Origin of the sequence: Micromonospora humi (genome assembly GCF_900090105.1) — a bacterium.
Classification (GTDB): domain Bacteria; phylum Actinomycetota; class Actinomycetes; order Mycobacteriales; family Micromonosporaceae; genus Micromonospora; species Micromonospora humi.
This window is the reverse complement of sequence record NZ_FMDM01000006.1, coordinates 1-110044: the sequence shown is the minus strand read 5'-3', so window position 1 is coordinate 110044 and position 110044 is coordinate 1. Positions and strand designations below refer to the sequence as shown.

114 protein-coding genes, 1 pseudogene and 1 riboswitch (1 of these 116 cut by a window edge) are annotated in these 110044 nt (G+C 73.5%); of the genes and pseudogenes, 65 read left to right on the top strand and 50 right to left on the bottom strand.

Annotation, left to right across the window (positions count from 1 at the left end):
* Positions 1–249, top strand: the 3' portion of a protein-coding gene (locus tag GA0070213_RS13610; RefSeq protein ID WP_073826071.1) for a cold-shock protein. 138 nt of this gene lie to the left of the window's left edge; the window shows 249 of its 387 coding nt (coding positions 139–387); the start codon falls outside the window, past its left edge; the stop codon is at positions 247–249.
* Here the strand turns inward: GA0070213_RS13610 and GA0070213_RS13605 are convergent.
* On the bottom strand, positions 210–1040 hold the full coding sequence (locus tag GA0070213_RS13605; RefSeq protein ID WP_091062660.1) for a 1,4-dihydroxy-6-naphtoate synthase: 831 nt from the start codon (positions 1038–1040) through the stop codon (positions 210–212). The two genes, GA0070213_RS13610 and GA0070213_RS13605, sit on opposite strands and share 40 nt — an antisense overlap.
* A 318-nt stretch (positions 1041–1358) precedes the next feature.
* Here GA0070213_RS13605 and GA0070213_RS13600 point away from each other — a divergent pair, with 318 nt between their 5' ends.
* A complete protein-coding gene (locus tag GA0070213_RS13600; protein ID WP_091062658.1) occupies positions 1359–2306 on the top strand; it encodes a GNAT family N-acetyltransferase in 948 nt (315 codons plus the stop codon).
* On the opposite strand, the gene GA0070213_RS13595 is transcribed toward GA0070213_RS13600, so the two are convergent.
* Together GA0070213_RS13595 and GA0070213_RS13590 are read right to left on the bottom strand one after the other, a co-directional pair.
* Positions 2278–2928, bottom strand: coding sequence for a futalosine hydrolase (locus tag GA0070213_RS13595; protein ID WP_091062656.1), 651 nt, complete (start codon positions 2926–2928; stop codon positions 2278–2280). The two genes, GA0070213_RS13600 and GA0070213_RS13595, sit on opposite strands and share 29 nt — an antisense overlap.
* Positions 2925–4577 carry an MFS transporter gene (locus GA0070213_RS13590; protein WP_091062655.1) on the bottom strand — a complete coding sequence of 551 codons (1653 nt, stop codon included), beginning with the start codon at positions 4575–4577 and terminating at the stop codon, positions 2925–2927. Before GA0070213_RS13590 ends, GA0070213_RS13595 begins: the two co-directional genes overlap by 4 nt.
* A 65-nt stretch (positions 4578–4642) precedes the next feature.
* On the opposite strand from GA0070213_RS13590, the gene GA0070213_RS13585 reads away from it, so the two are divergent.
* Positions 4643–5482 carry a DUF3027 domain-containing protein gene (locus GA0070213_RS13585; RefSeq protein WP_091062653.1) on the top strand — a complete coding sequence of 280 codons (840 nt, stop codon included), beginning with the start codon at positions 4643–4645 and terminating at the stop codon, positions 5480–5482.
* A gap of 4 nt (positions 5483–5486) precedes the next feature.
* Here the strand turns inward: GA0070213_RS13585 and GA0070213_RS13580 are convergent, their stop codons facing one another.
* Positions 5487–5702: a DUF2530 domain-containing protein gene (locus tag GA0070213_RS13580; RefSeq protein ID WP_425412829.1), complete on the bottom strand. Its 216-nt coding sequence runs from the start codon at positions 5700–5702 to the stop codon at positions 5487–5489.
* Between the two features lie 138 nt (positions 5703–5840).
* On the opposite strand from GA0070213_RS13580, the gene GA0070213_RS13575 reads away from it, so the two are divergent.
* From GA0070213_RS13575 to thpR, 5 genes are all read left to right on the top strand, one after another.
* Positions 5841–7322, top strand: coding sequence for an NCS2 family permease (locus GA0070213_RS13575; RefSeq protein ID WP_091062649.1), 1482 nt, complete (start codon positions 5841–5843; stop codon positions 7320–7322).
* A 61-nt stretch (positions 7323–7383) separates the two neighbouring features.
* Positions 7384–7833, top strand: coding sequence for a MarR family winged helix-turn-helix transcriptional regulator (locus GA0070213_RS13570; protein WP_175441334.1), 450 nt, complete (start codon positions 7384–7386; stop codon positions 7831–7833).
* A 69-nt stretch (positions 7834–7902) separates the two neighbouring features.
* The gene (locus tag GA0070213_RS13565) at positions 7903–9189 is read left to right on the top strand and encodes an MFS transporter (RefSeq protein WP_091062648.1); all 1287 of its coding nucleotides are present in this window, start codon (positions 7903–7905) and stop codon (positions 9187–9189) included.
* A gap of 111 nt (positions 9190–9300) precedes the next feature.
* Positions 9301–9810 (top strand): hypothetical protein, encoded by a 510-nt coding sequence (locus GA0070213_RS13560; protein WP_091062645.1) that lies wholly within the window; start codon positions 9301–9303, stop codon positions 9808–9810.
* A 4-nt stretch (positions 9811–9814) separates the two neighbouring features.
* On the top strand, positions 9815–10384 hold the full coding sequence (gene thpR / locus GA0070213_RS13555; RefSeq protein WP_091062643.1) for an RNA 2',3'-cyclic phosphodiesterase: 570 nt from the start codon (positions 9815–9817) through the stop codon (positions 10382–10384).
* Positions 10385–10456: 72 nt separating this feature from the next.
* Here thpR and GA0070213_RS13550 read toward each other — a convergent pair whose 3' ends face one another.
* From GA0070213_RS13550 to GA0070213_RS13535, 4 genes are all read right to left on the bottom strand, one after another.
* A complete protein-coding gene (locus GA0070213_RS13550; RefSeq protein WP_091062641.1) occupies positions 10457–11443 on the bottom strand; it encodes an aldo/keto reductase in 987 nt (328 codons plus the stop codon).
* A gap of 68 nt (positions 11444–11511) precedes the next feature.
* The gene (gene sepH, locus GA0070213_RS13545) at positions 11512–12600 is read right to left on the bottom strand and encodes a septation protein SepH (RefSeq protein ID WP_091062639.1); all 1089 of its coding nucleotides are present in this window, start codon (positions 12598–12600) and stop codon (positions 11512–11514) included.
* 191 nt (positions 12601–12791) lie between these two features.
* A complete protein-coding gene (gene serC / locus GA0070213_RS13540; RefSeq protein ID WP_091062636.1) occupies positions 12792–13919 on the bottom strand; it encodes a phosphoserine transaminase in 1128 nt (375 codons plus the stop codon).
* Between the two features lie 261 nt (positions 13920–14180).
* A complete protein-coding gene (locus GA0070213_RS13535) occupies positions 14181–15287 on the bottom strand; it encodes a citrate synthase 2 (RefSeq protein ID WP_091062634.1) in 1107 nt (368 codons plus the stop codon).
* A 272-nt stretch (positions 15288–15559) separates the two neighbouring features.
* On the opposite strand from GA0070213_RS13535, the gene pdxH reads away from it, so the two are divergent.
* The 7 genes from pdxH to GA0070213_RS13500 all read left to right on the top strand — a co-directional run bounded on the left by pdxH (position 15560) and on the right by GA0070213_RS13500 (position 21447).
* Positions 15560–16189, top strand: coding sequence for a pyridoxamine 5'-phosphate oxidase (gene pdxH / locus GA0070213_RS13530; protein WP_091062632.1), 630 nt, complete (start codon positions 15560–15562; stop codon positions 16187–16189).
* Entirely contained in the window at positions 16186–17478 is a 1293-nt protein-coding gene (locus GA0070213_RS13525; RefSeq protein ID WP_091062630.1) for an MFS transporter, read from the top strand. The genes pdxH and GA0070213_RS13525 overlap by 4 nt, the downstream gene beginning before the upstream one ends.
* Positions 17479–17493: 15 nt before the next feature.
* A complete protein-coding gene (locus tag GA0070213_RS13520; RefSeq protein ID WP_091062628.1) occupies positions 17494–18420 on the top strand; it encodes an aldose 1-epimerase family protein in 927 nt (308 codons plus the stop codon).
* A gap of 2 nt (positions 18421–18422) precedes the next feature.
* A complete protein-coding gene (locus GA0070213_RS13515; RefSeq protein ID WP_091062626.1) occupies positions 18423–19025 on the top strand; it encodes a nitroreductase family protein in 603 nt (200 codons plus the stop codon).
* Positions 19026–19079: 54 nt separating this feature from the next.
* Positions 19080–19385, top strand: a complete 306-nt coding sequence (locus GA0070213_RS13510; RefSeq protein ID WP_091062625.1) for a type II toxin-antitoxin system VapB family antitoxin — start codon at positions 19080–19082, stop codon at positions 19383–19385.
* 31 nt (positions 19386–19416) lie between these two features.
* Entirely contained in the window at positions 19417–20577 is a 1161-nt protein-coding gene (locus tag GA0070213_RS13505; protein WP_091062623.1) for an acyl-CoA dehydrogenase family protein, read from the top strand.
* Between the two features lie 99 nt (positions 20578–20676).
* Positions 20677–21447 carry a DUF4230 domain-containing protein gene (locus GA0070213_RS13500; protein WP_091062621.1) on the top strand — a complete coding sequence of 257 codons (771 nt, stop codon included), beginning with the start codon at positions 20677–20679 and terminating at the stop codon, positions 21445–21447.
* Positions 21448–21500: 53 nt separating this feature from the next.
* On the opposite strand, the gene GA0070213_RS13495 is transcribed toward GA0070213_RS13500, so the two are convergent.
* Both GA0070213_RS13495 and GA0070213_RS13490 read right to left on the bottom strand, forming a co-directional pair.
* The gene (locus GA0070213_RS13495; protein WP_091062618.1) at positions 21501–21704 is read right to left on the bottom strand and encodes a PspC domain-containing protein; all 204 of its coding nucleotides are present in this window, start codon (positions 21702–21704) and stop codon (positions 21501–21503) included.
* 168 nt (positions 21705–21872) lie between these two features.
* The gene (locus GA0070213_RS13490) at positions 21873–22787 is read right to left on the bottom strand and encodes an alpha/beta hydrolase (protein WP_091062615.1); all 915 of its coding nucleotides are present in this window, start codon (positions 22785–22787) and stop codon (positions 21873–21875) included.
* A gap of 105 nt (positions 22788–22892) precedes the next feature.
* On the opposite strand from GA0070213_RS13490, the gene GA0070213_RS13485 reads away from it, so the two are divergent.
* The 8 genes and pseudogenes from GA0070213_RS13485 to GA0070213_RS13450 all read left to right on the top strand — a co-directional run.
* Entirely contained in the window at positions 22893–23306 is a 414-nt protein-coding gene (locus tag GA0070213_RS13485) for a MarR family winged helix-turn-helix transcriptional regulator (RefSeq protein WP_091062613.1), read from the top strand.
* Between the two features lie 176 nt (positions 23307–23482).
* On the top strand, positions 23483–24853 hold the full coding sequence (locus GA0070213_RS13480) for an L-serine ammonia-lyase (protein WP_091062610.1): 1371 nt from the start codon (positions 23483–23485) through the stop codon (positions 24851–24853).
* A 65-nt stretch (positions 24854–24918) separates the two neighbouring features.
* The gene (locus GA0070213_RS13475) at positions 24919–25746 is read left to right on the top strand and encodes an ABC transporter permease (protein ID WP_091062609.1); all 828 of its coding nucleotides are present in this window, start codon (positions 24919–24921) and stop codon (positions 25744–25746) included.
* Positions 25747–26490, top strand: coding sequence for an ABC transporter ATP-binding protein (locus tag GA0070213_RS13470; protein ID WP_091062607.1), 744 nt, complete (start codon positions 25747–25749; stop codon positions 26488–26490).
* Positions 26487–28505 (top strand): DUF5941 domain-containing protein, encoded by a 2019-nt coding sequence (locus GA0070213_RS13465; RefSeq protein ID WP_091062605.1) that lies wholly within the window; start codon positions 26487–26489, stop codon positions 28503–28505. Before GA0070213_RS13470 ends, GA0070213_RS13465 begins: the two co-directional genes overlap by 4 nt.
* A gap of 16 nt (positions 28506–28521) precedes the next feature.
* Positions 28522–30705 carry a bifunctional glycosyltransferase/CDP-glycerol:glycerophosphate glycerophosphotransferase gene (locus tag GA0070213_RS13460; RefSeq protein ID WP_091062602.1) on the top strand — a complete coding sequence of 728 codons (2184 nt, stop codon included), beginning with the start codon at positions 28522–28524 and terminating at the stop codon, positions 30703–30705.
* Between the two features lie 157 nt (positions 30706–30862).
* Positions 30863–32185, top strand: coding sequence for an ABC transporter ATP-binding protein (locus tag GA0070213_RS13455; protein WP_091063167.1), 1323 nt, complete (start codon positions 30863–30865; stop codon positions 32183–32185).
* Between the two features lie 63 nt (positions 32186–32248).
* Positions 32249–32424: pseudogene (locus GA0070213_RS13450) on the top strand (DUF397 domain-containing protein); the annotation flags it as partial.
* Positions 32425–32697: 273 nt separating this feature from the next.
* Here GA0070213_RS13450 and GA0070213_RS13445 read toward each other — a convergent pair.
* Together GA0070213_RS13445 and GA0070213_RS13440 are read right to left on the bottom strand one after the other, a co-directional pair.
* Positions 32698–32952: a hypothetical protein gene (locus GA0070213_RS13445; RefSeq protein ID WP_217628614.1), complete on the bottom strand. Its 255-nt coding sequence runs from the start codon at positions 32950–32952 to the stop codon at positions 32698–32700.
* A gap of 54 nt (positions 32953–33006) precedes the next feature.
* Positions 33007–33531, bottom strand: coding sequence for a hypothetical protein (locus tag GA0070213_RS13440; protein ID WP_091062600.1), 525 nt, complete (start codon positions 33529–33531; stop codon positions 33007–33009).
* An 82-nt stretch (positions 33532–33613) separates the two neighbouring features.
* On the opposite strand from GA0070213_RS13440, the gene GA0070213_RS13435 reads away from it, so the two are divergent.
* From GA0070213_RS13435 to GA0070213_RS13425, 3 genes are read left to right on the top strand one after another with little or no spacing between them, the layout of a single operon-like run.
* A complete protein-coding gene (locus GA0070213_RS13435) occupies positions 33614–34081 on the top strand; it encodes a DUF4442 domain-containing protein (RefSeq protein ID WP_091062598.1) in 468 nt (155 codons plus the stop codon).
* A gap of 49 nt (positions 34082–34130) precedes the next feature.
* The gene (locus GA0070213_RS13430) at positions 34131–34883 is read left to right on the top strand and encodes a beta-phosphoglucomutase family hydrolase (RefSeq protein WP_091062595.1); all 753 of its coding nucleotides are present in this window, start codon (positions 34131–34133) and stop codon (positions 34881–34883) included.
* A complete protein-coding gene (locus GA0070213_RS13425) occupies positions 34880–37252 on the top strand; it encodes a glycoside hydrolase family 65 protein (RefSeq protein WP_091062593.1) in 2373 nt (790 codons plus the stop codon). The genes GA0070213_RS13430 and GA0070213_RS13425 overlap by 4 nt, the downstream gene beginning before the upstream one ends.
* Before the next feature lie 48 nt (positions 37253–37300).
* On the opposite strand, the gene GA0070213_RS13420 is transcribed toward GA0070213_RS13425, so the two are convergent.
* From GA0070213_RS13420 to GA0070213_RS13410, 3 genes are all read right to left on the bottom strand, one after another.
* Positions 37301–37480, bottom strand: coding sequence for a hypothetical protein (locus tag GA0070213_RS13420; RefSeq protein WP_091062591.1), 180 nt, complete (start codon positions 37478–37480; stop codon positions 37301–37303).
* A gap of 63 nt (positions 37481–37543) precedes the next feature.
* The gene (gene trxA / locus GA0070213_RS13415) at positions 37544–37891 is read right to left on the bottom strand and encodes a thioredoxin (RefSeq protein WP_091062589.1); all 348 of its coding nucleotides are present in this window, start codon (positions 37889–37891) and stop codon (positions 37544–37546) included.
* Positions 37861–38253, bottom strand: coding sequence for a MerR family transcriptional regulator (locus GA0070213_RS13410; protein WP_091062587.1), 393 nt, complete (start codon positions 38251–38253; stop codon positions 37861–37863). The genes trxA and GA0070213_RS13410 overlap by 31 nt, the downstream gene beginning before the upstream one ends.
* A gap of 163 nt (positions 38254–38416) precedes the next feature.
* Here GA0070213_RS13410 and GA0070213_RS13405 point away from each other — a divergent pair, with 163 nt between their 5' ends.
* The gene (locus tag GA0070213_RS13405; protein ID WP_091062585.1) at positions 38417–39115 is read left to right on the top strand and encodes a dienelactone hydrolase family protein; all 699 of its coding nucleotides are present in this window, start codon (positions 38417–38419) and stop codon (positions 39113–39115) included.
* Positions 39116–39161: 46 nt separating this feature from the next.
* Here GA0070213_RS13405 and GA0070213_RS13400 read toward each other — a convergent pair whose 3' ends face one another.
* The gene (locus tag GA0070213_RS13400) at positions 39162–40400 is read right to left on the bottom strand and encodes an AI-2E family transporter (RefSeq protein ID WP_245716379.1); all 1239 of its coding nucleotides are present in this window, start codon (positions 40398–40400) and stop codon (positions 39162–39164) included.
* 129 nt (positions 40401–40529) lie between these two features.
* Here GA0070213_RS13400 and GA0070213_RS13395 point away from each other — a divergent pair, with 129 nt between their 5' ends.
* Complete coding sequence (locus tag GA0070213_RS13395) at positions 40530–40712, top strand: antitoxin (RefSeq protein WP_091062584.1); 183 nt, start codon at positions 40530–40532, stop codon at positions 40710–40712.
* Positions 40713–40847: 135 nt separating this feature from the next.
* On the opposite strand, the gene GA0070213_RS13390 is transcribed toward GA0070213_RS13395, so the two are convergent.
* The 5 genes from GA0070213_RS13390 to GA0070213_RS13370 form a co-directional block, all read right to left on the bottom strand.
* Complete coding sequence (locus GA0070213_RS13390; protein WP_091063161.1) at positions 40848–41459, bottom strand: C39 family peptidase; 612 nt, start codon at positions 41457–41459, stop codon at positions 40848–40850.
* Positions 41460–41601: 142 nt separating this feature from the next.
* Positions 41602–42015, bottom strand: coding sequence for a pyridoxamine 5'-phosphate oxidase family protein (locus GA0070213_RS13385; RefSeq protein WP_091062582.1), 414 nt, complete (start codon positions 42013–42015; stop codon positions 41602–41604).
* A gap of 43 nt (positions 42016–42058) precedes the next feature.
* Positions 42059–42403: a YkvA family protein gene (locus GA0070213_RS13380; RefSeq protein WP_091062580.1), complete on the bottom strand. Its 345-nt coding sequence runs from the start codon at positions 42401–42403 to the stop codon at positions 42059–42061.
* Between the two features lie 40 nt (positions 42404–42443).
* Entirely contained in the window at positions 42444–43268 is an 825-nt protein-coding gene (locus GA0070213_RS13375; RefSeq protein ID WP_091062579.1) for a hypothetical protein, read from the bottom strand.
* A 139-nt stretch (positions 43269–43407) separates the two neighbouring features.
* A complete protein-coding gene (locus GA0070213_RS13370) occupies positions 43408–43824 on the bottom strand; it encodes a hypothetical protein (protein ID WP_091063157.1) in 417 nt (138 codons plus the stop codon).
* Between the two features lie 209 nt (positions 43825–44033).
* Here GA0070213_RS13370 and GA0070213_RS13365 point away from each other — a divergent pair, with 209 nt between their 5' ends.
* Positions 44034–44639: a lipocalin family protein gene (locus tag GA0070213_RS13365; protein ID WP_091062577.1), complete on the top strand. Its 606-nt coding sequence runs from the start codon at positions 44034–44036 to the stop codon at positions 44637–44639.
* Positions 44640–44704: 65 nt separating this feature from the next.
* On the opposite strand, the gene GA0070213_RS13360 is transcribed toward GA0070213_RS13365, so the two are convergent.
* From GA0070213_RS13360 to eccB, 3 genes are all read right to left on the bottom strand, one after another.
* Positions 44705–45988, bottom strand: coding sequence for a WXG100 family type VII secretion target (locus tag GA0070213_RS13360; RefSeq protein WP_091062576.1), 1284 nt, complete (start codon positions 45986–45988; stop codon positions 44705–44707).
* On the bottom strand, positions 45981–46352 hold the full coding sequence (locus GA0070213_RS13355; protein ID WP_091062574.1) for a hypothetical protein: 372 nt from the start codon (positions 46350–46352) through the stop codon (positions 45981–45983). Before GA0070213_RS13355 ends, GA0070213_RS13360 begins: the two co-directional genes overlap by 8 nt.
* A gap of 117 nt (positions 46353–46469) precedes the next feature.
* On the bottom strand, positions 46470–47939 hold the full coding sequence (gene eccB / locus GA0070213_RS13350; RefSeq protein WP_091062571.1) for a type VII secretion protein EccB: 1470 nt from the start codon (positions 47937–47939) through the stop codon (positions 46470–46472).
* Positions 47940–48100: 161 nt separating this feature from the next.
* On the opposite strand from eccB, the gene GA0070213_RS13345 reads away from it, so the two are divergent.
* Positions 48101–49276: a type VII secretion protein EccE gene (locus tag GA0070213_RS13345; RefSeq protein ID WP_091062569.1), complete on the top strand. Its 1176-nt coding sequence runs from the start codon at positions 48101–48103 to the stop codon at positions 49274–49276.
* On the opposite strand, the gene eccD is transcribed toward GA0070213_RS13345, so the two are convergent.
* Positions 49260–50657 carry a type VII secretion integral membrane protein EccD gene (gene eccD, locus GA0070213_RS13340; RefSeq protein ID WP_091062568.1) on the bottom strand — a complete coding sequence of 466 codons (1398 nt, stop codon included), beginning with the start codon at positions 50655–50657 and terminating at the stop codon, positions 49260–49262. The two genes, GA0070213_RS13345 and eccD, sit on opposite strands and share 17 nt — an antisense overlap.
* Before the next feature lie 155 nt (positions 50658–50812).
* On the opposite strand from eccD, the gene eccCa reads away from it, so the two are divergent.
* The 3 genes from eccCa to GA0070213_RS13325 all read left to right on the top strand — a co-directional run bounded on the left by eccCa (position 50813) and on the right by GA0070213_RS13325 (position 55603).
* Positions 50813–54778 (top strand): type VII secretion protein EccCa, encoded by a 3966-nt coding sequence (eccCa, locus tag GA0070213_RS13335; RefSeq protein ID WP_091062559.1) that lies wholly within the window; start codon positions 50813–50815, stop codon positions 54776–54778.
* Positions 54779–54984: 206 nt separating this feature from the next.
* On the top strand, positions 54985–55293 hold the full coding sequence (locus GA0070213_RS13330; RefSeq protein WP_091062557.1) for a WXG100 family type VII secretion target: 309 nt from the start codon (positions 54985–54987) through the stop codon (positions 55291–55293).
* Between the two features lie 28 nt (positions 55294–55321).
* Complete coding sequence (locus tag GA0070213_RS13325; protein WP_091062555.1) at positions 55322–55603, top strand: WXG100 family type VII secretion target; 282 nt, start codon at positions 55322–55324, stop codon at positions 55601–55603.
* 109 nt (positions 55604–55712) lie between these two features.
* On the opposite strand, the gene mycP is transcribed toward GA0070213_RS13325, so the two are convergent.
* A complete protein-coding gene (mycP, locus tag GA0070213_RS13320) occupies positions 55713–56951 on the bottom strand; it encodes a type VII secretion-associated serine protease mycosin (protein WP_245716378.1) in 1239 nt (412 codons plus the stop codon).
* Positions 56952–57010: 59 nt separating this feature from the next.
* Positions 57011–57352, bottom strand: coding sequence for a helix-turn-helix transcriptional regulator (locus GA0070213_RS13315; RefSeq protein ID WP_091062551.1), 342 nt, complete (start codon positions 57350–57352; stop codon positions 57011–57013).
* 171 nt (positions 57353–57523) lie between these two features.
* Between GA0070213_RS13315 and GA0070213_RS13310 the strand changes: the two genes are divergently transcribed.
* Positions 57524–58180, top strand: coding sequence for a carbonic anhydrase (locus tag GA0070213_RS13310; protein WP_091062549.1), 657 nt, complete (start codon positions 57524–57526; stop codon positions 58178–58180).
* Between the two features lie 66 nt (positions 58181–58246).
* Here the strand turns inward: GA0070213_RS13310 and GA0070213_RS13305 are convergent, their stop codons facing one another.
* From GA0070213_RS13305 to GA0070213_RS13290, 4 genes are all read right to left on the bottom strand, one after another.
* Positions 58247–59272, bottom strand: coding sequence for a coiled-coil domain-containing protein (locus GA0070213_RS13305; RefSeq protein WP_091062546.1), 1026 nt, complete (start codon positions 59270–59272; stop codon positions 58247–58249).
* 4 nt (positions 59273–59276) lie between these two features.
* Positions 59277–59407, bottom strand: a riboswitch (cyclic di-AMP (ydaO/yuaA leader).
* 154 nt (positions 59408–59561) lie between these two features.
* Positions 59562–60851, bottom strand: coding sequence for a YibE/F family protein (locus GA0070213_RS13300; protein WP_091062544.1), 1290 nt, complete (start codon positions 60849–60851; stop codon positions 59562–59564).
* Between the two features lie 168 nt (positions 60852–61019).
* Positions 61020–61211 (bottom strand): SHOCT domain-containing protein, encoded by a 192-nt coding sequence (locus GA0070213_RS13295; RefSeq protein ID WP_245716377.1) that lies wholly within the window; start codon positions 61209–61211, stop codon positions 61020–61022.
* Positions 61212–61353: 142 nt separating this feature from the next.
* Complete coding sequence (locus GA0070213_RS13290) at positions 61354–61653, bottom strand: metal-sensitive transcriptional regulator (RefSeq protein ID WP_091062541.1); 300 nt, start codon at positions 61651–61653, stop codon at positions 61354–61356.
* Positions 61654–61733: 80 nt separating this feature from the next.
* On the opposite strand from GA0070213_RS13290, the gene GA0070213_RS13285 reads away from it, so the two are divergent.
* From GA0070213_RS13285 to GA0070213_RS13270, 4 genes are all read left to right on the top strand, one after another.
* On the top strand, positions 61734–61940 hold the full coding sequence (locus tag GA0070213_RS13285; protein WP_091062539.1) for a heavy-metal-associated domain-containing protein: 207 nt from the start codon (positions 61734–61736) through the stop codon (positions 61938–61940).
* A gap of 34 nt (positions 61941–61974) precedes the next feature.
* Positions 61975–62949: a hypothetical protein gene (locus GA0070213_RS13280; protein WP_091062537.1), complete on the top strand. Its 975-nt coding sequence runs from the start codon at positions 61975–61977 to the stop codon at positions 62947–62949.
* Between the two features lie 15 nt (positions 62950–62964).
* Positions 62965–65220, top strand: a complete 2256-nt coding sequence (locus GA0070213_RS13275; protein WP_091062535.1) for a heavy metal translocating P-type ATPase — start codon at positions 62965–62967, stop codon at positions 65218–65220.
* Positions 65221–65289: 69 nt separating this feature from the next.
* Positions 65290–65463, top strand: a complete 174-nt coding sequence (locus GA0070213_RS13270; protein WP_013283784.1) for a CsbD family protein — start codon at positions 65290–65292, stop codon at positions 65461–65463.
* A 52-nt stretch (positions 65464–65515) separates the two neighbouring features.
* On the opposite strand, the gene GA0070213_RS13265 is transcribed toward GA0070213_RS13270, so the two are convergent.
* The 3 genes from GA0070213_RS13265 to GA0070213_RS13255 form a co-directional block, all read right to left on the bottom strand.
* Entirely contained in the window at positions 65516–66754 is a 1239-nt protein-coding gene (locus tag GA0070213_RS13265) for an RNA polymerase sigma factor (RefSeq protein WP_091062533.1), read from the bottom strand.
* Entirely contained in the window at positions 66751–67110 is a 360-nt protein-coding gene (locus tag GA0070213_RS13260; protein WP_245716398.1) for a YciI family protein, read from the bottom strand. Before GA0070213_RS13260 ends, GA0070213_RS13265 begins: the two co-directional genes overlap by 4 nt.
* A gap of 100 nt (positions 67111–67210) precedes the next feature.
* Complete coding sequence (locus GA0070213_RS13255; protein WP_091062529.1) at positions 67211–67435, bottom strand: GntR family transcriptional regulator; 225 nt, start codon at positions 67433–67435, stop codon at positions 67211–67213.
* Between the two features lie 254 nt (positions 67436–67689).
* Here GA0070213_RS13255 and GA0070213_RS13250 point away from each other — a divergent pair, with 254 nt between their 5' ends.
* On the top strand, positions 67690–67893 hold the full coding sequence (locus tag GA0070213_RS13250; protein ID WP_139128666.1) for a hypothetical protein: 204 nt from the start codon (positions 67690–67692) through the stop codon (positions 67891–67893).
* Positions 67894–68255: 362 nt separating this feature from the next.
* Here the strand turns inward: GA0070213_RS13250 and GA0070213_RS13245 are convergent, their stop codons facing one another.
* Positions 68256–69446 carry a DUF2786 domain-containing protein gene (locus GA0070213_RS13245; RefSeq protein ID WP_091062525.1) on the bottom strand — a complete coding sequence of 397 codons (1191 nt, stop codon included), beginning with the start codon at positions 69444–69446 and terminating at the stop codon, positions 68256–68258.
* Positions 69447–69667: 221 nt separating this feature from the next.
* On the opposite strand from GA0070213_RS13245, the gene GA0070213_RS13240 reads away from it, so the two are divergent.
* From GA0070213_RS13240 to GA0070213_RS13220, 5 genes are all read left to right on the top strand, one after another.
* Complete coding sequence (locus GA0070213_RS13240; protein ID WP_245716376.1) at positions 69668–70432, top strand: DUF3152 domain-containing protein; 765 nt, start codon at positions 69668–69670, stop codon at positions 70430–70432.
* Between the two features lie 31 nt (positions 70433–70463).
* Positions 70464–71126 carry a response regulator transcription factor gene (locus GA0070213_RS13235; RefSeq protein ID WP_245716375.1) on the top strand — a complete coding sequence of 221 codons (663 nt, stop codon included), beginning with the start codon at positions 70464–70466 and terminating at the stop codon, positions 71124–71126.
* A gap of 2 nt (positions 71127–71128) precedes the next feature.
* Entirely contained in the window at positions 71129–72319 is a 1191-nt protein-coding gene (locus GA0070213_RS13230; RefSeq protein ID WP_091062519.1) for a sensor histidine kinase, read from the top strand.
* Positions 72320–72404: 85 nt separating this feature from the next.
* Entirely contained in the window at positions 72405–72896 is a 492-nt protein-coding gene (locus tag GA0070213_RS31515; protein WP_091062517.1) for a DUF2231 domain-containing protein, read from the top strand.
* 45 nt (positions 72897–72941) lie between these two features.
* Complete coding sequence (locus tag GA0070213_RS13220) at positions 72942–73919, top strand: aldo/keto reductase (RefSeq protein ID WP_091062515.1); 978 nt, start codon at positions 72942–72944, stop codon at positions 73917–73919.
* Between the two features lie 3 nt (positions 73920–73922).
* Here GA0070213_RS13220 and GA0070213_RS13215 read toward each other — a convergent pair whose 3' ends face one another.
* Positions 73923–74354, bottom strand: coding sequence for an ATP-binding protein (locus GA0070213_RS13215; RefSeq protein ID WP_091062514.1), 432 nt, complete (start codon positions 74352–74354; stop codon positions 73923–73925).
* A gap of 160 nt (positions 74355–74514) precedes the next feature.
* Between GA0070213_RS13215 and GA0070213_RS13210 the strand changes: the two genes are divergently transcribed.
* The 12 genes from GA0070213_RS13210 to GA0070213_RS13155 all read left to right on the top strand — a co-directional run bounded on the left by GA0070213_RS13210 (position 74515) and on the right by GA0070213_RS13155 (position 87701).
* Positions 74515–75549, top strand: coding sequence for an extracellular catalytic domain type 2 short-chain-length polyhydroxyalkanoate depolymerase (locus tag GA0070213_RS13210; RefSeq protein ID WP_091062512.1), 1035 nt, complete (start codon positions 74515–74517; stop codon positions 75547–75549).
* A gap of 67 nt (positions 75550–75616) precedes the next feature.
* Complete coding sequence (locus GA0070213_RS13205; protein ID WP_091062509.1) at positions 75617–75835, top strand: hypothetical protein; 219 nt, start codon at positions 75617–75619, stop codon at positions 75833–75835.
* 167 nt (positions 75836–76002) lie between these two features.
* Entirely contained in the window at positions 76003–77214 is a 1212-nt protein-coding gene (locus GA0070213_RS13200; protein ID WP_091062507.1) for an FUSC family protein, read from the top strand.
* 144 nt (positions 77215–77358) lie between these two features.
* Positions 77359–77796 carry a hypothetical protein gene (locus tag GA0070213_RS13195; RefSeq protein WP_139128665.1) on the top strand — a complete coding sequence of 146 codons (438 nt, stop codon included), beginning with the start codon at positions 77359–77361 and terminating at the stop codon, positions 77794–77796.
* On the top strand, positions 77786–78151 hold the full coding sequence (locus GA0070213_RS13190) for a hypothetical protein (protein WP_091062504.1): 366 nt from the start codon (positions 77786–77788) through the stop codon (positions 78149–78151). Before GA0070213_RS13195 ends, GA0070213_RS13190 begins: the two co-directional genes overlap by 11 nt.
* Before the next feature lie 247 nt (positions 78152–78398).
* Positions 78399–78488, top strand: a complete 90-nt coding sequence (gene kdpF / locus GA0070213_RS13185; RefSeq protein WP_036343797.1) for a K(+)-transporting ATPase subunit F — start codon at positions 78399–78401, stop codon at positions 78486–78488.
* On the top strand, positions 78488–80143 hold the full coding sequence (gene kdpA, locus GA0070213_RS13180) for a potassium-transporting ATPase subunit KdpA (RefSeq protein WP_091062501.1): 1656 nt from the start codon (positions 78488–78490) through the stop codon (positions 80141–80143). The genes kdpF and kdpA overlap by 1 nt, the downstream gene beginning before the upstream one ends.
* A gap of 20 nt (positions 80144–80163) precedes the next feature.
* On the top strand, positions 80164–82338 hold the full coding sequence (kdpB, locus tag GA0070213_RS13175) for a potassium-transporting ATPase subunit KdpB (RefSeq protein WP_091062500.1): 2175 nt from the start codon (positions 80164–80166) through the stop codon (positions 82336–82338).
* The gene (locus GA0070213_RS13170; protein WP_091062498.1) at positions 82338–83219 is read left to right on the top strand and encodes a potassium-transporting ATPase subunit C; all 882 of its coding nucleotides are present in this window, start codon (positions 82338–82340) and stop codon (positions 83217–83219) included. Before kdpB ends, GA0070213_RS13170 begins: the two co-directional genes overlap by 1 nt.
* A gap of 82 nt (positions 83220–83301) precedes the next feature.
* Positions 83302–85848, top strand: coding sequence for a sensor histidine kinase (locus GA0070213_RS13165; RefSeq protein WP_091062496.1), 2547 nt, complete (start codon positions 83302–83304; stop codon positions 85846–85848).
* Positions 85845–86525 carry a response regulator gene (locus GA0070213_RS13160; protein WP_091062494.1) on the top strand — a complete coding sequence of 227 codons (681 nt, stop codon included), beginning with the start codon at positions 85845–85847 and terminating at the stop codon, positions 86523–86525. The genes GA0070213_RS13165 and GA0070213_RS13160 overlap by 4 nt, the downstream gene beginning before the upstream one ends.
* Positions 86526–86582: 57 nt before the next feature.
* Positions 86583–87701, top strand: coding sequence for a magnesium and cobalt transport protein CorA (locus tag GA0070213_RS13155; protein ID WP_091062492.1), 1119 nt, complete (start codon positions 86583–86585; stop codon positions 87699–87701).
* On the opposite strand, the gene GA0070213_RS13150 is transcribed toward GA0070213_RS13155, so the two are convergent.
* Positions 87679–88860, bottom strand: a complete 1182-nt coding sequence (locus tag GA0070213_RS13150; protein WP_091062490.1) for an MFS transporter — start codon at positions 88858–88860, stop codon at positions 87679–87681. The two genes, GA0070213_RS13155 and GA0070213_RS13150, sit on opposite strands and share 23 nt — an antisense overlap.
* A gap of 175 nt (positions 88861–89035) precedes the next feature.
* Here GA0070213_RS13150 and GA0070213_RS13145 point away from each other — a divergent pair, with 175 nt between their 5' ends.
* The 4 genes from GA0070213_RS13145 (at position 89036) to GA0070213_RS13130 (ending at position 92410) form a co-directional block, all read left to right on the top strand.
* Complete coding sequence (locus GA0070213_RS13145) at positions 89036–89956, top strand: ion transporter (protein ID WP_091062488.1); 921 nt, start codon at positions 89036–89038, stop codon at positions 89954–89956.
* A 40-nt stretch (positions 89957–89996) separates the two neighbouring features.
* Positions 89997–90614 carry an ABC transporter ATP-binding protein gene (locus GA0070213_RS13140; protein ID WP_091063154.1) on the top strand — a complete coding sequence of 206 codons (618 nt, stop codon included), beginning with the start codon at positions 89997–89999 and terminating at the stop codon, positions 90612–90614.
* Positions 90611–92023, top strand: coding sequence for a DUF6297 family protein (locus GA0070213_RS13135; protein WP_091062486.1), 1413 nt, complete (start codon positions 90611–90613; stop codon positions 92021–92023). The genes GA0070213_RS13140 and GA0070213_RS13135 overlap by 4 nt, the downstream gene beginning before the upstream one ends.
* Before the next feature lie 117 nt (positions 92024–92140).
* A complete protein-coding gene (locus GA0070213_RS13130) occupies positions 92141–92410 on the top strand; it encodes a GlsB/YeaQ/YmgE family stress response membrane protein (RefSeq protein WP_091062484.1) in 270 nt (89 codons plus the stop codon).
* Between the two features lie 63 nt (positions 92411–92473).
* Here the strand turns inward: GA0070213_RS13130 and GA0070213_RS13125 are convergent, their stop codons facing one another.
* The gene (locus tag GA0070213_RS13125; RefSeq protein ID WP_091062482.1) at positions 92474–94063 is read right to left on the bottom strand and encodes a DUF4139 domain-containing protein; all 1590 of its coding nucleotides are present in this window, start codon (positions 94061–94063) and stop codon (positions 92474–92476) included.
* A 114-nt stretch (positions 94064–94177) separates the two neighbouring features.
* On the opposite strand from GA0070213_RS13125, the gene GA0070213_RS13120 reads away from it, so the two are divergent.
* The gene (locus tag GA0070213_RS13120) at positions 94178–95572 is read left to right on the top strand and encodes a glycoside hydrolase family 6 protein (protein WP_091062480.1); all 1395 of its coding nucleotides are present in this window, start codon (positions 94178–94180) and stop codon (positions 95570–95572) included.
* A gap of 57 nt (positions 95573–95629) precedes the next feature.
* Here GA0070213_RS13120 and GA0070213_RS13115 read toward each other — a convergent pair whose 3' ends face one another.
* A complete protein-coding gene (locus tag GA0070213_RS13115) occupies positions 95630–96400 on the bottom strand; it encodes a L,D-transpeptidase family protein (protein ID WP_175441333.1) in 771 nt (256 codons plus the stop codon).
* A gap of 105 nt (positions 96401–96505) precedes the next feature.
* On the opposite strand from GA0070213_RS13115, the gene GA0070213_RS13110 reads away from it, so the two are divergent.
* Positions 96506–97363: a P-loop NTPase family protein gene (locus tag GA0070213_RS13110; protein ID WP_175441332.1), complete on the top strand. Its 858-nt coding sequence runs from the start codon at positions 96506–96508 to the stop codon at positions 97361–97363.
* A 61-nt stretch (positions 97364–97424) separates the two neighbouring features.
* On the opposite strand, the gene GA0070213_RS13105 is transcribed toward GA0070213_RS13110, so the two are convergent.
* The 5 genes from GA0070213_RS13105 to GA0070213_RS31085 are packed head-to-tail and all read right to left on the bottom strand — an operon-like array spanning position 97425 to position 100519.
* Positions 97425–97703, bottom strand: a complete 279-nt coding sequence (locus GA0070213_RS13105; protein ID WP_091062475.1) for a PqqD family protein — start codon at positions 97701–97703, stop codon at positions 97425–97427.
* Positions 97700–98854, bottom strand: coding sequence for an asparagine synthase-related protein (locus GA0070213_RS13100; protein ID WP_091062473.1), 1155 nt, complete (start codon positions 98852–98854; stop codon positions 97700–97702). Before GA0070213_RS13100 ends, GA0070213_RS13105 begins: the two co-directional genes overlap by 4 nt.
* Positions 98855–98861: 7 nt before the next feature.
* Positions 98862–99719 carry an ABC transporter permease gene (locus GA0070213_RS13095; protein ID WP_091062471.1) on the bottom strand — a complete coding sequence of 286 codons (858 nt, stop codon included), beginning with the start codon at positions 99717–99719 and terminating at the stop codon, positions 98862–98864.
* A complete protein-coding gene (locus GA0070213_RS13090; RefSeq protein ID WP_091062470.1) occupies positions 99716–100330 on the bottom strand; it encodes an ABC transporter ATP-binding protein in 615 nt (204 codons plus the stop codon). The genes GA0070213_RS13095 and GA0070213_RS13090 overlap by 4 nt, the downstream gene beginning before the upstream one ends.
* A 33-nt stretch (positions 100331–100363) precedes the next feature.
* Positions 100364–100519 carry a lasso RiPP family leader peptide-containing protein gene (locus GA0070213_RS31085; protein ID WP_139128663.1) on the bottom strand — a complete coding sequence of 52 codons (156 nt, stop codon included), beginning with the start codon at positions 100517–100519 and terminating at the stop codon, positions 100364–100366.
* Positions 100520–100781: 262 nt separating this feature from the next.
* Here GA0070213_RS31085 and GA0070213_RS13085 point away from each other — a divergent pair, with 262 nt between their 5' ends.
* A complete protein-coding gene (locus GA0070213_RS13085) occupies positions 100782–102191 on the top strand; it encodes a lasso peptide biosynthesis B2 protein (protein WP_139128662.1) in 1410 nt (469 codons plus the stop codon).
* Here the strand turns inward: GA0070213_RS13085 and GA0070213_RS13080 are convergent.
* Entirely contained in the window at positions 102185–103099 is a 915-nt protein-coding gene (locus GA0070213_RS13080; protein WP_091062466.1) for an NAD-dependent epimerase/dehydratase family protein, read from the bottom strand. The genes GA0070213_RS13085 and GA0070213_RS13080 overlap by 7 nt on opposite strands.
* A 77-nt stretch (positions 103100–103176) precedes the next feature.
* Here GA0070213_RS13080 and GA0070213_RS13075 point away from each other — a divergent pair, with 77 nt between their 5' ends.
* Positions 103177–103830, top strand: coding sequence for a ScbR family autoregulator-binding transcription factor (locus tag GA0070213_RS13075; RefSeq protein ID WP_091062464.1), 654 nt, complete (start codon positions 103177–103179; stop codon positions 103828–103830).
* On the opposite strand, the gene GA0070213_RS13070 is transcribed toward GA0070213_RS13075, so the two are convergent.
* Entirely contained in the window at positions 103811–104689 is an 879-nt protein-coding gene (locus GA0070213_RS13070; RefSeq protein ID WP_175441331.1) for a ScbA/BarX family gamma-butyrolactone biosynthesis protein, read from the bottom strand. The two genes, GA0070213_RS13075 and GA0070213_RS13070, sit on opposite strands and share 20 nt — an antisense overlap.
* A gap of 328 nt (positions 104690–105017) precedes the next feature.
* On the opposite strand from GA0070213_RS13070, the gene GA0070213_RS13065 reads away from it, so the two are divergent.
* Complete coding sequence (locus GA0070213_RS13065) at positions 105018–105734, top strand: LuxR C-terminal-related transcriptional regulator (protein ID WP_091062461.1); 717 nt, start codon at positions 105018–105020, stop codon at positions 105732–105734.
* Here GA0070213_RS13065 and GA0070213_RS13060 read toward each other — a convergent pair.
* The 4 genes from GA0070213_RS13060 to ispG form a co-directional block, all read right to left on the bottom strand.
* On the bottom strand, positions 105704–106729 hold the full coding sequence (locus GA0070213_RS13060) for a TauD/TfdA family dioxygenase (RefSeq protein WP_091062460.1): 1026 nt from the start codon (positions 106727–106729) through the stop codon (positions 105704–105706). The genes GA0070213_RS13065 and GA0070213_RS13060 overlap by 31 nt on opposite strands.
* Positions 106730–106758: 29 nt before the next feature.
* Complete coding sequence (locus GA0070213_RS13055) at positions 106759–108147, bottom strand: phenylacetate--CoA ligase family protein (protein WP_091062458.1); 1389 nt, start codon at positions 108145–108147, stop codon at positions 106759–106761.
* Between the two features lies 1 nt (position 108148).
* On the bottom strand, positions 108149–109258 hold the full coding sequence (locus GA0070213_RS13050) for an acyl-CoA synthetase family protein (RefSeq protein WP_091062456.1): 1110 nt from the start codon (positions 109256–109258) through the stop codon (positions 108149–108151).
* 18 nt (positions 109259–109276) lie between these two features.
* Positions 109277–110044: flavodoxin-dependent (E)-4-hydroxy-3-methylbut-2-enyl-diphosphate synthase (ispG, locus tag GA0070213_RS13045; RefSeq protein ID WP_091063152.1), on the bottom strand; the 768-nt coding region annotated here is incomplete at its 5' end.

Below are 110044 nucleotides of genomic sequence, written 5' to 3'. Positions count from 1 at the left end.
GATTTCAGCGTGGTGGACAGCCGGCGGGGCGCCCAGGCCATGGGCGTCAAGCTGCTGGAGGCGCCGCCGTCCGTTGCGGAGCTGCGTCGCCGGCCGGCCGAGGAACTGCACGGCCTGGTCGAGGACATGATCAAGGTGCTGGAGGCGAAGGTGCAGCCGGACCTGCGCCGGGGTCGTTTCCCGGATCGCAAGGCCGCGCAGAAGATCGCTCAGCTGGTCCACGCGGTGGCGCGCGAGCTGGAGGTCTGAGGGACGAGCCCGGCGTCGGCGGCCCGGCCCAGCAGCGCGTCCACGGCGGCGAAGCCGGCCTCACCCAGGTCGGCGGTGAACTCGTTGACGTAGAGGCCGATGTGCCGGTCCACCACGTCGGGCTCCATCTCCTGCGCGTGCGCGAGCACGTACCCGCGGCTGGCCTCCGGGTCGGCCCAGGCCTGCCGCACCGACTCACGGACCCACGCGGCGGCCTCGACCGGGTCGACCGCGCCGCGGCGGGCCAGGATCGCGCCGAGCGGGATCGGCAGCCCGGTGTCGCCCTCCCACCACTCGCCCAGGTCGACCAGGGCGGTCAGCCCGTGTCGCGGATAGGTGAAGCGGGCCTCGTGGATCACCAGACCGGCGTCGTACCGGCCGGCGGCCACGCCCGGCATGATCTCGTGGAACGGCACCACCTCGATCCGCGCCGGCGCCTGGTCCGCCGCCCAGAGCCGGAACAGCAGGTACGCCGTGGTCCGCTCGCCGGGCACCGCCACAGTCGCGCCGGACAGGTCGGTGCGGTCGCCCCGGGTCAGCACCAACGGGCCGCAGCCCCGGCCCAGGGCGCCCCCGCAGGGCAGCAGGTGGTAGTCGTCGAGCAGCCAGGGCAGCGCCGCGTAGCTGACCTTCACCAGGTCGAACGCGCCCCGCTCGGCGGCCGTGTTGGTGACGTCCACGTCCGCGTAGGTCACCTCGACCGGCGGCGCGCCGGGCACCCGCCCGTGCACCAGGGCGTCGAAGACGAACGTGTCGTTGGGGCAGGGGGAGATCGCCAGGGAGAGCGCCACGCCCCCACCGTAACTCGGCCTGTGGGGGTGGGTGGAGGCACTGCTGGTCGGTCACCACGTGTCTGCTTCTCGTGCGGCCGGGGTACCGCTCCTCGGCTCCTGCAAACTTGATGGCGTGGGTGGGTCAGCTGCCCCCACTCATGCGGCTGGCCCTGCCCGGCTTCGCATCTGGGTATTCGCCCCGTCGTGCCACGTGCGTCGATGACTCACTTTCGCCATCAAGTTAGTCGGGGCCGTGGGGGCTTCCTTGTCCCCAGCGGGTCGACTTTTCCACACGGTTATCCACAGGTCGGTGCGGCGAGGTGGAAGGCCGCCGCGATGACGGCCGAACATGGCGTGGTGACCGACGTCGAGCCGACCACCGAGCCGACCACCGAGCCGGTGGCACCAGATCAGGCTGAGACCGATCCGGAAACGACCGATCTGGGGGCGACGCTGCGGGCGCTGCGCCGAGCGGCCGACCTCAGCCAGCGTGAGCTTGCCGCGAGATCGGGAGTGCCGCAGACGACCCTCGCCCGCATCGAGTGCGGTCGGTCGGTGGGGCCGAGTTTCCGCACTGTCGAGCGGCTGGTCGCCGCAGCGGGCGGACGGGTCACCATCAGGTCGCTGCCGGCCGGGCGGCAGGAGCAGCCGCTGGTCGGGCGCGCTGGGCCGTCAGCGGTGTCGCAGGAGAGGCTGCGGGACGCAGCTGGGCGCCACTGCCCGGCGCACCTGGACGCCCGGGAGGTGCGCGAGCCGAAGGACTGGCCGGGAGCCTGGTGGGCGCAGTGGCCGGGCCTGTCCGCCGGATACTGGTCCGTCCTGCCCGCGGTGACGTACCGGCTCGACCGTGAGCGCCGGGATCGTGATCGGATCCGGGAGCGGGTGCGTCGGGGCTTTCGGGTCCGTCGGGACCTCGACCCCGAGGTCCCGACGACGTCCTGGCGCTTCGTCGCCGAGTTGCCGGACGGCGAGCTGGTGGGCGAGTTGCGCGCCCACGAACGCAGCATCGAGCTTCTCCTGGGATTCCCGTTGCCGGGCTGGGATGAGATCGTGCTGGACGGGGTGCTGTTCACCCCGGCATGCCGAAGGCTCGGCATCGGCCGGCGGTTGGTGGCCGCGCTGGCCGCGGAGATGGCCCGGTGCGGGGTACGGTCCGCGCTCGGTGTCGCCGAGGGCGAGGGCGCGTGTTTCCTGGGATCCTGCGGGTTCGGGGTCGAGCCGATGAAGGCGGCGGTGATGCGGTTCGACCCGCCGGTCAGCGGAGCGCCGCAGCGGCGGTGGTGAGGGCGGCGAAGGCGTCGCGCATGCGCCAGGCGTCGCGGTCGCGGGGGCCGATCGGGTTGGAGATCGTGCGCAGCTCGGCGAAGGGCACGTCGGCCAGGGCGGCGGCGACGGCCACGCCGTACCCCTCCATGGCCTCGGCCACGGCGTCCGGGTGCCGGCCGGCGAGGATCGCCGTGCTCTCGGCGGTGCCGGTAACCGTGCCGACCGTGAGCACCGTGCCGACGGTGGCCGCCGGCAGCGCGGCGCGCAGGGCGACCAGCAGGGTCGGGTCTGCGGCCACCGTCCGGCCGACGCCGAGCAGCTCGGGAGCCATGCCCAGCTCCTCGACCGGGATGAAGCCGGTCGGTGACTCGGCGCCGAGGTCGGCGGCGACGCTGCGGTCGGCCAGCACGGTGCCGCCGACCGCGACCCGGTCGACGAAGCCGCCCGCGATGCCGGCGCTGACCACCGCGCGGTACGGCCGGCCGGCCGCCTCGGCCAACGCCAGCAGCCGGGCCGTGGCAGCGGCGGCGACGGCCGGGCCGACGCCGACCGGTCGCACCGTCACGCTCGGGTCGGTGAGGCCGGCGCGGACCGCCTCGGCCTCGGCGGGCACCGCCGTGACCACCAGCAGACCGCTCACGCCACCGGCCCCCGGGGATCGCGCCGGGTCTCGTCCTCGGCCGCGCCGGGGCCGCCGACCGACGAGGAGGGGCGGTAGATGTGGAAGCCGGGCGGCGCGAGCCCGTCGTCGTCCGCCGGAGCTGCGTCGACGCGTTGCGGTGCCGGCGAGGTGGGCGCCGGGTCGTCGAAGGACGTGACGGGCGGGTCGTCGTTGCCCGACGGGCGGCCGCCGGCCAGATCGTCGTCGCCCGACGGGCGACCGCCGGCCAGTTCGTCGTCGCCCAAGGGGCGACCGACCAGGTGTTCCCCGCGCAGGCGGCTGGCGACCAGGACCCCGCGCAGCGCCACCAGCACGGCCACGCCGGCGGCGACCGCCACCCCGATCAGCCCGGTGAACGGCACCAGCCCGAGCCCGCCGCCGGCCACGAACGCGAGCATCAGGGCGGTCTCCGAGTGCGCGAAGGAGCTGGCCCGCAGCCGCTCCGGGATCCGCTCCTGGATCGAGGCGTCCACCGCCAGCTTGGCGATCCCGCTCATCAGCGCCGCCACCAGGCAGAGCAGCGCCACCATGGGCAGCGAGAACTTGATCGCGGCGAGCAGTGCCACGCCGGCCACGATGATCGTGCCGCTGGACTGGATCGCGGTCGGCCGGTGGATCCGCAGCCGGGTGCCGAGCGCGGTGGCCAGGAACGTGCCCACCGCCAGCGCGCCGCCGACCAGGCCCAGCGCGGCCTGGTCGCTCAGCTCGCGGCCGAAGAAGTCGGTGGTCAGGTCGCCGGCCTTGATGGCGAAGGCGAGGAACAGCAGCAGGAAGCCGTAGAGCCCGCGCAGCGCCGCGGCACCGATCAGGGTGGCGATCACCAGTCGACCGGCGGGGCGGCCCCGCCCCAGCGGGCGCTCGCCGTCGCGCCGGCGCATCGCGCGCAGCGGGTGCGGCATCCGCTCCGGCGGCTCCGAATCGGCCTTCGGCGGCAGCCGGAGCGAGATCACCATGCCGAGCAGGAAGATCACCGAGGCGACCCGGAGCGGCCACTGCGGCCCCAGCCAGAACGCGGCCAGCCCGATCGGGGCGACCAGCGCGCCGGCCACCGTGCCGTAGACGCTGGCCCGGGCGCCGACCTGGGACAGCCCCAGCCCCTCGGGGAGCAGCCGGGGCACCGCCGCCGAGCGGGCCACCCCGTAGGCGCGGGAGAGGGCGAGCACCCCGAACGCCGCCGGATAGAGCCCGAGACCGCCCATGTAGTCGGAGATCAGCCAGGCCAGGAACGCGCGGCCGAGCATGGTGGTGGCCAGCGCGTACCGGCGGCCGTGGCGGAAGTGGTCGAGCAGCGGGCCGACCACCGGGGCGAGCATGGCGAACGGAACCATGGTCACCAGCAGGTAGAGCGCGACCTTGTTGCGGGCCTCGCCCAGCGGCACGTCGAAGAAGATCGTCCCGGCCAGGCCGATGGCGATGAGCGTGTCCCCGGCGCAGGAGAGCGCGTGCAGGTCGAACAGGCGGACCATGCCGACCTCGTTGCCGGCGCTGCGGGCCCGGGCGGTGCCGGCCCGGCGGGTCATCCAGCGCCCGCCGTGCAGCGACCCCCGCAGCAGCAGCCGGGTGGCGCGGATGCCGGTGCCGACGGTCCGCCCGAGAAAGGAGCGGCCGGAGCGGGAGGACAGCGCCATGTGTCCCATCCTCGCCCATCCGCCCCCCGCGCGCCGCATCACCCGGAGACAACCCGCCTACGGGCATGGGGAACAATGGAAGAGTGACCAGGCCCGTATCCGCCCGCGCTCCCCGGCTCGACCAGGTCTGCGCCGCCGCCGTCGAGGTGGCCCGCGACGCCATCACCGAGGTGGAGCCGACCGACATCGGTGACCACCTCCAGGCCGTCGCCGAGGGCGACCGGGTCGTCACCCACTACTTCGAGTGCCGGATGGCCGGCTACCGCGGCTGGCGGTGGGCCGTCACGGTGACCCGGGTGGCGCGCAGCAAGCACGTCACCATCTGCGAGACCGTGCTGCTGCCCGGCCCCGACGCGCTGCTCGCCCCGGGCTGGCTGCCCTGGCAGGAGCGGCTCCAGCCCGGCGACCTGGGCCCCGGCGACCTGCTGACCACCCCGGCCGACGACGAGCGGCTCGCCCCGGGCTACCTGCTCTCCGACGACCCGGCCGTGGAGGAGACCGCCTGGGAACTGGGCCTCGGCCGGGCCCGGGTGCTGTCCCGGGAGGGGCGCGCCGACACCGCCCAGCGCTGGTACGACGGCGACCACGGGCCGGACGCCGCCATCTCGACCGCCGCGCCGGCCGCCGCCCGCTGCGGCACCTGCGGCTTCTATCTGCCGCTGGCCGGCTCGCTGCGGCAGTCCTTCGGGGCGTGCGGCAACTTCTTCGCCCCGGACGACGGCCGGGTGGTGAGCGCCGACCACGGCTGCGGCGCGCACTCGGAGACGCTCGTCGGAGCGGTCGAGACGCCTGTCGACGAACTGCCCACGGTCTACGACGACAGCGCGGTCGAGGCGATGTCGGTCAGCCGCGCGCCCGGCTCGGTGGAGGCGGCCGAGCCGGCGGAGCCGTACGGCCACTCCTGACCGGTCAGCGCTGACGCTCGGCGGCCGCCCGACGGCGACGCCGGTTGGCGTCGTGCCGCATCATCGTGGCCAGGCCGGGAAAGCCCCACAGAAAACCGGCGAGGCAGGTCCAGAGCCAGTTCTGGTGGCCGTGCGCGGTCAGCCAGTCGCGGAAGAAGAGCAGCAGCACCAGGCCGGCCACCGCCCAGGCGATCAGCCCGGCGACGGCGAACGGCACCATCGGCGGGTCGAGCGGCTCGGGCCGCGGCTGCTGCTCCTGGGGCACCGGCCCAGCGTACGTGATCGTCCTTCCCTGTCCGCCGGGTGATCTGGCACGATGCGCGCGACGAAACCGGTCGATCAACCAGATGAGGACCCGATGTCCATTGCCCCGCCGGCGGACCACGGCACACCGCCCGACCCCGCGCACCCGCGTAACGCGTTCGACCGCTTCTTCGAGATCTCCGCCCGCCGGTCGACGACCGGGCGGGAGATCCGCGGCGGCTTCGCCACGTTCTTCACGATGGCGTACATCGTGGTGTTGAACCCGCTGATCCTCGGCGGCGCCGAGGACGCGGACGGTCGTACCCTCGCCATCCCGGCGCTGGCCGCGGCGACCGCCCTGGTCGCGGGCCTGATGACCATCCTGATGGGGGTGGTGGCCCGGTTCCCGATCGCGCTGGCCGCCGGGCTGGGCGTGAACGCGCTCGTCGCGTTCGAGATCGCGCCGCAGATGACCTGGGCGGACGCGATGGGCCTGGTGGTCATCGAGGGTGTGCTGATCGGCATCCTGGTGCTCACCGGCCTGCGGACCGCCGTGTTCCGTTCGGTGCCGACCCAGCTCAAGACCGCGATCGGCGTCGGTATCGGACTGTTCCTGACCATCATCGGCCTGGTCGACGCCGGCTTCGTCCGGCGGGTGCCGGACGCGGCGAACAGCACGGTGCCGGTCGGGCTGGGCATCAACGGCAAGATCGTCAGCTGGCCGATGCTGGTGTTCGTGGTGGGCCTGCTGGTCACCGTGGTGCTGGTGGTCCGCCGGGTCCGGGGCGCGATCCTGATCGGCATCCTGTCCTCCACGGTGCTGGCCATCGTGGTCGAGGCGATCGGCAACATCGGCCCGTCGTTCGTCGACGGCAAGCCGAACCCGAAGGGCTGGGCGCTGAACGTGCCCGAGCTGCCGAAGCAGGTGGTGGACCTGCCGGACCTGTCGCTGCTGGGCAACTTCAACGTGCTCGACTCGTGGACCCGGGTGGGCTGGCTGGTCCCGCTGATGTTCGTCTTCACGCTGCTGATCACGGACTTCTTCGACACCATGGGCACGATGGTCGCGATCGGCCAGGAGGGGGACATGCTCGACGAGCAGGGCACCCCGCCGCGGGCCAAGGAGATCCTGCTGGTCGACTCGATCGCCGCCGCCGCGGGTGGTGCGGCGTCGGTGTCGAGCAACACGTCGTACATCGAAAGTGCCGCCGGTGTCGGCGAGGGTGCCCGGACCGGGGTGGCCAACCTGGTCACCGGCCTGCTGTTCCTGCTGGCCATGTTCCTGGCGCCGCTGTCGGCGATCGTGCCGTTCGAGGCCGCGTCGACGGCGCTGGTGGTGGTCGGTTTCCTGATGATGACGGCGGTCCGGACCATCGACTGGACCGACTACGAGATCGCGATCCCGGCGTTCCTGACGATCGTGCTGATGCCGTTCACCTACTCGATCTCGAACGGCATCGGAGCCGGCGTGATCAGCTATGTGCTGGTGAAGCTGGCGAAGGGCAAGGCCCGGGAGGTCCACCCCCTGCTGTACGGCGTGGCCGCGCTCTTCGTCCTCTACTTCCTGCGCGGGCCGATCGAGTCCGTGCTGCTCTGACGCTGGTGAGCCTGGTCATAACGCGTGTCGTTAGCCAGGCTCATTAGTTAGGCTAACTAGTGTGACGGAGCGGACGGTGACGGCGAGACGCGTGCCACCGGCGCAGCTGGCCCCCCAGCTGCGAGATGCGATCACCCGGCTCAACCGGCGGGTCCGACAGGCCCGACCGGTCGGCGACCTCACGGTCACCCAGCTGTCGGCGCTCACCAGCCTCAAACTGGCGGGCGCCCTCACGCCACGGGAACTGGCCGACGTGGAACGGGTGCAGCCGCCGACGATGACCAAGATCGTCGCGAAGTTGGAGGAGCGCGGCCTCGTGCAGCGCACCCCCCACCCGACCGACGGACGGCAGGTCATCCTGGCGGCGACCGAAGGGGGACGGGCCGTGCTCGACCAGTTCGAGCGGGCCCGCAACGAATGGCTGGCCAGCCGGCTGGCCGCGCTCACCGAGGAGGAACGCGACACGCTGCGGCGGGCCGCGGACATCCTCCAGGGAATCGCACGCGCCTGACACCGGGTCGCGCGGTCCGCTTCGTCCGTTGTGGATGAGGCGTACCCGACGCGAGGAGGCGCACCTAGAGTGCAGGCCAAGCTGAGCACGATGTTCCAGTCCCTACGAGTCCGTAACTACCGACTCTTCGCCACCGGGCAGCTGATCAAACTGATCGGCGTCTGGATGATGTTCATCGCCCAGGACTGGCTCGTCCTCGAGCTCAGCGACAACTCCGCGACCGCGCTCGGCGTGGTCACCGCGTTGCAGTTCACCCCCGTCCTCCTGCTCACCCTGCTCTCCGGCCGCCTCGCCGACCGGTACGACAAGCGGATGCTGCTCTTCGTCGCCAACGCGTTCTGGACCGTGCTGGCGCTCGGCATGAGCCTGCTGGTCGTCACCGGCGTGGTGCAGCTCTGGCACGTCTTCGCGTTCGCCGCCCTGCTCGGCGTCGCCAACGCGGTCGAGACCCCGGTACGGCAGGCCTTCGTCTCCGAGCTGGTCGGCGTGCCGCTGCTGCCGAACGCGCTCTCGCTCAACGCGGCCGTGTTCAACTCCGCCCGGATCGTCGGCCCCGCCGTCGCCGGCCTCGCCATCGCCGCCTTCGACGTCGGCCCGGTCTTCATGTTCACCGCGCTCAGCTCGATCGCCCCGCTGGTCAACGTGGTCCGGATGCGCCCGGCGGAACTGCACCGCAAGGACCTGCCGCCGGCCGGCGAACGGGACCAGGCCAGGGTGATCGACGGCCTGCGCTACGTCGCCCGCCGCCCCGACCTCCTGCTGCCCATGGTGGTCATGTCGGTGATCGGGATGAGCCTGTTCAACTTCCAGCTCACCCTCGCCGCGCTGGCCAAGACCGTGTTCCAGACCGGTGCCGCCTCGTTCGGCCTGTTCAGCACCGCGCTGGCGGTCGGCGCGCTGGTCGGCGCGCTCGCCGGGACCGGCCGGCGCAGCCGGCCCTCGGTCTGGCTGGTGCTCGGCGCGGCGATCGGCTGCGCCAGCTTCGGCACGCTCGTCGGGCTCGCGCCCGCGTACTGGATGGTGGTGTCGCTCCTGCTGCCCACCGGCTTCTTCATGGTCTTCTTCGCCCAGGCCGCCAACCAGCGGGTGCAGCTCGGCGTCGACGCGTCCTTCCGGGGCCGGGTGATGGCGCTGTGGGTGCTGGTGTTCCTGGGCACCAACCCGGTCGGCGCGCCGATCATCGGGTGGGTGGCCGAGCGCTTCGGCGCCGGCGCGAGCATCTGGATCGGTGGCCTGATCTCGCTGGCCGCCGCGCTGCTGGCGCTCACCTGGCAGCTGCGCCGCTCCGGTGCCCGGCTGCGCCTTCGGGTGCTGCCGATGCCTCGCTTCTACGTGGTGTCCCCCGGCGCCGAGTGAAAGGCGGGGCCCCTTCTTAACGCATTCTGCCTAGGAGGGGCCCCGCTTAACACTCGCGTCGGTTTTGGCAAACGGGTAGCGGGTGGGTGCGGCAGGGCTTAGCGTCGATGTGTGGGATTGGGGCAGGGTGTGCTGCTGGCGCTGGCGATCCTCGCCGTCTGCTGCCTGCCCGCCCTCTTCGCGTTGATCTTCTGCGCCGACGAGATCATCGACCGGGTCGCGTGCGGCTGGGCCGAGTGGCGGGAGCGGCGCCGTGAGGGCCGCACCATCGCCCGCCTCGACCGGGCCATCGAGGCCGAGGCGCTGACCCGCGACATCGACCTCACCGAGTTCGAGCGGGAGGGCCGCCGCCCACTGGAGCAGCTCGCCGTCGACCTGCGCCGGCTCGGCGGCCACCGGCTGGCCGCCGCCGACCGCTCGGTGGTGTGGCACGGCGCGGTCATCGAGGCGTACGACGAGCGGCTGCGCGCCGCCTGCCACGCCCTCGGCATCGCCGAGCACCTCACCGAGCTGGACGGCGTCGATCGGGAAATCGAACGGGTCCGCGTCGAAGGGCTGCTGCACGCCGCCGGGCTGACCCTGCCGGCCGCCCGGGCGGCGCACCACCAGCGACACCACTGACCGGGTGCGGCTCTTCGCGGCGATCTACCCGCCCGAGGCGGCGGTCGCCGACCTGACGGTGCGGGTCGCCGAGCTACGGATCGCCGACGGCGCTCACGTGCGGCTCGCCGACCCGGCCCACCTCCACCTCACGCTGGCGTTCCTCGGCGAGGTGCCGGACGACCGGCTGGTCGCCGTGGAGAGCACGCTCGGGTTGGCCGCACAGGCGTTCCGGGACGACCGGGACAGCTCGCCTCGGCTGCGGCTCGGTGGCGGGGGCAGCTTCGGCCAGGGGCGGTCCACGGTGCTCTGGGTGGACGTGCGAGGTGAGACCGACGCGCTGGACGCGCTCGCCCGGCTGGTCCGCGACGGGTTGCGCCGGGCCGGGCTGCCGCACGACGACGACAAGCCGTTCCGGGCCCACCTGACCATCGCGCGTCCCGGCGACCGTGTGCCCCGCGCGGACGTGCGGGCCGACCGGGAGGCGTTGCACGGCTACGCCGGCCCGGACTGGCCGGCCGACGAGCTGGTCCTGGTCCGCAGCCACCTCGGCCGCCCCGCGCGCTACACCCGGCTCGCCGCCTGGCCGCTCTGAACTCCGCCGTCGGGTTGTTAACAGGGGCCCCCTCCTCTACCTGAGGCGTTAACAGGGGGCCCCTCCTTACACCTACCAGGCCCAGGCCTCGGGGCCGGGGCCGCCGTTGCCGATCGGCGGGAACAGCTCGTCGAGGCGGGTCAGGGTGGCCTCGTCCAGCTGGACGTCGAGCGCGCCCAGGTTGCGGTCGAGCTGGTCCATGGTGCGCGGACCGACGATCGGGGCGGTCACCCCGGGCCGGGAGAGCAGCCAGGCCAGTGCCACATCAGCCGGGTCCTGGCCCAGGTCGGCGCAGAGCTTCTCGTACGCCTCGATGGTGTTCCGATGCTCGGCCAGCGCGTCGGCCGAGCGGCCGGACGTGCCGCGGGCGGCACTGCCGTCGGCCATCTTCCGGATGATCCCGGAGAGCAGCCCGCCGTGCAGCGGCGACCAGGGGATGATGCCCAGCCCGTAGTGCTGCGCGGCCGGGATCACCTCCAGCTCGACGTGCCGGGTGAGCAGGTTGTAGATGGACTGCTCGGAGACGAGGCCGAGGAAGTTGCGCTTCCCGGCGGCCGCCTGCGCCTGCGCGATGTGCCAGCCGGCGAAGTTGGACGACCCGACGTAGAGCACCTTGCCCTGCGCGACGAGCGTCTCCATCGCCTGCCAGATCTCCTCCCACGGCGTGGTCCGGGAGACGTGGTGCATCTGGTAGAGGTCGATGGTGTCGGTCTGGAGGCGGCGCAGCGAGTCCTCGCAGGCCCGGATGATGTGCCGGGCGCTCAGGCCCTGATCGTTGGGCCAGTCACTCATCTTGCCGTACACCTTGGTGGCCAGCACGACCTTGTCACGGCGCCCGTCGCCCTGGGCGAACCACCGGCCGACGATCTGTTCGGTGATGCCCTCGCCTTGCTTCCAGCCGTAGACGTTCGCGGTGTCGAAGAAGTTGATCCCGTGTTCCAGCGCCCGGTCCATGATGGCGAAGCTGTCCGGCTCGTTCGTCTGCGGCCCGAAGTTCATGGTGCCGAGGCAGAGCCGGCTCACCGACAGGCCGGTGCGTCCCAGGTTCGTGTACTCCATGGGTCCACCCTGGCACGCGGGCACTTCGAGTGCCTCACGTCAGGTGTGCGCCAGGGTGGACCGGTGGATCAGGAGGACTCGCGGGCCGCCGGGCCGCTGCCGAAGAGGACGTCGTCCCAGCTCGGCAGCCGCTTGCGCGGCTTGCCGCCGGCCTCGCCCGACTCGGTGCCGGCGCCGCCGGACGCCGGCGGGTTGCCGGTGCGCCGGGGTCGGAGCACCGCCAGCGAGGGCACGGCCGGGATCTCCTTCGGCGCGTCCGAGTCGTCGTCGAACGCCGAGCCCTGGCCGCCACCGAGCAGCGCGGCGGCACCGCCGGCGACCGCCCGCTGCCGGGGCGCGTCGGAGCCGGCCAGCGCGGCCGGGGAACGGGTGTCGAGCCCGCGCCCGGACGTGCCGCCGAGCGGTCGGTCCAGCGAGGCGAGCAGCGCGTCCCGGCCGGCGCGGATCGGGTCCCGCCCCGGGCGGGCCTGCTCGACCCCGGACGGCAGGCCGTGGCCGCCCCGGCTCGGCTCGCCGCGCGACGGGCCGGGCAGCGCGTGACCGCCCCGCTCCGGCGCCGGCTCCTGGCCGAGGATCGGCGTGGGACGCTCGGCGCACAGGTATTGCGCCATGTCGTCGTGTGCGACCACGTTCTGCCGGGACTTGTCGAGATCCCACACCGCCTGCGCGGTGGCCTTGCCGGACGGCCAGGTGGCGATGATCCGCCAGGTGCCGTCGTCGCGGCGGTAGGCGTCCCAGGAGATCTTCTCGGTGTCGATGCCGTGCTGGGCCAGCCGGCCGTTGACCACCTCGGCCAGCGGGGTCGGCTTCTCGGCGCCCTTGAGTCGGGTGCGGCGGGCGTGCTGGGCCAGCATGGCCCGCTCCTGGAGCACCGGGCCGGCGTAGCGCAGCACCCGGTCGACCGGGACGCCGGCGATGCGGGCCACGTCCTCCGCGGACTCGCCGGACCGGATCCGGGCCTGGATGTCGCGCGGGGACAGTGACGGCGTGGGATCGGTGGAGGCGGGCACCACCGCGAGCGGGGTCGCGCCCGGCTCGGCGTGCAGCACCGAGGCCACGCGCTCGTCGATGGGCAGCGCGAGCAGGCGGCCCACCTCGTCGGTGAGCACCAGGGCCTGGCCGTCCTCGGAGAGAGCGACGAAGCGTACTGGGCGCATCGGCTTGCCTCCGTCCCGCTTCGCTGGCCGTCACACGCCACGAGCCGGCCACCCGGGCGTCTCGAACCACCGTACGCTCATCTTCCCAGCCGTGGGGAGAGCGACACCCCGGCATGTCGCGACTGAGCTGCGGCAACGATCACGGTGGGTGGCCGCCGGAGCCCCGGCGACCACCCAGCGTCACGACGTGATCAGAGTCGCTCCACCACGTGGTCGACGCACGCGGTGAGCGCCTCGACGTCGGCCGGCTCGACGGCCGGGAAGAGCGCCACCCGCAGCTGGTTGCGGCCGAGCTTGCGGTAGGGCTCGGTGTCGACGATGCCGTTGGCGCGCAGCACCTTGGCGATCGCGGTCGCGTCCACCCCGTCGGCGAAGTCGACGGTGGCGACCACGTTGGAGCGCAGCGCCGGGTCCGACACGAACGGGCTGGCGTACGGGGAGCGCTCGGCCCAGCCGTACACGGCGGCGGCGCTCTCGGCGGTGCGCTTGGCCGCCCAGGCCAGCCCACCCTGCGCGTTCATCCAGTCGGTCTGCTCGGCGGCCAGGAAGATGGTGGCCAGCGCCGGCGTGTTGTAGGTCTGCTCCAGCCGCGAGTTGTCGATCGCGGTGACCAGGTCGAGGAAGGCCGGGATGTAGCGGCCCGACGCCTTGACCTCGGTGGCCCGGGCCAGCGCGGCCGGCGACATCAGGGCGAGCCAGAGGCCGCCGTCCGAGCCGAAGCACTTCTGCGGGGCGAAGTAGTAGACGTCGGTCTCGGCGACGTCGACGTCCAGCCCGCCGGCGCCGGAGGTGGCGTCGACGAGCAGCAGCGAGCCCTCGTCGGCGCCCGGCACCCGGCTGATCGGCACCGCCACGCCGGTGGAGGTCTCGTTGTGCGGGGTGGCGTAGACGTCCACGCCGGCCTCGGCGACCAGCGACGGCGCGCTGCCCGCCTTGGACTTGCGGACGGTCGGCTCGCCCAGGAACGGCGCGTCGGAGACCGACTTGGCGAACTTCGCGCCGAACTCGCCGAAGCTGGCGAACTGGGCCCGGTCGCGGACCAGGCCGAACGTGGCGACCTCCCAGAAGGCGGTGGTGCCGCCGTTGCCGATCACCACCTCGTAGCCCTCGGGCAGCGAGAAGAACTCGGCGAGCCCGCGGCGCAGCCGGGCGACCTGGTCGCGGACCGTCTTCTGCCGGTGCGACGTGCCCAGGTAGCTGGTGGCGACGTCGGCGAGCGCGGAAACCGCCGCCGGACGGACCTTGGACGGGCCGCAGCCGAAACGGCCGTCGGCGGGCTTGAGGTCGTCGGGAATCCGGATGGTCGGTGCGTCAGCCACGGTTGTCTCGATCCTTCCGCATGGGCGAGGGCGGGCCCTGTTCCTGCGGGCGCGGACCGACGGCCGGCTCGTGCGCCGGACGCACGGGACGGCCGGGATCCGAGCCCGGCCGGCAGCGCTGCCGGCCCCCATCCTCGCACCCGCCCGGCCGGACCCACCCGCTGGTCCCACGCCGGCCGCTGAGGCGTACGCCACAAAGCAGGTGTTAAGAAGGGCCCCCGCCTATGCAGAATGCGTTAAGCGGGGGCCCCTCCTTACACCTCAGACGTTGTGCGGGATGGCGTCCCAGCCCTCGACCTGCTGCGGCTTGCGGGTGCCCGGGCCGACGTAGGTGGCGGACGGGCGGACCAGCCGCTGGAGCTTCTTCTGCTCCAGGATGTGCGCGGACCAGCCGCCCATCCGGGCGCAGGTGAACATCGAGGTGAACATGTGCGCCGGCACCTCGGCGAAGTCCAGCACCACGGCCGACCAGAACTCGACGTTCGTGGCGAGCACGCGGTCCGGGCGGCGGGCCTGGAGTTCGGCCAGGGCGGCCTTCTCCAGCGCCTCGGCGACCTCGAAGCGCGGCGCGCCCAGCTCCTTGGCGGTGCGCCGGAGCACGCGGGCACGCGGGTCCTCGGCCCGGTAGACCCGGTGGCCGAAGCCCATCAGCCGCTCGCCCCGGTCGAGGACGCCCTTGACGTACCCCTCGGCGTCGCCGCTGCGCTCGACCGCCTCCAGCATGCTGAGCACCCGGGACGGTGCGCCGCCGTGCAGTGGGCCGGAGAGGGCGCCGATGCCGGAGGAGATGCAGGCCGCGGCGTCCGCGCCGGTGGAGGCGACGATCCGGGCGGTGAAGGTGGAGGCGTTCAGGCCGTGCTCGGCGGCCGAGATGAAGTAGGCGTCGACGGCCTTGACGTGCCGCGGGTCGGGCTCGCCGCGCCAGCGCTTCATGAACCGCTCGACGATGGTCTCCGCCTTGTCGATCTCCTTCTGCGGCACCGCCGGCAGGCCCAGCCCGCGGGCCGACTGGGCGACGAAGGACAGCGCGGTGACCGACACCCGGGCCAGGTCCTCGCGGGCCTGCTCGTCGGAGATGTCGAGGAGCTGGTCGAGACCCCAGTAGGGGGCCAGCATGGCGACCGCGGACTGGACGTCGACCCGGATGTCGCCGGAGTGCACCGGCACCGGGAACGGCTCGGCCGGCGGCAGGCCCGGGCCGAACCGGCCGTCCACCAGCAGCGCCCAGACGTTGCCGAAGGAGACCTGGCCGATCAGATCCTCGATGTCCACGCCCCGGTAGCGCAGCGATCCGCCCGCGCGGTCGGGTTCGGCGATCTGGGTCTCGAAGGCTACGACGCCCTCCAGGCCCGGCTTGAAATCGGACATGTCGTCTCCTGGCTTCCGGCTCGGTGCGCCCGGTCGGGCCGATCCGGCTCCGCAGCTCAGGCGACCCTCGGGATGTGGTTCGTGACATCTTGCCCGGTGAGTAACCACGTGCGCGACCCGCAGCCACTGTGCGCCACGCGACATCCCCGCCGGTGGACGCCGGTGCGGGTAGGAGAAGACTGGGCGGCGGGGCCTGGCCAGCGTCGGGGGACGCGGGCGAGCCCGGGAGAGGAACGGCGAGAGTGACAGGCGACACACCCGCCCCGGCCGGCATGCGTAACGAGTACGACGCCGACCTGGGCCTGACCGAATCGGACCTGGCCGCGGACTGGCACACCCAGTTCGCCCGCTGGTTCGCCGACGCGGTGGCCCACCCGCTGCCCGAGCCGAACGCGATGGTGCTCGGCACCGCCGACGCGCAGGGGCGACCCAGCGGCCGCACCGTGCTGCTCAAGGGCTACGACGCGGAGGGCTTCGTCCTCTACACCAACCACCTGTCGCGCAAGGGCGCCGAGCTGACCGCCAACCCGTGGGCCAGCCTGGTCTTCCCCTGGTTCCCGATGCAGCGGCAGGTGACCGTCACCGGCCGGGTGGAGCGGGTCACCCGGGCCGAGACCGAGTCCTACTTCGCGGTCCGGCCGCGCGGCTCGCAGCTCGGGGCATGGGCCAGCACCCAGTCCGCGGTGGTGCCGGACCGGGCCGCGCTGGACGCGGAGTACCGGGCGGCGGCGGAGCGCTTCGCCGCCGTCGAGCAGATCCCGGCGCCGCCGCACTGGGGCGGGTTCCGGGTCCGCCCGGAGACGGTGGAGTTCTGGCAGGGTCGGGCCGGCCGGCTGCACGACCGGCTGCGGTTCCGACTGGCGGAGAGCGGCGTCTGGGTCGTCGAGCGGCTCGCGCCGTGACCCAGCTCAAGCAGGCCCGGCCGGGTGGACCCCGCCGCTGGGCGATCGACCTGCGCCCGCTCGGCGTGCCCGCGTACCGGCGGGTGTGGCTCGGCAACGCGGTGGCGATGTTCGGCTTCCAGTTCACCGCGGTGGCGGTGCCGGTGGAGATGTTCGACCTCACCGGCGGCTCGTTCTGGGTCGGGCTGCTCGGCGTCGCCGGGTTCGTGCCGCTGCTGGTCTTCGGGCTCTGGGGCGGCGCGGTCGCCGACGCCCGGGACCGGCGTCGGGTGCTGCTCGCGGCCGGCACGCTGCTCTGGGCCGCGACGCTCGGGCTGCTGGTGCAGTCGCTGGCCGGGGCGCGCAGCCCGGTGCTCCTCCTGCTGCTGGTCGGCGTGCAGGCGGTGGCGTTCGCGATCACCTCACCGGCCCGCAGCGCGATCCTGCCCCGGCTGGTGCCGGCCGAGCTGGTGCCGGCGGCCACCACGCTGAACTACACCACGTTCACCGCCGCAGCCGTCTTCGGCCCGCTGGCCGCCGGGCTGATCTTCGCCACCTGGCGTGTCGACGCGGCGCTGCCCGTCGCGTACGGGCTGGACGCGCTGCTGTTCACCGTCTCGCTCTGGGCCACGCTGCGGCTGCCGGCGATGCCGCCCGAGCCGGACCCGGGCGGCGGTGTCCGCAGGGCCGGGCTGGGCAGCATCGTCGACGGCTTCCGCTATCTGGCCACCACGCCGGTGCTGCTGCTCTCCTTCGCCATCGACCTGATCGCGATGATCCTGGCCATGCCGAGGGCGCTCTTCCCCGAGCTGGCGCAGGAGCGCTTCGGCGGCGGCGCGGCGGTCGGCTGGCTCTACAGCTCGATCGCGATCGGCGCGATGCTGGGCGGTCTCACCTCCGGCTGGATCGGCCGGGTCCGTCGGCAGGGGCTGGCGCTGGCCGTGGCGGTGGTCGGGTGGGGTGTGGCGATCGCGCTCGCCGGGCTGGCCGGCCAACTCTGGCTGGCGGTGCTGCTGCTCGGGGTGGCCGGCGCCGCAGACCTGGTCAGCGCCACCCTGCGGCAGTCGATGCTGCTGGTCTACGCGCCGGACCGGATGCGTGGCCGGCTGCAGGGCGTGAACACGGTGGTGGTGGCCGGCGGCCCCCGCCTGGGTGACCTGCGGGCCGGCGCGACGGCCGCCGGGTTCGGCACCGGCGTCGCCATGGTGGGCGGTGGCATCGCCGCCGCCGTGCTGGCGACGCTGCTGGTGGTGGCGTTCCCCGCGCTGATCCGATATCGCGCCTCCACCCCCGCCGAGGAGCGTCGCTGACGGTAGGGTCGCCGAATGGGGAAAGACGTGCACGCACCCTCGGGTACACAGTGGACCATCTCCGCCGACGGCCACCAGGCCGTCGTGGTGGAGGTCGGCGGCGGGCTGCGGGCCTACCGGCACGACGGCGTGGACTACCTCGACGGGTACGCCGAGGACGAGCTGAGCCCGGGCTCGGCCGGGCACGTGCTGGCGCCCTGGCCGAACCGGATCCGGGACGGCCAGTACACGTTCGGGGACCGTTCCCTCCAGCTCGACCTGACCGAGCCGGAGCGGCACAACGCCCTGCACGGCCTGGTCAACTGGGTCCGGTGGGAGCTGGTCGAGCAGTCGCCGGCGAGCGTCACGATCGGCTACGACCTGCCGCCCACCCCCGGCTATCCGTGGTCGTTGCGGCTGCGCAGCCGGTGGAGCGTCGGCCCGGACGGCCTGCGCGCCGAGCACGAGGTGACGAACCTGGCCGGCGAGCCGGCGCCGTTCGGCTTCTCCGTGCACCCCTACTTCCAGCTCCCCAAGGTCGCGGTGGACGACCTGCTGCTGCGGGTGCCGGGCCGCAACCGGGTGCTGACCGACGGTCGGCTGCTGCCGGTGGCGGCGACCGAGGTGAGCGGCACGGAATACGACTTCACCGCGCCCCGCCCGATCGGTGACCTGGTGCTCGACCTGGCCTTCGGTGACGTGGCGCGGGACACCGACGGCGGTTCGGCGGTGACGCTCGGCGCGCCGGACGGCGCGTCCGGGTTGCGGATCTGGGCCGACCGCGAGTTCGGCTGGTGGCAGGTGTTCACCGGGGACACGCTCGGCGGGGAGCGGCACCGCCGCTCGGTCGCGGTGGAGCCGATGACCTGCCCGCCGGACGCGTTCCGCTCCGGCAAGGACCTGATCACGCTCGACCCGGGGCAGACCTGGCGCGGCGCCTGGGGCGTCCGGCCGGAGGCCTGAGCGTGGAGTTCGCCGACGTGGTCCGGCGCCGCCGGATGGTCCGCAACTACGACCCCGACCGGCCGGTGCCGCCGGAGACCGTGGACCGGCTGCTGGAGCACGCGGTCCGGGCCCCCTCGGCCGGGTTCGCGCAGGGTTGGGGCTTCCTGGTGCTGGAGGAGCCGGCCGACCGCGAGCGGTTCTGGGCGGCCACCACGCCGGAGGGCGGTGGCCGGGAACGCTGGCTGGCCGGGATGCGCCGGGCCCCGCTGATCGTGGTGCCGCACGCCAACCGCGACGCCTACCTGGACCGGTACGCCGAGCCGGACAAGGGCTGGGCGGACCGCGCCGAGGAGCGCTGGCCGGTGCCCTACTGGTATGTGGACACCGGCTTCGCCGCGCTGCTGATGCTGCTCACCGCGGTGGACGAGGGGCTGGGCGCCTGCTTCTTCGGCATTCCGCCGCAGCGGATCGGGGAATACCGGGACGCGTTCGGGGTGCCGCCGGAGCTGCACCCGATCGGTGCCGTCACCGTCGGTTATCGAGCTGTCGACCACAGGTCACCGTCGCTGCGGCGGGGGCGGCGCCCGGTGGATGATGTGGTGCGGCGGGGGCGGTGGAGCTGAGCGGCTAGGCTGGCACCCACATCGTCAGCCGGGCCTGGGGGAGGAGAACGCGCCGTGATCTTCAGGGCGGTCCGGGACGGGCGTCCCTACCCGGAGCACAACTACACGCTGAAGCAGTGGGCCGAGATCCCACCGCGCCCGCTGCGGCTGGCCGAGCTCATCACCACCAAGCGGGAACTGGCGCTGGACAAGCTGCTCGCGGAGGACTCCACCTTCTACGGCGACCTCTTCCCGCACGTGGTGCAGTGGAACGGCGGCCTCTACCTGGAGGACGGCCTGCACCGGGCGCTACGCGCCGCGCTCCAGCAGCGCAACCAGATCCACGCCCGGGTGCTGGTCCTCGGCGAACAGGGCGAGTGACGACCTCCTGAGTCTTGGTTAAGGTGACGCCATGACTCCTCTCGACCTGCTCGACCTCGACGCGTCGCTGAGCGAGGAGGAGCGCCAGATCCGTGCCGTCGTGCGCCAGCTCGTCACCGACCGGGTCCGTCCGCACGTCGCCGGCTGGTACGAGGACGGCGAGGTGCCGGCCCGCGAGCTGGCCCGCGAGTTCGGCAAGCTGGGTCTGCTCGGCATGCACCTGACCGGTTACGGCTGCGCCGGGGCGTCCGCCGTCGCGTACGGGCTGGCCTGCCTGGAGCTGGAGGCCGGCGACTCCGGCGTCCGCTCGCTGGTCTCGGTGCAGGGCTCGCTCGCCATGTACGCGATCTGGCGCTTCGGCAGCGAGGAGCAGAAGCAGCGGTGGCTGCCGGCGATGGCGACCGGCGACGCGATCGGCTGCTTCGGGCTGACCGAGCCGGACCACGGCTCCGACCCGGCGTCGATGGCCACCCGGGCCCGCCGCGACGGCGACGACTGGATCCTCACCGGCGGCAAGATGTGGATCACCAACGCGCCGATCGCCGACGTCGCGGTGATCTGGGCCCGCACCGACTCCGGCGTGCGCGGTTTCGCCGTACCCATGGACACGCCGGGTGTGACGGCGCGGGAGATCCGGCGCAAGATGTCCCTCCGTGCCTCACTGACCGGCGAGATCGCGCTCGACGACGTGCGGCTGCCGGCGGACGCGCAGCTGCCCGAGGCGGTCGGCCTGAAGGCGCCGCTGAGCTGCCTGACCGAGGCCCGGCACGGCATCGTCTGGGGCGCGCTCGGCGCGGCCCGCGACTGCCTGGAGACCGCCCTGGAGTACGCGACCACCCGCACCCAGTTCGGCCGGCCACTGGCCGGCTTCCAGCTCACCCAGGCGAAGCTCGCCGACATGGCGGTGGAGTGGAACAAGGGGCTGCTGCTGGCGCTGCACCTGGGCCGGCTCGCCGACGCCGGGACGCTGCGCCCCGAGCAGGTGAGCGTGGGCAAGCTGAACAACGTGCGGGAGGCGCTCGCCATCGCCCGGCAGTGCCGCACCATCCTCGGCGCGAACGGCGTCTCCGGTGACTATCCGGTGATGCGGCACGCCAACAACCTGGAGAGCGTGCTCACCTACGAGGGCACCTCGGAAATCCACCAGCTCGTCATCGGGCAGCGGCTGACCGGGCTCTCCGCATTCGCCTGACCTGGTCTTTCACTCGATCGTGGCACTCGGCGAGCGAGTGTCGCACGGTGCCCGTACCGTCATTGTCAGTCGATGTGTCGGACGAGGACGGTGAGGGCGATGGCCCGCGACGGTGACACCCAGCAGCCCACCAGGGAGTTCCCGGAATACCCGACCAGCGAGTCCCTGCACGACCGGGCGGAATACCAGCCCGACCCGGTCCCCGGCGTTCCCGCGCCGACCGGCGGCGGTGGCCCGGCCCGCGGCCTGCTCTGGGTGCTCGGCGCCGCCGCGCTGGCGGTGGTGGTGCTGCTCGGCGTGCAGGCGACCGGCTGGCTGCCCGACTTCCGCAACCCGTTCGCCAAGGAACAGACCGACCGCAGCCAGCCGCCGCTGCTCAAGTCGATCCGCGACCTCAGCCGCTACGTGGCGGCGGAGGGCAACTTCCAGGTGGTGGTCGACGTGCAGAAGGACCGGCGCAACGTGCCCGACTTCCTGCTCAACGAGCGCACCCTCTTCGTCGGGGCGGGCCGGGTCGAGGCGTACGTCGACTTCGCGAAGATCGGTGACGGGGCCGTGGTGGTCTCCGAGGACGGCAAGTCCGTCGAGATCAAGCTGCCCGCGCCGCAGCTCGGCGAGACCGACCTGGACATGGACAAGAGCTACGTCTTCGCCGAGGAGCGGGGCCTGATCAACCGGCTGAACGACCTGGTGGCCGGCGACCCCAACCGGCAGCAGCAGATCTACAAGCTGGCCGAGGACCGGATCACCTCGGCCGCCCGGGACAGCGGGCTCACCGCCCGTGCCCAGGAGAACACCCGCAAGATGCTGGAGGGGCTGCTGCGCTCCCTCGGCTACCAGCAGGTGACAGTCACCTACACGGCGCCCTGACCTCGCACGACGCGCCCGCCCTCGCCAGGGGCGGGCGCGTCGTCGAGTGCGGGTCAGCGGGTGGCGAGGTAGCGGTCCTCGTTCGGCATCAGCACCCACAGGATCAGGTAGACGATCACCTGGGTGCCGGGCAGCAGCAGCGACAGCAGGAACAGCAGCCGGACCATGCCGGCCGACATGCCGAACCGCTGGGCGAGGCCGGCGCAGACACCGGCGAGCATGCGCCCCTCACGGGGCCGGACCAGTTTGCGACTCATCGTCGTCTCCCACTTCTGCGGCGATCCGCCGCGCTGATTCCACGGTAGAGAGGGGTGCGCGCCGCGCCCTCGGCCCCGAGGAGGATCGGCGACCCGGGCACCCGTAGGTGCTTACCCCGGAGCAGCCGCACCGACGCGCGTCCACCCGGCCCTTCTCGATCACCCGCCCTACAGGTTGTTCGTGTAGAAGCTGGTGAGGCGGTCGACGGCGGCGTCGACGTATGCGGGTTCGTCGTACATCTCGTAGTGACCGGCGCCGTCGATCACCATGAGGTCGACGGGGTTGGGGGCCAGCTTCCACAGCCGCATGCCGGTGTCGTGGGAGCCGGTGTTGCCGACGCGTCCGGCGAGGATGACCTGGAGCGGTTGGGTCATGAGCTGATCGGCCAGGTGGAACGCGTCGTAGCCCAGCAGGAGGGAGTCCCCGCGCAGGAGGCGCCGGTTCGTGGAGTGTTCGCTACGGCCGCGCTCGGTGCGGTAGTAGGTGACGGCCTGGGTGGTGTCGATGTCGGTCAGGCCCGCTGCCGAGGCGTCCTCCAGGGTGTCGGGCAGCCAGTTCACACGGGTCGTCTCGCCGGAGCGGGCCTCCTCGGTCCGGGCGTCCGCGAGGGCGTCGAGTGCCGCGGCCGGACCGTCGGGGGAGAAGCCGCGGAACGCCGCGCCGATGTCGACGGGGACGACCGTGCCGACCGCCCTGATGCGGTGGTCCGTGCGGGCGGTGTGCACGGCGTAGCCGCCGCCGGCGCAGATGCCGAGGACGCCGACGCGGCGCGGGTCGACGCCGGGGGTCGCGGCGAGCACGTCGATGGCGTAGGAGATGTCCTCACCTCGGCGGTAAGGATCTTCGAGGTCGCGCGGCTCGCCCTCGCTCCGACCCTGATGGGCGGGGTCGAGGACGAGCGCCGCGATGCCGCCGGCGGCGAGACGGGAGGCGTAGTTGGCGCCGATCTGCTCCTTCACGCTGCTGCCCGGGGTGGAGAGCACCACGGCGCGCAGCGGTGCGCTGCTGTCGGCGTCGTCGGGCAGGTGGAGGTCCGCGGCGAGGCTGATGGGACCGCGCGGGATCGTGAGGTGCGTGAGCATGTCTGGGTTCCTCCGTGAGATTATGTTCCATAGGAGTCCAGTACGAGACCGTGTTTGTACGAGATGGAACTAGTACGAAACCGTACCACGTGGCGGAGGGGTGGCATGTCGGTCGACGGGGCGCAGCTGTGGACGCTGAACCAGCGGCTGCTGGGCGTGGTGATGGACGCCTGCACGGGGGAGCTGGCCGAGGTCGGGCTGGAGACGAAGGAGTTCTTCGTCCTGGCCGAGGTGGAGGCGTCGCCGTACCCGGCCGAGATCGCCACGGCACTGCTGCTTCCCAAGGCGAGCGTCACGGTCTACGTCCGCAACCTCGTCGCCAAGGGGTTCATCCGGCGCGAGATCGACGACGCGGACCTGCGGCGTCACCGGCTCGTACTGACCGCCGAGGGCACGCAGGCGCGGGATCGTGCCCTTGCCGCCCTCGCGGCGGAGTACGACCGCAGGCTGGCGAGGATCACTCCGCAGGACCGCACCGAGCTGCAGCGCATCCTTCAGGAGATGCTCTCGCCCGCATGAGTCCGCCGGGGAGCCGGGCGTGAGGCGGGGTGGGGGCGGGTATTGAGCTGGGCGGGTAGGCTCGCCGGTCGGCGCCTCCACCCTTGGCGCCGGCCGTCCGACCCCAGGACCAGGGGGCGCGGCATCGCACCGGTTCGAAACCGCACAACGGGGACGACGGCGAGGAAAGTGCAGCCATGATCAGTGTTTTCGACCTCTTCAGCGTCGGTATCGGGCCGTCCAGCTCGCACACCGTCGGGCCGATGCGGGCCGCCCGTACGTTCGTGGGCGGGCTGAAGGCCGACGGGCAGCTCGCCGACGTGGCCCGGGTGCAGGCGGAGCTGTTCGGCTCGCTGGGCGCCACCGGCCACGGCCACGGCAGCGACCGCGCGGTGCTGCTCGGGCTGGAGGGCGAGGCCCCGGAGACGGTCGACACCGACGGCGTCGGCCCGCGGGTGGCGCGGATCCGGGACGAGCGGCGGCTCCGCCTGCTCGGCAGCCAGGAGATCGACTTCGACCCGGACCGGGACCTGGTGCTGCACCGTCGCCGCTCGTTGCCGTACCACCCGAACGGGATGACGTTCGCGGCGTTCGACGCGGCCGGGAACGAGGTGCGGTCCCGCACCTACTACTCGGTCGGCGGCGGGTTCGTGGTGGACGAGGAGGCCGCCGGGGCGGACCGGATCAAGGCGGACGCCACCCGGGTCCGGCACCCGTTCCTCACCGGCGCGGACCTGCTCCGGGTCACCACGGAGACCGGGCTGTCGATCAGCGAGGTGATGCTCGCCAACGAGCTCTCCTGGCGCAGCGAGGCGGACGTCCGCGTGGGGCTGCTGCACATCTGGCGGGTGATGCGGGAGTGCGTGGAGAACGGCTGCACCCGCGACGGCGTACTCCCGGGTGGGTTGAAGGTCCGCCGCCGCGCGGCCGAGCTGCGGCGCGGCCTGGAGGCGGAGAACGGCGCGGACGACCCGCTGCGCGCGATGGACTGGGTGACGTTGTTCGCGCTCGCGGTCAACGAGGAGAACGCCGCCGGCGGTCGGGTGGTCACCGCGCCGACGAACGGCGCCGCCGGGATCATCCCGGCCGTGCTGCACTACTACACCCGGTTCGTGCCGGGCGCCTCCGACGAGGGGGTGGTCCGGTTCCTGCTGGCCGCCGGCGCGATCGGGGTGCTGTTCAAGGAGAACGCCTCGATCTCCGGGGCCGAGGTCGGCTGCCAGGGGGAGGTCGGGTCGGCGTGCTCGATGGCGGCGGCCGGGTTGGCGGAGGCGCTGGGCGGCACGCCGGAGCAGGTGGAGAACGCCGCCGAGATCGGCATGGAGCACAACCTGGGGCTCACCTGCGACCCGGTCGGCGGGCTGGTGCAGATCCCGTGCATCGAGCGCAACGCGGTGGCGAGCATCAAGGCGATCACCGCGGCGCGGCTGGCGTTGCGCGGCGACGGGGTGCACCACGTGTCGCTCGACAAGGTCATCAAGACCATGCGGGAGACCGGCGCGGACATGAAGGTCAAGTACAAGGAGACGGCGCGGGGCGGGCTCGCGGTCAACGTGATCGAGTGCTGACCCCGTTGGGGTGATCCGGCGCGGACGGCCGCCGGGCGACGGTGGGACGGCGCGACGATGAGGCGGTGACGTCCGGCGTCGCGGCGCTCTGGTCCGCCCGCACCTCGCTGCGCATCCTCATCCGGCGGGATCTCGCGGTGAAGTACCAGCAGTCGGTGCTGGGCTACCTCTGGTCGCTCATCGAACCCCTCGGCATGGGCCTGATCTACTGGTTCGTGTTCGGGGTGCTCTATTCCGGGGCGACCCGGCGGCACCTGGGCGAGGCGGCCGGCTCGTACCCGCTGTTCCTGATCACCGGGATCTTCGCCTGGATGTGGGCCAGCTCGGCGTTGACCGAGGCGGCCGGCGCGCTCACCGGGCAGGCCCGGCTGATCACCACGATGAACCTGCCCCGGCCGATCTTCCCGATCGGTCGGGTCGCCGGCCGCTTCGCCGAGTACCTGGCCGGGCTGCCGATCCTGGCCGCCATCGCGGCGCTCTACGCGGCCCAGGGGAAGATCCACCCCGGGTGGAGCCTGCTCGCCCTGCCGCTGGCCGTGGCCGTGCAGTTCGTGCTGCTGGTGGGCCTCGCGCTGCTGCTGTCGGCGGGCAACGTGCTGATGCGCGACATCGAGCGGATCATGCGGCTGGCGATCCGGCTGCTGTTCTACGCCACCCCGATCATCTATCCGTTCAACCTGGTCCGGGACTCCGGCATGCCGGGCTGGCTCAAGGTCGCCTACGAGCTGAACCCGCTGGTCGGGATCTTCCAGTTGCACCACGCGGTCTGGTATCCGGACGAGTTCCCGGACGCCCGGCTGCTCACGATCACGGTGCTGGGCAGCGTGCTGGTGCTGGCGCTCGGTTGGTGGGCGTTCCGCCGCCTCGAACCGGCCGTGCTGAAGGAACTCTGAGTGGCGCCGATCATCGAGGCGGACGGGCTGGGCATCCGGTTCGTCCGGAACCGGCGTCGGCAGCTCCGGTTGCGGGAGCTGCTCGTGCACCGGGGCGCCCGCGACCCCGACGCCGGCCGGTTCTGGCCGCTGCGGGACCTGTCGTTCCGGATCGAGCCGGGCGAGACGGTAGGCGTGGTGGGGCGCAACGGCACCGGCAAGAGCACGCTGCTGCGGCTGATCGCCGGCGTGCTCATCCCCGACGAGGGCGCGATCCGGGTGCACGGCCGGGTGGCGCCGCTGCTGGAGTTGTCCGCCGGGTTCTCCGGTGACCTGACCGGACGGGAGAACCTCTACCTGGTCGGCGGGCTGCACGGGCTCTCCCCGGCCTACCTGCGCCGGCACTTCGACGAGATCGTCTCGTTCGCCGGTGAGCAGGTGGAACGCGCCATCGACACGTCGGTGCGGCACTACTCGTCGGGGATGAAGGTGCGGCTGGGGTTCGCGGTGATCGCGCACCTGCCGCACCCGGTGCTGTTGGTGGACGAGGTGACCGCGGTCGGGGACGCCGAGTTCCGCGCGAAGTGCTATGCGACCATCGAGCGACTTCTCGCGGAAGGGCGCACGCTGGTGCTGGTGTCACACAACGACAAGGACCTCACCCGGTTCTGCCGTCGGGGGCTCTACCTCGACGCCGGACGGTTGACGGTCGACGGAACGATCGACGAGGCACTGCGGGCCTACACCGACGCGGCGCAGCGGTGACGCTCGCGATCGTGCTCGCCGCCGGCCCGGCGGCGGGCGGGCTCACCGAGCCGTCGAGCACTTCGGCCGAGCCGGCCCCGGGTCGACCCGACGGGGAATCGCCCACCGAACGCCTGGCCGCGCAGTGGCGGCGGGCCGGGGCGGACGACGTGCGGGTGGCCGCCGACCTGGCCGAGCTGGCCGACCTGGTGTCCGGCGCGACCGGCCCGGTGCTGGTCAGCGGCGTCGACCTGGTGGCGCACACGGCCGTTCTCCGGCATCTCGCGACCAGCCCGGTCGGGCCGACGGTGGCGCTGGTGCTCACCGATCCGCCGGCCGCCGGGCAGGCGACGGTGCGGGAGGAGCGCGGCCAGGTGGTCGCGGTCGGCGACGACGCGGACGCGACGGGCGTGTTCGGCGGCGCGCTGCGGGTCGGCGCGGCCGACCTGCCGGCCCTCGCCGACGCCGCCCGCGCGGCCGCCGCACCGGCCGGACCTGCGCCGGGCGGACCTGCGCCGGCCGCGACGGTGACCGGGACCGGCGGGCCGCTGGCCGCGGTGGACCGGCTCGTGGCCGAACTCGCCGCCCGGGGGCCGCTGATCTTCGCCCACCGGGTACGCCTGCTCGTGGCGCACCGGGTCGGCGACGCGGCGCAGCAGGCGGCCGCCGAGGCGGCGGTGGCGGCGGTCGACGAGGACCGGGCCGAGTTGAAGCTGTCGGTGAAGGAGCGCGACGACTTCTTCACCACGTTCTTCGTCAGCACCTGGTCCCCGTACGTGACGAAGGCCGCCGCCCGGATCGGGCTGGGCCCGAGCGGGGTCACCCTGCTCTCGGTGCTGTTCGCGGTGGCGGCGGCGGTGCTGTTCGGCGTCGGCGGCCGGCCCGCGCTGGTGGCCGGCGCGGTGCTGCTCTACCTGGGTTTCGTGCTCGACTGCGTGGACGGGCAGGTGGCCCGCTACACCCGGCACTTCAGCGCCTGGGGCGGCTGGCTGGACACGATGGCCGACCGGTTCAAGGAATACGTCGTCTACGCCGGGCTGGGCTTCGGCGCCACGCACGCCGGGTTCCGCTACGGCTGGGCGCTGGCGCTGGCCGCGATGACCTTGCAGACCGTGCGGCACATGACCGACACCTGGTACGGCGTACTGCACGACGAGGCGGCCCGCCGGCCGAAGGTGGTCACCGGCGACGCCGGCGGGTTGGGCGGGAAGTTGAACGCGGCGTCGACGCGGGTGCAGGCCGACACCGGCTCGGTGTCGTACTGGCTGAAGCGGACCGTGGTGTTCCCGATCGGTGAGCGGTGGGCGTTGATCGCCCTGGCCGCCGCGCTGTTCGGGCCGCTGGTGGCGCTCTGCGCGGTGCTGGTCTGGGGCACGTTGGCGTTCGCGTACACCGGGGCGTTGCGGACGCTGCGGGCGCGCTGGATGCGGGTGCCGGTGCTGACCACTGTCGACGCCGGCCTGCACCGCGACGACGGCCTGCTGACCAGGACGCTGCCGACGACGCGCCGGCCGTTGTCGGTGGCGGCGGTGGCCGCGCTCGGCGCGGCGGCGCTGCTGGTCTGGGCGCTGTGGGCGGTGCACGGCGGGCGCGACCTGCCCGGCTGGGGCGTGATCCTCGCGCTGGTGCTGCTGCTGGGCGCGGCGCAGGGTTCGCGGGCGCCGCACGCCGGGGCGCTGGACTGGCTGGTGCCGGCCGCGTTGCGGGCCGCCGAGTACCTGTTCGCCATCGCGGTGGGGGTGGCCGGTCGGGCGCCGGCCTGGCTGATCTTCGCCTACGTCCTGGTGCTCACGCTGCACCACTACGACCTCACCGCCCGGCTGGAGAAGCGGCAGGCGGCTCCGCCGCTGCACGCCGTCACGCTGGGTTGGGAGGGGCGCTCGCTGCTGCTGGCAATCGGGCTGATCGCCGGAATTGCGAGTATCACTCTGGCTACACTCGGTGCGTACCTTCTTGTGGTTTTCGTCGCGAGCGTGGTCCTCGCCTGGGTGGTCCTGCCGGCCCGCGCCCGTGGGGGTGCCGCCTCGCCGGGCTGACGGAGGGCGGGCCGGGATGACGCTGATCAGCTTCGTCGTGCCGGCCTACCGGGTGCAGGGCTACCTGCGGGAATGTCTCGACTCGATCCTCGGCCAGCCGTTCGGCGACCTCGAGGTGATCGGGGTGGACGACGCCTCACCGGACGACAGCGGCGAGATCCTGGCCGAGTACGCGGCGCGCGATCCCCGGGTCCGCCCGGTCCGGCTCGCCGAGAACGTCGGGCTCGGTCCGGCCCGCAACATCGGGCTGGACCGGGCCGTCGGCGAGTACGTGTGGTTCGTCGACGGCGACGACTGGCTGGTGCCCGGCTGCCTGCCGCACGTCGCCGACCGGCTCCGGGACACCCGGCCGGACGTGCTGATCGTGGACCACGTGCGGGCGCACTGGAACAACGTCGGCACCCGCAGCGCCATGCGCGACGTGTTCCCCGATCCGCCCGGCCCGGAGACGTTCGCGTTGCGGGACCGGCCGGAGACGCTGAAGTTGCTGCACACCGCCTGGAACCGGCTGGTCCGCCGGGAGTTCCTGGTCGAGCGCGGGCTCCGCTTCGCGCCGGGCTGGTACGAGGACGTCTCGTTCAGCTATCCGGCGCTGATGGCGGCCGATCGGATCGGCGTGCTGGACCGGGTCTGCCTCAACTACCGGCAGCGCCGCACCGGGGCGATCACCCGGACCCGGGGCGACCGGCACTTCGAGGTCTTCGCCCAGTGGCACCGGGTGTTCCGGCTGATGGACCGGTGGGGGGTGGACGGCCTGCGGCCGGCGATCTTCGAGCGGATGATCTGGCACTACCTGACCGTGCTCGGCAACGGGGAGCGGATCGCGCCGGAGTTGCGGGCGCCGTTCTTCGCCCAGATGCACGCCGACTACGTCCACTTCCTGCCGCCCGGCGGTTACCCGGTGCCGCCGGGCGTGGAAGGGCTGAAGCACCGGCTGGTGGCGGCCGGCCGGTGGCGCACGTTCAGCGCGTTGCGGGAGGTCCACCGGGCGCGCGACGCCGCGCGGGGGACGGCCGGCCGGGCCCGGCGGCGGGTGGCGCCGGCGGTGCGGCGGACCGCCCGGCGGGCGCGGGACACCGCGTTGCGCGAGTACTACCGGGCCGAGCTGCGTCGTCCGATCGATCCGACCCTGGCGGTGTACGCGGCCTACTGGTACCGGGGCTACTCCTGCAACCCGGCCGCGATCTACGAGGCGGCCCGGCGGCTGGCCCCGCAGGTGCGCGGCGTCTGGATCGTCCGGCGCGACCGGGTGGGCACGCTGCCGCCGGGCGTGGAATACGTCGTCGCCGGCACCCGCGAGCACCACCGGGTGCTGGCCCGGGCGCACTGGCTGGTCAACAACGTGAACTTCCCCGACTTCGTGCGCAAGCGGCCCGGCACCGTGCACGTGCAGACCCACCACGGCACGCCGGTCAAGGTGATGGGCCTGGACCAGCAGCGCTACCCGGTGGGCGCGATGGGCATGAACTTCGCCGGCCTGCTGCGCCGGGTGGACCGCTGGGACTACAGCATCACCTCGAACAGCTTCTCCACCCAGATGTGGGAGCGGGCCTACCCGGCCGACCACGTCACGCTGGAGGTCGGCTACCCGCGCAACGACCGGCTGGCCCGGGCCACCGCCGAGGAGTGCCGCCAGGTCCGCGCCGCGCTGGGCATCGGGCCCGAGGAGTACGTGGTGCTCTACGCGCCGACCCACCGGGAGCACCTGCCGGGCTGGCGGCCCCCGTTCGACCCGGACCGGATGCGCGACGCGCTGGGCCCGGCCGGGCGGCTGCTGATGCGCAGCCACTACTTCCACGACCGGGACCGGCGACCGCGCGGGCCGGCGGCGGGCGGGGTGCTGGACGTCAGCGCGTACGAGCGGGTGGAGGATCTCTACCTGGCCGCGGACGTGCTGGTCACCGACTATTCGTCGGCGATGTTCGACTACGCCGTGCTGGACCGGCCGATCGTCGTCTATGCGCCGGACTGGGACGCCTACCGGGTGGCCAGGGGCGTCTACTTCGACCTGTTGGCCGAGCCGCCGGGCGCGGTGGCGGTGGACTTCCCCGGCCTGCTCGACCTGTTCCGCTCCGGTGCGGTGGGCGGCGAGGTGGCCGGTCGGGCGCGGGCCGCCTTCCGGGCCCGGTTCTGCGCGCTGGACGACGGGCACGCCGCCGAGCGGGTGGTGCGCCGGGTGTTCCTCGGCGAAATGCCCTGAAAAAGTGTTACTGGCTGGTCACTTAACCGTAGAGCCCGGCGAATAGCGCTTAATAGGACTGTCACGAGCCGAACATGGCACGTTTACCCGATGTGCGAATCCGATGATCCTGGTCACAGTCATTCCCGGGTTCGGGCGAGCGACTGGGGAGGTGACGGTGACCACCGTCGCGCTCAAGGATGTCACCAAGGTGTTCCAGGACGGAACCATCGCGGTCGACACCATCAATCTGGACGTCAACGACGGCGAGTTCATGGTGCTGCTGGGGCCGTCGGGCTGCGGCAAGTCCACCGTGCTGCGGATGGTCGCCGGCCTGGAGGATCCGACCTCCGGCGCGGTCATGCTCGGCGGCGAACTGGCCAACGACCTGCCGCCACGGGACCGGAAGATCGCGATGGTCTTCCAGGACTTCGCGCTCTATCCGCACATGACCGTCGGCGACAACATCGGCTTCCCGCTGCGGCTCTCCGGCATCGAGCCCGGGCCGCGCGGCGAGCGGATCCAGGACGTGGCGGGTGCGCTCGGCATCGGCGACGTGCTGGCGCGCAAGCCCAGCCAGCTCTCCGGCGGCCAGCGGCAGCGGGTCGCCATGGGCCGGGCGATAGTGCGTCGGCCCGGCCTGTTCCTGATGGACGAGCCGCTCTCCAACCTGGACAGCGGCCTGCGCGCCGAGCTCCGGGCGGAGATCTCCGCGCTCACCCGGGAGCTGGGCGTCACCACCATCTACGTCACCCACGACCAGGCCGAGGCGCTCACCATGGCCGACCGGGTGGCCATCATGCGCAAGGGCGTGCTCCAGGACGTGGGCACCCCCACCCAGGTGTACGGGCGACCGGCGACGCTCTACGTCGCCGCGTTCCTGGGCAGCCCCCGGATGAACCTGCTGGAGGCGTCGGTCTACGTCCACCTCGACCGCTACGTCGCGTTGAACCTCGGTGAGCAGGCGCTCTATCTGCCCTGGGACGACATCCGCAGCCGCGCGGTGGCGCACTACCACGGCGAGCGGATCGTGGTCGGGCTGCGCGCCGAGGCGCTCACCCCGGTCGCCCCGGACACCGCCGGTGACGTGCTGCACGGCCGGATCCGCTACCTGGAGCACCACGGTCACGAGTCGCTGGCCTTCCTCGACATCGGCGCCACCGCGATCGTGGTCGACGAGATGGGCACCCCGGTCGAACGGGCCGCTCCCGGGCAGCGCAGCCTGCGCCGGTTCGGCCAGGTGATGCAGCGGCTCACCGGCCGGTCCGGCTCGCCGGGGGCGAACGCCGAGCCGTCGTCGAACGGCAACGGTGGCGGCGGCAACCGCACCAGCGTCCTGCCCGATCCGGGCCGGCACCACCGCCGCCCGGCCGAGCTGGCGGTGCGGCTGGCGCCCTATCCCCAGGTGTCGGCCGGGCACCCGCTGGCGGTGCAGGTGCGGATGGACGCGCTGCACTTCTTCGACGAGCGCGGCGACCGCATCGACGTCGGCTGGCGATGAAAGGCGGGGCCCCCTGTTAACGCATTCTGCATAGGCGGGGGCCCCGCTTAACACCCGCCGTCCGGCGCGACCTGGCGGAAGAGCACCCGCAGCAGTGGCAACTCCGGTGACTGCGGCGAGGTGGCGGACAACCTGCCCGGCGTGGTCGGGGTCCGGGACAGCAGGGACCGGCAGGGTCGGCGCTGACGTTCACGCCGGCGAGCTGGGCGGCGTTCGTCGCCCACGCCAAGCGCCCCTGACCACCGCTCGCCCATCCGACGCCGCCCCGGCGTGCGTGATCGACTCCACCTCGGCGGAGTGGCGCGGGCGGCGCGGGGCGCCTGGTCTTCGCTTGCCACGGTGAGTCGGTCCTCGTGTTCGCGGACCCCTCGGCGGCCGACCGGTCGGACTGGGTATCGGAGCGACCGGCGTGTCGCGCGGTCCAAGAGGTAGCACTCTTCGGCGACATACCCCAGCGTCATGATTATGACCAGGAGGCATGAGGCGCAAAAGTAACCTCTTCGGCTGCGGCGTCACACCGAGTGTTCGCCGGTGTTCCGGATCATCTGTCCGAGCACCTTGAGGGCAGTGACGTAGTCCGCGTCGTCGATGTCCCGATGGATGCGCGCCCGGATCGCCGGCGCGTGCTGCTTGAGGCGGACCCGCGCCTCCTCACCCGCGTCGGTGATCGACAGTCGCCCCTCCTGGCCGCGGGCCAGCCATCCGCGCTCCAGCAGCACCTCCGCCTCGGCGGCCAGGTCGTCCTCGGCCCGCAGGTACGAGCGCATCGCCCGCCGCAGCTCCGGGACGGTCCGCCCGCCGCCCTGCGGCAGCAGGCCCGGTCACGCCTTGCGGCGTAGCTCGCGGAGTACGCCGTGCCGGCGCAGTGCCCAGGCGAGGCGCCGGGCGCTCGGGTGGCGCACGAACAGCACCGCCGCCCGGCGGACCAGGCCGAATCGGTTGTCGCGCACCTGGTCGTCGACCGCCCGCCAGATCAGCGCGCGCACGTCGGCGCTGTCCAGCACCGCCCGCACCTCGTGGCGAACCGCAGGATCCTCGGCCGCCGACGTGACGGCGATGACCCGACCCGGCTGGTCGGACATCGGCTCCACCGCCGCCGCGACGAGGGGCCGGCGAACCGCGTCCCGCTCCAGCAGCAGCAACACGGCTTCCCGGATCTCGACCGTGTCCAGGCCGGACCGCAGCAGGCCCAGCAGGCTGCGTTCGACCTCGCGCTCGTGATCCGGGTCGGCCAGCGAGGCCAGAAGCATCGCTATCTCGTCGAGGTCGATGAGGTGTCGTAGCCCGTCGCGGAACTCCGGCAACTCCCACGCCACCCGTAGACCGGTGACGAGATTGCGGTTCATGAGCCGTCCGCTACCCGGAGGCGAGGGCCGGCGAAACGCCCGGCCGCTTGCCCCGGAAGTTACCGGCGAGTAGCGTTCGGGCATGTCCATCGACTCTCGGCAGGTGGCGGCCGGTCTCCTCGAAGCGGTGCCGTTCGCCCGTACCCTCGGAATCGACGTCGTGGAGGTCGCACCGGAGGCCGCCGGCGGCGTCCGGGCCGTGGTCCGCCTCCCCGACGACCCGGCGCACCACAACCACGTCGGCGGCCCGCACGCCGGGGCCATGTTCACCCTCGGCGAGACCGCCTCCGGCGCGGTGGTGCTGGCCGCGTTCGGGCAGGTGCTCGACCGGGCCGTACCGCTGGCCGTGACCGCGACCATCGGCTACCGCAAGGTGGCGATGGGCCCGGTGCTGGCCACCGCGCGGCTCGGCCGCCCGCCGGCCGACGTGCTGGCCGAGCTGGACGCCGGGCAGCGGCCCGAGTTCGATGTCGACGTGGAGATCGGCACCGAGGACGGCACGGTCACCTCGACGCTCACCGTCACCTGGACGCTGCGCCCGAACCGCTGACGGCCACGAATCGGGTTTGCCCGGTGACCCGCCTGGATAGATTCAGGCAATGCTGGGCCTACCCGCGCACGTGACCGCGTGTCTCTTCGATCTGGACGGCGTGCTCACGCAGACCGCCAAGGTGCACAACGCCGCCTGGGCCGAGACGTTCGACGCGTTCCTGCGCCGCCGGGCGGCCGAGACCGGCGAGCCGTTCCACCCGTTCGACCCCGGACCGGACTACAACCGGTACGTGGACGGAAAACCACGCGCCGACGGGGTGCGCTCGTTCCTCGCCTCGCGCGGCATCACGCTGCCCGAGGGCACCCCCGACGACCCGCCGGACGCGGACACCGTCAACGGCGTCGGCAACCGCAAGAACGTCGTCCTGCTCCAGCGGATCGCGCACAACGGCGTCGAGGTCTACGACGGCTCGGTGCGCTACCTGGAGGCGGCCACCCGGGCCGGGCTGCGCCGGGCGGTGGTCTCGGCCAGCGCCAACTGCGAGGCCGTGGTGCACGCCGCCGGGCTGGACCGGTGGTTGGAGGCGCGGGTCGACGGCGTGGTCGCCCGCCGACGCGGGTTGCCGGGCAAACCGCACCCGGACACGTTCCTGGAAGGTGCCCGGATGCTCGGCGTCGCACCCGCGAAGGCCGCCGTCTTCGAGGACGCGCTCGCCGGGGTGGCCGCCGGGAAGGCCGGCGGCTTCGGGTACGTGGTCGGCGTCGACCGGGTCGGCCAGGCCGACGAGCTGCGGGCGCACGGCGCCGACGTGGTGGTCTCCGACCTCGACGACCTGCTCACCACGGAGCCGGCCGCATGATCCGGGAACGGTCCTACCCGGTGGAGCCGTGGCACGTGCGCGAGGTGCGGCTCGACATGGACGTGCTGGCCCAGTCCGAGTCGGTCTTCGCGCTCTCCAACGGTCACATCGGGCTGCGCGGCAACCTCGACGAGGGTGAGCCGCACGGCCTGCCCGGCACCTACCTGAACTCGTTCTACGAGCTGCGCCCGCTGCCCTACGCGGAGGCCGGCTTCGGCTTCCCCGAGTCGGGGCAGACCATCGTCAACGTCACCAACGGCAAGCTGATCCGGCTGCTCGTCGACGACGAACCGCTCGACGTCCGCTACGGGGAGCTGCTCGACCACGAACGGGTCCTCGACCTGCGCGCCGGCACCCTCCAGCGGGAGGTGCACTGGCGTTCCCCGGCCGGTCGCGAGGTCAAGGTGCGCAGCACCCGGCTGGTCTCGTTCACCCACCGCTCGGTCGCTATGATCAACTATGAGGTGGAGGCGGTCGACGGGCCACTGCGGCTGATCCTCCAGTCCGAGCTGGTGGCGAACGAGTCGCTGCCGCCGCAGAGCCGCGACCCCCGGGTCGCCGCCGTCCTCGAATCGCCGCTGCTGGCCGAGGAGGAGCTGACCACCGACGACGGTGGCCTGCTCATCCACCGCACCAAGGTCAGCGGCCTGCGGGTCGCCGCCGCGATGGGCCACGACGTGCACGGCCCCGAACGCACCACCATCGAGTCCGAGGGCTACCAGGACTGGGTCCGCACCACCATCGGCTGCGTGCTCAAGCCCGGCGAGAAGCTGCGGGTGGTCAAGTACCTGACGTACGGCTGGTCCAGCCGCCGGTCGCTGCCGGCGTTGCGCGACCAGGTCGGCGCGGCGCTGTCCTCCGCCCGCCTCGACGGCTGGGACGGGCTGCGCCGCGCGCAACGCGAATACCTGGACACCTTCTGGGACGCCGCCGACGTGCGCGTCGAGGGCGACCCGGAGGTGCAGCAGGCGGTCCGGTTCGGCCTCTACCACGTGCTCCAGGCCGGTGCCCGCGCGGAACGGCGGCCCATCTCGGCCAAGGGCCTCACCGGCCCCGGGTACGACGGGCACGCGTTCTGGGACACCGAGATGTTCGTGCTGCCGGTGCTCACCTACACCCAGCCCGGCGCGGTGAAGGACGCCCTCCAGTGGCGCTACGACACCCTGACCCAGGCGCAGGAACGGGCCCGCACCTTGAACCTGGAAGGTGCGGCGTTCCCGTGGCGCACCATCGAAGGGCCCGAGTCGTCGGCGTACTGGCCGGCCGGGACCGCCGCGTTCCACATCGCCGCCGACATCGCCGACGCGCTGCGCCGCTACGTGCTGGTCACCGGCGACGAGGCGCTGGAGAAGGAGATCGGGCTGGAACTGCTGGTCGAGACCGCCCGGCTGTGGCGCTCCCTCGGCCACCACGACCGCGCCGGCCGGTTCCACATCGACGGGGTGACCGGCCCGGACGAGTACACCGCCGTCAAGAACGACAACGTCTACACCAACCTGATGGCACAACGGAACCTGCTCACCGCCGCCGACTGCGCGATGCGCTACCGCGACCAGGCGCTCGACCTCGGCGTCACCGAGGAGGAGGCGGCCGCCTGGCGGGACGCCGCGCAGGACATGCACGTCCCGTACGACTCGGAGATCGACGTGCACGAGCAGGTGGAGGGCTTCACCCGGTTGCAGGAGTGGGACTTCGAGCACACGCCGCCGGAGAAGTATCCGCTGCTGCTGCACTACCCCTATTTCGACCTGTACCGCAAGCAGGTGGTCAAGCAGGCCGACCTGGTACTCGCCATGCACTGGCGCGGTGACGCGTTCAGCGCCGCCGAGAAGCTGCGCAACTTCACCTACTACGAACGCCGTACCGTCCGCGACTCGTCGCTGAGCGCCTGCACCCAGGCCGTCCTCGCGGCCGAGGTGGGCTTCCCCGAGCTGGCCCACCGCTATCTGCGCGAGGCCGCGCTGATGGACCTGCACGACCTCAACGAGAACACCCGCGACGGCGTGCACATGGCGTCGCTGGCCGGCGCCTGGATCGCGCTGGTCGCCGGCTTCGGCGGGCTGCGCGACCACGACGGGACGCTCTCCTTCGCGCCCCGGCTCTCCAGCCGGCTCAGCCGTCTGGAGTTCTCGTTGCAGTGGCGGTCGATGCGGCTGCGGGTCGACGTCCGCCCGCACCAGACGACGTACTCGCTGCGCAACGGCGGGCCGGACACGGTGCTCGACCTGCTGCACCACGGCGAGCCGCTGCGGGTCACCTGCGCCCGGCCGGTCACCGTGCCGGTGCCGCAGGCGCACGCACCCGGGCCGCAGCCCGAGCAACCGCCGGGCCGGGCGCCGCTCATGCACCTGCCGGAACACGCCGGCTGAGGCCGGCCGGTCCCGCCCCGGAGGGCGGGACCGCGCGGTCCGCGTACCTCAGAACTGGGGTCCGTTGGACGGACGTCCGCCCGGGTCGCGCGGCGCGACCGCCCGCGGGTCCTCGGGGGTACGCGCCGACGCGGCGCGGTCGGCCCAGTCCGGCGAACGTTCCAACTCCTGTTCGCGGCGTTTCTGGTCGGTCGGTTCCTGCTCCCGCGTCCTGTCCTTCTTCGCCATCGTCAGAACCTCGCGATCGGTCGGGGTCCGTGGTCACCCCGCGCGTTCCCGCCCGAGGTGGGCTCAACCGTCCAGGTGGCCGGCGAAGCTCTGCCGCAGGTGGTTCTTCGGCCGGGAGCCGACGGTCGAGCCGACCACCGCGCCGCCCTTGAACACGAGCAGCGTCGGCGCGGACATGATCTGGTAGGCGCGGGTGGTCGCCGGGTTCTCGTCGGTGTTCAGCGCGACGAAGCGGATCGCGTCGCCGAACTCCTCGGCCAGCTCGGACAGGTGCTTCGACACCACCCGGCAGGGCGGGCACCACTCGGCCCAGAAGTCGACCACGACCGGCCGGTCGGCGGCCAGCACCTCGGCCGCGAAGGTGGCGTCGGTGACCGGGCTCAGCCGGCCGGTCCGCGTGTCCTGAGGCATGTTTCCTCCCGTTGGGCGATCGCGCGGGCGAGTTGGTCGTGCAGCCGGCGGCGCACCGAGCCGAGCCGGTCGAGGTAGTCGTCCACCTCGGCGAGCTTGCGCCGCAACACCGCCACCGAGTCGGGGCAGACGTCGCCGGAGTCGTGCCCGGCCCGCAGGCAGGCGACGAACGGACGGATGTCGTCCAGTCCGAAGCCGATCGCCAGCAGCGAGCGGATCTCGTGCACGACGCGGAGTTCCGCCTCGTCGTAGACCCGGTAGCCGTTGGCGGACCGCCCCGGCCGGACCAACCCGTGTGTCTCGTAGTAGCGCAGCGTCCGGGTGCTCGTGCCGGCCCGCCGCGCCAACTCCCCGATCCGCATCCCTACCTCCTGCCCGTCCCGTCCACGGCCGACGCTAAACCTTGCCGCCGACGTCAACGCAACCCCGCCCTCTCCCTGCCTCTCCCTGCCCTCTCCCTGCCCCCTTCCTGCGTCGATCATGAAGTTGGCTGGCTGGGGGAGCGCTCTCCCGGCAGTCAACTTCATGATCGACGGGGTGGTGGGTATGCGGGCGGCGGAGGTGAGGGGCGTGCGTGAGGTTTCGGTGCCGGTGGTGGACGGCGGGCTGGTCGGGGAGGTGGCCGTGCCGTCGGGGGCGGTCGGGGTGGTGTTGTTCGCGCACGGGAGCGGCAGTTCGCGGCGCAGTCCGCGCAACGTGGCCGTGGCGCGGGCGCTCACCGCGCGCGGGCTGGGCACCATGCTGGTCGACCTGCTGACCGTCGACGAGGAGGCCCGCGACGAGGTCACCGCCGAGCTGCGCTTCGACATCGGGATGCTGGCCGAGCGGCTCGCCGGCATCGTCGACTGGATGGGCGCCGACCCGGAGCTGGGCCGGTTGCCGGTCGGCCTCTTCGGCGCCAGCACCGGCGCGGCCGCCGCGCTGGTCGCCGCCGCGACCCGGCCCGAGCGGGTGGGCGCGGTGGTGTCCCGGGGCGGGCGTCCGGACCTGGCCGGCAGCTCACTGACGGCGGTACGCGCACCGACGCTGCTGCTCGTCGGTGGCCTGGACAGGGGGGTGATCACGCTGAACGAGCAGGCGCGCGACGCGCTGGGCGAGGTGGCCGAGCTGCGGATCGTGCCGGGCGCCACCCACCTCTTCGAGGAGCCCGGCACGCTGGAGCAGGTGGCCGACCAGGCCGGCGCCTGGTTCGTCGCCCACCTGCGCCAGCCCCACCCGGCCTGAGCCGTCGACCACGCGTCGGCCGGTCAGCGGTGCGTCGACCGGCCGGTCAGCCGGTGGCGTCGGCGGGGCGTGCCACCTCGGCGGACCGGTGTCGCTGCACGGTGTCCAGCACCCGCCAGAGCACGGCCGCGATCGGCACCGAGACGAACGCGCCGGCCACCCCGGCGACAAGCGTGCCGGCGGTGACCACCACCAGGATGACCGCCGGGTGCAGCTGCACCTGGCGGCGCATCACGAGCGGCTCCAGCAGGTTGCCCTCGATCTGCTGCACGGCGATCACCGCGGCGAGCGTGAGCAGGGCGGTGGTGGGGCCGTTGGCAGCCAGCGCGACGAGCACCGCCACCGCGCCGGCGACGGTGGCGCCGATGATCGGCACGAACCCGCCGAGGAACGTGATCAGGGCGAGCGGCAGGGCCAGCGGGACACGCAGCACGACAAGGGCCAACCCGATGCCGATCGCGTCGATCGCCGCGATGATCATCGTGCCCCGGCTGTACGCCCCGAGCGTCCGCCACCCCGCCCGGCCCGCCGCGGCGGTCACCTCGCGACGCGGGCCGGTCAGCCGCCGCAGCACCCAGTGCCACATCGACCGGCCGTCCTTGAGCAGGAAGAAGAGCAGCACCAGGCCGAGAAGGAGCGCGCCGGCCACCTCGGCGGCCTTCCGCGCGCCGGCCACCGGGTCGGGCGCGCCGGCGCTGACCCCCTGGCGGATCTGCTCCACCAGCTTGTCGAGCTGCTGATCGGTCACCGGGAGCGTGGAGGTGACGAACTCGCGGCTGCGTTGCAGGCCCTCGTCGAGCTGCTGGCTCAACTCGCCGAACTGGCTCGCGGTGAGGTTCCAGACCAGCACCCCGGCCCCGACCAGAACGCCGAGCAGCAACAGGACGGTGAGCAACGCGGCGAGCGCGGCCGGCACCCGCAGCCGACGCAACCGCACCAGCACCGGGTCGAGCAGCGCGGTGAGGAAGAGCGTGCCGGCCAGCGCCACGGCCAGCGGGGCCAGCAGCACCGCCACCTTCCCGAGCAGCCACAGACCGGCGGCCACCACCAGCAGGCAGGCGCTCCAGGTCACCGCCGTCCGCACCGGCCAGGGCAGCCCCGCCCAGGTCTGTCGCGGCCCGGGCTGCGCCAGGCCGACCCGCGGCTGCGACGGCGCGTCGGCCGACCGCGCCTCACCGGGTCGCGCCTCACCGGGTCGCGCCTCGGCGGCCCGCGCATCGTCCGGCCGGGCCGGATCCTGCCGGGCCGGGTCAACCTGGGCCGGGTCGGGCCTGCCAGCGTCCACGTCGCCTCCTCGATCGAGGCCGTTGGTACCCGACGCGGGTGAATCCGACACCCGGGCCGTGATCGCCCGCCCGGTGTTTGCGCCCCCGGCCGCAGGGAAGGCTTTCAACGTACCGAAAGGAGATGCGACATGAGTGACTTCATGGACAAGGCCAAGGACTTCGCCGACAAGCACGACGAGCAGGTCGACAAGGGCCTCGACAGGGCCGGTGACATGGCCGACCAGCGCACCGGCGGCAAGTACGACCAGCAGATCGACAAGGGCGTCGACATGGCGCAGCAGCGCACCGGTGAGGGCGACACCGCACGCTGACCACCCGTTCGGATCCCGGGCCGCCCGCGCGGTGGCCCGGGATCCGTGCCGTCCGGCGCGACGCGTACCCCCGGCTCGTGACACACGACGGCGGCCACGCCCCGCCGGGGAGCATGGCCGCCGCGGCGGTCGGGGTCAGGAGCTGTAGCCGCGACCGGCGATCCAGTTGGCCAGCTCGGTCACGCTCATCCAGTACGTCGGCTCGTCCGGCCGGGCCGGGTCCGCGATCAGCACCGTGTTCCCGTCGTCCTGGTAGCGCACCACCGTCAGGTAGTGACCGGGGTAGTAGTGCTCCACCCCGTCGACGTCCCGGGCGCCGCCCAGGATGTTCGCCACCACCGGCCGGTCGGCGTCCACCGCGGCGCGGACGTCCGCCCGCAGCCGCTCGACCTGCTCGCGGGTGGCCACGTCGTCGCGGATCTCGGTGGTCCTGTACTTGCCGCCGGTGTACTCGTTGAGCACCCGGGTGACGTCGATCGCGGAGTCGGTGCCGCTCTCGGTGGTGCCCAGCTTGGCGGCCAGCTCGTCCTGGCTGACGTCCTTGCCCTCGGCGGAGAGCGCGATCCGGGCAGAGGCCGGCCCGCAGTAGAAGAAGTTCGGCTGGGCCTGGTACTCGTAGTCGGCGCTGGGGTCACCCTTGCCCTTGACCGGGGCGGCGTGCGCGGCCACGGCCGGGCCGGCGACGGTGCTGCCGGCAGCGGCCAGGCCGGCGACGGAGAGCAGGCACCTACGGACGATCGGGTTCATGCGGGGCTCCATTCGGGGGTCGACGCTCCGTGGGGAGACGCGGCACCTTCAGTGGGCGCTCGGCGTACGCCAGAGTGCAACGGCCCTGGTGGTGGCCCCATTCCGGCGGTGAGCGGGGCCACCGCCGAACCGGACGGACGCCTCAGTCGGGCAGGCTTCCCAACAGACGGGTCACCGCGATCTCCAGGACCACCCGCTCCGGGTTCGGGCGGGGCTGGCGATAGCGGGCCGCGTACCACCGCTCGGCCTCCGCCACCGACTCCGGGTCCCGACGCACCACCGCCCGGCCCTCCACGGTCAGCCACCAGCGGCCGTCGACCTGACACACCGCCACCGGCGTGCCCGCCGCCCCGGCGGCCGCCACGTGCCGGGCCTTGGCCGACCCACCCGACGTGATCACGCGGGCCAGCCCGGTCTCCGGGTCGAAGGTCACCCCGACCGGCACGACGTGCGGGGTGCCGTCGGCGCGCAACGTGGTCAGCGTGGCGAGGTGCCGATCGGCGAAGAAGCGGGCGACCCGCCCGTCGTGCGGGTCCAACCGGTGATCCCCGGACATGCCGTCTCCTCGCTCGCTGCCGGACCGTCGAGCTGATGATCGGTCATCGACGCGGCGCGCCACCCGGCGGGGCGGCGGGCAGCGACGGGGCCGGAGCCTCCCGGGTGAGGCGTTGCGCCGCCCGGTGCTTGGCGGCCAGCCGACCCAGATAGAACAACGCGCCGGCCAGCACGCCCATGTCGTCCAGGTAGATCGGGTCGGGCAGCAGGTCGACCGGCAGGATCGTGTAGATCAGCGCGCCGTAGAACGCGACCTTGCCGCCGGCGCCGAGCGCCCCGAGCATGCGGCGGGTGCGGACCACCCGGATCGCGAGCAGCACCGCCCCGACCAGTGTCGCCACGGCGACGACGGCGGCGAGGCCGACAAGCAACCAGGATTCACGGGACACGACATCACGCTAGCCCAGCCGGGCCATCGCCGCCCGACGATCAGTAGGCCGCCACGGCGGCCCGGCCCCGGGCCACCGGCGCCAGCTCACGGGTGACCTCGGCGGCCGGCAGCTCCCGGGTGGTCTCCGGGCCGGCGAAGCCCACGATGGCGAGCGCCGCCTGCGGCTCGGCCACCGGGTGCAGCGCCGCGAACGCCTCCTCGCGCAGGCTCCGCGCCGCGGCCGCGGCGGTCTCGGCGGCCCGCCAGGCGGCCTGTTCCCGCTCGGCGGCGGCGTGGTGCCGGGCGCGGAGATTGTCCCGCACCAGCCGACGCAGCAGCAGTTCTTGCTCCACCGGGTGCCGGCTCGGGTCCCAGCCGCGCCCACCGAGGATGTCGCTGAGCTGCTGCACGGTGATCTCCTTGCGCCACTGGGCGTCCAGCGCCGCCCGGTGCAGCCAGCGCTCCCGGTCCGCGTACTCGGCCGGGGTCCGGGCGGTCCGGGGCAGCGGCAGCGCCGCGGCGGCGGCCAGCCGTCGGACGTCCTCCTCCGCCGCCTGGTAGACCAGCCAGCTCTCCTCGGCCTCGTCCTGGGCGGCCGACCAGTCCGCGCGGCTCCGCTCGGCGGTCACCGCCGCGCGGGACGCGGCCACCGAGACCTCGTCGGCGTAGCGGCTGCGTTCCCGGGCCCGCTCGCGGGACTGCTCGGCCAGATCGATGCTGCTCGGTCGCGCGGCCTCGCTGATCCGGTCGCCGAACACCGAGCGGAACCGGGTCGGACGGACGACCAGCGCGGCGACCACGACCGCCGCGAGGGCGAGCAGGGCCAGCCAGATCACGGCGGCGGCGGGGACGTCCGGCAGGACGGTGGAGAAGACGGTCTGCATGTGCGGCACCTCAGGGTGGAGCGATTGTCGATAGACGATTGGCCCGGAGGACGGGCGGTGTGCGCGGCGGGGCGCGACGGGGATGCGCGAGAGGCGGCGACGGCGGGGTCGCGCCGGGGCGTACCGGAAAGGTGGCCCGTCAGGCGCGCGGCGGCCCGCGGCGGGCGATGGCCGCCCGGAGCGGCTCGGCGGCGGCGACGACCTCGACGCCGGGAACCGGTTCGGCGGCGCCGTCATCGGCGCGGGCGGGGACGGCCGGCCCGGTGGTGATCGAGTCGGCGGTGTGGGTGGCGGACGCCGTGGACGGTGCGACCACGGTCGCCCGCGTGGTGAAGACCGGCCGGAGCGGCGTGGCGTCGACACCGTCGACGGCCGCCGTCGTGGCCGGCCTCTCGACGTCGACCACCGCCACCGTGGTGGGCGTCGTCGTGGCGTCGGCGGGTGCGGCCGCCAAGCCCTGCATCCCGGCGATCAACGCCAGCGTGGTCACGGCGGTGCGGGCGATCCGGCGCAGCATCGCCGTCCAGGTGGACGAGGCGAACGCTACGGGCAGCACCACATCAACCTATCGGTCAACGCCGGATCGCGCAGCTCGACGATCTTGCCGGTTTCGTGAGCCGCCCCACGGATCGGTGTGGACAGACCTTCTTCTTCGCTCCGGACGGTGCGGCCGGATGCATCGACGGTGATGAGATTGGTGACAGTTTCCGGCCGGTCCGGTCGGGCACACTGCTGCGATCGGACACCCGACCGCGAGGAGAAGCCATGGGAGCACGCCGCGCCGCGAAGGCACTGGTCGCCGCGTTGACCGCCGCCACCGTCCTGGGTGCCGCCGCACCGGCTCGGGCGGCGAGCACGTCGGTCGACACCGGGCCGCTGCGCCCGGTCGCCGACGTCGACGTCGACCGGTACGTCGGCGACTGGTACCAGGTCGCGGCGATCCCGCAGTGGTTCGAGATCCAGTGCTTCAAGAACGTCAAGGCCCGGTACGACGTCCAGCCCGACGGCACCATCGGCGTCCGCAACACCTGCCGGACGATCGTCGGCACCACCAGCACGGTCACCGGGCGGGCCCGGAGCGAGAACCCACCCGCCGACTCGGCGCTGACCGTCTCCTTCGTCAAGCTCGGCGGCCGGTGGATCTATCTGGGCGGCCCGAACTACGTGGTGATCGGGCTGGACCCGGACTACCGCTGGGCGGTCGTCGGCGACCCGGACCGCAGCAGCGGCTTCGTGCTGTCCCGGGAACCGGCCCTGGACGCGCAGCAGCTCGCCGACGTGCGGGCGACGCTCACCGACAACGGCTACGACCTCTGTGACTTCCGCACCACCCGGCAGGACGGCGGCGCGAAGGCCGGCGCGTTCTGCTGAACCGGGCGTCGACGTCGAACGGCGCGGCACCCGTCGAGGGGTGCCGCGCCGTTCGTCGTGCCAGGTCAGTTGCCGCCGAGCACCGGCGGTGGGACGGCGCCGCCGTCGCCCCAGACCATCTCGTCCTCGGTGAGCCAGGTCAGCCGACCCTCCGACTCGTCGTCGTCGGAGGTGCCGCGCCCGCCCAGCACCCCGTTGCGGCCGGCCATCGCGGGCCGGCCGGACGCGCCGGTGCGCCCGGACGACTTGCTCTCCGTCTCGACGGTCAGGCCACGGCCCGAGGTGAGCCGCCCGGTGCCGGCCGCCGACCGGCTCTCCGCGCCGGGCACGCCGCCCAGCCGGGCCGCGGACGCCGCGTTGGGGCCGGTGCCGGCGAGCGAGCCGGTGCTGAGCACACCGGGGCCGCCGAAGAGCCCACCGCCACCACCGCCGGCCGTCGCGGTCGGCGGGTTGCCGGCGCCGGGGCCGAAGCCCGGGCCGCCACCGATCGTCGGACCGGCCGTGGTGCCGGTCAGCGGACCGGCACCGGCCAGCGAGGTGCCGCTCGGGTCGACCGTGCCGCCGGTGGTGACCGAGCCGGGGCCGCCCGCGCCGGTCTGGCTGCCCGGATTGCCGCCGCCCGGGCCGCCGTCACCCGGCGTGCCGCTGGTCGGGGCCGTGTGGTGCACGCCCGACGTGGTCGCGGTGCCGTTCACGCCGGGACCGAAGCTGCCCAGGGTCGGGCCCGACGACGGCGTCTTCACCGACGGGCCGTCGTGCAGCGGCGGGTCGCTGTGGTCGTTCTGGCCGGGCAGGAGGATGGGGGGTGGCTCCGGCACGACGATCCGGCCGTACGCCGAGAAGTCGTAACCCTCGGCGAGCTTCGCCACCACCTGCACCATCCGCTGGTGCGCCTTCTCCTGCTCGGCCTCGTCCTGCTGGTGGCCGATGATGCCGCCGATCACCGCGCCCGGCGCGCCGCCGAGCAGGAAACCCTTGCCGGCGCCGCCGAGCAGCTTGTCGTTGTCGTCGGTCTTCTCCGGGCTCTCCGACGTGGTCTGGGCGGCGCGCAGGTCGCCGGCCATCATGTCGAGCGCCTGCCGGATGCCGGTCATCCCCTCGGCGAGGTTGCCGGAGTAGTCGGAGACCACGGTGAGCCGGCGCTGGAACTCGCGTGCGGCGTCGCCGGTCCAGGTCTTCGTCAGCCCGTCCAGGTCGGCGGCGAGGTCGCGGGCGAGGTCGTCGAGCGTGCCCTTGAGCGAGGTCCACTGGGCGCTCAGGCCCTCGATCTGGGTCGGGTCGCCGGCGTTGACGCCCTGGTAGAGCTCCTCGTGGCTGACGTGCTGGTAGCGCTGGGTGTATTCAGACACGAGGATCCTCCTTCGGCTGCTTCATCGCCTCGTTCAGCCCGGAGAGCGCGGCGGCGATGTCGGCCGCCGCGGCGGCGTTGCGGGCCTCGGCGGTCTTGTAGTTCGTCATGATCGTCGCGGTCGCCTCGCGGGCGGCCAGGACCGCCCGGCGCAGCCGGTCGACGTGATCGACGTAGCTCTGGTGGATCTCGGAGTAGCGGCGCGAGTTGTCGGTCGCGTCGGTGAACGTGCCGAGCGCGGGCGGCCGGCACTGCATCTCGGTGTTGAGCTTGCGCAGCACCGACTCCGCCTCGTGCAGACGCCGCTCGAGCCGCAGGTGGAAGTCCTCCAAGGACAGTACGTCAACTGTCGTGCGCCCGGTCATGCTGTATCCCCGTTGTCGTCGTCGCGAGCCGTTGGAGCCACGCTCAGGTTAGTCGAATCGCGCCAGCCCGGGCGACCCGTGACCGCACTGCTCCACTTCGGACCTACCGGCGGCGGGTCAGCCGCCCGGGACCTGGGCCGCCTCGCCGCCGGCCGAGGGCGAGGCGGCACCCTCCGGCACCGCTCCGGCATCGAAGTACGTCAGCGCGCCCGCCCGGTCCAGGGTCGGCCCGGTCGGCACCAGCGCCAGCAGCGAGGCGGGCACCGCCACCGGCGGCACGTCGCCGTAGCCGAGCGCGCTCCGCGCGTCGCCGCCATCGGCGCCGAGCGGGTAGCGGATCCCCTGGGCGGTGATCAGGTAGACCGTGGAGCCGGCCGCCGGCTTGCCGCTCTCACCGGCCGTGGCCTGCACCAACGCGCCCTTGCCGCCGGGCAGCAGCACGCTCTCGGCGGTGCGGACCGCGTCCCGGCCGCCCTGCCGGGCCGGCACCGCCGTCGACGCGGTCAGCTCCGCCGGCGGGGAGTCGAAGACCTCCAGTGTGGTGGTCGGCGGCTGGCCGGCCGGACCGGCCCGGTAGGTGGCGCACAGGACGGTGCGACCGGGGCGCACCTCGTGCAGCGTGGGCATCCGGGCCGGCAGCCCCTCCGGCTCCAGGCGCTGGTCGGTGTAGAGCCGCCCGGCCTCGTCGGGAGTGATCTGGGTCACCCCGCCGCCGCCGCCCTGGAGCAGCAGCGCCGTCACCTCACGCACCGTCGCCAGCCCCTGCCGGGTGAGGACGTAGTACTGGCCGGCGGCCTGGTAGACCTGCCCGATCCGGGCCGGCCGGTCGGCCACGGTGAGCCCGCTCGGGCGACCGTCGGAGTCGATCGTGGGCTTGCGCAGCACCGGACCCACCGGCACCGCGTTCAGCAGTTGCTGCCCGACCGTGAGGTTGGTCGCGCCGGCCATCTTCAAGGCGACCAGCGCCTGCTCGTCGCCGGCCACGCGCAGCCGGGCGCCGCCGGTGAGCAGGTAGCGCGCGTCGCTCGTGCGGACCAGCACGGCCTGGTCGGTGAGCGGCGTGCCGCCGGGCAGCGACCTGTCGATCAGCAGCCGGGTGGTCGAGCGCTGCGGGTCGTTCGGATCCGGCACGTCGCAGACCGACCAGGGAAGCCCCACCAGCGACCTGCGGTCCGGCAGGTCGTCCGGCGCGCCCACGATGCCGACCATCCGACCGCGCGGCCGGTCCTTGATCGACGCCTGCGACATGGTGCGCACCTCGGACGAGGCGTCGTTGACCACCAGCCGGGCCGAGGCGTAGTTGAGCGTCGGGTGCAGCACCTGGTCGTCGCCGAAATAGTAGGTGGCGCCGGTCTCCCGCTCGATCACCACGGTGTTCGCCGCGAGCGGTGCGGAGTTGCTGGTGAGCTGCCCGTACGCGCCCACGCCGCCGAGCACCACGGCCGCCGCGATGACGCTGCCGAACACCGCCATGCCCAGGCGGCGCATCGGCAGGTCGTTGGTCTCCGGGTCGCCGGCGAGCAACGCGGAGACGATGCGGCGGGTGACGAAGCGGTACGCCTGCACCTGATCGCGGCGGGTCCGCATGACTAACCTCCGGCAGGGGTGGGTCCGCGACGATCAGGTCCGAACAGCGTCGCGGGCTTCCCTACGATAAGGGGCCGTCGGGGGTGCGCCGGACCCCGTCCGCCACCCGACCACGCACCCCGCCGGCGGATGCCCAGGATGTCCAGAAGGGACGCTCACCGATGACGCAGCTCCAGGCGCCACCCGGTCGTACGGCCACCGCCCCCGCCGCGACGCCGGCGGACCGGCCGGTCACCCCGGCCGACAAGCGGCGGCGGGGCCGGCTCGGCCCGGTCGTCGTCGGTCAGCTCGTCGTGGTCGAGTGCGCGGCGCTCGCCGTCTGGTTCGCCACCGCCGGCCCGGTCTGGCTGCTCGCCACCGTCGCGGGGCTGGCGCTGCTGGCCGTGGTGGCCGCGTTCGCCCGGCGGGGCGGCCGCTGGTGGTACGAGGACCTGATGCTCCGCCGCCGGCTGCGCCGCCGCCGCGAGCGGGCTCGGGGCGCGCTGCCCGGTGGCGACCCCCGGCTGGCCGCGCTCGCCCCCGAGCTGACCGTGGTGGAGCTGACCGAACGCGGCACCCGGCTCGGCATCGGCCAGGACGACCGGGGCTGGTTCGCCGCGGTGGCGCTGACCGGCCGGCCCGGCGCGCCCGCCGGGCCGATCGAGGCGGCGACCGTGGACCGGGCCCTCGCGGTGCTCGCCGACTTCGCCGGCCCGGTCACCCAGACCCAGGTCGTCTCGCACACCCTGGTCTGGTACCCCGCGCCGGGCGCACCGCCCGCGGCGCACCGCACGGTGTGGGTGGCGCTGCGCCTGTCGGTGAGCGACGCCCGGTCCGAGACGGTGAGCCGCGGCGGCGGCCTGCACGGCGTGCACCGGACGGTGGCGGCCGGGGTGGGCCGGCTCGGCAAGGCACTCCACGCCGCCGGGCTCGGCCACCGGGTGCTCGGCCGCGACGAGCTGCACGCGGCGGTGGTCTCCGGCGCCGGGCTCGACCTGGCCCCGGAGTCCCCGGTCGAGTCCTGGACCAGCCTGCGCGGGGGCGGCTGGACCCAGCGGTGCCTGGCGCTGCGGGTCCGTCCCAACGGCTCGCTGGGCGCGCTGGTGGACGCCGTCACCTCGACCTCGGCGCCCTCGCACACGGTCGCCGCCGTGGTGCTCCCCGGCGGCCGGCGGGTGCCGCCGCTGCTGCGGGTCGCGGCCATGGACGGGCACGCCGAGGCGCTGGTGAAGGTGGTCCGTGAGATGGCCCGGCGGGCCGGGGTGCCGGCCCGCCCGCTGGACGGCCAGCACGGCCCCGGCGTCTACGCCACCGCGCCGGTCGGCACCGCGATGGGCACCGTCACGGTCGAAGGTTGACGATCCAGCCGTACATGCCGCAGACCCACACGGCCAGCGGCACCAGGGCGATGATCAGCAGGATCTCGATGATGTCCAGGGTGCGGCCCCAGACCGGGGAGATCCGCTTGCCGGCCACGGTCAGCCCGTAGACCAGGCTGATCACCGCCAGCACGGCCAGGCCGCCGAGGATCAGCCCCAGCCGGACCGCCAGCGACCCGGCGTCGAAGACCGCCGCGGCGGCCAGCCCGAGGCCGAGGCTGCCGGCGAGCAGCACCGGGACGCGCTGGCCCCGGCCGAGGAACGGGCGGGCCCGCAGCAGCGACAGCAGTGCCAGCACCAGGCAGAGCAGGATCGCCGGCAGCCGGCCGTCGGCGGCGAGCACCACCTCCCCGCCGAGCACCAGCAGCGACACGGTCCACAGCAGACCGGTGAGGAACGCGTCGGCGCGCTCGCTGTTGCGCAGCACCGACGGCCCGTCCACCGACTCGGTGTCGGTCTTCAGGTCCTCCGGGCCGGTCGGGATCGACGGCACCGGCAGCCGGGCGAGCCGGTAGGCGAGCATCGGCAGCGCCGGCAACGCGCCGAACGCCACCGCGGACACCACCGCCGCCGACGCGGCCGCGTCGATGCCGAACGCCAGGCTGAGCACCGCGCCGAGGCCGACCGCCGCGCCCACGCCGACGGCGCCGAGGAACAGCGGCAGCCGGTCCCCGACGGCGAGCGCGGCGATCGCGGCGAAGAGCACCACCGCGGTGCCGGCGAGCAGCACGTGCGGGCTGGCCAGCTCGCCGAGCGGTCGGTCCCCGGCGAGCACCAGCAGGCCGCCGACCGCCGCGTAGCCGACCCCGACCAGGGCCAGCACCGCGCCGGTGCGGCTGTCGCCGGCCGCCCGGGACAGCACCGCGGCGCCGACCAGCAGGGCGATCGCGACCACCAGGGCGGCCACCGCGCCGGGCAGGTGCGGCGGCCCGGCGAACAGCGCCGCGACCGCGCCGGCGGCCAGCGCCGAGGAGGCGAGAAGCACCGCGTACGCCCGGGTGGTGCCCACCTGCCAGGCGCCGGGCCGCTGGGTGGTGGAGGTGGCGACGGCGTCCACCACGTCGTCGAAGACGATCTCGGGTGCGGTGGCCGCCCGCGGGTTGAAGTAGAGCACCTCACCGTCGCGGACGCCGAGCTGCGCGGCGGTGCGCCCGCCGTCGAGCGGCTGCCCGCCGAGCCGGGACAGGCTCCACCCGCCGTGCCGCACGCCCTCGTCGGCGAGATCCTCGCCGGCGTAGCGCAGCAGCGTGGGCAGCAGGTCGGCCAGCGGCACGTCGGACGGCAACGCCAGATCCATCCTGGTGCGCGGCGCCACGATGGTGATCCGGCTCAGCCCGCCGGTCGCCGTCTTCGTCGCCACAGTGGCCTCCTCGTGCTCGCCTACGATCCACCCGGCCGTCGACGTCGCCCCCACGGGTCCACGACGCCTCCGGGAGATTACCTACGATGGCCCTCGCACAGGTTGCCCACCCGACGCTCGCCGGCGGTGGCAGCCCTTCTGGGGAGGGGAGAGCCGTGAGTACGGTGGTGTTCCGCCGACTTCCGCGTCAACCGGGGCCGGCGCTGCCACGCGGCGAGGTGCTGCTGGAGTCCCCGCCCGAGCTGCCGGAGCCGCAGGCCAAGGGCATGGGCCAGGTGTTGATGATCCTGCCGATGCTCTGCGGCGTCGGCGCGATGGCCTTCCTCTACGCCGGTCGTGGTGGCGGCATGATGACCTATGTGGCCGGTGGCCTGTTCGGCGTGTCGATGCTGGGCATGGCGCTCGGCACCCTCGGCAACGGCGGCAACGACAAGGCCGAGTTGAACGCCCAGCGCCGCGACTACATGCGCTACCTGGCGCAGATGCGCAAGCGCACCCGGCGGGCGGCCGAGCAGCAGCGCGCGGCGATGACCTGGCGGCACCCGGAGCCGGACGCGCTCTGGTCGATCGCCGCCTCGCGCCGGCTGTGGGAGCGGCGGATCACCGAGGACGACTTCGGCGAGGTGCGGATCGCGCTCGGCCCGCAACGGCTGGCGGTGGAGATCGTGCCGCCGGAGACCAAGCCGGTGGAGGACCTGGAGCCGATGAGCGCGATCGCGCTGCGCCGGTTCGTCCGCGCCCACTCCAGCGTGCCGGACCTGCCCACCGCGCTGTCGCTGCGCGCGTTCAGCCGGATCGCGCTGCGCGGTGACCGGGAGGCGGTGCTCGACCTGGCCCGGGCCGCGGTGGGCCAGTTGGTCACGTTCCACGCGCCGGAGGACCTGCTGGTGGTCGTGGTGGCCGCGCCGGACCGGCAGCCGGCCTGGGACTGGGTCAAGTGGCTGCCGCACGCCCAGCACCCGGGGCGGACGGACGCGGCCGGGGCGCGCCGGATGGTCTTCGCCGGCCTCAGCGAGGCGGAGTCGGCGCTCGGCAACGAGCTGGGCGGCCGACCCCGGTTCGCGCCCGAGGCGAAGCCGCTCACCACCGCGGCGCACGTGGTGGTGGTGCTCGACGGCGGGGAGGTCTCGGCGACCTGCGCGCTGACCGGGCCGGGGCTGCTCGGCACCACCGTGGTGGACCTGTCCGGTGCGGTGCCGCGCGACGCCGGTCGCTGGCTGCTCTGCCTGGACGCCGGTGACGGCAGCGGGCTCGACCTGGTGCGGGGCGCCACGTCGTCCCGGTTGGGCCGGCCGGACCGGTTGACCCTGGCGGCGGCCGAGGGGCTGGCCCGGCAGATCGCCCCGTTCCGGCTCTCCCAGCAGCAGGGCGCCAGCACCGACGAACCACTGGCCCGCAGCATGGAGCTGCCCGACCTGCTCGGCGTCGGCGACGCGGCCACCGTGGACACCCGGCAGACGTGGCGCCCGCGCAGCCAGCGCGACCGGTTGCGGATCCCGCTCGGCCTGGGGCCCGACGGCAACGTGGTCGAACTGGACTTCAAGGAGTCCGCGCACGAGGGCATGGGGCCGCACGGCCTGGTCATCGGTGCCACCGGTTCCGGCAAGAGCGAGCTGCTGCGGACGGTGGTCGGCGCGCTGGCCGTGACGCACTCCTCGGAGGAACTCAACTTCGTCCTGGTCGACTTCAAGGGTGGCGCCACCTTCGCCTCGCTGGACGCGCTGCCGCACACCAGCGCCGTGATCACCAACCTGTCCGACGAGCTGCCGCTGGTCGACCGGATGCGCGACGCGCTGGCCGGCGAGATGAACCGCCGGCAGGAGGTGCTGCGGGCGGCCGGCAACTACGTCTCCCGCTACGACTACGAGAAGGCGCGGGCGGCCGGTGAACCGCTGGACCCGATGCCCAGCCTGCTCATCATCTGCGACGAGTTCTCCGAGTTGCTGGCCGCCAAGCCGGACTTCATCGACCTGTTCGTGATGATCGGCCGGCTCGGCCGTTCGCTCGGCGTGCACCTGCTGCTCGCCTCCCAGCGGCTGGAGGAGGGCAAGCTGCGCGGGCTGGACACCCACCTGTCCTACCGGATCGGCCTGCGTACCTTCTCGGCGGTGGAGAGCCGGATCGTGCTCGGCGTGCCGGACGCGTACGAGCTGCCGAGCGCGCCGGGGCACGGCTACCTGAAGACCGACACGGCCACCATGCTGCGGTTCCGTGCCGCCTACGTCTCCGGCCCGTACCGGGCGCCGGGGCAGGTGCAGCGCTCGACCCGGGCGCAGGTGCAGCGCCGGATCGTGCCGTACGGCATCGACTACGTGCCGGTGCCGGCGCTGCCCACCCCGGCCGAGACCGCGCCGGAGCCGGACCAGGCCGGCGACGGCAAGGCGATGTCCATGCTGGACGTGCTGATCGCGCAGCTCAAGGGCCGCGGCCGGCCCGCGCACCAGGTGTGGCTGCCGCCGCTGGCCGAGCCGTCCGGGCTGGCCGAGCTGCTGCCGCCGCTGAGCGTGCACCCGACGTTCGGCCTGACCACCGCGGACTGGCCGGGTCGCGGCCGGCTGGCCGTGCCGGTGGGCATCGTGGACCGGCCTTACGAGCAGCGCCGGGACCCGATGATGGTGGACCTCGCCGGTGCCGGCGGCAACGTGGTGATCGTGGGTGCGTCGCTGAGTGGCAAGAGCACCATGCTGCGCTCGATGCTGGCCTCGCTGGCGCTCACCCACACGCCGCGCGAGGTGCAGTTCTTCTGCCTCGACTTCGGCGGTGGCGCGCTGCGCAGCCTGGACGGGTTGCCGCACACCTCAGGGGTGGCCGGCCGGCGTGACGTCGAGGCGGTCCGGCGCACGGTCGCCGAGGTGGTCGCCGTGATCGACGAGCGGGAGACCCGGTTCACCCAGCACGGCATCGACTCGGTGGCCAGCTATCGGCGGCGGCGGGCCGCCGGTGAGTTCGCCGACGACCCGTTCGGTGACGTCTTCCTCGTGGTGGACGGCTGGAACACGCTGCGCCAGGAGTACGAGGAGCTGGAACAGACCATCACCAACCTGGCCAACCGGGGCCTGGGGTTCGGCGTGCACGTGGTGATCACGGCGGTGCGCTGGGCGGAGATCCGGATCAACATGCGGGACCTGCTCGGCACCAAGTTGGAGCTGCGGCTCGGCGACGCGTCCGAGTCGGAGATCGACCGGCGGGCCGCGCAGAACGTGCCGGTCGGCGCGCCGGGCCGCGGCCTGACCCGCGACAAGTTGCACTTCCTGACCGCGATCTCGCGGATCGACGGCAAGCGCGACATCGAGGACCTGACCGAGGCGTCGATCGCGCTGGCCGGGCACGTGGCGACGAACTGGCCGGGTCGGCCGGCGCCGAAGGTGCGGCTGCTGCCGCGCAAGCTCACTGTCGACGAGCTGGCCCGGGTGGTCGACCGGGCCGCCCCGGGCATCCCGGTCGGGGTGAACGAGTCGGCGCTCGCCCCGGTCTACCTGGACCTGGCGAGCGAGCCGCACCTGACGGTCTTCGGCGACGCCGAGTGCGGCAAGACCAACCTGTTGCGGCTGATCGCCCGGGGGATCGCGGAGCGCTACACGCCGGCCCAGGCGCGGCTGGTCATCGCCGACTACCGGCGCGGGCTGCTGGGCGCGGTCGAGGGCGACCACCTGCTCGACTACGCGCCGTCCAACCAGGTGTTCAGCCAGGGGCTCGGCTCGATCCGCAGCGCCCTGCAGAACCGGCTGCCCGGCCCGGACGTGACCACCGCGCAGCTGCGTGACCGCAGCTGGTGGAAGGGGCCGGAGCTCTACATCCTGGTGGACGACTACGACCTGGTCGCCTCCGGTGGCAGTAATCCGCTCAGCGCGCTGCACGAGCTGCTGCCGCAGGCACGTGACATCGGCCTGCACCTGATCGTGACGCGGCGGGTGGGCGGCGTGGCGCGGGCCCTCTACGAGCCGGTGCTGCAGCGGCTGCGCGAGCTGGACTCGCCGGGCCTGCTGATGTCCGGCAGCCGGGAGGAGGGCGCGGTCTTCGGCAACCTGCGGCCGAGTCCGCAGCCGCCGGGCCGGGGCACGCTGGTCCGACGCCGCGACGGCCAGCATCTGATCCAGACCGCGTGGACCGAGCCGGCCTGATCGCGACCCGGCACCGTCCAACTCGTACGGTCCGCGCCGGATCGCGTTGGCCTGTCGGAATTCGACGATGGGACGGCAGGGCTGCGCGGGCTGGACGTCGTCCGCTACGGTTCGGATGAAGTGTCCGTCGGTGGGGTGTGTTCGCCTTGCCGCGGGGGAGAGGCGCGGCGGATCCGCCGCCACAACATGACGGAAGGGTGTGAAGCATGGCGTTCGAGGTCAGTGCAGCGACTCTGCACACCGCCGCGAGTGACGTGCGGTCCACGCGCAGCGATGTCGACGGCGAGCTCAAGAAGCTGTGGAACGTGGTCGATGACCTGGCCATGGCCTGGAAGGGTCAGGCCTCCACGGGCTTCCAGAGCCTGATGAATCGCTGGACCGAGGACACCGCCAAGCTGCTGACCGCGATGGACAACATCGCGGACCTGCTTGACAAGTCCGGCACGACTCACCAGGTCAACGACGAAGAGCAGCAGCAGATGCTGGACAAGTTCCACTCTGCGCTCAACCCGTGATCCGCGAAGACAGGCAGAGGAGGAATCGATGAGCATCAAGGTTGACTACGCTGTCCTCGAGAGCAGCAACCAGCAGATGCAGGCCATCTCGCGGACCATCGACGAGAAGCTGGACACGCTGCGGGCCATGCTGACGAAGCTCGAGTGGGAGGGCCAGGACCGGGTCGCCTACCAGCAGCACCAGGCCCAGTGGGACGCCGCCGTGCGGGACATCAACAAGGTCCTCAACGAGATCGGCGGCGCGGTGGGCATCGCCCGCGAGAACTACATGACCACGGAGATGAGCAACTCCAAGGTCTGGGGCAACTGACCCTCGACCGGTCCACCGCGGCTCCGCTCCGGCTCGTGTCGGGCGGGGCCGCGGTGCTTTTCGGGGTCGCCTTCCGCCCGTTCCCGCCGGGTGCGGGCGGAGCGTCGGGTCAGGCGTCCCGTGGCACGTCGCGCCGGCCGGGGCGCCAGCCGCGCCGCCGCCCACGCGCCAGGATCGGCCGCAGCGTCAGCAGGACGCCGGCCAGCAGCGCGCCGACGACGGCGGCCCAGATCGCGACCGTGCGCTGCCGGGCCAGCGGGTCGGTGTGCGGCGCGGGCGCCGGCATCGCGCCCAGCGGCGGGTCGCTGCGCGTGCCCAGCAGCCCGGTCACCGCCCGGTAGGGGTTGACCATCCCGTACCCGACCTGGGCGTTGTGGCCGTCGGGCGGGTTGTCGGCGGTGCGGGTCAGCCGGTAGGCCACCTCTTCCGGGCTGATGTCCGGGTGCGCGGCCCGCACCAGCGCGGCGGCACCGGAGACGTACGCGGTGGCGAAGCTCGTCCCGCCCTGCGGCTCGGCCCGGTAGCCGGACCCCTGGGGCGCCGGACCGACGATGTTCAGGCCGGGGCCGGCGATGTCCACGTAGTCCGCGCTGACCGAGCTGCCGACGTGGCCGCCCTGCTCGTCGATGCCGGCGACCGCGATCACCCCCGGGTACGCCGCCGGGTAGGCCGGCCGGTCCTCGCGGTTCTCCTGCCGGTTGCCGGCGGACGCCACCACCACCACGCCCTTGCCGAGCGCGTAGTCGACCGCCGACCTGAGCGTCGGGTCGTCGAGGGTGACCAGGGACAGGTTGATCACGTCGGCGTCGTGGTCGACCGCCCAGCGGATCGCCCGGCCGATCTCGCGCGGCACGTCCGGGTCGAAGTTCTCCTTGTTCTCGGCGAGCACCCGCAGTGGCAGGATCCGGGCCTCCGGCGCGATGCCCGTGTAGGGCGAGCCGCTGCCCTCGCGGCCGGCGATGATGCCCGCCACCATGGTGCCGTGCCCGACCAGGTCGCACTGCCCCTTGAGGTGGACCAGCTGGTTGAAGTCCTCGCCGGGGAGCACCCGGCCGCGCAGCAGCGGGTGGCTCGGCGACACGCCGGAGTCGACGACCGCGACCGTGACGCCCGCTCCCTTGCCGACCCGCCAGGCGGCGGCCGGGTCGAGCCGGCTCAGCGCCCATGGCGCCTCGGTGGGGGCCGGACCGCCGGTGGGTCCGCAGGCCGGCGCCGCCGCGGCGGGCGCGGGCGCCGCCAGCGCCGCGCCGAGCAGCGCGGTCACCGCCGTTCCGGAGAGGACGGACCTGATCCGGTGCCCGGTGGGGACGTGCCCCGTCGTCCCGTTCGGCCGCAAGCTGTCGCGCACGCGGTGAGATTACCGTCGCGGCCGTCGGCGCGCGGGCACGGGCGTGCGCCGGGCCGCGGTCACGGCTCGGTGGTGGTGTCCGGGGCCGGATCGACGGCGAAGAGGCCGAGCAACGCGCCCACCTGCTGGTCGGCCTCCGCCGGGTGCCGGAAGCGGCCGCTGGGGTTGATCGTGTATTCGTTGCGACGACCCACCCGGGTGCGGCGCAGGTAGCCGCCGGTCTCCAGGTCGGCGACGATGGCCTGGGCCGCCCGCTCGGTGACGCCCACCTCGTCGGCCACGTCCCGCAGGCGCGCGGTGGGGTTGCGCGCGATGGCCAGCAGCACGTGCCCGTGGTTGGTGAGGAAGGTCCAGTTGCGGCGGCTCCCGTCCTCCCCTGGTGTGGTCGCCATGGTGGTCATCGTATGGCTTCCCGGGGCCGCGCTCGGACCCGGCGCGGGCCGGGACCGTGACGTATGAAATGCGTATCACGAAATCTTGACGTGCCTTCGGCCACGTGTGACCGTGGGTCGCGAGGTCGACACGGCTGTCGGCCGGCCTGGTCGTTCCGCCCGAGGACGAGGTGAGCAGCGATGACCCCGACCACCCCTGACGAGGCACTCGCCGAACTGCGGGCCGGTAACCACCGGTTCGTCACCGGTGTGCCGCAGCACCCGAACCAGGACGCCGGGCGGCGGGCGGCCGTCGCCGACGGCCAGCACCCGTTCGCGGTGATCGTCGGCTGCTCCGACTCCCGGCTCGCCGCCGAGATCATCTTCGACCGGGGCCTCGGTGACCTCTTCGTGGTGCGCACCGCCGGGCACACCGCCGGCCCCGAGGTGCTCGGCAGCGTCGAGTACGCGGTCACCGTGCTCGGCACGCCGCTCGTGGTGGTGCTCGGCCACGACTCGTGCGGCGCGGTCCAGGCGGCCCGCGAGGCGGTCCGCACCGGCTCCGCCCCGCCCGGGCACCTGGGCGCGGTGGTGGACGCCGTGTCGCCCAGCCTGCTCCGCGCCGCCCGGCAGGGCGTCGAGGACCTCGACGGCATCGTGGACGTCCACATCGCGCAGATCGTGGAGACCCTGCTGGCCCGCTCGACGGTGCTCGCCGAGCGGGTGGCCGGCGGGGCGTGCGCGGTGGTCGGCATGTCGTACCGGCTCAGCGGCGGCGAGGCGCGGACGGTGGCGCAGTCCCCGGCCGCGCTGCCCACGCCGGCCGCACCGGCGGACCCGGCGCTCGCCGCCGGCTGAGTCCCATCCTGGCCACACGAAGAAGGGGCCGCCCGAGGGCGACCCCTTCTTCGTGTGCCTGTCGCGTCAGAGCAGCGACATGTGCACGTGGTCGGTGTGGTTGGAGGGTCCGCTGTAGGAGCTCCAGCCGGTTGCCGGGAACCAGATCTGCCGGTTCCAGATCACGTAGTAGATGCCCAGCCGGTCCGCGTTGCGGATGAGGAAGGCGGCCACCTCGTTGCCGTACCGGCGGGTGTCGTTGTTGTGCCACGGCGAGAAGCCGCTGTTCTGCAGCGACCAGTCGCAGGCCTTGCCCTTGGGGTGCTCCCACGGCCCGCCCGGACGGTAACAACCCACGAAGCGGTTGAAGCCGGCGCGCTTGACCTCCTTGTACGCGTGCAGCGTGCGCGGCGTGACGCAGCCGGAGGTGGTCGGGTCGTTCTCGCTGCACGACTCCGACTTCCACCCGCCGTCGGCGGTGCGGCCGGGGCCGACCTTGGCGACCGGCGAGGTGGCCGACACCAGGCCGCCGGTGAAACCGAGCCCACCGACCAGCTTCAGCGCCTTCTGCGCCTCGGTCCGCTCGCGGGCCATCGCGTTGGTCTGCTTCTCCTGCTCGCGCACCTCGGCGTCGGCGGCGATCTTGGCCTGCTCGGCGCGGGTCCTGGCCGCGTTGATGGCGGCGAGCCGCTGCGCGTTGTAGAGGTTGAGCTCGTCCAGGGCGCTGGCGCGTTCGACGAACGAGTCGGGCGACCGGCTCTCCAGCAGCATCGCCATCGCGCCCATCCGACCGGTCCGGTAGGACTGCGCGGCGATCTGGTTGACCTGCGGGCTGAGCGCCGCCAGGTCGGCCTCCGCCGCCGCCTTCTCGGCGGTCAGCCGCTTCTGGCGTTCCTGCGACTTGGTGAGCTTCGACTTCGCCTGGAGGTAGGACCGGTTGGCGGAGTCGATCGCCTCGGTGATGAGCGGCGGCTCGTCGTCCTCCGCGTGCCCCGAGGGCTTGGGGGCGGCGGCGTGCGGGGCGGCCGTGGCGGGGGTCGGCCCGACCAGCACGGCGAACGCGGCGAGCACGGCCACCACGGGTGTCGACCAGCGGCGCAGGGGTGCCGTCACAGTGTTCCCTTCCGTCGACCGCCGACCGGGTTAGCTGACGGGTTCGGGACGGAAGCGGCCCCTACCGCTCGCGCGGATTCACCCCATGTACCTGGTTCCCCGGTTCGCCCGGAGGCGATTGGGCGGCGGCACCGCAGGCGCCGGTGCGCGCCTTCGGCGGTGACCGGGGGCGAGGTTACCCGAGATCCCGACCGGGGATCTACGTCCGGAAGCCGACCAATCGCGAGAATTCGACATTGCCCAGCGTGAGCAGCATCGCGTTTGACGTCGGCCGTCACGCTGCGCAGTGTCACCATGCGGCCTCCGTACTCCTCGGTTCGCCGGGGCGCCGCCCGCCGAGCGCCTCCAGTGCCTCGTCCCGCCCCGGCGGCGGCGGGGCCGCCGCGGGCGACGCGGCGGCGGCGTCCGGTCGGCGCCGCCCGGCGGTGGTGACGACCGCGGCCAGCGCGGTGGTCAGCGGTACGGCGGCGATCAGGCCGAGCGTGGCGACCGCGCTGCGGACGATCTCCTGGGCGAGGAACTCGCTGGTGAGGATCTCGCCCACCGGGCGGGAGTCGGCGACCAGCAGGAGCAGCAGCGGCAGCGAGGCGCCCGCGTAGGCCAGCACGATGGTGTTGACGGTGGACGCGATGTGCGCCCGGCCGACCCGGGTGGCCGCGCGGTAGAGCTGCCGCCGGGACAGCCCCGGGTTGGCGCGCGCCAGCTCGGTGACGGTCGCCGCCTGGGTGACCGTGACGTCGTCCAGCACGCCCAGTGAGCCGATGATGATGCCGGCCAGCAGCAGCCCGTGCAGGTCGACGTCACCCTGGAACATGGACAGTGTGGTGGCGTCCTCGCTGCCGAAGCCGGTCAGGTGGGTGGCGCCGGTGGCCAGCGTGCCGAGCACGCCGGTGACCACCAGGCTGCCGAGGGTGCCGAGCACCGCCACCGAGGTCTGCGCGCTGATCCCGTGCGTCAGGTAGAGCACCACGAACATGATCAGCGCGGCGCCGACGATCGCCACCGGCAGCGGGGAGCGGCCGGCGCCGATCCCCGGCAGCACGAAGCCGAGCAGGATGGCGAAGCTGGCCACCAACCCACCGAGCGCGGCCAGCCCGCGCCAGCGACCGAACGCCACGATCGCGGCGGCGAAGAGCGCCACCAACCAGATCAGCGGCGTACCGCGCTGGTGCTCGGCGATGTTGTAGGCCTTGACCGTGGGGTCGGCCGGGTCGGTCAGCTCGACCAGGATCACCTCGTCGCCGACCTCCACCCGCGGCGCGCCGGGCCCCGCCGGGATCGGCGTCTCGACCTGCCGGCCCGCGTCCGGGCCCTGTTTCGCGGCGACGGTGACGGTGCCGCACGGGCCGTCGTCACCCGCCGGCGACTCCGGGGTCGGCGGGCAGGGCTCGGTCAGCACCCGGGTCACCGTGCCCTGGTGGCGCGGCACGTTCGCGCCGCCGGCCGGTGCCGGCCCCTGCCGGGGCCAGAGCGCCAGAGCCGCGATCACGGTGAGTACGAAGAGCGGCACCACTGTCGCGACGAGGATCCGGCGTACCCGCGGCGACGCGGGGGCGGCGGGGCTGTGGTCGGCGCCCACGGCGTCTCCCAACTGTCGACGGCGACCCGGTCACCGGCCCGGTCGGTCCCCGGTCGGCGCGGACGCGTGCTGACCACGTCCGGTCGTCGCCGGGCCATGGTAGCCAGGACCGGTCGGGCCGCCCGGGAGACGCCGCCGGCCACCGCCCCACCGGGAGGGCGTCGGCGGTCAGCTCAGACCGGCGCGCCGCCGCCGGTAGTCGTCCTCGTCGATCTCGCCACGCGCGTAGCGCTCGTCGAGGATGCGCCGGGCGGTGCCCGGCGTCGCGGCGCCCGAACCGGGCAGCCGGACCACCAGCCAGAACAGCCCCGCCAGCGCCACGAGCGCGAGCAGGGACCAGAGCCACATCCAGCCCGTCATCGGGCCCGACCACATCATCGCGCCGCCTCCGTCCGTCCGGCGGGTCGGCGTGCCGCCGACCCGGCCGCCACCTCGACGGTACGTCCGCGAGCGGCCCGGGGAGTCGGGCCGCGCGACCTGTTCTCGGGGGCGGCAGTCCTGGTCAGCCGCGCTTCATGAGGCGGCCCACGGCGGCCATCATCTCGGTGGCCATCTCGTCGGCGCGGCCCTCGGCGGCGCCCTCGTGCATGCAGTGCCGGGCGTGACCGTCGAGCAGGCCCAGGGCGACCTTGTCCAGCGCCGCCTGGATGGCCGAGATCTGGGTCAGCACGTCGATGCAGTAGCGGTCGTCCTCGACCATCTTCTCGATGCCCCGCACCTGGCCCTCGACGCGACGGAGCCGGGCGAGGAGCTGGTCCTTGCTGGCGGTGTAGCCCCGGGTCGGGGTGGACGGCGTGGTCATGCGTCGAGGATAGCGTACCCCTCGGGGGTATGGTAACGTTCCGCTTGTACCCCCAGGGGGTATCAGAATCGGAGGGCGACATGGACACCACCTACCAGGTGAACGGCATGACCTGCGGCCACTGCGTCAACGCCGTCAGCACCGAGCTGACCGCGCTGCCGGGCGTCACCGACGTCCAGGTCGACCTGGCCACCGGCCGGGTCACCGTCACCAGCCAGGGCCCGCTGAACGCGGACGCCGTCCGCGCCGCCGTCGACGAGGCGGGTTACGACCTCGCCGAGGCGTGACGGGCCCACCCATCCGTCAACCGGAGGAGGCACCATGAACACGGCGACGAAGCTGAGCGGCTTCGCCCTCGGCCTCGCGGCGGTGTTCGGCGGGGCGTTCGGGATCGGTCACCTGACCGGTCCCGCCGCCCCGGCCACCGAGACCAGCCACGACACCACCGACACCGACCACGGGTCCGGCGCCGCCGGCCACGGCGACGCGGGCTCGGCCGCCGCCGCGCACCTGCCCGGCGGGCTGCTCGTCTCGGAGCGCGGCTACACGTTCCAGCCGGTCGCCGCCCCGGCCGGCGAGTTCGCGTTCCGGATCACCGGGCCGGACGGCCGGCCGGTCACCCGCTACGAGGTGGCCCACGACAAGCGCATGCACCTGATCGTCGCCCGACGCGACCTGTCCGGGTTCCGCCACGTGCACCCCGAACTGGCCGACGACGGCACCTGGCGGGTCGCCTCGCCGCTCGCCGGGCCGGGAGTGTGGCGGGCGTTCGCCGACTTCACCCCCACCGGCGGCGAGGCGCTGACGCTCGGCGTCGACGTCACCGTCCCCGGCACCCTCACCGCCCGGCCACTGCCCGCCCCGGCCACCAGCACCACGGTCGACGGCTACACGGTCACGCTCGCCGGCGCGCCGGAGCCGGGCCGCACCAGCCGCCTCACGCTCACCGTCAGCCGCGACGGCCGCCCGGTCACCGACCTGTCGCCCTACCTCGGGGCGTACGGGCACCTGGTGGCGCTGCGCCAGGGCGACCTGGCCTACCTGCACGTGCACCCGGAGGGGGAGCCCGGCGACGGGCGGACGCCGGCCGGGCCGGCGGTCACGTTCGCGGCCGAGGTGCCCTCCGCCGGGGCGTACCGTCTCTACCTGGACTTCCGGCACGGCGACACGGTGCACACCGCCGAGTTCACCGTCGTGGCCGGCGACCAGGCCCCGCCGACGCCCACCGCGCCGGCGACCACCACCGCACCGACCCCGGCCGCCGGACACGGCAGCCCGGGGCACGGACACGGCTGACCGGGAGGTGCCGCGATGACCACCACGGGAAAGACGCTGCCCACCGCGCCGAACCTGATCGAACTCACGATCGGCGGCATGACCTGCGCCTCCTGCGCGGCCCGGATCGAGAAGAAGCTCAACCGGATGGACGGCGTCGAGGCCACGGTGAACTACGCCACCGAGAAGGCCACCGTCCGGTACGCCGACGAGGTCGCGCCGGACGACCTCATCGCCACCGTGGAGAAGACCGGCTACACGGCTGTGGTGCCGCCCCCGCCCGCCTCCGGCGAGGCGACCACGGTCGTCGAGCCGGTGGACGAGCTGCGTGGCGCGCGTACCCGGTTGTGGGTCTCCGCCGTGCTGACCCTGCCGGTGATCGTGCTGGCCATGGTGCCGGCCTGGCAGTTCGACTACTGGCAGTGGGCCTCGCTCACCCTGGCCGCGCCGGTGGTGGTCTGGGGCGGGCTGCCGTTCCACCGGGCCGCGCTGGTCAACCTGCGCCACGGCGCGGCGACCATGGACACCCTGGTCTCGCTCGGCACGCTTGCCGCGTTCGGCTGGTCGCTCTGGGCGCTCTTCCTCGGCGACGCCGGGATGCCGGGGATGACCCACCCGTTCCGGTTCGACATCACCCGGAGCGACGGCGCCGGCAACATCTATCTGGAGGCCGCCGCCGGGGTGACGGTCTTCATCCTGGCCGGGCGATACTTCGAGGCCCGCGCCAAGCGCACCGCCGGCTCCGCGCTGCGCGCCCTGCTCGAACTGGGTGCGAAGGACGTGGCGGTGCGGCGCGGCGGGCAGGAGGTGCGGATCCCGGTCGACCAGCTCGCGGTCGGCGACCGGTTCGTGGTCCGGCCGGGGGAGAAGATCGCCACCGACGGTGTGGTCGAGGAGGGCACCTCGGCGGTCGACGCCAGCATGCTCACCGGCGAGTCGGTCCCGGTCGAGGTGGGGCCGGGGGACGCCGTGGTGGGCGCGACGGTGAACGCCGGCGGCCGGCTCGTGGTGCGGGCCACCCGGATCGGCGGGGACACCCAGCTCGCCCAGATGGCTCGGCTGGTGGAGCAGGCGCAGACCGGCAAGGCGGCGGTGCAGCGGCTCGCCGACCGGATCTCGGGCGTCTTCGTACCGATCGTGATCGCCCTGGCCGCCGCCACGCTGGGCTGGTGGCTCGGCACCGGCGCCGGGTCGACCGCCGCGTTCACCGCCGCCGTGGCGGTGCTGATCATCGCCTGCCCGTGCGCGCTGGGCCTGGCCACGCCGACCGCGCTGCTGGTCGGCACCGGGCGGGGCGCGCAGCTCGGCGTGCTGATCAAGGGGCCGGAGGTGCTGGAGTCCACCCGCCGGGTCGACACCGTGGTGCTGGACAAGACCGGCACCGTCACCACCGGCCGGATGGCGCTCGCCGAGGTGCTGCCCGCGACCGGCGAGGACGCCGGCGAGCTGCTCCGGCTGGCCGGCGCGCTGGAGGCGGCCTCCGAGCACCCGATCGCCCGGGCGATCGCCGAGACCGCGGCCGAGGCCGGGACGCCGCCCGCCGTCGCCGACTTCGCCAATGCCGAGGGCCTGGGCGTGACCGGAACGGTCGACGGCCGGAGCGTGGTGGTCGGGCGGCTCCGGCTGCTGCGGGAACGCGGCCTCGACGTACCCGACGCGGTCGAGCGGGCCGCGACCGGCGCGGCGGCGGACGGCCGCACGGCGGTCCTGGTCGGCTGGGACGGGCGGGCCCGCGGGGTGCTCGCGGTGGCCGACGCGGTGAAGCCGACCAGCCGGGCGGCGGTCGACCGGCTGCGCGGCTTGGGGCTCACCCCGGTGCTGCTCACCGGCGACAACGCCACCGTGGCCGGCGCGGTGGCCGCCGAGGTGGGCATCGACGAGGTGATCGCGGAGGTGCTGCCGGCGGACAAGGTCGAGGTGGTCGAGCGGCTCCAACGCGAGGGCCGGGTGGTCGCCATGGTCGGTGACGGGGTCAACGACGCGGCCGCGCTGGCCCGGGCCGACCTCGGGCTGGCCATGGGCACCGGCACCGACGTGGCGATCGAGGCCGCCGACCTGACCCTGGTCCGGGGCGACCTGCTGGCCGCGGCGGACGCCATCCGGCTCTCCCGCCGCACCCTGGCGGTCATCAAGGGCAACCTGTTCTGGGCGTTCGCCTACAACGTGGCCGCGCTGCCGCTGGCCGCCGCCGGGCTGCTCAACCCGATGCTCGCCGGGGCGGCGATGGCCTTCTCGTCGGTCTTCGTGGTGGCGAACAGCCTCCGGCTGCGGCGGTTTCGCCCGATCGGGTGATGTGGGATTGGGCCGACGGCCGCCGGGGTAACCAGTTGTCGTCACGCAACTGCTGAGGTGGAGGTTCCCATGGGTCTCGACGACAAGATCGACAACGCTTCCCAGGACACCGCGGGCAAGGTCAAGGAGGGCGTGGGTCGGGCCACCGACAACGAGCGCCTCGAGGCCGAGGGCCGCAACGACCAGGCTGGCGCCAAGCTCAAGCAGGCCGGCGAGAAGATCAAGGACGCCTTCAAGAGCTGACGTACGCCTCGCACACCCCACCGGGCCGGCCTTCGGGCCGGCCCGGCGTGCGTCAAGGGGCCAGGCGCGCGGCGCGTACCTCCAGGTAACGCCGCTCGGGCAGGCTGGTGGTGGCCCGCGCGGCGGCCAGGTAGGCGGCCCGGGCGTCCGCCCGGTCGCCGGCCAGTTCGAGCAGGTGCGCGCGGACGGCGGCCAGCCGGTGGTGCCCGGCGGTCCGGTCGTCCTCGCCGAGCGGCGCGAGCAACGCCAGGCCGGCCCGGGGGCCGGCCACCATGGCCACCGCGACGGCCTGGTTGAGCGTGACCATCGGGTTGGGCGCGATCCGGGCCAGCACCCGGTAGAGCGCGACGATCTGCGGCCAGTCGGTGGTCGCGGCCGTCGGCGCCTCCGCGTGCACCGCCGCGATCGCGGCCTGGACCTGGTACGGGCCCGGCGCCGACCAGGTCAGCGCCTCGGTCACCAGCGCGATCCCCTCCGCCACCGCACCCCGGTCCCAGCGGGTGCGGTCCTGCTCGGCCAGCGGCACCAGCTCCCCGGCCGGGCCGGTCCGGGCCGCCCGGTGCGCGTCGGTCAGCAGCATCAACGCCAGCAGCCCGGCCACCTCGCCGTCGGTCGGCAGCAGCCGGTGCAGCTCCCGGGCCAGCCGGATCGCCTCCCCGGTCAGCTCCGCCCGGTGCAGCTCGTCCCCGCTCGACGCGGTGTAGCCCTCGTTGAAGACCAGGTAGAGCACCCGCAGCACCGCGCCCAGCCGCTCGTCCCGGTCCGCCGACGAGGGCAGGGTGAAGCGCGCCCCGGCCGCTTCGACCCGCTGCTTGGCCCGGCGGATCCGCTGGCTCATGGTGGCCTCCGGCACCAGGTACGCCCGGGCGATCTCGGCGGTGCCCAACCCGCCCACCGCTCGTAGCGTGAGCGCCACCTGGGCGCTGACCGGCAGCGCCGGATGACAGCAGAGGAACAGCAGCTTCAGCGTGTCGTCCCCGCTCGGTGGCTCCTCGTCGGCGGCCGGGGCGACCGCCGCGTACGCCGGCTGCCGGACCGCCACCGCGACCTCGCGTTCCCGGCGGGCGTGCTCGCTGCGCCACTCGTCGGTGAGCCGGCGGGTCGCCACGGTGACCAGCCAGGCGCGCGGGTGCTCCGGCAGGCCCTGCGCCGGCCACTGGACGGCGGCGGCCAGCAGCGCCTCCTGGACCGCGTCCTCGCAGGCGTAGAACTGGCCGTGCCGGCGCACGAGCACGCCGAGGACCTGCGGTGCGAGCGTCCGCAGCAGGTCCTCGACCGCCCGGGAGGTCACATCTCCGTCCCGGCCTGTTCCATCACCGCGCGTACCTCCAGCACGCCGAAGCCGTGGCGCACGTCCGGCCAGCGCGCGGCGATCTCGGCGGCCCGCTCCGGGGTGTCGCAGTCGACAGTCAGGTAGCCGGCGAACTGCTCCTTGCTCTCCACGAACGGCCCGTCGGTGATCTCCGTGCCGCCGGCCGCCGGCCGGACCGTGCGGGTCTGCGACGGGTGCGCCAGCGCATCCCCGCCGACCAGCTCGCCGGACTCGGTCAGCTCCTTCATGATGACGTCGACCTCACCGAAGATCGCGTTGCGCTCCGCCTCGGTCAGCTCGTCGGCGAAGCCGGGCCGGTTCCAGATCAGCAGCATGTACTTCACGGTTGACTCCTCGGGTCGGGGCCACCGTCGGTGGCGCCTCGCAGACGGGTCGGAGCCGCCCGACCCGATCCGACACGTCGAACCGGTTTCCTTATTCGGGCTCGGCCACGAAGACGCCCTGCCCCTGCTGTCCGTAGATCAGATTGCGGGCGTGCAGTTCCTTCACGGCCCGGTAAGCCGTCGATCGGGCGACGTTGTACCGCTCGCCGATCTCGGACACCGACGGCAGCTGTTGCCCGGGCGCGTAGTCGCCAGCACGGATCCTGGCCTCGATGTCGTCGGCTACGCGCCGGTAGTGCGGTGGTCGGGTCGGCATGATCAGCTCTCCTGGACTTCAGCGGAGATCATGTTTCCAGCCCGGACCAGGTGAGGACAAGCGGGCAGCGCGGCAAAGTGGAGACAGTGAGAACTTGACTACAGTGAGACAGTGGATACAGTGAGACAGCGGTCGGGCGCTCCTGGACTTCAGCAATCCGAGGGCTCCGTCCGTCCCGCCGCGGGGGAGCACGACGCGAGGACTCTGCCCCCTGCGGCGGTCCTTTCGTGATCGCTCGGGAAGGGGCGTCCGCGATGCCGATCGATGAGCCAGGTGCGGCTTCGGAAGCGCGCGAAGTCTTCGAAGCCCACCGCATCATCGAAGCTCATTGGACTACTTCTACCGACCGACCGAGGCGCGGCTGCCTGCAGTGCCAGGACTGGTACGCCTGTGCGCAGTTCGACTGGGCGGTGGAGCGGTTCGCCCATTACGCGTCGATCACCTTGCAGAAGCGATGACCTGAAGGCCTTCCGCTGCTCCTGCTCCGCTGGAGCTGATCCAGCGGTCGGTTACGCAGCGCGGTCGGTTGGGGTGGATGCGGAGAGTAATGGCATCGCCTAGGAGCGGCTCGAGCATCTGGACGCCTTTGCTCTGCAGCCATATCCGCACCGGGTAGTTGACCTGCGCTGACGTCAGAGTCACCGATGCCGGTGATGGCCCGGTTCGGTGGCGTTCCGTAGCCGCTGCGCGGATAGCTGCAGAGCAAAGGCGCGGAGCGGTCACCGCTCGCCCCGACGTCGCTGTCACGCCTGGTGATTGCCCGCATGGATTGAACACGGGCCCACCGTTCGTGATCGCCGCAGGACGAGGTGGGCCTGGTTCAGCGGGCTCCGCGCAACGGGCGGGGGGCGGGGTGGTTGGCGTCGAGGGAGGCGCGGTCGGCGGCGGTGGTGCCGGAGGTCCAGCCCTCGGAGTCGCGGACCTGGAGGCGGTGCCGGGTGGTGCCCGGGAAGAGCTGGTCGGCGCGTTCCCGGACGGCGTCCGTGCGGGCCGCGAGCACCGGCAGCAGCCGGTCGTCGGTGTGTTCCTCGGCCGCCGCCGTGCTGGCCGCCCGCAGCCGTTCGCCGATGCGCAGCGCGAACGCGTTGAGGAACGACTCGTCGTAGCCCTTGGTGCGCCGCCCGCCGCCCTTGCCCCGCCCGACCCGGCCGCGCAGCATCGCGGCGGTGGCCTGCACCAGCAGCGACGTGTGCAGCAGCTCCACCGCGGCCAGGTCGGCCGGGAAGCCGAGCACGGTGGCGAAGCCCAGGTCGTCGGACCAGACCGACTCGCACCGGTTCGCGGCCGCCACCTCCTGGATCAGCAGTGCCTTCGCCGCCGCGTACGGGGCGTCGGTGCCCAGGCGCATCCCGCCCGGTTGGTCGGGGCGCTCGGCGGTGGCGTCGAGCAGCGCCGCGTCGATGCTGTGCCGGGCCATCAGCTCCTGCGCCTTCGCGGTGAACGCCTCCGCCTCGGCCGGGTAGGCGGTCGACTCGGCCTTGGCCAGCAGCGCGCGTACCCGGTCGAGCATCCGGGAGCCGGTGGGGGCCACCGCGGCGAGCGGGACGGCGGCGGCGCCCGGCGGCGGGCGGAGCAGCGCGATCGGGGGCAGCCCTTCGACCAGGACGAGCGCGTCGACCGCGTCCCGCAGCGCGGTGATCCGGTCGCCGTCGGCGCGGCGGTCCAGCCAACCCGCGTCGGTGTCCCAGCGGGCGCCCAGGTCGGCGAGCTGCTCGTCGAACCAGGCCGGGACGGGGTCGGGCAGCGCGCGCCGCTGGGCGGCCGACGCGTCGCGCAGCAGCCGGGCGCCGCGCGCGGTGAGCCGGCGCGCGGCGAGCCGGTCCAGGTCGACCGGTTGCCAGCCGCGCGGCCAGAGCCGGCCCAACGTGCGGCACAGGCGGGTGAGCAGCGCCGCGTCCACCGCCGCCCCGTCGCCCACCACCAGCGCGTCGAGGGCGCGCTCGGCGGCGCGTACGTCGGTGCCGCGCGCCGCCACGAGGGCGGCGTCGAGCAGCGGCTCGGCTGAGGACACGGGTGGCTCTCCCTGGACTCCGACAGGCGGCAGGTCGCCCACCCCGTCACCGACGGTACCCGGCCCACCGGTTCAACCGACCGGCGCCGGCGTCCGTACTCTCCTGCGGAGCACGGGCGGTGCGACGGACGGAGAGCGACGTGGGCGGGCGGGACCGGGGCGTGCATCGGCGGCGACGGAGGTCGCGGGCCGGCGTTCGCGCGCTGGTCGCGGTCCTCGTCGTGACCGGCCTCACGGCCGGCGGTGGGTACGCCGTGCGCCGGCACCCGGACCTGCTGGCCTCGGTCGGGGTGGAGCGGACCGTGCCGGCGGCGGTGCCCGACGCGCGGCCGTCGACGGCGACCGCCGCGCCCTCCCCGGTCCCGGTGGCCGGCCGGGTGCCGCCCGGCATCAGCTACCCCGCCCGCGGCGGTGGCGGCTTCCGGACCGCCGACACGGTCGGCGCGGTGGCCGGGCGCTCCGGTGAGTTGCTGCGGTACCGGGTCGCCGTGGAGGACGGCATCCGCAACGTGGACGTGGAACGCTTCGCCCGGGAGGTCGCGGCGACGCTCGCCGACCGGCGGGGCTGGACCGGCGACGGCCGGTGGCGGCTGCAACGGGTGGGCCGGGACGAGCCGGCCGACTTCACCGTGCTGCTGACCACGCCGGTGACCCGCGGCGAGCTGTGCGGCGACCCGAGCGACCGCTACACGTCCTGCCGCAACGGCGACCGGGTCGTGATCAACGTGGCCCGCTGGGTGTACGGGGTGCCGCACGTGCCCGACCTCGACCTCTACCGGCAGTACCTGCTCAACCACGAGGTGGGTCACCGGCTCGGCCACGGCCACGAGCGCTGCCCCCGGGCCGGCGGCCCGGCCCCGGTGATGGTGCAGCAGACGCTCGGCCTGCACGGCTGCACGCCCAACGCCTGGCCGCTGGTCGGCGGCGAGCCGCTGGCCGGCCCGTCCGGCCAGTACGACGACCCGATCCCGGCCGGGGACCGCTGAAGCGCCCCGTCACCGGGTGAATACTGGGCCGGTGGAGAACCGCCCCCGCCTGCTGCTGGTCGAGGACGACCGGGCCCTGTCCGGGCTCCTCGCCGACCTGCTCGCCGACGAGGGGTACGAGGTCGAGGTGGCCGGCGACGGTCACCTCGGCCTGCACCGCGCGCTGACCCGGGACTACCAGGTGATGGTGGTCGACCGAGGGCTGCCGGCCCTGGACGGCCTGGAACTGGTCGCCCGGCTGCGGGCGAACGGCGTCACCTGCCCGGTGCTGCTGCTCACCGCCCGGGGCGCGGTGCAGGACCGGGTGGCCGGCCTGGACGCCGGTGCGGAGGACTATCTCGTCAAGCCGTTCGAGGTGGCGGAGCTGACGGCCCGGCTCCGGGCGTTGCGCCGCCGGCACCCGGACGGCGCGGGCTGGTTGCCGCTGGGCCGCCGCCGGCTCGACGTGGGCAACCGCCGGGTGGTCGACGGCGCCGAGGAGATTCCGCTCTCCGCCCGCGAGTTCGCCGTGCTGCACGCCCTCGCCGGTCGGCCCCGCAAGGTCTTCACCCGGGCGGAGTTGCTCAGCGCGGCGTTCGACCGGGCCGACGCGCCGGGCACTGTCGACGCCTGCGTCCACCACCTGCGCCGCAAGCTGGGCCGGGACGCCGTCCGCACGGTGCACGGGCTGGGCTACCGGCTCGGGGCCGGCTAGGCGTGGACGAGGCCCGCCTCGCCCGCGCCCGCCGATGCAGCGTGGTCCACACCGCCGGCGCCATCGGGCTGGTCCTGCTGCTGGTCGGCGCGCTGATGTACGTGTTGACCAGCCGCCAGGAGTCGCGGGCGCTGGACGGCGAGCTGAGTCGGGTGCTGGCCGCCGCCGAGGACGTGGACGACCCGCCGCCCGGGCAGTTCCTGGCCCGGCAGCGCCCCGGCGACCCGGCCGTCGAGGTGACCCCGGGCGCGTCGCCGGAGCTGACCCGGGTGCTCGACCAGGCGGTACGCGGTGCGCCCGGCCGCCGCGACGCGACGGCCGGCGACGACCGGCCGGTCCGGGTGGCGGTGGAGCGCCGGCCGGACGGCACCCGCTGGGCGGTCGCCGCCGACCTGGCCCCGCTGCGTCGGCGGCAGGGGCAGCTCGGCCTCGCGTTGCTGGCCGCCGAGCTGGCCGGGCTGGCCGGCGCGCTGGTCACGGCCACGCTGCTGGCCCGGCGGGCGGTCGCCCCGCTGGCCGCCGCGCTCGGCATGCAGCGCCGGTTCGTGGCGGACGCCTCGCACGAGCTGCGGGCCCCGCTGACCGTGCTGCACACCCGGGCGCAACTGCTGGCCCGGCGCGCCCGGGACCAGCCGGCGGACCGGCTGGCCGGGCAGCTCGACCAGCTCGTGGCGGACACCCGGGCGCTCGGAGAGGTGGTCGAGGACCTGCTGGTGTCGGCCGCCGCCGAGCACCAGCCGCTGCCGGACACCGAGGTGGACCTGGCCGAGGTGGCCCGCGAGGTGGTGGAGAGCATGTCCGCGTACGCCTCGGGCCGGCAGGTGGAGCTGCGGTGGGTGACCGGCGGTCCGGCGCCGGTCCGGGGCGCCCGGCCGGCCCTGCGCCGGGCGCTGACCGCGCTCGTGGACAACGCCGTCGGCCACGTGCCGGCGGGCGGTCACGTCACCGTCACCGTGGCCCGTCGCGACGGGCGGGTCGTCGCGGAGGTCGCCGACGACGGAGTCGGTCTGGACCCGGCGGAGGCGGACCGGCTGTTCGCGCGGTTCGCGCACGGCACGGCCGGTGCGGGCCGGCGGTTCGGTCTCGGCCTCGCCCTGGTCCAGCACGTGGCGCGGGCGCACCGCGGCGCCGTCGAGGTGAGCGGCGCGCCGGGGCGCGGCGCCACCTTCACCGTGTCGCTGCCGCCCGCCTGAGCGGGCGCTCGGGAGGTAAGAACTTCGCAAGAAACGCCGGGCACTGTGGGAGCCGGATCGGACCCCGACCGCCGAGGAGATCACCGTGCCCGACTCCGTGAACGGACTGCCGTTGCACCCGCTGGTGGTGCACGCCGTGGTGGTGCTGCTGCCGCTGGCCGCGCTCGGCGTGGTGGCGCTGGCCGTCCGACCCGTCTGGCGGGGACGCTTCGGCTGGCTCGTGGTGCTGGTCGCGGCGCTGGCCACCGCCGCGATCCCGCTGGCCACCGAGAGCGGGGAGAACCTGGAACGCCGGGTCGGCGACCCGGGGCGGCACGCCGAGCTGGGCGACCAGTTGATCTGGTTCGCGCTGCCGCTGCTGGTCGCCGCGGTCGCGCTGGTCTGGCTGCACCGCCGGGCGGAGCGGCCGGCCGGTGACGGGCCGAGGGCCGGGTCCGGCGCGCTGGGCGTGGTGGTGGCCGTGCTCGCGGTGGTGGTGGCCGCGGCGAACCTGGTGCAGGTCTACCGGGTGGGCGACTCGGGCGCGAAGGCGGTCTGGGGCGACGTCCCGGCGGCCACCGCGGAGCACGGCGACTGATCCGCCGGGACTGCGGCCGCCGCCGGCCGGTGGTGTGATGGACGGATGGACTACGTGACGTTCGGCTCCACCGGCCTTCAGGTGTCCCGGCTCTGCCTGGGTTGCATGAGCTACGGCGAGCCGGGGCGGGGCACGCATCCCTGGTCGCTGCCGGAGGACGACGCCCGCCCCTTCATCAAGCAGGCGCTGGAGCTGGGGGTGAACTTCTTCGACACCGCCAACGTCTACTCCGACGGCACCAGCGAGGAGATCGTCGGCCGGGCGCTGAAGGACTTCGCCGACCGCGAGGACGTGGTGATCGCGACCAAGGTGCACGGCCGGATGGGCTCCGGGCCGAACCGGGGTGGGCTGTCCCGCAAGCACATCATGAGCGAGATCGACGCGAGTCTGCGCCGGCTCGGCACCGACTACGTCGACCTCTACCAGATCCACCGCCTCGACCCGGCCACCCCGATCGAGGAGACCATGGAGGCGCTGCACGACCTGGTCCGGGCCGGCAAGGTCCGCTACCTCGGCGCCTCGTCGATGTACGCGTGGCAGTTCGCGAAGGCGCTCCGGGCCGCCGAGCGGCACGGCTGGACCCGGTTCGTCTCCATGCAGAACCACTACAACCTGCTCTACCGCGAGGAGGAGCGGGAGATGCTGCCGCTCTGCCTCGACGAGGGGGTCGCGGTGATCCCGTGGAGCCCGCTGGCCCGGGGCCTGCTGACCCGTGACCCGGGGGAGCGGACGGCGCGGGCGGAGACCGACGAGTTCGGTCGCACGCTCTACGCGCGCACCGAGGAGCACGACCGGGCCGTGGTCGACGCGGTGGGCCGGGTGGCCGCGCAGCGGGGCGTGCCGCGCGCGCAGGTCGCGCTGGCCTGGGTGGCGCGCCACCCGGCGGTGACCGCGCCGATCGTCGGCGCGACGAAGCCGCACCACCTGACCGACGCGGTCGCCGCGCTGGAGCTGGAGCTGACCGACGCCGAGGTGGCGGAGCTGGAGGCGCCGTACGTTCCGCACCCGGTGTCCGGTTTCTGAGCGCTACCCCTTTCGCGGGAACGAGGCCCAGATGTGCTTGGTGGTCTCGGTGGCGTACCAGCCGACGTCCAACGAGATCGACTGGGCCAGGAACAGCCCGCGTCCGCCGGAGTCCGTCGGGCTGATGTCGGTCAGCTCCGGCACCGAGCTGACGTCGTGGTCGGCCACGTCGAGCAGGAACCGGTCGTCGGTGCACAGCAGCGTGACGATGGTGGGCGGCCGCCCGTGCCGCAGCGCGTTGCTGGACAGCTCGGTGGCGACGAGCAGCACCATGTGCGGCACCTCGTCCAGGTCCTCGCCCTGCACGAGGCCGTGCCGGTTGAGTGCGTCGCGCAACGAGGCCCGCACGTCACGGAGCTCCTCGGGGGTGTCGAGCACCCACCGCTCCAGCTCGGCGGCCTGCGGCGGTGGCGGCGACGTGCGCAACTGTCCCATGATCTGCCTTTACCCTCCGTAGCGATTCGTTAAGCCCGGTGGGTGCGCCACACCGTGGTGACCGGCGACGTGTCGACCACGCGGATATCTGCTGTGGTCAATGTCACGCTACGGTGCCGGCACGCCGGTCGTCCCGCCGGCACCCGGACGGGAGCATGCCATGCAGACACCGTGGAAAGCCGTCACCACCCTCGCCGCCGCGCTCCTGCTGATCCTGCCCGGCGGGGTCGCCGCCCGGGCCGCGGGCGCGCCGTCCACCAGACCGCCGGTCGCCGGCACGCTGCGCGCGTACCCGGTCTCCGCCGTCTACGTCGCCGGGGTCTCCTCCGGCGGCTACCTGGCCACCCAGCTGCAGGTCGCCTACTCGGCCCGGATCCGGGGCGCGGCGATCTTCGCGGCCGGGCCGTACTACTGCGCGCAGAACACCATCCCGCAGGCGCTCTACGGCTGCGGCGACAACATCTACCCCACCTACCTGGGCAACCTGGAGGCGTACACCCGGACCTGGGCCGGGTACGGCTGGATCGACGGCACCGGCAACCTCTCCGGCCAGCCGGTGTACGTCTACCACGGCAACAGCGACGCCACCGTGAAGAAATCGGTCAGCGACGACCTGGTCCGGTACTACCAGGACTTCGGCGCTCGGGTCCGCTACGACTCCGGCAGCACGGCCGGGCACTCCTGGGTCACCCCCTACGGCACGGTCGGCTGCACCGCCACCGCCTCGCCGTACCTCGCCGACTGCGGCACCGACCCGCAGGGCGCCTTCCTCGGCCACCTGCTCGGCTCGGTCGCCGCACCGAACACCGGACCGCTCAGCGGCAGCCTGATCCGATTCAGCCAGGACAGCTTCGCGGTCAACGGCTGGGCCAACGGGTTGAGCATGGACGCCAACGGCTTCGCGTACGTGCCGAGCGCCTGCGCCGCCGGCACCACCTGCCGGCTGCTGGTCGCCCTGCACGGCTGCGCCCAGGGGTACGCGAAGGTCGGCACCGCCTTCGTCGACCGGGCCAACCTCAACCAGTACGCCGACACCAACCGGCTGATCGTGCTCTATCCGCAGGCGACCGCCACCGCGGTGAACCCGAACGGCTGCTGGGACTGGTGGGGCTACCTCGGCTTCACGAACTACCCGATCAAGGGCGGGGCCCAGGTCGAGACCATCATGAACATGGTCCGCCGGCTCGACGGCTGAGCCCGCCGAGGTCCGGCCCGGCCTGCGGGTCTGGGCCGGACCGGGTCACCTACGGTACGGTCACCTCATGGTCGTGGAGGAACATTGGTGGAACGGCGTCAACATCCCTCGCGGGCGCCGCGACGTCTACATCTGCACCGACGGGCAGCAGTGGCAGGTCCAGGCCCAGATCGGCGGCGCCGCCGGCCGGTCGAAGATCCAGCAGTGCCCGAGCCGCGTCTCGGCGAGCATCCTCGCCGGCGCCTGGCGGTCGAGCGGCACCGGCTGGCGGGAGATGCCCCGCTGAACCCGGGCCGGCGGTCGAGCACGACCGCCGGTCACGGCACGGTCGCCCAGGTCACCGGCGATTTCCCGCGGTTCCCGGCGCCGTAGGTCGCGTCCGCACGCCCGAGACCGGCCCACCGGGCCGCGACGGTCGAGGAATGGCCCGCCGGGAAGCGGGTAGGCGCGGCCGTGGCCGGTGCGGGGACGGGCGGGGACGGCGGGCGGGCCGCCGGGCAGGGCTTCGCCGGCCGGTTGCGCTCCGTGCCGGCACTGCTCAGGGACCGGTTCGGCCGGGTACGCGCAGGCGTCGGGCTGGCCGCGCAGGCCGGGGTCGCCGCGGGTCTCTCCTGGTGGGTAGCGGACTCGTTGCTGCACATCGCCCAACCGGTCTTCGCCCCGATCTCGGCGGTGGTGGCGCTCGCCGCCTCGGTGGGGCAACGGCTGCGCCGTACCGTCGAACTGGTGGTCGGGGTGGCCGTCGGCATCCTGATCGGTGACCTGCTGATCCGCCTGGTCGGGGTCGGTGCGTGGCAGCTCGGCGTCATCGTGGCGCTGGCCGTGGTGGTGGCGGCGTTCGTCGGCCGGAGCCCGGCGCTGGTGGTGCAGGCCGGCGCGACGGCGGTGCTGATCGGGACGCTCACGCCGTCCGTGCCGGATCTCGAGGCGCACCGGGTGATCGACGCGCTGATCGGCGGCGGGGCGACGCTGCTGGTGACCGCCCTGCTGTTGCCGCTGAACCCGTTGCGGATCATCAACCGGGCGGCCGGCCCGGCGCTCGACCTGCTCGCCGACCAGTTGGACCGCACGGCGGTCGCGCTGCGTGAGCGGGACGCCGAGGCGGCCCGGCTCGCCCGCGACCGCCTGCGGGACAACAAGGCGGAGATGGGCTCGTTCGGTGAGGCGGCGCAGGGTGCCCGGGAGGCCGCCACGCTCTCCCCGGTCTACTGGACCGCCCGGGAGGGGCCGCTCGGCCGGTACGCCAAGGCGGTCGAGCCGGTGGACCGGGCGATGCGGAACAGCGGCACGCTGATCCGGCGGGCGGTCACCCTGATCGCCGACGGGGAGCGGGTGCCGGACGACATGCCCGCCGCGGTGTCGGCGCTGGCCGAGGCGGCCCGGACGTTGCGGAAGGAGTTCGCCCGCGGCGCGCCGGAGCCGGCCCGGTGCCGCGAGTCCGCGCTGCGGGCCGTCGCGGGGGCCGGCCGCGCCTACCGGGCCGGGGTGGACTTCTCCGGCGCCGTCGTGGTGGCCCAGGTACGCACCACGGCAAGCGACCTGCTGGTCGCCACGGACGTCGACCAGGACGAGGCGAACCGGTTGGTGCGCTCGGCCTTCGGCCCGCTCGACCCACCCCGGTCCGGCGAACGCGCCGGCTCGGGCGCGGCCCGTCCCGACGCCTGACGCGGGCGCGTCAAGGCGACGTGAAAACGGTCCGGCTCCGCGTAGCGGATGCGTCAAAGGTGTCGACGGTGGACCGCCGGCCCGGCTGGTATGGCTGCCAGTGCGGGCATTTCGAGCCCGCGGTCGGTTCGCCGGAGGCATGTCGTGGCTGTGGTACGAGATCAGGAAACCGGAATCCGGGTGGCCGGCGGCGTGCTGCTGGTGGTGGGCTCGGCCCTGGTGGCGGCAGCGGTCTTCGCGCCGGGAGAACTGCCCGGCCGGGTGCTGCTGATCGCGATCGCGGTCGGGGCGTACGCCGCGGTGGTGGCCGACCTGCGCGCGGTGGCCGCGGTGACCGTGCTGGGCGCGGCGACGTTCGTCGGTTTCCTGGCCCACCGCTTCGGGGAGCTGACCGGCTCCGGCGACGCCTGGTCCCACGCCGTGCTGATCGGTTTCGCCGCGGTGCTCGGCACCGGTTACCGGTACGCCCGGTCGATCAACTCCGGCCACCCCGACGCGCCGCGCCCGCCGCTGCGCCGGGTGCCCGGTCCGGCGCCCGTGATCACTGTGCCGGAGCGCGCCGAGGAGCGCCGTGCGGCCTGAGCGGGCCGCTGACAGGTCGCTGTCGATCGAGGTGGAGCTGGTGACCGGGCGGGGCCGCACCTGGTGGCCGCGCCCGGGTCGGGTCTTCGCCGCCGGTCCGGCGCACACGTTCGCGCAGCTGGCCGGGGCGGTGGACCGCGCGTTCGCGTACGTCTTCGATCTCGGCGCCGACTGGACCCACCTCTGCACGGTCCGCCGGGAGCATGCCGGACGTCCGCCGGCGCTGCCGGCGCTGCGCGACGGCTGGGGAGACCGGCCGGACCAGTACGGACCGGGCGTTGGAGGTGGGGCCGCCTGCGGTGTTCCGCCCGGCCTGCCGCCGCTGCTCGCCTCGTGGCGTCCGCGTCGGCCGTGACCGGCCTCACCTTCACCCGGGGGCGGCGTGAAAGGCGCGTGAAGAAACCGACGCCCGGCGTGATGGTCGCGTTATAGCCCCTGTCCGTCGACGCGACCTGGCGTTTTGATTGCCCGGCGCGACCGGGAGGCGGTCGCGAGGACATCTTCCGCTAGGAGAGGTCAGCCGTGTCTGACGTGCTGTTCGTGTTGCTGACGGTGGGGCTGTTCGCGGCTCTCGCCCTCGTGGTGAGGGGTGTGGAGAAGCGGTGAGCGCCGTCAACGCCGTCGGCCTGGTGCTGGCGATCGGGCTGGGCGTGTTCCTGGTCGTCGCCCTGCTGTTCCCGGAGCGTTTCTGATGAGCATGACCACAGCCGGGGTGCTGTTCGTGCTGTCGCTGGTGGTGGCGCTGGTCGCCGTCCACAAACCGTTCGGTGACCACATGTTCCGGGTGGTCACCGGGACCCGGTCGTCCCGGGTCGAGCGGGGGATCTACCGCCTGGTCGGGGTCGACCCGGCCGCCGAGCAGACCTGGGGCGTCTACGTCCGCAGCGTGCTCGCCTTCTCGGCCGTCTCCCTGCTGTTCCTCTACGCGTTGCAGCGGCTGCAGAACCACCTGTGGCTGTCGCTGGGCTTCGACCCTGTGGTGCCGCACGGCGCCTGGAACACGGCCGTGTCGTTCGTGACCAACACGAACTGGCAGTGGTATTCGGGTGAGTCGACCATGGGCCACCTGGTGCAGATGGCCGGCCTGGCGGTGCAGAACTTCGTCTCCGCCGCGGTCGGCATCGCCGTCGCGGTGGCGCTGGTCCGGGGCTTCGCCCGCAGCCGCACCGGCGAGCTGGGCAACTTCTGGGTCGACCTGGTCCGCGTCACGCTGCGGATCCTGCTGCCGATCGCGGTGCTCGGCGCGCTCGCGCTGATGCTCGGCGGGGTGGTGCAGAACCTGTCCGGCGGCACCGACGTGACCACGCTGACCGGCGGCGGCCAGACGATCACCGGTGGACCGGTGGCCGGGCAGGAAGTGATCAAGGAACTCGGCACCAACGGCGGCGGCTTCTACAACGCCAACAGCGCCCACCCGTTCGAGAACCCGACCGCGTGGACGAACTGGCTGGAGATCTTCCTGATCCTGGTGATCCCGTTCAGCCTGCCCCGGGTCTTCGGCCGGATGGTCGGGCAGAACCGGCAGGGCTACGCGATCGCCGCGGTGATGGCGATCCTCGCGCTGGCCAGCATCACCCTGACCAACGTCTTCGAGCTGGCCGGCCACGGCACGGTGCCGCAGGCGGTCGGCGCGGCGATGGAGGGCAAGGAGGTGCGGTTCGACGTGTCGAACTCGGCCACCTTCGCGGCGGCCACCACGCTCACCTCGACCGGCGCGGTCAACTCGTTCCACGACTCGTACACCGCGCTGGGCGGAATGATGACGCTGGGCAACATGATGCTCGGCGAGGTCGCGCCGGGCGGCGTCGGCGCCGGCCTCTACGGGCTGCTGATCCTCGCGGTGATCACGGTCTTCGTCGCCGGCCTGATGGTCGGCCGCACGCCGGAGTACCTGGGCAAGAAGATCGGGGCTCGCGAGATCAAGTTCGCCTCGATGTACTTCCTGATCACGCCGGCGTTGGTGCTCACCGGCACCGCCGCCGCGTTCGCCACCGGCAACGCCTCGACCGCGCTCAACACCGGGCCGCACGGGCTCTCCGAGGTGCTCTACGCGTTCACCTCGGCGAGCAACAACAACGGTTCGGCGTTCGCCGGCATCACCGTGAACACGCAGTGGTGGAACATCGCGCTGGGGCTGTGCATGCTGCTCGGCCGGTTCCTGCCGATCATCTTCGTGCTCGCGCTGGCCGGCTCGCTGGCCCGCCAGCAGCCCACCCCCGCGTCCGAGGGCACCCTGCCGACCCACAAGCCGCTCTTCGTCGGCATGGTCGTCGGCGTCACGGTGGTCCTCGTCGCGCTCACCTTCCTGCCCGCGCTCGCGCTCGGCCCGCTGGCCGAAGGGCTGTGACCACCATGAGAGACAAGGACATGACGGCACTTCTCGACACCGCCGAGGCGCCGGCCACCGGCGATCCGGCCGCCCCGGGCGGCCGGGTCGGTGGCGGACTGCTCGACCCGCGCCAGCTGCTCGCGTCGCTGCCGGACGCGCTGCGCAAGCTCGACCCGCGCACGCTGTGGCGCAACCCGGTGATGCTGATCGTCGAGATCGGCGCGCTCTTCACCACCGCGCTCGCGGTGGCCGACCCGTCCGTCTTCGCCTGGGCGATCACCGTCTGGCTGTGGCTGACCGTGATCTTCGCCAACCTGGCCGAGGCGGTCGCCGAGGGGCGCGGCAAGGCCCAGGCCGCGACGCTGCGGCGGGCCAAGCAGGACACCATCGCCACCCGCCTGCTCGGTTGGACGCCGGGCGCGGCGGCCAACGCCTACCGCGACGAGGCGGTGCCCGCGCCGCAACTGCGGCAGGGCGACGTCGTGCTGGTCGAGGCCGGGCAGATCATCCCCGCCGACGGCGACGTGGTCGAGGGCATCGCCAGCGTCGACGAGTCGGCCATCACCGGCGAGTCGGCCCCGGTCATCCGGGAGTCCGGCGGCGACCGCAGCGCGGTCACCGGCGGCACCCGGGTGCTCTCCGACCGGATCGTCGTCCGGGTCACCCAGAAGCCGGGCGAGAGCTTCATCGACCGGATGATCGCGCTGGTCGAAGGCGCCAACCGGCAGAAGACGCCGAACGAGATCGCGCTGAACATCCTGCTGGCCGCGCTGACGATCATCTTCCTGCTCGCGGTGGTCACGCTCCAGCCGCTGGCGATCTTCGCCAAGGGCTGGCAGGCCGCCGCGCCGGACACCCAGGCGATCACCGACTCCGGCGTCACCGGCATCGTGCTGGTCTCGCTGCTGGTCTGCCTCATCCCGACCACCATCGGCGCGCTGCTCTCCGCGATCGGCATCGCCGGCATGGACCGCCTGGTCCAGCGCAACGTGCTGGCGATGAGCGGCCGGGCGGTCGAGGCGGCCGGCGACGTCAACACGCTGCTGCTGGACAAGACCGGCACGATCACCCTCGGCAACCGGCAGGCCGCCGAGTTCCTGCCGGTGGCCGGCGTGGACGCGGCCACCGTCGCGGACGCCGCACAGCTCTCCAGCCTGGCCGACGAGACGCCCGAGGGGCGCTCGGTGGTGGTGCTGGCCAAGAACGAGTACGGGCTGCGCGAGCGCGAGCCCGGCCTCGTCCCGCACGCCACGTTCGTGCCGTTCACCGCGCAGACCCGGATGAGCGGCGTCGACCTGGACGCCGAGGGTGGGGTCCGGCAGATCCGCAAGGGCGCCGCCGCCGCGGTGATGAAGTGGGTACGCGAACACGGCGGCCACCCGACCGAGCAGGTCGGCGAGCTGGTGGACGCGATCAGCGGCACCGGCGGCACCCCGCTCGTGGTCGCCGAGCGAGTGGCGGGCGAGCCGGCCCGGGCGCTGGGCGTCATCCACCTCAAGGACGTGGTGAAGGCCGGCATGCGGGAGCGCTTCGACGAGATGCGCCGGATGGGCATCCGGACCGTGATGATCACCGGGGACAACCCGCGCACCGCGAAGGCCATCGCCGACGAGGCCGGGGTGGACGACTTCCTCGCCGAGGCCACGCCGGAGGACAAGCTCGCCCTGATCCGCAAGGAGCAGGAGGGCGGTCGGCTGGTCGCGATGACCGGTGACGGCACCAACGACGCGCCCGCGCTGGCCCAGGCGGACGTCGGCGTGGCCATGAACACCGGCACGTCGGCCGCGAAGGAGGCCGGCAACATGGTCGACCTCGACTCCGACCCGACCAAGCTGATCGAGATCGTGGAGATCGGCAAGCAGTTGCTGATCACCCGGGGCGCGTTGACGACGTTCAGCATCGCCAACGACATCGCGAAGTACTTCGCGATCATCCCGGCCATGTTCGCCGGCATCTACCCGTCGCTGGACCGGCTCAACGTGATGCGGCTGGCCAGCCCCGAGTCGGCGATCCTCTCCGCGGTCGTCTTCAACGCGATCGTCATCGTCGCGTTGATCCCGCTGGCCCTGCGGGGCGTGCGCTACCGCCCGGCCAGCGCCTCGAAGCTGCTCAGCCGCAACCTGTGGCTCTACGGTCTCGGCGGCATCGTGGTGCCGTTCGTCGGCATCAAGCTCATCGACCTGCTCGTCCAGTTCATTCCGGGGATCTCGTGATGCGCCTTCCCAGTTGGCTCTCCCAGCATCTGGCCGCCCTGCGTGCCGTGCTCGTCCTCACCGTGCTGCTCGGGCTGGCGTACCCGCTCGCCCTGGTCGGCGTGGGCCGGCTCCCCGGCCTCGACGACCGGGCGGACGGCTCGCTGGTCACCGTCGGCGGCCGGACCGTCGGCAGCTCGCTGATCGGGCAGTCGTTCACCGACGCGGACGGCAACCCCGTGCCGCGCTACTTCCAGTCCCGCCCGTCCGCCGCCGGCGACGGCTACGACCCGACCGCCACCGCGGCCAGCAACCTCGGCCCGGAGAGCGTGGTGGACACGCTCGCCGCCGACCCGGCCGAATCCACGGCGAGCCTGCTCAGCCAGGTGTGCGCGCGCAGCAAGGCGGTCGGCGAGCTGGACGGCGTGGACGGGCGGCGGCCGTACTGCACGCCGGACGGGGTGGGCGCGGTGCTCGCCGTGTTCCGCACCGACGGCCTGACCGGAAGGATCACCCGGGTGGTCAGCGTCAACCAGGCCGCGCCGGCGACGCCGTTCGTCACCACCTGGCAGGGCGTGCCGGTGGAGCCGGCGACACCCGGCCGGGACTACGTGGCCGAGGGCGGCCTGATCACCCCGGTCCGGGGGGACGCGCCGGCGCGGTCGGCCGTGCCGGCCGACGCGGTCACCGCCGGCGGCAGCGGCCTCGACCCCCACATCTCCCCGGCGTACGCGGAGATCCAGGTGGCCCGGGTGGCGCGGGAGCGCGGGGTGGACCAGGCGGCGATCCGCCGGTTGGTCGAGGAGCACACCTCCGGCCGGTCGCTCGGTTTCCTGGGCGAGCCCGCCGTGAACGTGCTGGACCTCAACCTGGCGCTGGACCGGGAGTTCCCGGCGCGCTGACGCCGGCAGGTGTTAACCGGGGGCCCCGCCTCTACCGAATGCGTTAAGCGGGGCCCCCTCCTTTCTCCTGAGAGGATGAGGTGTGGGCAGGGGTGAGCTGCGGATCTACCTGGGGGCGGCCCCCGGTGTCGGCAAGACGTACGCGATGCTCGAAGAGGCCCAGCGCCGGGCCGAGCGCGGCACCGACGTGGTGGTCGGGCTGGTCGAGACGCACGGCCGGCCGCACACCGCCGCCATGGTCGAGGGCCTGGAGGTGGTGCCGCGCCGGACGGTGACCTACCGGGGCGTCGACCTCACCGAGATGGACCTCGACGCGGTGCTGGCCCGCCGGCCCGAGGTGGTGGTGGTCGACGAGTTGGCGCACACCAACGTGCCCGGCTCCCGGCACGACAAGCGCTGGCGGGACGTCCAGGAACTGCTCGACGCCGGGATCAGCGTGCTTTCCACGGTCAACGTGCAGCACCTGGAGTCGCTCAACGACGTCGTCGCGCAGATCACCGGCACCACCCAGCGGGAGACCGTGCCGGACCAGGTCGTCCGCGCCGCCGAGCAGGTCGAGCTGGTGGACATGACCCCGGAGGCGCTGCGCCGCCGGATGGCGCACGGCAACATCTACCGGCCCGACAAGATCGACGCGGCGTTGGGCAACTACTTCCGGGTCGGCAACCTCACCGCGCTGCGCGAGCTGGCGCTGCTCTGGCTCGCCGACAAGGTCGACGAGCAGCTCGACGCGTACCGGGCCCAGCAGGGCATCTCCGACACGTGGGAGGCGCGGGAACGGGTGGTCGTCGCGCTCACCGGCGGCCCCGAGGGCGACACGCTGGTGCGCCGGGCGGCCCGCATCGCCGCCCGCAGCAAGGGCGCCGACCTGCTCGCCGTGCACGTGGCCCGCAGCGACGGGCTGGCCGGCGCGGACCCGGCCCAGCTCGCCCGGCAGCGGGTGCTGGTGGAGAGCCTCGGCGGCACCTACCACCAGGTCCTCGGCACCGACATCCCGGCGGCGCTGCTCGACTTCGCGCGCGGCGTCAACGCCACCCAACTCGTGCTCGGCGCCAGCCGCCGGGGCCGCTTCGCCCAGGTCCTCGCCCGCGGCGTCGGCGTCACCACCACCGCGCTCTCCGGCGCGATCGACGTGCACCTGGTCACCCACCCGCAGGCGGGGCGCGGGCGTCGGGGAGCGGCCGTGCCGGCGGCGCTGTCCCGCCGCCGCCGGCTGCTCGGGTACGCGCTCGCCGTACTCGGCATGCCGCTGCTCACGCTGCTGCTGCGCACGCTGCCCGACCTCACCCTGACCAACGACATCCTGCTCTTCCTCGCCGGCGTGGTCGGGGTGGCGCTGGCCGGCGGGCTGTGGCCGGCGCTGGTCGCGGCGCTCGGCGGCTCGCTGCTGCTCAACTGGTACTTCACCCCGCCCTACCGCACGCTCACCATCGCCGAGGCCGACAACCTGCTCGCGCTCGGTGTGTTCGTCGGCGTCGCGGTCGCGGTGAGCGGGGTGGTCGACGTGGCGGCCCGGCGCACCCGGGAGGCGGCGCGGGCGTCCGCCGACGCGCAGACCCTGGCCACCGTCGCGGGCAGCGTGCTGCGCGGCGCGCGTCCCCTGCCGGCGCTGCTGGACCGGCTCCGGGAGACGTTCGGGGTGCGCGCGGTCAGCGTGCTGGAGTTGGCCGCCGAGGCCGAGGGGCGGCCGGGCCGGTCCGCCGACGAGGCCGCCTGGCGGGTGGTGGCCGGCGTCGGCGAGCGGCCACCCGGCAGCCCGAGCGCGGGCGAGACCGTGGTGCCGGTCGACGACCGGCTCAGCGTGGTGCTCGCCGGCCGGCGGCTGGAGGCCGCCGACCGCCGGGTGGTCGAGGCGTTCGCCGCCCAGGCCGCCGTCGCGCTGCGCCAGGAGCGGCTGGCCGAGGAGGCGGCCACCGCCCGCCCGCTCGCCGCCGCGGACCGGATGCGGACCGCGCTGCTCGCGGCCGTCAGCCATGACCTGCGTACGCCGCTGGCCTCGGCCAAGGCCGCGGTGAGCAGCCTGCGCAGCCACGACGTCGAGTTCGACGCCGACGACTCCGAGGAACTGCTGGCCACCGCCGACGAGTCGCTGGACCGGCTGGGCCGGCTGGTGGCGAACCTGCTGGACATGAGCCGGCTGCAGGCCGGCGCGCTGGGCGTCACCGCGACCGCGATCGGGCTGGAGGACGCCGTACCCCGGGCCCTGGACGAGCTGGGCGCCGCGGCGGCCGAGGTGACCACGGACATCCCGCCGGACCTGCCGGCCGCGCTGGCCGACCCCGGCCTGCTGGAGCGGGTGCTGGTCAACATCGTCGCCAACGCGCTGCGGCACAGCCCACCCGGCCGACCGCCGACGATCACCGGCAGCGCCCACGCCGGCCGGGTCGAGCTGCGGGTGATCGACACCGGCCCGGGCATCCCGGAGGACCAGTGGGAACACGTCTTCCTGCCGTTCCAGCGCCTCGGCGACCGGGACAACCAGACCGGGGTGGGGCTCGGGCTGGCGCTGTCGCGGGGGCTGGCCGAGGCGATGGGTGGCAGCATCACCCCGGAGACCACGCCCGGCGGCGGTCTCACCATGGTGCTGCGGCTGCCGGCCGCCACCGAGTCGGGAGGGCCGCAGGAATGACCCGCATCCTGGTCGTCGACGACGAGCCGCAGATCCTGCGCGCCCTGCGGATCAACCTGCGGGCCCGCGGCTACGACGTCGAGGTCGCCGACAGCGGGGCCGCCGCGCTGAAGGCCGCCGCCGCCCACCCGCCGGACCTGGTGGTGCTCGACCTGGGCCTGCCCGACCTGGACGGCACCGAGGTGATCCGTGGGCTGCGCGGCTGGACCGCCGTGCCGATCATCGTGCTCTCCGGCCGGGCCGGCAGCGAGGACAAGGTCGCCGCGCTGGACGCGGGCGCCGACGACTACGTGACCAAGCCGTTCGGGGTGGACGAGCTGCTCGCCCGGATCCGCGCGGTGACCCGCCGGCTCGCCCCGACCACGCCGGCCGTCCCGGCGCTGCGGATCGGCCGGCACACCGTCGACCTGGCCGACCGGACCGTCACCCGGGACGACGGTTCCGAGGTCAAGCTCACCCCCACCCAGTGGGCCATGCTGGAGAAGCTGCTGCGTAACCCCGGCAAGCTGGTCAGCCAGCGGCAACTGCTGCTCGACGTGTGGGGGCCGGGATACGAGCAGGAGACCAACTACCTCCGGCAGTACATGGCCCAGCTGCGACGCAAGCTGGAGGACGACCCGGCCCGGCCCCGACACCTGGTCACCGAGCCCGGCATGGGCTACCGCTACCGCCCCTGACGTTTGCGCCGGCCGGCGGCGGGGACTCGGCGAGCCGGCCGAGCAGCGGGGGAGGGCATGGCGGACGACCGGTTCGCGGCACCGCCGCCGGAGGGCTTCGGCAGGCGGCTGGACGAGCACGCCATCGACGCCGGCGCGGCGGAGCCGGAGCGCCCCGACGGCCTGGTCGACAGCGGCGTCTACGTCGACGGCGTACGCCGCGCGTCACCGACCGGCCTCGCCGACACGTTCCGCTGCCTCCAGCAGCTCGACGACGCGATGGCCTGGATCGGGCTGCGCCGGCCCGGCCGGGAGCAGATCGCCTCGCTGGCCGCCGAGTTCCAGCTCCCCGAACTGGCCGTCGAGGACGCCATCAACGCCCACCAGCGCCCGAAGCTGGAGCGCTACGACGACACCCTGTTCGTGGTGCTGCGCGCCGCCCGCTACCTGGACGCGCGGGAGGCGGTCGAGTTCGCCGAGCTGCACCTCTTCCTCGGCCCCGGGTTCGTGATCACGGTCCGGCACGGGGGCACCCCCGACCTGGCCGCCGTGCGGCGCCGGCTGGAGGCCGAGCCGGCCGTCCTCGCGCTCGGCCCCGAGGCGGTCCTGTACGCCGTGCTCGACCGGGTGGTCGACGGCTACGCCCCGGTGGTGGCCGGCCTGGAGAACGACATCGACGAGATCGAGACCGAGGTGTTCGGCGGCGACCCGAACGCCAGCCGCCGCATCTACGAGCTCAGCCGCGAGGTGATCCAGTTCCAGCGGGCGGCGCGACCGCTGCTGAAGGTGGTCGAGGCGCTCACCGGCGGCTTCGACCGCTACGGCACCGACGAGGAGCTGCGCCGCCGGTTGCGCGACGTGGCCGACCACCTCACCCAGGTGGTGGAGCGGGTGGACGGGTTCCGGCATCTGCTCCAGAGCATCCTCACCGTCAACGCGACACTGGTCTCGCAGGCGCAGAACGAGGAGATGCGCAGCCTCACCGCGGCCAGCTTCGAGCAGAACGAGGAGGTCAAGCGGGTCTCCGCCTGGGCGGCGATCCTGTTCGCGCCCACCCTGATCGGCACCGTCTACGGGATGAACTTCACCCACATGCCGGAGCTGGGCTGGCGGTACGGCTACCTGTTCGCGGTCGCCCTGATGGTCGCCGTCTGCGGCGCGCTCTATCTGCTGTTCAAGCGCCGCGGCTGGCTGTGAGCCCGGCCGCCCGGTGCCCTGCCGCGACCGTCGCCAGCGCCGCCGTGCCGAGCAGCGCGGCCGCCGGCGCGACGACCAGCCCGTACCGGACGCCGGCCGACAGCCCGGCGAGCGCGGAGCCGGCGGCGCTGCCCACCACGAACGCGGTGCTCACCCAGGCGAACGCCTCGGCCACCGTGCCCGCCTCGGCCAGCCGCTCGGCGGTGAGGAAGACGGCGGTCAGCACCGGCGGCAGCGCCAACCCGCTCACCGCGAGCAGCGCGGCCATCGGGGCCGGGCCGGGCGCCAACAGCAGCGGGAGGAAACCGGCAGTGAGCGCGGCGGCCAGCACCGGCAGCCGGCCGGGACCGCCTGGCCGGACCCGGGTCCAGCACAGGCCGCCGACGAGCGCGCCGACCGCCTGCGCCGCGAGCAGCCAGCCGCTGAGCCGCCGGTCGCCGGCCGCCTCGGCGTAGCCGGTCACCGCCACCGCGATGCTGCCGACCGCCGCGCCGACGCCGACCACGCCGAGCATCATCACCGTGAACCGGGGTACGCGCAGCGGCCCGGCCCAGTGCCGCACCGCGGCCACCCCGCGCCAGGCCCGGGCGGCCGGGCTCAGCGCGTACATCGCGGTGCCGGCGAGCTGCACCACGGCGGCGGCGAGCAGCCCGGCGGCCGGCCCGCCGACGGTCACCGCGAGCAGCGTGACCAGCGGGCCCACCACGAAGATCATTTCTTGCAACGCGATGTCCAGGGTGTAGGCGGTGGGCACCGTGGCCGGTGGCAGCAGGGCCGGCCAGAGCGTCCGCAGGCACGCCTCCAGCGGCGGCGTGCCGAACCCGGCGACCACCGCGCCGACCACGGCGCCGGCCAGGTGCCCGCCGGTGAGCGCCACCGCGCCGAAGCCCAGGCCGGAGACGACCGCGGCGATCCAGAGCACCGGCGGCTGCCGCCACCGGTCCACCGCGCGCGCCAGCAGCGGCGTGCCCACCGCCATGCCGGCCGTGTAGGCGGCGACCAGCAGGCCGGCGGCGGCCAGGCTCAGCGACTGGCGGGCGAAGAGCAGCAACGCCAGCGGGCCGCTGGCGGTGGGCAGCCGGCCGAGCTGGCTGCCCAGGAGCACCCGGACGACCTGCGGCGCGCGCAGCACCGACCGGACGGAGGTGTCGACGGACATGGGGCATCGCTCCCGGAGTGGGGGATCGGGTGGAGGCGTCGGGTGGGTCACGCGCCTCAGGGAGCGAAGTCGGCCCGCTCGTGGTCGTCGCCGTAGAGCGGGAGAGCAGGCGTGATCCAGTGCGCGTACGCGGTCGCCGGGATCACCAGCCGACGGTAACCCATAGGGTGTCGGGATGGTTGACCGGCGAGCCGAGGTGCCGGCCCAGCGGGGGGAGCGTCGTCGCGGCGGCCCACGACGGGGGCTGGCGGACCGGTGCGCCCGGATGGTCCGGTCCCGGCCGTTCGAGGTCGCGATCGTCGTGCTCATCATGGCCAACGGCGCGGTGCTGGGCATCGAGACGTATCCGCACGCGGGCACCACGGCGTCGGTGCTGCGCGGGACGGAGTGGATGTTCCGGGTGGTCTTCGTCGTGGAGATCACCATCCGGGTGCTCGCGTACGGCCGCCGGCCGCAGGACTTCCTCCGGCACGGCTGGAACGTGTTCGACCTGCTGGTGACCGTCGCGATCTTCGTACCGGGGCTGCACGGCGACTCGGCCGTGCTGCGATTCGTCCGGGTGGCCCGGGTGCTGCGCCTGGTCCGCTTCTCGCCCGGGCTGCGCACCATCGTCACCGCGCTGTGGCGCAGCCTGCCCGGGGTGGCGGCGTTCCTGGCGCTCGCCGGCGTCACCCTCTACGTCTACGGCATGGCCGGCTGGCTGATCTTCGGCGACCGTTACCCGGAGCAGTACGGCGACATCGGCCGCTCGCTCGTCACGCTGTTCGTGCTGCTCTCCCTGGAGACGCTGCCCGACCTGCTGGAACAGGGCCTCGAAGTGTCGTCGTGGACGCTGCTCTACTACGTCAGCTTCGTGATGATCGCGGTCAACCTGCTGCTGAACATCCTCATCGCGGTCATCGTCAACTCGATGGAGGAGGCGCGCCGGCTGGAGATGACCGAGGGGCTGTCCCCGGACTACGACTCCGACGGCGACGGGGTGCCGGACGAGGTGGACCGGATCGCCATCAGCCAACGCCTGGACGACCTGCGCACGGTGATCGCCGAGCTGGAGCGGGAGCTGCGGATCGACCGGGAGGACGTGCCACGGCGCTGAGGGCGACCGCGCCGCTGTGCCACAGTGTGCGGTTGTGGAGATGCTCACCGTGCGGGGACTGACCCGGAGGTTCGGGAAGCTGGCCGTCCTGGAGGACGTGTCCTTCGGCCTCCCCGAAGGGCGACTCGCCGTCGTCGTCGGGCCGAACGGCAGCGGGAAGACCACGCTGCTGCGGTGCGTGGTCGGTGCGGACCGCCCCGACGAGGGCGAGGTGCTGGTGCGCGGGCGCCGCTGCTACGAGACCGATCCCGAGACGCGTGCGCTGCTGGCCGCGGCGCTCGACGACATCGGCTTCTTCCCGGACCTGTCCGTCGCCGAGCACCTCGAACTGGTCGCGTACGCCCACGGCGGCGCCGGCGCGACGGTGGCCGAGGTGATCGCCGAGCTGGGCCTGGAACGCGCCCGCGACCAGCTGCCCGCGACGCTGTCCAGCGGACAGCGGCGCCGGCTGGCGCTGGCCTCGTGTTTCGTCCGTCCGCGCCGCCTGCTGGTGTTGGACGAACCGGAGCAGCGCCTCGACGCCCGTGGTCGGGAGTGGCTGGCCGACCGGCTGCTGCGCGAGAAGGCGGAGGGCACCGCCGTGCTGATGGCGACGCACGACGCCGAGCTGGCGGCGGCGGTCGCCGACGACCGGATCGAGATCGGCGCCGCTGCGTGACGACGGAACTCGACGTCCGACCGGGCGGACGGCCGGACGCCCGGCGGCTGCGCGGCTGGCTGCGGCGCACCCGGCGGCGCCACCGGACGGCCTCGCTCGGTGACGCGCTCGGTGACGCCTACGTGCTCCTGCTCTTCACCGGCATGTACGGCTGGGCCCTGATCAGCGAGGTACGCGACTACCTCGGCTCACCGTCGGGCCGGCAGGGCGACCCGGCGGACCGGTACTGGTTCGGGATCGCCGCCGCCCTGGCCGTCGCCGGCCTGGCCTGGCGGGCCCTGCGGGTGGTCGGCCCGCTGGTGGTGGCGCCGGCCGCGCAGTCCTGGGTGGTCAGCTCGCCGGTGGACCGGCGAGGCTGGCTGCTGCCCCGGTTCGTCGCGCTCGTCGTCGCCGCGACCGCCGGCGGCGGGCTGTTCGGCCTGGCCGCGGCGGTGGCTACCGGCGCCGGAGCCGCGCCCGACCTGGCCGGCGCGACAGTGGCCGGTGCCGGCTGTGCGACGGTGGCCGTGGCGTCGGCCGTCGTCGTCCAGGGCAGCCCGGATCGCGCGGGACGGGCCCGGCTCCTGGACCGGTGCCTGCTCGGTGCCGGTGCCGTGGTGGCGCTGGCGGTGGTGGTGGCGCACCTGGGCGGCCAGCCGGTGCCGCTGCCGGCCGTCCCGCTCGCCTGGACGCTCGGGCTCGCGGCGGTGCCGGCGGCGGTGGTGGCGGTCGCCGCGGCGTACCGGGCGCTCCCGTCGGTGGACCGGGCGTCCCTGGCCGCCGGGGCCGAGGTGGCCGACGCCGCTGCCGGCGCGGCGCTGCTGCTCGACCCCTCGTTCCTGACCGGTCTGGCGGAGAGCCGCCGCTGGCGGTCCCGGGGCGTGGTGTCGAGCCGCCGGTTCCGGCCGCTCGGGCGGTCCGTGGTGCTGGTGCAGGCCGAGCTGTGGCGGACGGTACGCCACCCCAGCGCGCTCGTGGTCTGGGCGGCGCTGCTGCTCACCATGTACGCGGTCGCGGTGGCGCTGCCGTCGTCGGCCGGCGCGGCGCAGGTGCTCCTCGGCTTCCTGGCGGTGGGCCGGCTGGCCGGGGGCCTGCGTGCCGTCGGCCGGTCCGCCGGGCTGCGCCGCTCGCTCGGCGGTGGCGACGTCCAGCTCTACCTGGCGCACCTCGTGGTGCCGGCGCTGTCCGTGCTGGTCTGGTACGCGGTGACGCTGCCCGTGGTGCGGCCCACCGTCGGCGTCGTCGACGGGGTGCTGGCGCTCGGCACCGTGGCCGCCGCTTACCGGGCCGGCACCCGGCCGACCATGGGATACGGCGGCGCCACCGTCAACACCCCGGCCGGAATGATTCCTGTCGATCTCATTCGACAGGTGGTCCGGGGGCCGGACGTGATCGGCGCGCTGATCCTCGTCCAGCTGTTCTGGGGCTGATCCGCTGCTCACCGGGCCATGACAGTTCTGTGAAGAAACGCGCCTCACGTTTGGGTCGCGGTCCGATCGGGGCACCGAACGAGTCGACAGGTCATTCGGAAGAACAGGACGGCTCTCGTGGAAGTTACCGGTTTCCTCACCGCGATCATCATCGGTCTCGTCATCGGCGCGCTCGGCCGCCTCGTGGTGCCGGGCAAGCAGAACATCCCGATCTGGCTCACGCTGGTCATCGGTGTGGTCGCCGCGATCCTGGGCACGCTCGTCGCCGGCCTGTTCGGCGTCGACGACACCGCCGGCATCGACTGGATCGAGCTGCTGCTCCAGGTGCTCTTCGCCGCTGCCGGTGTCTACATCGCCGCCGGTGCGTACGGGCGCCGTCGCCACTGACGTTTGGTTAGGAGGGGCCCCCTGTCATGCAGAATGCGTTGACAGGGGGCCCCTCCTTGCGCCTTACTCCCGCCAGCCGGCCACCTCGACGCCCCTGGCCAGCTCCACCCGGAAGCCCAGCGTGATCTCGCCGCTCTCGCCCGGCGCGAGCGACAGCCGCCAGATCACCTCCCCCAGCTCGGTACGCTCCGCCGGCGGCGGCGTCAACGCCGTCTCCCGCACCACCACCGCCTCGTCGCGCGACACCGGCAGTTGGTCGCGCACCTCCACCGCCGCCGGTCGCGGCGTGTGGTTGGCGACGGTGGTCCGATATTCCACCTCCCGCCGCCGGGTCGAGCCCAGCGCCGCCTTCGTCTCGGCGCGCCGGTGCAGCTTGCGTTCCACCCGCAGCCGGTCGTCCACCCCGAGCGCCAGCTCGATCTCCTCGCCGGGCGCCCAGACCGGCAGCCGGGTCGACGAGACGAAGTCCGCGCCGTGGAACACCGCCGCCGGACCGGCGAGCAGCGTGTGCTCGGTTGTGTTGCGGACGGTGGCCCGCAGGTGGGCCTCGGCGGCACGGACCGGCGCGGTCACGTGGTCCAGTCGGGCCGGCAGCTCCAGCACCGCGATCGTGGCCCGGTGCGCGCTTCCGTCGGCCGGCACCGCCACCGCCCGCGCCGGCCGGTAGGTGGCCGCGCCGACCCCCTGCTCGACCTCGGCGACGCTCTCCCGCACCGGGGGCCGGGGCGCCGCGGACCGGGCGAGACCACCGCCGCCGGCCGGCGCCGCGCCGGGCGCCGGCGGCACCGGCATCCCGAGCGGCATGTCCGCCGCCGTCGCGCGCGGGGACGCCGGCCGGGACCGGTCGAGATACCAGGGCGACAGTTCGGGTACGCCTGTCGTCGCCGCCGGGCGGGCCGTGGAGAGCCGCAGCTCGCACTCCGGCCAGTCCTCGCCGGTGCTCTGGCTGACCTGCCCGAACCAGGTCACGGTCACGGTGTCGTCGATCAGCCGCAGGTCGTAGGAGGGCTGCCAGCGGGCGCCGTCCACCAGGTAGGTCAGTTCCAGATCCACCTCGGCGTCGTCGGCCTCCACCGCGACGGTCACCTCGGCGGCCAGGTGGTCCGGCTCCCGCTTGCCGTGCGCGGCGTCGAGATCGCGCTCGACCGCGGCCAGTTCCTCCGCCAGCTCGGTGCGTCGCCGGGCCAGCCCGCGTCGCCGGCCCCGGGAGTCGGCGAGCTGGGCGGCGACCGAGTCGGCGAAGGCGGCCACGTCGGCGGGCGCCGCGTCGCCGGTGGCCAGCGAGCGGGCGTACGTGCCGCCGGCGCGCTCGGCCAGCCGGGCGAGGAACTCGCCGCGCTGCTCCTCGATCCCGTCCGCGTCCTCGGTCTCGGCCAGCTCGTCGGCCAGCTCGCGTCGTCGCTGCTCCAGGCCGACCACCTGCGCGTCGGTGCTGCGTGCCCGGCGCCGGGTGGTCACGTCCACACCGAGCACGGTGGCGGCGCCCCGGCCACCGACGCGGATCGAGTCCCGTCGCAGGCCGGCGGGGAGTGGCGCGACGCGTACCCGATGGTCGCCGGCCGCGAGCCGGAGGCTGCCGCGGCGGGTGATCCGCGCGCGGTCCGGGTAGACGGTGACGCCGACGACGGGTGCCTGGATCTCCGCAGTTTCCACGGCGGCGAGGGTAGTTCAGCCGCGCATCTTGGCAGCGGTGCCCGGCTCCGCTACCGTCCATGGGAACGCTCCCATGAACTTAGATACATCTATGTGATCAGGAGGAAACACATCGTGGCTATCCTCTCCCTCCGGCGCCGCAGATCGGCGGTCGTCAGCGCGGCGGCCGTCGCCGGTCTCACCGCCGCCGGCATCTGCCTCACCGTCGGCGGCGCGTCCGCCGGCACGGTGTCCGGATCGCTCTACCGCGATCCGAGCTCGGCGGTCGTCCGCTGGGTCGCCGCCAACCCCGGCGACTCGCGGGCCGCCGTCATCCGCGACAAGATCGCGAGCCAGCCGCAGGCGCACTGGTACGCCAACTTCAACCCGTCGACCATCCAGTCCGAGGTCTCCAGCTTCGTCGGCGCCGCCAACGCGGCGCAGCAGATCCCGGTGCTGTCGGTCTACGAGATCACCAACCGGGACTGCGGCGGGGCCAGCGCCGGCGGGGCGCCGGACCTCAACCAGTACCAGACCTGGGTGTCCAACTTCGCCCGCGGGCTCGGCAACCAGACGGTCCTGATCATCCTGGAGACCGACTCGCTCGCCCTGCAGACGTGCCTGGGCAGCGCCGAGCTGAACGCGCGCAACCAGGCGATCTCGACGGCCACCCGCACCATCAAGTCCGGCAACCCGAACGCCAAGGTCTACCTCGACGGTGGCCACTCCACCTGGAACAGTGCCAACGAGACGGCCAACCGGCTCCGGAACGCCGGCGTGCAGTACGCCGACGGCTTCTTCACCAACGTGTCGAACTTCAACCCCACCTCGAGCGAGGCGAACTTCGGCCGGGCGGTGATCTCCGCGCTCAACGGCATGGGCATCTCCGGCAAGCGCCAGGTCATCGACACCAGCCGCAACGGGGGCGCGAGCGGCGACTGGTGCGCCGACGACAACACCGACCGGCGCATCGGCGCGTACCCGACGACGAACACCGGCGACGCCAACATCGACGCGTACCTCTGGGTGAAGCCGCCGGGGGAGGCGGACGGCTGCCGCTACGCCGCCGGATCGTTCCAGCCGGACCTGGCCTTCAGCCTGGCCAACGGCGCGCCCAACCCGCCCACCACCACGCCGCCGACGACCGCGCCGCCGACCACCACCCCGCCGACGACCACCCCGCCGACGACGGCTCCGCCGACGACGGCTCCGCCGACCACCACGCCGCCGCCGACCGGGAACGGCTGTTCCGCGTCGGTGGTGCTCAACCAGTGGTCCGGTGGCTTCACCGCGAGCGTGACGGTCACCGCCGGCTCGACGGCCCTCAACGGCTGGACCGTGACGCTCACGCTGCCCGGCGGCGCCGCCGTCACCGGCGTGTGGAGCGCCCAGGCCAGCGGCACCAGCGGGACCGTCCGGTTCACCAACGTGGGCTACAACGGCCAGGTCGGCGCCGGACAGTCGACCAACTTCGGCTTCCAGGGCACCGGCACCGGCCCCGGAACGACCGCCGGCTGCACCGCCGGCTGACCAGGCCGACACCACAGGCCCGGCGCGGAGGACCGACCTCCGCGCCGGGCCTGCCGGTCAGTAGCGGCCGAGACTGTCCAGCGGGCACATCACGATGCGCGGCTGGGCCGCCGGGTCGAGCCACCGGAGCACGCGCACCAGGTCGGCGTGCGACAGGCTGACGCAGCCGGCGGTGGGACCGGACGGCGTCCTGCTGAACTCGTGCAGGAAGATCCCGCTGCCCGCGTTCGGCACCGGCTTCGACACGTTCGGCGCCATGTTGTAGGTGATCACGGCGAAGTGCGTGTAGGCGGGCTTCTCCTTCCACAGCGCCTCGCTGTAGCCGCCGGGGTTGGTCGCCCGGTGCTGGAACGTGTTGTAGGCGGACGACTTCGGGTTCTCGTTCCACCAGTCGTTCGTCACGACCCGGTGGTAGGGGTATCTGACGCCCGGGTTCGCGGCGATGCCGTAGAGCGTCGGGCCGAACGCGTAGACACCGGTCGGCGTGGTGGGGACGCCCTCGACGTGGTGGTCGCTGAAGAACTTCGACCCGATCCGGGCGGACAGCGCCGCGGAGACCGGCGTCCACCGCCCGTCCACCTTCGCGAACGTCTCCAGGGTGGCGTAGCTGGTCGTCCAGCTGGCCGCCGTCACGACCACCACCTGCCGGGTGGCCGCCGGCAGGGTGGTGAGTCGGCTCGCCTTGTTGCCCGCCAGCGAGACCCCTGGCCGCGGGCGGGTCGGGCCGGTGCCGACGCCGGGGGACGCCGCCGCGGCCGGCGCCGCGCCGGCGACGAGGGGGGTGGCGACGCCGGCCGCCGCGCCGATGATCAGGGATCTCCGCTTCATGGGCCGATCCTCCCACCGGGTACGCCGTCCCGGTGCCCCGTGAACCGACCGGCCACGCCCGCGGACACGTCGCACCCCGCCGGAGGATGATTCGTTGAGCCCGGTATGGAACGGGCAGAGGGAACGGAAGGGCGGTCGGTCTACGGCCTGCACGTGCACGGCCTCGACGACGTCGACGAGCTGCCCGAGTACGACCCCACCCTGCCCGACCAGATACCGGTGCACGTCCGGCAGGCACCCCCCGGCCCGGTGCCCGAGCCGGTGCCGATGAGCGACCGGTACGGCGTCCTGCTGATGCCCAGCGGCCGCACCTTCGTCGCCGACCGCACCCGGGGCACCGCCACCTACCACGGCGAGCCGGTCCCGTCCGACGTGCTCGCCCATCCCTACCTCGCGCCGGTGGCGACGGTCTTCAACCGCTGGGCCGGCCGGGACACGTTCCACAGCGGCGCGTTCGTGCACGCCGGGCTCGCCTGGGCGGTCATCGGTCCGCGTACCGCCGGGAAGTCCAGCCTGCTCGCGGCGCTGTCGGCGCGGGGTGTGCCGGTGCTCAGCGACGACATCCTGGTCGTCGACGACGGGCAGGTGCACGTCGGCCCACGCTGCGTCGACCTGCGGCAACCGGTGCCGGGCTTGGATCCGGTCCGCCGCACGGTGCGCTTCGGATCCCGGTTGCGGGTCCCCCTGCCGCCGGCGCCGGCCCGGACCAGGCTCGGTGGCTGGCTCTTCCTGCGCTGGTCCGACGAGGTGACGATGCGACCGGTGCCCGGCCGGGAACTGCTGACCCGGCTCGCCGCTGCGCGGTCCTGGTCCTGGCTGCCCTCGGACCCGACGGCGGTGCTCGGGATCGCCACCCTGCCCGCGTGGGACCTCGGCCGGCCGAAGGACTGGTCCGCGCTGGACCGGACCTGGAGCCTGCTCGACCAGCACCTCGGCGCGGCCCGGGCCGAGGTCCCGGTCTGAGCGGGCCCGGCCCGGCGGTCCCGGCCGCCGGGCCGGCCGACCGAGCCCGGACACGCTCCGATCAGGCCGCCCGGGTCAGGCCGTACCGGCCCAGGTCGGCGAGGAAGGCGGTCACGTCGGCGCGGGCCCGCGCCCGGTCCACCGCACCGTCGCCGACCAGGGTGTCGACCAGATCCTCGGTGGTGGCCCCGCCGACCAGTCGACGCCAGAGCAGCGCCCCGGACCGGTCCAGTCCGAAGTAGACGGACTCCTGGAGGTCGAGCAGCACCGCCTCCTCGCCCGTCTCCCGCCAGGTGACCCGGGTGCTGTCGACCCGGTACGCGGTGTCCTGCTGAGTCATGCCGTGACCTCCCGGTCGTCGGTGGCCCGGGCCGGCGGCACGGCGGACGCCGGCCCGGGCGGGTTGGCGCGCAGCCAGAGATGCTGCACGAGCAGTGCGGTGCGCCACGGGATCCGCTCGCCGGACCAGACCGCGCGCAACCGGTCCGGGTCGACCAGGTCCGCGTCGACGCCGGTGCCGTCCCACCCACGGACGAACTCCCGGGTGGGCGTCCGCAGGAAGACGTCGTTGAAGGAGGCCTTGCGGCGCTGTGCGGTGATCTCCGGGGGCAGCGCGTCGCCGCTGATCGCGGCCAGCAGGCTCTGGCGGGTGGGGTCGCGCCGGTGCCCGTGGCGCGCGGCCAGCGCGGCCTGGAATCCCTCGTCGAAGAGGGGGTGGACGGGCAGGACGTCGTGGTCGGCGCCGATCGCGGCGAGCGAGGAGAGGTTGAGCAGCCGGGACCGGCTGCGCGTGTGGAACTCCATCCGGTCGTGGAGCCGGTGCGGCTCGGCCCGCTGCCACTCCCGGGTGGCCCGCCGGATCTGCGCGGCGGCCTGCGGCCTCAGCCAGGCGAGTTGCGGTGATGGGGTGTGCCGCCCCCGCCCCAGGGCCCGGCGGCGCAGCCGCCCCAACCGTCCGCGTAGCCGCATCCGCAGTGGCCGGCGCCAGCCGGCCAGGATCTGGTCACCGCCGATGCCGGTGAGCATCGACCCACCGGCGGCCAACTCGACGACGGGCAGGTGCAGGTGCTGGTTGGCCGGGGCGAGCAGGCCGTGGCGGTGCAGCAGCCGGCGCGCCACCGGGCCCACCAGGTCCAGGTCGTCGTCGGCCCGCAGGATCTGCCAGTCGGACACGCCCACCGCCCGGATCACCCGTTCCTGCCAGGGCGACTCCTCGGCGCGGGGCGCGTCGGTGAACCGCCAGGTGGCCGGGATCGGGTCGGGCAGTCCCTCGCGTCGCGCCACCCGGACGGCCACGGCCAGCACCAGCGACGAGTCCAGCCCGCCGGAGAAGCTGAGTACGCACGGCGTTCGGCGGAGCGCGGGCAGGACCGCCGCCTCCAGCGCGGCCAGCGGGTCGGCAGCCGAGCCTCGGGCGGTGGTCGGGTGCGCCGGGGGCAGTTGGCCGATCACCAGGCCGGCGGCGATGTCGCGGGATGTGGGACGCAGCATGGATGCCTCACTCGCGGGTCAGGGTGCCCCGGCGGGCACCGATTCGTAGCGCCTGCCCGAAGGCCCAGCAGGACAGCGGAAGCAGCAGCACGGCGCTCAGCAGCAGCGCCCCCGCCGAGCCGGCCCACGGCTCGCCGGCGACAGCCGCGCGCAGCCCGTCCAGCGCGATGCGGGTCGGCAGCACGGCGGTGAGGTCGGGCAGCGGACCCGGGAGCGCGCTGACCGGGAAGTAGGTGCCGGACACGAACGCCAGCCCGACCGTCACCAGACTCGCGGTGATCTCGCCGTGGCCGACCGCGACGCCGAACGCGGCCAGCGCGATGCCGACCCCCAGCACGGCGGCGCTGCTCAACGTCAGCAGGACGGCGACGCCCCACCAGTCGGCGCGTCCGACGTCGAGGTGGAAGAAGGCGGCGAGCAGGCCGAGGTAGACCAGCGCGCGGGCCAGCGCGAAGAAGAGCGGGTGGAGGGCCAACCCGACGGCCAGCGTCGAACTCGACAGCGGCTGGGCGGCCAGCATCTCCAGGGTGCCGCTGCGCTGTTCGCGGGCGACCCGCTTGGTCACGTGCGAGGTGCCGGCCTGGATGACGAGCATGAAGACGATGCCCACGGCGACGAAGTCGAAATAGCTGCCGGACGCGAGCGCCGGGTGCCCGCGGGCCGGTGCGACGACCCGCGAGATGAACAGGTAGACGAGCAGGTTCACCACGCCGAACGCGAGATCCAGCAGCAGCGGCCAGCGCAGTGCCCGCCGGCCGCCGAGGTCCCTGGTGGCGAGGGCGAACAGGGCGCCGCCCACGGACGCGCCGCCGGCGACCGGTTCCCGGCGCGACGGCGCGGGTCGGGTGCGGACGACATCGGTCATCCGGCCGCCCCGAGCGTGATCTCCCGGTAGCCCCGGTCGCGCCGGTCTCTGTGGTGCGAGACGACCACGCAGGTCAGGCCCGCGCGTCGGTCGAGGGCCTCCCACAGCCGGGCGCGCGAGTGGGCGTCGAGCGACCGGTCCGGCTCGTCGAGGACGAGCAGGGCGGGGTCGCCGACCAGCGCGCGGGCGATGCTCACCCGGGACCGCATCCCGGCCGAGCAGCGGCTGACCGGCACGGTGGCGTAGCCGCCGATGTCGAGTTCCTCCTCGACGCGGGACACCGCCGCGGCGGCCGCCCGTCGACCGAGGCGGATCCGGGCCACCAGCGCCACGTTCTCCCGGGCCGACAGCTCTTCGTAGAGCCCCTGCTCCGGCGCGAGGCAGACCCCGGTGAGACGCCGGGCGGCCGTCGTGCCGACCGGATGGCCGGCGACGGTGGCGCGCCCGGCGCTCAGCGCGAGCGTGCCGGCCAGGCAGCGGAGCACGGTGGTCTTGCCGGCCCCGTTGGGCCCGGTCAGCAGCGCCCGGTGTCCGGCCGGCAGCGACAGGTCGAACCCGGCGAAGACCCAGCGCCGGCCGAACCGTCGGCCGGCCTGTCGCAGTTCGAGCATGAGGAGCCTTCCGTCGGGTCGCGGGAGACGAGGTCAGGGCTGGCCGACGTCACTCCCGGTGTCGTTGCCGTCCGACTCCTCGGGGCCGGTGCCGAGCGTCAGCTCCGCGAGGGTGCCGAGCCGCTGCACGGTGGGCGGCTGATAGACGTCCTCGGTCGACGCCGGCTGGTCGTGTGCGACGTGCTGCATGACGTACCTCCGTGTGTGCTCAAGGGTTGTGTGGCGACCGTAACGAGCAGTCAGACACTTCCCTCCAAAATTGGTAAAAGCGGACTAACCCCACGCTTCTTTCACTCCATCGGGGACCCCCGACCCTCCCCGTCCGGGTGCCGGTGCACCGCCACCGGCCATCACCCGCATCCCGTGCCGGGACCGGTCGTTGTCAGGGCGTGAACGGGGAACTCGCACCACGAGGGTGCGTCGACGGCGCGCGGACGGCCGGTGCGTCGCCGTGACCACGATCTCCCGGTCCGCCCGATGCCTCGCCCTCGACGCCACCGCCGTGGCGGTCTGCGCCGCGCTCGCCGACCAGGGCATACCGGCCCTCCTGCTCAAGGGGCCGGGGCTGGCCCACCGGCTCGGCCTGTGGGGACGGCGGGTCTACAGCGACATCGACCTGCTGGTCGCCCCCGGGGCGTTCCACCCGGCGCAGCGGGTGCTGGCCGGCCTCGGCTGGCACAGTCCGCTCCCGGACGATCCGGCCGCCTACGAACGGCCCTGGCACCTGCCGGGGCCCGTCGCGCTCACCGTCGACCTGCACCGCGGCTTCCACGGCGTGGGCGACCGGGAGGCTCTCTGGGCCGAGCTGCACGCCTCGGCCGAGCCGTTCGCGCTCGCGGGCGGGACGGTCCTCGTGCCCGGCGCCACGGCCACCGCGCTGCTGGTCGCGCTGCACGCCGCCGTACCCGGAAGCTCCGCCGGACCGCGGGCGGACCTGGCCCGGGCGCTGGAGGTGTTTCCGGCCCCCGTCTGGCGGGCGGCCGCCGACCTGGCGGAACGGATCGACGCGACGCTGCTCTTCGCGGTCGGGCTGCGTGCCGATCCGGCCGGCGCCGAGCGGGCGACGGCGTTGGACCTGGATCGGCCGGCCAGTTCGACCCTGTGGCTCCGGGCCCGCCGGGGTTCGTCCGTCGCGCTGGGCCTCGCGCGCCTCGCCGAGCTGCCCACCGTCCGAGCCCGGCTGGGATACCTGGCGCGCCGGCTCTACCCGACGGCGGCGGAGATGAGATACACCGTCCCGCTGGCCCGGCGCGGGTGGCACGGCCTGCTGCTGGCCCGGGTCCTGCGATTCGGCCGGCACGTCGGCCGAGTGCCGCGGGCGGTGCCCGAACTGCGCCGGGCGGGCCGCCGGATCGCCGAGGAGGCCGCGTCCGACCGGCGCCCACCGGCGGGCGCCCTACCGCTCGCCGGCATCCCGCCGCCTCCCACCGGCCGCCGGTCGCCCCTGCCGGGCGCGCTGGTCCGGCTGGTCCGGCGGGACGGCCTGCCGGCGCTGCGCACCGCACTGTGGACGGCCCGCGCCGTGCGCCTGCTCCGCCGGCAGCTCCCCCGCCGCCGCCTGGACGCCGTCCGGCTGCCCCCGCCGCCGGCGACCGCGGGCGGACACCGGCACGTCGTGCTCGGGGCGCTGCACCGGACCAGGGCGAACTGCATCGAGCGCAGCCTGGTCCTGCAACGCTGGTACGCGAGCCAGCGGATCGCCCGGACGCTGGTGATCGGCGTGACCGCACCCAGCGAAGGGTTCCGCGCACACGCCTGGCTCGACGGCGAGACCGACGCCGAGCAGCAGTCCATGATGGAACTGACCCGCCGGCCGACACCGCCCGGCTGGTTGGCCGGCGGCGGCCGGGCGGCTCACTGACGGCGGTCGCCGCCGGCCCCGTCGGCCAGGCCCCGGTCCGCCGGAGGGCCGGGCGGGATACCGGCGTCCCGCCACACCGCGGTCGAGTCGTACCAGTGGTCCACCGCGGCCAGCTCGATCAACCGGTCGGGCAGGTGCGGAAGGCGCGTCCGGGCGGCGGTGCGGGACAGGGAGCCGCGCGGCAGGGCGACATCCAGCCGTCCGGCGAGCGCGGCGAGGGCGTCGCCCAGACTGATCGGCCGCGGGTGGTTCGCGTGGTAGACCGGGGCGGTCGGCGCGTCGATCCGGTCGAGTGCCAGCGCCACCGTGACCCGGGCGAGATCGTGTACGTCGATCATGGACATGAGCGCGTCGCCGTTCTCGATCAGGCCGGGTCCCGCGAGCAGGGCCGCGAGCCCGGGCAGAACCCAGCGGTCGCCGGCCCCGTAGACGAGATGCGGGCGGAGTACCAGCCCTCCGGCGGAGCCGACCCACCCCTCGGCGGCGAGGCGGCTGGCACTCGTCGGTGAGGCGGGCGCCGTCGCCAGCACACCTTCGGCCGCGCCGCGGTGCGGCCCGGGACCGTAGACGGACGCGGTGCTGACGTAGACCAGACGGCGTACACCGGCTTCGGTCGCGGCCCGGGCCAGGGCCGCCGTGCCCAGGTCGTTGACCACGGCGCAGCGACGCGCGTCCGGCCCCACGTACGACGCGGCATGGATGACGACGTCGACCCCCGCGCAGGCGCCCGCGAGCGTCGCGGGTTCGGCGAGGTCCCCCCGGACGACCGTCACGGTCACGGGAGGCGACACGGCGCGCCCGGGACGCCGCAGGACGCGGACGTCGACCGCCGCGCGTCGGAGCAGGACCGCCAGGACGGCCGAACCGACGAACCCGGTCGACCCGGTCAGAAGGACCCGATGACGCATCTCGCCCCCGTCGGCCCGGCGGTCGGCAACCCTTCGGCCGTGGCCGTCCCACCAGGTGAATGCCTAAAATCTCGCCCATGGCGAAGCAGGCGCGAGCTGAGCAGACGCGATCGGCGATCCTGGCGGCTGCTGCGGACGTGTTCGACAGGTACGGCTACGACACGGCGAGCCTCGGGGACATCATCACCACGGCCGGGGTCACCAAGGGCGCGTTGTACTTCCACTTCGGGTCCAAGTCGGAGTTGGCGCAGGCGGTGGTGGAGCTCCAACACGTCACCTGGATGAGGATCGCCGAGTCGGCCGCCGCGCCGGAGAATCCCGCCCTGACCTCGATGATCAGGCTGTCCCATGCCCTGGCCGCCCAGATGATCAGTGATCCGGTGATCCGCGGTGGCATTCGGCTGACGCTGGAGCGGGGTTCGTTCGAACACGGCGGGACTACTCCATATCTCGACTGGATCGCCATGACCAGGGACCTGTTGGATCGGGCCGTCGAGGAGTCGGACATCAGGGCGGAGATGGATGTGGCCGCCGTCGCGCACTACATCGTGGGTTCATTCACCGGTCTCCAATTGTTGGCCCACGTGCTCGATGAGCGGCCCAAATTGAACGATGCGGTCACCCAGATGTGGCAACTGCTGCTGCCCGCGTTGGTTTCCGAACCGAGACTGGGGTATTTCCTCGACGTTGCGGCGGAAACCCGCTCGCAGTTCAGCGCTCAGCCAGTGTGACGGAGCCGTTTGCCGCGACACGTCCATTCTGGGTGAATTGGACGGCTGCTTCCAGCGCCTCGCCTCCCGTTTCGAACGTGGTGGTCACGTGGCAGGGCTGGTCGATGTCGATGAAATAGGTGAAGTCGGCGGTGCCGCCCACCATGGACAGCGGTCTCTTCGCGGCCAGCGAGGCGGCCTGCCGCATCGCCTCGTAGATCATCATGCCGGGCACGTGGTCGAGCGGGTGATCGAAGAAGACCGGGTGGTCGGCCGGCACCCGCAGTTCCGCGCCGTGGTCGCCGTCCGGCAGGGCGACCACCACGTCGCGTGGATCGGCGCGGCCGACAGCGGTGGGCTCGGCCGCCGCCAGCGGGCGGGGCCGCGTCGACCCCGGTGTCCGGTCGCCCCATCGAAGCCGCTGGTAGGTGGCCGGGGTGACGCACCGGGCCCAGCCGGTGGCGGTGGCCAGGCACCGCCGGCCGCGGTGCACCTCGAACTCGAAGCGGATGGCGGCCGTGCCGCCCGGCCGAACGCGCGCGTCGGCGATCCGCACCGTCACGGCGCTGTTGAACGGGCTGTCGGAGCCGCGGAGGAGCGCGGCCTCGCGTCGCCACCGCAGCCGCTGCATGATGAAGGGATTGTGCCGGGGAATGCCGTAGCCCTCGTGACTGACCAGAATTCCGGCCTGGCGCACGGTCTCGATGATGACGAGCGTGTCGAATGCATTCCCGGCGGGGGCGTACAAACGGTGCCCCGCAGGCCACTGCGCGCCACAGACAAAAGCGTCGTCCCCGGTGCGGTGCCAACTCGTCAGCAACACCTCCGAGACCGCCGCGCGATGGACGAGTCGTCGCGGAACGGTGGACTCGTAGGACACCGGCGGAATGGTGGGAGATGGTGCGATTTCCGGTGTGGTGAGGCGTAGGGCATCGACCTGGCGACTCATCGTCTTCCCCCGTCATCCATCCACGAACCTCGAAGAATAATACCGACCGGACGGTCTTCTTACCAGTCGACGGCGGCTCCGTTCGACGAATCCCGTCGACGGCACCGACCGGCGCACGGATGGACCGTCGTGACGCACGGTGATCAATTGAGGTCACACAGTTGACAAAACCGGGCGGTCGGTTTTTTATTTCAAGCATCGTCCACGCATGACCCGTCCGATGTCTCCCACGGGGGAGCACGACTGAGCGAGGCTATCGATGCAGGTGATCATTGCGGACTCCGACGCCATGGGACGCAGGCTGATCCGCAAGGTGGTGGACAACCTCACGGACCACGACGTGATCGGCGAAGGAGAGAGCCTGGGGCAGGCGACCGACTCGGTCCGGCAGCGCCGACCGGACGTACTGGTGCTGTCCAGCACCCTGCTCACCGACGATCGACGCACGGTCGGCGAGCTGATCGACCGCACCGAAGCGGCGCTGGTGGTGGTCGCGGTCAACGGCAGCGGCTCCACGGTCTGGCATGGCATGAGTGGCGGGGCCAGTGGCTACGTGCTGCGCGACCGGCTCGCCAACGACCTGCCGCAGGCGCTCGGAGCCGCCGAGGCGGGCAACGCCTTCGTCTCGGCGCCGCTCGCCCGGCAGATGATCGGATACCTGGCCGGCTGCTTCGACAACACCTACGACGGGCCCAGCCGGTCGGACGTGATCCGCGCCCTGCTGCCGAGGGAACGCGAGACCCTCCAGCGGCTCGCCAACGGCGAGTCCACCGAGGAGATCGCCACGGCCATGTCCGTCACCACCGCCACCGTGCGCGCCTACGTGTCCCGGCTGTTGCGCAAGTTGGGGGTCCGTAGCCGCGGCGAGGCGGTCGCGGTGGCATACCGCTCACGCTTCTACTCGCCGCAGCGTACGCAACCGCCGGCCGAGGCGCCGGACCCGGATCACGGCACCGCGAGGGCCCTGCACCGGTAACTTCCCGCCGGGTCGAGCAGGTCCAGGGCGTTACGCAGCGACCGCACCACGAACATCCGCTGGAGCCAACGGTCCGCACCGTCGTAGCGGGGAGTGAACTCGCTCCGACCGTGGACAGTGGTGGAGTTGTCGATGATGACCAGGTCGCCGCTGAGCAGCACCGCTTCGCGGCGGACGGCCTGCAGTGCGGTGTGCAGGGCGTCCAACGCCGCCTCGGCCTGCGGGTCGCACGGCGCGGTGTCGTCGAAGTCGACGGTGAGCAACGGGTGGGCCGGGCTGCCGGCCAGCACCGGCGCCGGGTCGAGATAGGGCCGGCTCACCTGGCCGCGGCAGAACGACGGCGCGAGCCGGGTGCGGAATCTCGGCTGCCGCAGCACCGCGTCGTCGACCGGGTCGAGCAGCCGCACCGCCCGGCTGATCGAGCTGGTGATGGAGGCCGCCCGCTGGTCGTGGTCAGGCCGCAGGCACAGCAGGCCGAGGAAATCCGGTCGGCTGACGTGGAAGGCGTTCTCGGTGTGCAGCTTGAAGTAGACCGCCCCGGTGTTCTGCTGCTGATCCTCCTCCCCGGGGACGGGGCAGATGTCGTGGATCAGCGCGCCGTGCTTCTCCTCGGCGTACGAGATGGGGTCGCCCATCCGTGACATCAGCAGCAGGAGCAGGGCGGCCGACGTGGTGCACTCCACCGCCACCGAGTTGACGGCCTGGGGAGTCGGCGGAAGGTCGGCCGGTAGCGGCAGGTTCCGGATGGTCAGGCCGCCGTCCGGGTTGCCGTAGCGGCGGAAGTGCTCCAGGGCCCGGAGCAGCCCCTCCGGCAGGTGACCGTGGAGCAGTTGGGCGGCGGTCACCGTCTCGGGCCGGTCGACCTCGGACACTCTCGACCGCAACCGCTCCACCACCAGCGCCACCTGGTCGACCTCGTGCGGGGACAGCGTGTATCCCGACGCACTGTCGGATCGGTCATCTACGGCCTGGTCGGCCAACGACGCGTGGGTCACGTGCAACTCTCCTTCTTCCGTCCCACCGGTCAGGACTTGTCCAGCTCACCGGCGAACGGGATGATCAGGCGATACTTGCCGCCGGCGGACTGCTCGGGCGGCTCGTCGCTCCACGTCACCTCGATGTCCGGGAGCTGATGGGCCTGGAGGAACGTCTGGATCTCGCCGTGCACGAGGAGTCGAAGCTCGGTCGGGTCGGCGTGGTGGGCGGTACGCATGCGGACGCTGAGGCTGCGTGGCGAGGTCTGGTGGACCTGCGCCAACTCCAGCCCGGGCGCTCGGTCGATGACGCCGGCCAACGCCACCGGGGCGACCGGCACCTGGCCGCCGTGACCGTCCTCGAACACCAGCGGGTCGCTCGCCCGGCCCTGCGCCCTGATCGCCGGGAACGGGTCACCGCAGGGACACGGGTCCGGACGCAGGAGCAACGAGTCCCCGAGGTCGTAGCGGAGCACCGGCTGCACCTCGTTCGCGAGGTTGGTGATCAGCACGGTGTGGGACACCTCGCCCGGGGCGACGGGCCGGTGGTCCCGGTCGACCGGCTCGACGACCACCCAGTCGCTGTTGACGTGCAGCCAGCTCTCCGGACAACTGGCGGCCGTCGACATGAACTCGCAGGCGCCGTAGCCGTTGCCGATCCGGGCCCGGAAGACCGACGCGATGCGTCGGTAGCCCTGGGCGGAGAGGCCCTCGGCGCCGAGCACCACGAGAGTCGGTCGGATCCGCAGCCGGCCGGCCTCCTGCTCGCCGGCGAGCAGGGCGAGCTGGCCCGCGTAGCCGATCAGGACGTGGGGACGGAACTCGTTCAGCTGCGCCACCAGCTCCGGCAGCGGGGAGAAGACGGAGAAGACCCGGAGCCGGTCCTCGCCCACCCGGCGACCGTCGGGACGCCGCGGAAGCACCGTCGACGAACCGAAGTGCCCCCCGGTGGCGAGGATCGTGGCCGCCCGCGCGCCGCCGGCGAGGATGCGGGCGGCGTCCGGCCAGCGCAGCCAGCGGCCGAAGGCGCGCAGGGCCATCGCGCTGGTGACCGCGGTGCTCCGGTCGTCGAACAGGAAGATCCCGCGGACGCCGCTGCTGCCCGAACTGGTTCCCACCCGGTAGGAGTCCAGGAACGGCTGGCCGACCCGGGACGGGTCGTCGATGAAGTCCCGGGCGAGATCCAGGGTGACCCGCCGGTCGGTGCACCACCGGTCGAAGTTCGCCATCAGCGTGCGCTTGTCGGTGGTGGGCAGCCGGCGGACGTCGTCCACTTCGTCGGGCAGCCCCCGGTAGAGCTCCCGGTAGTAGGGCGAGCGGGCCCGCGCGTGCGCCACCAGCCGGCTGAGCCGCGCGCGCTGGCGCCGGGCGACGGCCTCCGGTCCGCCCTTGCGGGCCCGGCGCATGTCGCGCAGCAGCCAGCCGATGCTCTCCGCCATGTCAGTACACGCCCTCGACGACCGGCTTGCCGGAGAACTCCGTCACCGGCTGCACGTCGGCGATGGAGTCGCCACCGCTGTTGCGGGGGTGCGGCAGGCGGATGGCGGAGTCACGCTCCAGGTTGTTGGGCAGCAGCAGCCCGCGGCTGATGTGGTGCTGGAGCACCTGCCCCCGCTCCCCGTAGGGCACGTTCTCGCCGGTGGCCGGGTCGATCACCGAGAAGATCGTCACCGGGGAGGGCGGGTCGAAGATCGCCGCGTCCTCGCCGGAACCGCCGGCGCGTTCGACGATGCCGCCGACGATCATCGTGCTCGCGTAACCACCGATGAACCGGACGCCGGGAAAGACGTCACGCTGGTACCGGTTGCGGGCCTCGATGTCCATCTTCGTGCCGCCCCAGCCGATCACGTCCACCCGCTCGTTGATCAGCTCGACCATGCCGCTCCGGCGGCAGAGCGCGTCGAGCAGCGGGGGAGTGCTGTAGAACACCGAGATGTCCTGGCTCCGCAGGATCCACTCGGCCTGGTCGACGACGTGCTCGACGTACTGCGCGACCTCGTCGGTGGCGCCCCGGGCGATCAGTCGCTTCACCCAGCGGGGGTCGAGGTCGAGCAGGAAGCACATCGCGTGGAACTTCGCCGCGGTGGCGCGGATCAGGTGCCCGGCCATGTGCGGGTCGGTGGGGCCCATGCAGAGCCAGTCCCCGCCGCGCCGGATCGCGCCGTGCTGGGCCAGCCCGGCCGCGTGCCAGGCCGTCGCCTGCTCGAGCGTCTCGGCCATCCACATCAGGCGCTTGGGCGGGCCGGTGGTGCCGCCGCTCTCGGCGACGAGGGGCTGGACGTAGTCGTCCCCGTAACCGCGGGGGATCAGGTCGCGGACCGGTACGTCGCGCAGCTGGTCCACGATGTTCGGGAACATCGTCAGGTCCGCGATCGACCGGACGTCGGCGCGGGGGTCGAAGTCGAAGCTCTTCGCCTGGTCCAGCCAGAAGGGCGAGCCGGTGCTGGGGTCGAAGTGCCACTCCATCGCCGCCGCGATGAGCTCCTCGGCCGCGAGGGGCTCGTCCCAGGGGCGGTCCAGCGGCGAGGTGGTGCCGAACGACGTGGTCATCGATTCTCCTTGAGGGGTTCAGTGCACGGTGACGGTGGCGCCGCCGGGCAGCAGCTCGCGTAGTTCTTCGGGGATCTCGGCGCCCATCTCGTCGGCGATGCGCAGCGCCTCCTCGATCAGGGTCTCCACGATCTGCGCCTCGGGAACGGTCTTGACGACCTTGCCCTTGACGAAGATCTGACCCTTGCCGTTGCCCGAGGCGACACCCAGGTCGGCCTCGCGGGCCTCACCCGGACCGTTGACCACGCAACCCATCACCGCCACCCGCAGCGGCACCGGCAGCCCCTCCAGGCCGGCGGTGACCTCCTCGGCCAACTTGTAGACGTCCACCTGGGCCCGACCGCAGGACGGACAGGACACGATCTCCAGGCCACGCTCGCGCAGACCCAGCGACTCCAGGATCTGGTTACCGACCTTGATCTCCTCCACCGGCGGCGCGGACAGCGACACCCGGATCGTGTCGCCGATCCCCTCGGCCAGCAGCGCCCCGAACGCCACCGCCGACTTGATCGTGCCCTGAAACGCCGGACCCGCCTCCGTCACACCCAGGTGCAGCGGATAGTCGCACCGCTCGGCGAGCTGCCGGTAGGCGCGGATCATCACCACCGGGTCGTTGTGCTTCACCGAGATCTTGATGTCGCGGAAACCGTGCTCCTCGAACAACGAGCACTCCCACAACGCCGACTCCACCAACGCCTCAGCCGTGGCCCGCCCGTACTTGGCCAACAGCCGCTTGTCCAACGAACCGGCGTTCACCCCGATCCGGATCGGCACCCCCGCATCCCC

What these genes read in the sequence shown, in the direction of transcription:
- kdpA (WP_091062501.1), top strand. Translation starts at nt 78,488, where the DNA reads ATGAGCATGACCACAGCCGGGGTGCTGTTCGTGCTGTCGCTGGTGGTG.
- GA0070213_RS13055 (WP_091062458.1), bottom strand. Translation starts at nt 108,147, where the DNA reads ATGGCGGAGAGCATCGGCTGGCTGCTGCGCGACATGCGCCGGGCCCGC.
- GA0070213_RS13410 (WP_091062587.1), bottom strand. Translation starts at nt 38,253, where the DNA reads ATGCGGATCGGGGAGTTGGCGCGGCGGGCCGGCACGAGCACCCGGACG.
- GA0070213_RS13145 (WP_091062488.1), top strand. Translation starts at nt 89,036, where the DNA reads ATGGTTGACCGGCGAGCCGAGGTGCCGGCCCAGCGGGGGGAGCGTCGT.
- GA0070213_RS13280 (WP_091062537.1), top strand. Translation starts at nt 61,975, where the DNA reads ATGAACACGGCGACGAAGCTGAGCGGCTTCGCCCTCGGCCTCGCGGCG.
- GA0070213_RS13365 (WP_091062577.1), top strand. Translation starts at nt 44,034, where the DNA reads ATGGGAGCACGCCGCGCCGCGAAGGCACTGGTCGCCGCGTTGACCGCC.
- GA0070213_RS13160 (WP_091062494.1), top strand. Translation starts at nt 85,845, where the DNA reads ATGACCCGCATCCTGGTCGTCGACGACGAGCCGCAGATCCTGCGCGCC.
- GA0070213_RS13295 (WP_245716377.1), bottom strand. Translation starts at nt 61,211, where the DNA reads ATGACGGGCTGGATGTGGCTCTGGTCCCTGCTCGCGCTCGTGGCGCTG.
- GA0070213_RS13590 (WP_091062655.1), bottom strand. Translation starts at nt 4,577, where the DNA reads ATGGCGCTGTCCTCCCGCTCCGGCCGCTCCTTTCTCGGGCGGACCGTC.
- GA0070213_RS13430 (WP_091062595.1), top strand. Translation starts at nt 34,131, where the DNA reads ATGCTGGGCCTACCCGCGCACGTGACCGCGTGTCTCTTCGATCTGGAC.
- GA0070213_RS13215 (WP_091062514.1), bottom strand. Translation starts at nt 74,354, where the DNA reads ATGGGACAGTTGCGCACGTCGCCGCCACCGCCGCAGGCCGCCGAGCTG.
- GA0070213_RS13100 (WP_091062473.1), bottom strand. Translation starts at nt 98,854, where the DNA reads ATGCTGCGTCCCACATCCCGCGACATCGCCGCCGGCCTGGTGATCGGC.
- pdxH (WP_091062632.1), top strand. Translation starts at nt 15,560, where the DNA reads ATGCGTAACGAGTACGACGCCGACCTGGGCCTGACCGAATCGGACCTG.
- GA0070213_RS13255 (WP_091062529.1), bottom strand. Translation starts at nt 67,435, where the DNA reads ATGCCGACCCGACCACCGCACTACCGGCGCGTAGCCGACGACATCGAG.
- GA0070213_RS13345 (WP_091062569.1), top strand. Translation starts at nt 48,101, where the DNA reads ATGACGCAGCTCCAGGCGCCACCCGGTCGTACGGCCACCGCCCCCGCC.
- GA0070213_RS13205 (WP_091062509.1), top strand. Translation starts at nt 75,617, where the DNA reads ATGGTCGTGGAGGAACATTGGTGGAACGGCGTCAACATCCCTCGCGGG.
- GA0070213_RS13575 (WP_091062649.1), top strand. Translation starts at nt 5,841, where the DNA reads ATGTCCATTGCCCCGCCGGCGGACCACGGCACACCGCCCGACCCCGCG.
- GA0070213_RS13500 (WP_091062621.1), top strand. Translation starts at nt 20,677, where the DNA reads ATGGCCCGCGACGGTGACACCCAGCAGCCCACCAGGGAGTTCCCGGAA.
- GA0070213_RS13505 (WP_091062623.1), top strand. Translation starts at nt 19,417, where the DNA reads ATGACTCCTCTCGACCTGCTCGACCTCGACGCGTCGCTGAGCGAGGAG.
- GA0070213_RS13260 (WP_245716398.1), bottom strand. Translation starts at nt 67,110, where the DNA reads ATGCTGCTGATCTGGAACCGGCCCGGCTTCGCCGACGAGCTGACCGAG.
- GA0070213_RS13550 (WP_091062641.1), bottom strand. Translation starts at nt 11,443, where the DNA reads ATGGAGTACACGAACCTGGGACGCACCGGCCTGTCGGTGAGCCGGCTC.
- GA0070213_RS13355 (WP_091062574.1), bottom strand. Translation starts at nt 46,352, where the DNA reads ATGACCGGGCGCACGACAGTTGACGTACTGTCCTTGGAGGACTTCCAC.
- GA0070213_RS13220 (WP_091062515.1), top strand. Translation starts at nt 72,942, where the DNA reads ATGGACTACGTGACGTTCGGCTCCACCGGCCTTCAGGTGTCCCGGCTC.
- eccB (WP_091062571.1), bottom strand. Translation starts at nt 47,939, where the DNA reads ATGCGGACCCGCCGCGATCAGGTGCAGGCGTACCGCTTCGTCACCCGC.
- GA0070213_RS13325 (WP_091062555.1), top strand. Translation starts at nt 55,322, where the DNA reads ATGAGCATCAAGGTTGACTACGCTGTCCTCGAGAGCAGCAACCAGCAG.
- GA0070213_RS13110 (WP_175441332.1), top strand. Translation starts at nt 96,506, where the DNA reads ATGGAACGGGCAGAGGGAACGGAAGGGCGGTCGGTCTACGGCCTGCAC.
- GA0070213_RS13210 (WP_091062512.1), top strand. Translation starts at nt 74,515, where the DNA reads ATGCAGACACCGTGGAAAGCCGTCACCACCCTCGCCGCCGCGCTCCTG.
- GA0070213_RS13460 (WP_091062602.1), top strand. Translation starts at nt 28,522, where the DNA reads ATGACGCTGATCAGCTTCGTCGTGCCGGCCTACCGGGTGCAGGGCTAC.
- sepH (WP_091062639.1), bottom strand. Translation starts at nt 12,600, where the DNA reads ATGCGCCCAGTACGCTTCGTCGCTCTCTCCGAGGACGGCCAGGCCCTG.
- GA0070213_RS13310 (WP_091062549.1), top strand. Translation starts at nt 57,524, where the DNA reads ATGACCCCGACCACCCCTGACGAGGCACTCGCCGAACTGCGGGCCGGT.
- GA0070213_RS13285 (WP_091062539.1), top strand. Translation starts at nt 61,734, where the DNA reads ATGGACACCACCTACCAGGTGAACGGCATGACCTGCGGCCACTGCGTC.
- GA0070213_RS13330 (WP_091062557.1), top strand. Translation starts at nt 54,985, where the DNA reads ATGGCGTTCGAGGTCAGTGCAGCGACTCTGCACACCGCCGCGAGTGAC.
- GA0070213_RS13520 (WP_091062628.1), top strand. Translation starts at nt 17,494, where the DNA reads ATGGGGAAAGACGTGCACGCACCCTCGGGTACACAGTGGACCATCTCC.
- GA0070213_RS13315 (WP_091062551.1), bottom strand. Translation starts at nt 57,352, where the DNA reads ATGACCACCATGGCGACCACACCAGGGGAGGACGGGAGCCGCCGCAAC.
- GA0070213_RS13445 (WP_217628614.1), bottom strand. Translation starts at nt 32,952, where the DNA reads ATGCGCTCGTACCTGCGGGCCGAGGACGACCTGGCCGCCGAGGCGGAG.
- GA0070213_RS13105 (WP_091062475.1), bottom strand. Translation starts at nt 97,703, where the DNA reads ATGACTCAGCAGGACACCGCGTACCGGGTCGACAGCACCCGGGTCACC.
- GA0070213_RS13140 (WP_091063154.1), top strand. Translation starts at nt 89,997, where the DNA reads ATGCTCACCGTGCGGGGACTGACCCGGAGGTTCGGGAAGCTGGCCGTC.
- GA0070213_RS13065 (WP_091062461.1), top strand. Translation starts at nt 105,018, where the DNA reads ATGCAGGTGATCATTGCGGACTCCGACGCCATGGGACGCAGGCTGATC.
- GA0070213_RS13115 (WP_175441333.1), bottom strand. Translation starts at nt 96,400, where the DNA reads ATGAAGCGGAGATCCCTGATCATCGGCGCGGCGGCCGGCGTCGCCACC.
- GA0070213_RS13435 (WP_091062598.1), top strand. Translation starts at nt 33,614, where the DNA reads ATGTCCATCGACTCTCGGCAGGTGGCGGCCGGTCTCCTCGAAGCGGTG.
- GA0070213_RS13270 (WP_013283784.1), top strand. Translation starts at nt 65,290, where the DNA reads ATGGGTCTCGACGACAAGATCGACAACGCTTCCCAGGACACCGCGGGC.
- GA0070213_RS13440 (WP_091062600.1), bottom strand. Translation starts at nt 33,531, where the DNA reads ATGAACCGCAATCTCGTCACCGGTCTACGGGTGGCGTGGGAGTTGCCG.
- GA0070213_RS13535 (WP_091062634.1), bottom strand. Translation starts at nt 15,287, where the DNA reads ATGTCCGATTTCAAGCCGGGCCTGGAGGGCGTCGTAGCCTTCGAGACC.
- GA0070213_RS13600 (WP_091062658.1), top strand. Translation starts at nt 1,359, where the DNA reads ATGACGGCCGAACATGGCGTGGTGACCGACGTCGAGCCGACCACCGAG.
- GA0070213_RS13405 (WP_091062585.1), top strand. Translation starts at nt 38,417, where the DNA reads ATGATCGACGGGGTGGTGGGTATGCGGGCGGCGGAGGTGAGGGGCGTG.
- GA0070213_RS31085 (WP_139128663.1), bottom strand. Translation starts at nt 100,519, where the DNA reads ATGCAGCACGTCGCACACGACCAGCCGGCGTCGACCGAGGACGTCTAT.
- GA0070213_RS13150 (WP_091062490.1), bottom strand. Translation starts at nt 88,860, where the DNA reads ATGTCCGTCGACACCTCCGTCCGGTCGGTGCTGCGCGCGCCGCAGGTC.
- GA0070213_RS13585 (WP_091062653.1), top strand. Translation starts at nt 4,643, where the DNA reads ATGGGGAACAATGGAAGAGTGACCAGGCCCGTATCCGCCCGCGCTCCC.
- GA0070213_RS13495 (WP_091062618.1), bottom strand. Translation starts at nt 21,704, where the DNA reads ATGAGTCGCAAACTGGTCCGGCCCCGTGAGGGGCGCATGCTCGCCGGT.
- GA0070213_RS13050 (WP_091062456.1), bottom strand. Translation starts at nt 109,258, where the DNA reads ATGACCACGTCGTTCGGCACCACCTCGCCGCTGGACCGCCCCTGGGAC.
- GA0070213_RS13375 (WP_091062579.1), bottom strand. Translation starts at nt 43,268, where the DNA reads ATGCAGACCGTCTTCTCCACCGTCCTGCCGGACGTCCCCGCCGCCGCC.
- GA0070213_RS13250 (WP_139128666.1), top strand. Translation starts at nt 67,690, where the DNA reads ATGCCGATCGATGAGCCAGGTGCGGCTTCGGAAGCGCGCGAAGTCTTC.
- GA0070213_RS13170 (WP_091062498.1), top strand. Translation starts at nt 82,338, where the DNA reads ATGCGCCTTCCCAGTTGGCTCTCCCAGCATCTGGCCGCCCTGCGTGCC.
- GA0070213_RS13075 (WP_091062464.1), top strand. Translation starts at nt 103,177, where the DNA reads ATGGCGAAGCAGGCGCGAGCTGAGCAGACGCGATCGGCGATCCTGGCG.
- GA0070213_RS13580 (WP_425412829.1), bottom strand. Translation starts at nt 5,702, where the DNA reads ATGGTGCCGTTCGCCGTCGCCGGGCTGATCGCCTGGGCGGTGGCCGGC.
- GA0070213_RS13390 (WP_091063161.1), bottom strand. Translation starts at nt 41,459, where the DNA reads ATGAACCCGATCGTCCGTAGGTGCCTGCTCTCCGTCGCCGGCCTGGCC.
- trxA (WP_091062589.1), bottom strand. Translation starts at nt 37,891, where the DNA reads ATGCCTCAGGACACGCGGACCGGCCGGCTGAGCCCGGTCACCGACGCC.
- GA0070213_RS13090 (WP_091062470.1), bottom strand. Translation starts at nt 100,330, where the DNA reads ATGCTCGAACTGCGACAGGCCGGCCGACGGTTCGGCCGGCGCTGGGTC.
- GA0070213_RS13385 (WP_091062582.1), bottom strand. Translation starts at nt 42,015, where the DNA reads ATGTCCGGGGATCACCGGTTGGACCCGCACGACGGGCGGGTCGCCCGC.
- GA0070213_RS13095 (WP_091062471.1), bottom strand. Translation starts at nt 99,719, where the DNA reads ATGACCGATGTCGTCCGCACCCGACCCGCGCCGTCGCGCCGGGAACCG.
- GA0070213_RS13485 (WP_091062613.1), top strand. Translation starts at nt 22,893, where the DNA reads ATGTCGGTCGACGGGGCGCAGCTGTGGACGCTGAACCAGCGGCTGCTG.
- kdpB (WP_091062500.1), top strand. Translation starts at nt 80,164, where the DNA reads ATGACGGCACTTCTCGACACCGCCGAGGCGCCGGCCACCGGCGATCCG.
- GA0070213_RS13395 (WP_091062584.1), top strand. Translation starts at nt 40,530, where the DNA reads ATGAGTGACTTCATGGACAAGGCCAAGGACTTCGCCGACAAGCACGAC.
- GA0070213_RS13155 (WP_091062492.1), top strand. Translation starts at nt 86,583, where the DNA reads ATGGCGGACGACCGGTTCGCGGCACCGCCGCCGGAGGGCTTCGGCAGG.
- GA0070213_RS13080 (WP_091062466.1), bottom strand. Translation starts at nt 103,099, where the DNA reads ATGCGTCATCGGGTCCTTCTGACCGGGTCGACCGGGTTCGTCGGTTCG.
- GA0070213_RS13480 (WP_091062610.1), top strand. Translation starts at nt 23,483, where the DNA reads ATGATCAGTGTTTTCGACCTCTTCAGCGTCGGTATCGGGCCGTCCAGC.
- GA0070213_RS13420 (WP_091062591.1), bottom strand. Translation starts at nt 37,480, where the DNA reads ATGGCGAAGAAGGACAGGACGCGGGAGCAGGAACCGACCGACCAGAAA.
- GA0070213_RS13425 (WP_091062593.1), top strand. Translation starts at nt 34,880, where the DNA reads ATGATCCGGGAACGGTCCTACCCGGTGGAGCCGTGGCACGTGCGCGAG.
- GA0070213_RS13290 (WP_091062541.1), bottom strand. Translation starts at nt 61,653, where the DNA reads ATGACCACGCCGTCCACCCCGACCCGGGGCTACACCGCCAGCAAGGAC.
- GA0070213_RS13275 (WP_091062535.1), top strand. Translation starts at nt 62,965, where the DNA reads ATGACCACCACGGGAAAGACGCTGCCCACCGCGCCGAACCTGATCGAA.
- GA0070213_RS13490 (WP_091062615.1), bottom strand. Translation starts at nt 22,787, where the DNA reads ATGCTCACGCACCTCACGATCCCGCGCGGTCCCATCAGCCTCGCCGCG.